Here is a 114755-nt window from a genome sequence, read left to right as displayed (position 1 = left end):
GAGCACGATGCGGCCCATGGTCTTCGTCTGGGACATGCCCAGCGCGTGCGCCGCCTCGGTCTGGCCCTCGTCGACCGACTGGATGCCGGCGCGGACGATCTCCGCCATGTAGGCGCCCTCGTTCAGGCCGAGGCCGAGCAGGGCCACCATGAACGGCGTCATGACGTCCACGGTCTCGTTCTTGTAGATCGGACCGAGGTCGATGTACTGGAAGATCAGCGACAGGTTGAACCAGACGAGCAGCTGGACGTAGACCGGGGTGCCGCGGAAGAACCAGATGTAGAGCCAGGCGACCGCACCGGTCACCGGGTTCTTGGAGAGCCGCATCACGGCGAAGAGGATGCCGAGGACGAGGCCCAGCGCCATCGCGGAGACGCTGATGATGATGGTGTTCCACATGCCGCTGATCACGGACGGGTCGAACACCTTGTCCCACACCGTGTCCCAGAGGACGTTGCCCTGGGAGAAGGCGTAGACGAGCCACCCGAGGAGCGCGACGACCACCACGGCACTGACCCAGCGGCCGTAGTGCCGCACGGGGATGGCCTTGATCGCCTCGTACGGGACGCCCGAGGGGGAGGGACCGGCCGGAGCGGCGGCCGGTTCCTTGCTGATCTTGTCAGTCATGACGACTGCCCTTCAGTGGTACGAGGAGAGGTCACTTGCCGGCGTTGACCGTGGCCGACTTGACCGCGCTGTCCTCGACGTCCCACTTCTTCAGGACCTCCGCGTAGGAGCCGTCCTTGATGATGGCGTCGAGCGCCTCCTTGACGGCGTCGCGCAGCTGGGTGTTCTCCTTCGAGACGCCGATGCCGAAGAGGCCGACGTCGCTCTGGCTGCCGACGACCTCGAAGTCGTTGCCGCCGCCCGAGGTCTTCGCGATGTACGCGGCGACCGGGTAGTCGTTCAGGTCGGCGACCGCGCCGCCGGCCTTCACACGGGTCTGGGCCTCGGCGTCGGTGTCGAAGGCCTGGATGGTCAGCTTCTTGTCACCGCACTTCGTGGCCTGCGCCTTGAAGGTGTCCTCGTAGATGGTGCCGCGCTGGACGGCGACGGTCTTGCCGCAGAGGTCGTCGAGGGAGTTGACCTTCTGCGGGTTGCCCTTCTTGACCAGCAGGGAGACGCCGGAGCTGAAGTAGTCGACGAAGTCGATGCCCTTGCCGATCTTCTTCCCGTTGTCGTCCAGGCCCTCCTGGCGCTTCTTGTTGTCCGTCATCGAGGACATGATGAGCTGCTGGCGGCCGGTGTAGATCGAGGTGATCAGGCCGTCGAAGGTGCCCGACACGAACTCCAGCCGGACGCCGAGCTGCTTGCTCAGGGCCGCGCCGAGGTCCGGGTCCACACCGACGATCTTGCCGCCCTCGGTGAACTCCATCGGGGCGTACGAGGCGTCCGTGCCGACCTTGATGACACCCGCCTTCTGGATGTCGGCGGGGAGCTTCGAGAAGAGCGGGGCCTTGCCGGCGGAGGCGGAGCCGGAGTCGCTCGGGGTGTTCGCGCTCTCGGTCTGGTCGCCGCAGGCGGTCAGCAGCATCGAGCCGGCGACCGCGATGGCGGCGACCGCGGCAAGACGGGAGGTGCGGGTCTTGGCGGTCGTACAGCGCGTGGAGCGTGCGGTCATGGTCGGGTTCCTCCGGCGTGTGAGGGAGCTGCCAGGTGGGTCGCGTACGCATCTTCGAGTGTCGCGACCTCGTGTGATTACGGCATCTTGCCATTCGGACTGCCACAAACCGACGGCCACGGATGTCAAAATCGGGTAACGGGTGACCCCGAAATCCCGACAGGCCGGTACATCAAGGCCGGATCTTCTGCGGAATCCATTCCCCGTAGCCGAAAAATCTGCGGTTCATCTCGGCATTCGGACGAATGGAAGGCCGCCAATCGGGTGGGGAATGCATCTATCGGGACATCGGGTGACGTGTCGCTCTCCGTCCGTGTCCGGATGCGCTCGGTATGAGTCGCGTCACCGAGCGGATATGGACTCGTCTGCGGTGCCGTCCGTCCGGTAAGAAGGATCCTTACACCCCTCATCCGGGGCTCAGGGCGCGTTGTGCGGCGCGCCCGCGCGGCTGCCAGACACGGCGGCCGCGGGACCCGCCCACCGCTCCACACCAGGAGCGGCCAACCCTCAATTGCAGCAGACTTAAGGGGTCAACCCAATGGCAGCGGAGATCGTCAATCCTCGCAATGACAGCGGTACGGAAGGAGCTCCCGAGGAGCCCTTCGATCCTGTCTTCGCCCTTCACCGGGGCGGCAAGATGGCCGTGCAGGCCACCGTCCCCGTCCGTAACAAGGACGACCTGTCCCTCGCGTACACGCCCGGCGTCGCCAAGGTGTGCACCGCGATCGCCGAGAAGCCCGAGCTGGTCAACGACTACACCTGGAAGTCCCAGGTCGTCGCGGTCGTGACCGACGGCACCGCGGTGCTCGGGCTCGGCGACATCGGCCCGGAGGCCTCGCTCCCGGTCATGGAGGGGAAGGCCATCCTCTTCAAGCAGTTCGGCGGCGTGGACGCGGTCCCGATCGCCCTCGCCACCACCGACACCGACGAGATCGTCGAGACCGTCGTCCGGCTCGCCCCGTCCTTCGGCGGCGTGAACCTGGAGGACATCTCGGCGCCGCGGTGCTTCGAGATCGAGCGCAAGCTCCAGGAGCGCCTCGACATCCCGGTCTTCCACGACGACCAGCACGGCACCGCCATCGTCACCCTCGCGGCCCTGCGCAACGCGGCGACGCTGAGCGGCCGGAGCCTCGGTGAGCTGCGCGGTGTCATCTCCGGCGCCGGCGCGGCCGGTGTGGCCATCGCCAAGTTCCTCCTGGAGGCCGGTCTCGGCGACGTCGCCGTCGCCGACCGCAAGGGCATCGTCAGCCGCGACCGCGACGACCTCACGGACGTCAAGCGCGAGCTCGCCGAGCTCACCAACAAGGCGGGCCTCAGCGGCACCCTGGAGAGCGCGCTGGCCGGCGCCGACGTCTTCATCGGCGTCTCCGGCGGTACGGTCCCCGAGGAGGCCGTCGCCTCCATGGCCCCGAACGCCTTCGTGTTCGCCATGGCCAACCCGAACCCCGAGGTCCACCCCGACGTCGCGCACAAGTACGCGGCCGTCGTGGCGACCGGCCGTTCGGACTACCCGAACCAGATCAACAACGTCCTCGCGTTCCCCGGCATCTTCGCCGGCGCGCTCCAGGTCCGGGCCTCCCGGATCACCGAGGGCATGAAGATCGCCGCGGCCAACGCCATCGCGGACGTCGTCGGCGACCAGCTCGCCGCCGACTACGTGATCCCGTCGCCGTTCGACGAGCGGGTCGCCCCGGCCGTCGCGGCCGCGGTCGCCGCCACCGCCCGCGCCGAGGGCGTCGCGCGCCGCTGACGCGCACCAGGCACGCCGAAGGGCCCCGTTCCGGACACCGGGACGGGGCCCTTCGGCGTTCGGGTGGCGTCGTTTCGGGAGCGGGGGCCTTCGGGTGATCGGGTGGCGCTGTTCCGGAGGCCGGGGCTGGGCCCTTCGGCGCTCGGGTGGCGCTGTTCCGGACGCCGGGACGGGGTCCTTCGGCGCTCGGGAGCGGGCGGTGGCGCGGAGTGCTTCCGGGGCCCGCTGTCCAGGCGACACGGGTCACACCGGGGCGTGGTTCCCCCGGCCGCCCGCGGGCCCCTAGGGTCGGGGCCATGTTCGCTGCCTACGCCGCCCGAATCGACCGCGACCAGCCCCTGAACGGCCTCGAACTGGGCGAACGCCCCGAGCCCGAGGCGCGTCCCGGCTGGACCACCGTCACCGTCAAGGCCGCCTCGCTCAACCACCACGACCTGTGGTCGTTGCGGGGGGTCGGTCTGCCCGAGGAGAAGCTGCCGATGATCCTCGGCTGCGACGCCGCGGGCATCGACGAGGACGGCAACGAGGTCGTCCTGCACTCCGTCATCGGCCAGACGGGTCACGGTGTGGGCCCGGACGAGCCCCGCTCCATCCTCACCGAGCGCTACCAGGGCACCTTCGCCGAGCGGGTGACCGTCCCCCGCTGGAACGTGCTGCCCAAGCCGAAGGAGCTGTCCTTCGAGGAGGCCGCCTGCCTCCCCACCGCCTGGCTGACCGCGTACCGCATGCTCTTCACCAACGCCGGTGTGCGGCCCGGCGACTCCGTGCTCGTGCAGGGCGCGGGCGGCGGCGTCGCCACCGCGGCGATCGCCCTCGGCAAGGCGGCCGGCCTCCGGGTCTTCGCCACCAGCCGCGACGAGGCCAAGCGCAAGCGGGCCGTCGAGCTCGGCGCCGTCGAGGCGTACGAGCCGGGTGCGCGGCTCCCCGCGCGGGTGGACGCGGTCATCGAGACCGTCGGCGCCGCCACCTGGTCCCACTCGGTCAAGTCGCTGCGGCCCGGCGGCACGCTCGTCATCTCGGGCGCCACGAGCGGCGACCGCCCCTCGCACGCCGAGCTGACCCGGATCTTCTTCCTGGAGCTGAAGGTCGTCGGCTCGACGATGGGCTCCAAGGACGAGCTGGAGGACCTGCTGTCGTTCTGCGCGGCGACGGGCCTGCGGCCGGTGATCGACGAGGTCCTGCCGCTGGACCGGGCCCGCGAGGGCTTCGAGAAGATGGCCTCCGGCGAGCTCTTCGGGAAGATCGTCCTGACGACCTCGTGACGCCCCCTTGATACAGGTCGCCTGACCTGATGGGATCTCCGGCACGCGAAACGTGAACATCTCTCACTTTGCCGTGCCGGAGGCCTCCATGTTGCGCACCACCCTCGCGACGACCGCCGTCGTCGCCTCGCTGCTCGCCCCGACGGCCGCGACGGCCCCCGCCCCGGCGGTCACCCCGGCCGAGCCCGCCGCCCGCGCGCAGCCCTCGGCCCGGGTCGGGGACATCGGCCGTACGGGGAAGGGCGCCGACGGGATACCGCCCCTCACCGACTCCCGGGGCCGGGTCCTCACCCTCCGGGGCTGGAACCTCGCCGACAAGTCGCACCGCGGAGACGCCGCCCTCTCCGCCATCACCGAGAAACACCTCCGGGACATGCGGGCCAAGGGCTACAACACGGCCCGCCTCCTGGTCTTCTGGGACGACCTGGAACCCCGGCCCGGCCAGTACAGCCAGGCGTACCTGCGCAAGATCGAACGGATCCTGGACTGGGCCGAGAAGTACGACGTCCAGGTCGTCCTCGACGCCCACCAGGACGTCTTCGGGCCCGCCTTCGGCTCCCGGGGTGTGCCCGCCTGGGCCACCAGGACCGACGGCCTGCCCTTCACCCCGCACCCCGACGACTGGTTCTCCGAGTACTTCGAGCCGGCCGTCCAGCGTGCCTTCACCCACCTCTACGAGGACGAGGACCTGCGACGCGCCCAGGCCCGCATGTGGCGGGTGCTCGCCGCCCGCTTCGAGGACCACCCGGCCGTCCTCGGTTACGACCCGATCAACGAGCCGATGGGCGAACTGCGCGAGGGCGAGGACCTGGCGACCGCCGCCCGGCGCATCGAGCGGGACCAGATCACCCCGATGCACAACCGGATCGCGGACCAGATCCGCGCGGTCGACAAGGACGGGTGGATCTTCGTCGAGCCGACCCCGATCGTGGGGGAGGGGGTGCCCACCGGGCTGGGCAGGATCGACGACCCGAAGGTGGTCTACGCGCCGCACTTCTACAACGGCACCATGGAGGCGGGCGGCGACTACGACCCCTCGGCCCGCTGGATCGAGAACTACGAGGCCGCCGTCACCCGGTACCCCAGGCAGTACAAGGTGCCGGTCGTCGTGGGGGAGTGGGGCCCGCTCAACAACTCCCTTCCGAACATGAACCGCTTCTACCGCGAGGCCATGGCCTCCCTCGGCCGCTACAGCTCCGGCTGGACCGGCTGGGAGTGGTGCTACGGGGGCGGCTACTGCGCCGTGGACGGCACCGGAGCCTTCCGGGCGAACAAGGAGCTGACCGCCGAGCCGTACGCCGAGGCCGTCGCCGGCACGGTCCGCTCCGCCTCGTACGACCCGTCGGCCGGGCTCTACCGCCTCTCGTACGACGCGGTCGGCCGGCGGGGCTCCCGCGTCACCGAGCTCTCCCTGCCGCCCGGCGACTGGCGGGTGACCGCCCGGGGCGGTGCGCTGGTCCTCCGCAAGGACCGCGGCCGCGCCTGGATCCTGGCCGTCCCGAACGCCCGCATCACCGTCACCGCCACCCGGGACTGACGCACCGCCACCGCCACCGCCGTGCCGCGGGGCGGGACGGCGCCAGGGGGGGGGCGAGGGAGACCCGTCTCTCTCCCCCGCCAGGGGGGGCGAGGGAGGCCCGTCTCTCCCCCCCCGCTCCGTCAGGGCTGTCGTTCCGGGTTCAGGAGGGATCTGATGCTCAGGGCCGCCGTCGACAGGTGGTGGCGGGTCTCCTTCAGCTGGTCCTCGGTCACCCCGTGGTCGCGGGCCGCGTCGCGGATCTCGTCGCGGAAGCGGTCCAGGAGCCGGTCGAGGTCGCGGGCCGGGTCGCCCGTGCCCGCCGTGTCCCGCGCCCACTCCGGCACCTCGTCCGCCGGCGCCTTCGTGAACGGCGGTCGCGGCGCGGTGGCCCCGGGGTGGGTCGTGCCCGTCACCAGGTCGCCGAGCTGGGCCGTGATGCCCGAGATTCCCTCCCAGACCCCCTTGGGCCAGTCGCCCCGCGAGAACCGGTCCTGGACCTCGTCCTGCACCTGCTGGGCGATCCGCTGGAACTCCTTCGCCTGGCGTCGCGCCGACCGGGCCTCCTCGCGGGCCTCACGGGCCTGCTGCTTCCACTCCTGCTTGAAGCGGCGCATCTCCTCCTTCGCCTCGGCGAACGAGGGGGCTTCCGCCGTGCGGCTCTGTCCCGCCGCCGCGCGCATCTCGCTGCGCACCCGGCCGGCCGCACCGCGCACGTCCTCGCGGATCTCCGCCGCCAGCTCCGAGACCGACTCGCGGATCTCCCGCTCCAGGTCGTCCAGTTCGGCGCCGCGCCCCGCCAGCTCGGCCCGGCCGGCGTCGGTGATCGAGTAGACCTTGCGGCCCCCCTCGCTGGCGTGGGTGACCAGGCCCTCGGCCTCCAGCTTGGCGAGCCGCGGGTAGACCGTGCCCGCCGAGGGGGCGTACAGCCCCTGGAAGCGCTCCTCCAGGAGCCGGATCACCTCGTATCCGTGGCGGGGGGCCTCGTCCAGCAGCTTCAGGAGGTAGAGGCGGAGGCGTCCGTGGGCGAAGACGGGCGGCATGTCAGAGCACCTTTCCGGTCGCGGAGGGAGCGGACGGGGAGGCGGCGGACGGGGAGGCGGTGTCCTCCTCGGGCTCCGGTCGGCGGAGCAGTGCGATCGAACCGGAGACGGTGGTCGCCTTGAGGGTGCCCCGGCCCGAACCGAGCGTGCCGGTGATGGACTTGGCGCCCCACTGGCCGCCCACCCGCAGGTCCTCGAAGGCGTTCGACACGGCGCCGCTCGTCGTGCTCGCCTCGACCCGCGCGTCGGCCGGGTGCGGGAGCCGGATGGCGACCTGGCCGGAGACGCTGGTGAGCCGGATGTCGGACGGCGGTCCGTCGAGCCGGGCGGGGTCGAGGTCGATGACCATGTCACCGCTGACCGTGTCGGCCTTCACGGAGGAGCCGGCGCCCTCGATCACCGTGACGTCGCCGGTCACGGAGTTGATCCGCAGTGCGCCGGTGACCGACTGGGCCTCCAGGCTCCCCGAGACGGTCTCGGCCCGGACCGGCCCGGACAGCCCCAGGAGGGTGGTGTCGCCCGTGACGCCGCGCACCGCCGTACGCCCTCTGATCCCCGTGACGACCGCCTCGGCGCCGACCACTCCCACCTCGACGTCGACGCCCGCCGGGACGGCCACCGACACGACGGCCCGGCGCCGGTACTCCTTGCGCTCGAACCACTTGAGGATGCTCTTCCAGTGCAGGTCCTCGTAGGTCACGGTCAGCGTGGAGCCGTCCTGCGTCACGATCAGCGGCGGACCCTCGATCTCGGAGATCTCCACGCGGGCGGAACTCTCGTCCGTCCCCACCACGTTCACCGTGCCGTTGACGATGCGGACCTGCAACAGCGTCACGGGGTCGGCCGGAGCCAGCTTCGTCGGCTCGGTGACGGACCACTCTGTCATGGTGCTGACCTCCCGTATCGGCAACGCAACATATCGCGTCTCTCGAAAGACACGATATATCGCGGCCTTGCGAAGTCAACCCTGACTCTTCCCTGACAGGGACGGGGTAAGAGCCCTCATATCGGGAGAAATTGCCCTAGCGTAGGGCCCATGAACGCGACACCCGGGCCGCACCCCGCCGGAGCCCTCCTGCTCTGCCGCGCCGAGCCCCCGGCGGTCCGGCCGCCGGCCCAACTCCTCCGGGAGCAACTGCTCCTCGCCCCCGCCGGCACCGAGTGGAGCGTGCTCGTACCCGAAGGGAAGCCCTGGCTGCACGGCGGCGAGCCCGTCGAACAGGTCGTCACCGGCTGGGCCACCGCCCTGGCCGTCTCCGCCTCCTGGCCCGTCGTCGCGCTCTGGTGGGACCGCGACCGGGCCGGACTCACGCTCGCCGCGGGCTTCCGCCGCACGGTCGGCTACACCTGGCTCGCGGACGGCACCCCCGTCGGCGAGGACGAGGCCATGCGCACCTTCGCCGCCCGGCTCGCCCTCGATCCCGTCCTGGACCTTCAGGCCCTCGAACCGCTCACCGTGTCCGACCCGGACACCGACTCCCACGGCCGGCTCGTCGGCGTCGTCGCGGTCCTCGCGCGCGCCGGACTCGCGCTGCCCACCGGGATCGTGCCGGGCGAGAGCGCGGACCGGCTGCGCTCCGTCGCCCGCGCCCAAGGCGCGGAAGAGCTCGAATGGGCGGGCTGGCGGGACGCCGTGCGCGCGGAGCTGGACGTGGTGGAGGACGGCCCCCTCGGGCCCTACCTGCGCGGCCCCCGGGCGCGCGTGCTGAACGGGGCGCAGCTTCTCGCGGGGCTGCCGCTGCTGGTCTGGGGCGCGGGCCGGCGCAGCGGCGGCTGGACGGCGGCCGGGGCGCTGCTCGTCGCGCACGGCGCGCTCGGGCTCGCCTACGACCGGCTGCGGGAGCGGTGACCCCGCAGCCGGACCGGTCTCCTACTCGTCGTCGTCCTCGTCGTCGTCCAGACGGGCCAGCCAGGTCGCGAGGCGCTCGACGGGCACCTCGAAGTCGGGGTTGAGATCGACGAACGTCCGCAGCTGCTCGGCGAGCCACTCGAAGGTGACCTCCTCCTCGCCGCGCCGCTTCTCCAGTTCCTCGATGCCACGGTCGGTGAAGTACATGCGATCAGGATAGGCCGTGCCCCCTCACGTCCCCTGTCGCCCGTCAGCCCCACCGATTAGCCTTCTGGATCCAACATCGCTTCGGGGAGCGGGGGCCGCTGTGGCACACGGGATCGCGCGGATTCGACTGGACGACGGCACGCCCGTCTGGGCCCGGGTCAGCGACGCGGAGGAGCTCGGCCGGGGCGGCGGCTTCCAGGACACCGGAGTCAGGGACCGGGTGGTCTCGATGGCCGGCGGGCTCACGGACGTGGTGCGCGGGGTCGTCGGCTCCCTGCGCGCGGGCCTCGACCCGCAGGGGCCGGTGGAGGTCGCCGTCAGCTTCGGCATCGAACTGTCCGCGCAGTCCGGCAAGGTGATCGGCGTCCTGGCGGACGGCGCCGGCAAGGCCTCCGTGAACGTCTCCCTGACCTGGACCGAACCGGGCCCGACGGCCGTCGCGGGCTCGACGGGTGCCGCGGGTCCGACGGCCGTCGCGGGCCCGGAGGCCGCACCGGACGCGACGGAGGGCTCCGGCCCGGCCGCGGCTGGTGTCACGGACGGTCGGGGGAACGACGCCGCCTCCGTCCCCCCGGCGCCGGGCCCGCCGCCGCCCGTCGCGCCGCCCCTGCCGCCCGCACCCCCGGTACCCAGCGCGCGCCCGGCGGCCGATGAGATCGCATGAGCGCCTTCGACGCTCTCGTACGCCCCGCTCTCGTGCGCATCGGCGCTCCCGACGGCGGGTATGACCTGGACGGGGACCGGTTCTGGGGCACCGGCTTCTTCATCGCCCCCGGCTGGGTCCTGACGTGCGCCCATGTCGTGGCCGAGGGGGGTGGCGAGGTGTGGAGGAAAGAGCCCGCCGTCGGCATCACCTGGCAGGAGGGCCGGACCACCCGCCGGTCCATCGGCACCGTGGTGCTCGCCCTGCCCCGCCCCGAGGACCCCGACGAGCGCCCCGAGCCCTGGGGCTTCCCCGACGTCGCCCTCGTGCGCGTGCCCGGCACGCGCAGGGCCTCCTGCGTCCTCCTCGCCGAACTGCCGCCCGACCGCACGACCAGGATCGGCCTGCACGGCTGGTCCCGGGAGACCGGAGAGCTGGGCATCCGGCAGGTCCACGGCAGGCTGAGCGGTGTGGACGCCCGCGCCCTCGTGACGGACGGGGTGCTGCCCGTCGAGGGCTGCTCCGGCGGCCCCGTCGTCGACGACGCCACGGGCGCCGTCATCGGCTTCAACAAGGGACGCTGGTCCGACCAGGGCGCGCTCGTCCCCCTCACCGTCCTGCGCCGCCTGCACGACGTGCCCGGGGGCGAGTTCTGGGCCGAGGCCCTGCGCGACCACGACCGCCATCACCTCGACCACTACCATCGGTCGCTGGACGACGGATCCGACTGGACGCGCGCGCAGGAGCGGCTCGGCGGCCCGCACCCGCTCAGCCCGAAGCTGCGCACCCGCCTGCGGGGACAGCTCGCCGCGCTGCCCCCGCCGATCAACCCCGGCGAGATCATGGACGTCGTCGACCGGGTCAAGGCCTGGATCCGGAACACCACGACCCCGGACGCGTTCGAGGACGACCCGCGCACCTGGAGCGAGGGAGCGGCCCTGCTGTACGGACTGCGGGCGCCCGACCGCAGCGACCCGGGTGACCCCGGTCTCGACGCCGTCCTCCTGTACGCGGCCCATGTCGTCCGGCGGGTCGACGGACGCCCCGGCGGGCTGGGCGAGGCGGCCGCCTTCCGGGGCTGGCTCATCGACCGGGCCGCCGACGCGGGCCCCTTCCTCCGCCGTGAGATCGACGACCTGATCGGCCCGGGCCGTGCGGCGGCGCCCGTCGCCGTCCGCGACCACCGGGCGCGCGCGGACGTGCTCCTGGAGATCGACACGCCGCGCTGGGGGCGGCGCTACCCCTGGCGCGTGAAGCTGCTCCGCGACGGCCACATGGTCACCCCGCTCTCCGGCGACGACAGCGGCGTCGAGCGGGCCCAGCTCCAGCAGACCCTGCGCGGGCCGCTCGCCGAGGCGCTCCGGCTCGGCGACAACGGGCCGCACCTGGCCGCCGTCGAGGCGGTGCTGCCGCGCGAGCTCTTCGACGAGCCGCTCGACACCTGGCGCCTCGAACTTCCGCAGGGCCCCGACGAGGCCTGGGGAGCCATCACCCTCGGACAGCGCCGCATCGTGGTCATCAGGGACGCCCGGCGCCACGACAAGGAGCCGTCGCCCGAGTGGCGCGAGCGCTGGGAGGCCGGGGAACGGGGTCCCCTGCGCGCGGTCCCGCTGCGCGCCGAGGTGCCCGGCGCGGGCCCGGACGCCCACACCGCGCGCGTGCGGCGGGAGACCTGGGCGGAGACGTACGACCGGCTCCGGGAGGCCGAGGGCGGCACCGTGCCCGTCTTCTGCGGTCCCGTCGGCGGCGGTGACGGGCTCATGGCGATGAACGCGGCCCTGACCGCCGGTCATCCGCTGGCCCTCTGGCGGACCGGCGCGCACGACCACAGCGACTGCGCGGACTTCCACGAGCAGGCCGACCGGCTGCTCACGGACGCGCTCACCGCCCAGGGCCTCGGCAAGCCCGTCCGCTCGCTGCGCACCCTGGCGCCGGAGCGGGCCGACCTCGCCTGGGCCGGGACCATCGCCGTCCTGTACGACCCGCCCGACCGCCCGCCGCACGGCGCCCGGCTGGAGGCCCCGCCGCTGCTCGGCGAGGAGGACCCGTGACGACCGCCGGGGCCGCCGCGAGCGGGCCCCGGAGTCCGCGCCTCCCAGCGGCCGGGCCTCGGAGCCCGGTCCGCCCGGCAGCCGGGACACGGAGTCCGGTCCGCCCGGCGCCCGCGACACGCTTACGGCCGGCGTACGTTCCCGGTCACTGCCCGCGCGGGGCACGGGTGCGGCCGCCGTCGGGTCCGGAGGTCTCGCTCGTACGCGGCCCGGGTCCCGCGCCCCTCCCCGCCGGTCACCCCGCGCTCGCCGCACCGACACCGACACCGCCGCCGGACCGTACGGGCGCGCCGGCCCGTACACCCCCTCCACGCACCCGCGTTCGTCCCGCCCGCCCCGGCGTGGGCGGTCCCTTCGGGGACGACCGATTTGGGGGTCGGCAGGGGCTGTCGTGGGCAGTACGTTGCGGAGGGCCCGGCCGGCACACCACAGCCAGGAGGAGTTCATCGTGAACGATTGGCGGATCTACCGCGGGGCCGGGCATCCGCACGACGAGATACAGCGCCTGCCCGCGCCACCTCCCTGGCGCGACTTCTCGACGGGCGGCGCCGACGACACGCTGGCCGGCTCCGACCGGCGGCTCGGCGTCAAGCGCCGGCTCGTCCAGAACCACCACCCCCGGCCCGCCGAGACCGACGCCGTCAACGCCGCCCTGTACCTGCGGCGCCCGCTCCTGGTCACCGGCAACCCGGGCACGGGCAAGTCGACCCTCGCGCACGCGGTCGCCCACGAGCTGCGCCTCGGCCGCGTGCTGCGCTGGCCGATCGTCAGCCGCTCCACCCTCCAGGACGGCCTCTACCGCTACGACGCCATCGGCCGCCTCCAGGACGTCCAGCTGGAGCGGGCCCAGGCCGGCGCCTCCGGCTCCGCCGCCGCGGCCCCGGGCGGCATCGGCTCGTACATCCGGCTCGGCCCGCTGGGCACCGCGCTGCTGCCCTCCGAGCAGCCCCGCGTCCTGCTCATCGACGAGCTCGACAAGAGCGACCTCGACCTGCCCAACGACCTCCTGAACGCCCTGGAGGAGGGCGAGTTCGCCATCCCCGAGCTGGAGCGGCTCGCCGACCGGGAGCCCGTCGTCGAGGTGCTCAGCGACGACGGCCGCAAGGTGCCCGTGTACGGCGGCCGAATCCGCTGCTCCACCTTCCCCTTCATCGTGCTGACCTCCAACGGGGAGCGGGACTTCCCCGCCGCCCTGTTGCGCCGCTGCATCCGCCTGGAGCTGGAACCGCCCGGCGAGGAGCAGATCGGCGCGATGATCGAGGCCCACCTCGGGACCGAGGCCGTCGAGGGCGACGGCGAGCAGGGCCTCGTCCAGCGCTTCCTGAACCGCGAGCCGGGCGAGGTCATCGCCACCGACCAGCTGCTCAACGCGCTCTACCTCACCCAGCACGCCTCCCGCGCCGAGCGGGTGACCCGGGAACGCATCGCGGACATGCTCATGCAGCCGCTCGATCAGCCGAGGTGATGACCGGATGCACCGGACGCGCCGGATGCCTCTGGAGGAGCTGACCCGCAGACTGCGGGCGGGCGGGGCGGACCCGTCCGCCGAGGCGGTCGCGGACGCGCTCTGGCTGTCCCAGTGGCTGCCGGAACCGGAGACTCCCGATCCGGAGCCGCCGCCCCGCGCGCACGGCGGGGGCGACGACGGCGGGAGACCCGGCACGAGCGGGGGCGCCGCCGACGGCGGCACCGAGACCGCCCCGGCCGCCGGCGAGGGACGAGATCCGGCCAATCGCGAGGAGGCACCCCCGCGCACGGCCGCACGCACCGGAGGCCACGAGTCCGTCGCGCTCCACATGCGCGCCGGGACCACGGTGGCCCGGACGCGCGGCGGAGCGGGCGGAGGCACGGGACGGGGCGCGGCTCTGCCCGTCCGCGCGCCCGGCGCGAACGCCCTGCCCGGACTCCTCGGCCTCCAGAAGGCCCTGCGCCCGCTGCGGGGATACGCGCCCGCCCCGCCGCGCCCCGACGAGGGCACCCTCGACGAGGAGGCCACCGCCGAGCGCAGCGCCGCCGCCGGCATCCTGACGCCCGTCCTGCGCCCCGCCGCGAGCCGCCGCCCCGACATCCAGCTCCTCATGGACACCGGCCCCGCCATGGTCGTCTGGGACCGCATGGTCGAGGAGCTCCGCCAGGCCTGCCAGCAGTCCGGCGCCTTCCGCGACGTCCAGGTGCACCGCCTGTACGACACGGGCGAGGGCCCCCCGCTCGTCACCACCACCTCCGGAGCCGACGGCCGCCCCCGGCTCCGCCCCGTCGACCAGCTCCACGACCCCACCGGGCGCCGCCTCACCCTCGTCGTCAGCGACTGCGTGGGACCCCTCTGGCAGCGCGGATCCGCCCAGCGCTTCCTCCGCCAGTGGCCCCGCCACTCCCCGCTGGCCCTCGTCCAGCCCCTGCCGCCGCGCCTCTGGCCCCGCACCGCGCTCCCCGCCGAGCCCGGCACCTTCCAGCGCTCGTCAAGCCCCGGGAGCCCCGCCGCCTTCCGCTCCGACGACGAACCGTGGGCCGATCCCGACCCCTCCCGCCGGGCCGTCCCCGTGCTCACGCCCACCCCCGAGGCCTTCGCGTCCTGGGCCCGGCTCCACACCGGCCACGGCGGCAACACCGTCCGCGGCTGGGCCGCCTGGCTCCACCCCCACCCCGCCGCGCCCCGCCCGGCCGGGACGCCCCGGGTCCCGCGCGGCGACGACGAACTCCTGCGCGCCTTCCGGGCCGGCGCCTCCCCGGGGGCGCTCCGGCTCGCCGTCCACCTCGCGGCGGCCCCGCTGACACTGCCCGTCATGCAGCTCGTCCAGCGCGCCATGCTCCCCGACACCGGGCCCATGGAGCTGGCTGAGGTCCTGCTCAGCGGACTGCTGCGGCGCCTGCCCGGCCCCACCCCGTATCCCTGCTTCAGCTATCCGCCGGGCATCCAGAACCTCCTCCTCGGCTCGCTCGATCCCGGCGCCGCCGCCCTCGTGCTCAAGCACTGCTCGGCCTACGTGGAGCGCAACTTCGGCCAGGGCACGCGGAACTTCCCGGCGCTCGCCGCCGCCCGCCTCGCCGGACACGGCCCCGCCGACGGTGAGGACGGCCCCGGCCTCCCGCACGTGACCGACGGCCCCGACGGACCCACCGGACCCGAGGACGCCGAGGCGGAGCTGTTCGCCCGCATCCCCGCGCGCGTGCTCCGCTTCTACCACCCCGACCTCGTCACCCCCGACCCGCTCACCGAGGCCCGCCGCCTCCTCGACCAGGGACGCGTCCAGTCCGACCCCGCCCTGCTCGCCTCGGCCCGCGAGCGCGCCGAGGAGGCGCTCCCCACCGCCCCCGTCGAGGCCCGCGTGCTCCTCGGCCGCATCCTCTACGCGGAGGCCGGCACCGGCGCCGTCCGGCGCGCGGGCCGCCGACCCGAGCTCCTCGCGCGGGCCGCCGACACGCTCGTACGCGCCGGTGAACAGGCCCGGACCGGGGACGAGCACTGGGCCGAGGCCCGCCTCGAACGGGCCGTCGTCCACCACGCCCTGTGGCAGGAGACCGAGGACCCCCGGCAGCTCGACGCCGCCCTCGCCGCCCTCGCCGAGGACACCGACCGGTGGCCCCCGGCGTCCCGGCCCACGCTGCACCTGCGCCGGGGACGGCTGCTCCTCGCGCGCGGCGAGGGCGCCGCGGCCGCCGAGGAACTCACCGCCTCGCTCGCGCTCGGCGAGAGCGCCGCCGCCCTGCTCGACCTCGCCGACGCCCTGCACCTCGCCGCGGCGGGACCGGACCGGATCGCCCCCGTCCTCGACCGCGCGGAGCCGCTCCTCGGCGACGGCCCCGCCCTGAGGCTGCGTCACACCGCCGCGCGGGCCCGCCTGTACGAGACCACCGGCGACGGCGCGGCCGCCGACGAGGCGTACGAGCGGGCCACCCTGCTCGCCCCCGCCGAGAGCGGACAGCGCGGGCGCCTGCTGCTCACCTGGGGCGAGTCCCTGCTGCGCCGCGCCGCCGCCGTCACCGGGACCCGGCCGGTCGACCGCGCCGAGTCCGTGCTGCGCGAGGCCCTCACCTGCCTCCCCGCCGGAGCCGCGGCCCGCGACCGGGCCCGGATCCTCATCGGCAGCGTCCTCGCCCTCCGCTTCGACCGCGCGGGCTTCCTGCCGGACCTGTACGAGAGCCGCCACCTCCTCGACGAGGCCGTCCGCACCACCCGCGACGCGGCGACCCGGGCCGAGGTCTGGCTCCAGCTGGGCTGGGTGCAGCTCCAGCTGAGCGAGGCGGCCCGGGACGGGCAGCTCGTCGACGCCCTCACCGCCTTCCGGCGCGCCGCCGACGACAGCCGCTCCGCCCGGGGCGACACCCCCGGCACGGTCACCCTGGCGAGGGCGCTCCACGCCCAGGGGACGGTGCTCTACCTGATGGACCGGCTCGGCCACGCCGCCACCGTGCTGCGGGAGGCCGCCGAGCAGTGGCGGCGCCTGGACGGCATGCTGGTGCCGCTGGACTGGGCGGACGTGGAGCGGACCCGGACCCTGCTCGCCGAGGTCACCGCCGACCCGCGCCCGCGACCGGACGGCCTCTCCCGGGAGGAGCGCCGCCGGATCCTGCCGCCCTGGTGGGCCTGGCGCGAACAGGACGCGGAACGGCTGGATAACGGGGGCGCGCATGGGCGCAGTTGAGTCGAACGGGTTTCCGTCTCCGAGGCGTCGGGAAGAACCGCTCCGCCGCTACGACCGTGGGGGACAAGGGTCGGTGAGGAGGAGCCGAGGGTGTTGGAGCACGCGAAGCGGGTCGCAGGTGCCGACCGGGGCGGCGCACGGCCACGGGGCCTGCCCGACCTCACCGGTGTCGACCTCCGGACCTTGCGCTTCATGGACGATCCCGCCCTGGTGGCCGCCGTCGAGCGGGTCCTCGGGGATCCGCGGGAGCTGGGCGCCTCCTGGTTCGTCGAGGGCGGCGGGGACGGGATCGACGGCTGACCTCCGGTGGACCGGCCGCGCCGACCAGCCGTTTCCGGTCAGATGCGGGCCCTGCGCCCTGAGCCCGTGGAGGCGGGAGTGACCACCCCGCCGCTGCCCGCACCCGTCTTCGCCCGCCTCGCCCGGCTCAGCCCCGCCCCGGACGGGCTCACGACGCTGCGGTCCGCCCTGCACGCCCGGCGCCTGCTGCTCCTCAAGGCGCTCCTGGTGCGCGTCCACCGGAACCGGGCGTCCGTCGAGCCGGGCGCGCTCGACCGGTTCGAACGCTCCTGGGAGCTGCTCGAACGCGTCGAGCGACGCCGTCCCGCCGTGGTCCGTGACGTCCTCGACTACCCGACGACCGGGGCCTGGCTGGCCGGGGCGCTGGCCGAGCCCGCCGGACCGGCCTTCGACGGGCTGCTCGGCCACCTCGACCACCTCGCGGTCACGGCCGCCCTGCGCGCCGGCGGCGCCCTCGACGTGACCGTGGAGACCCCGGACGGACTGCTGTCGCTGCCCGGTGTCGGACGGCTGAGCGTGGCCGCGGAGCGCGTCCGGGTCACCGCCGGCGAGCCGGCCGTCCGCTTCCATCCGGACGGCGCCCGCCACGCCGCCCCCGCCGTCCTCACCCGGTCCGGCCGGCATCGTGGCGTGCTCGTGGGCCGGGGCCCCGGCTGGCGCGCGGTCCGCCCGCTGCACGGCGGCGCCGCGTGCCTGGACGACGTCGACCCGTACCGCGTGCCGTCCGGAGCGGGCGGCACCGTGGTGGTCGCGGCCGACCCCGCCGAGACCGACCACGCCGCGTGGACCGGCACCTGGCGCGCCGCGCACCACCTGCTGGCCCGCACGCACCCCGGACGGGCGGCCGAGGTGTCCCACGGCGTCCGCGCGGTCGTCCCCGTCCTCCGCCGCGGCCCCCGGCACGTCGGGGCCACGCTGAGCGCCGCCCCCGGAGCCGTACTGACCTCGCTGCCCGCCGACGGGCTCGGCATGGCCGAGACGCTCGTGCACGAGCTGCACCACAGCAAGCTGGCCACCCTGCACGAACTGGTGCCCCTGTACGGCCCCGGGCGGGGCGCCCTGTACCGGGTCGGCTGGCGGTCGGACCCGCGACCGCTCGCCGGTGTCCTCCACGGGGCCTACGCGCATCTCGCCCTGGCCGAGCTGTGGCGGCGCACGGGAAGTGCCGACGGGGTGCCGCCGGTCTGGCGGCGCGCTGCCGGGCAACAGTTCGACGACATCCACGATCAGGTGGGCGCGGCCCTGCGGATCCTGCTTGAATCCGATGAACTGACCGTGGAGGGGCGGGAGTTCGTGCGTCAAATGAGGCTGCACCACGCGAGCCTCGGCACGGCCCCCCTGGCTGCTGGGTAACACTGTGCCCACGGCACATGACACCGCGTTGCGCGGGAGCGGGACGGGAGACACGACAGATGGCGGAACAGCGATCGGGCGGTGCGGCGGACCAGGGAGCCAGGAGCGCCCCGGAACACGTCCTCGTGGTCTTCCCCGGCTACCACCGCCCGTGGGCGACCTGGATCAACCAACGGCTCGACGCCCACGGAGTGCGCGCCAGCCTCCAGCGCTGGGACCCGCCGCGCGAGGTGCCCCTGGAGGACTCGCTCGGCGACCTGCTCCTCGCCCGCGGACAGGTGCTGCTCGTCCTGGACGACTGGTTCTTCCAGCTCGGCCCGCGCGCGGCCGGCGAGTGGAACGACGTCCTGCGGGGCTTCGTCGCCGCCCAGGCCCAGCGGTTCGCCGCGGTCAACCTCACCAACCGCACCCTGCTCCCGGCGACCGCCGTCCTCGAACCCGTCAGCCTGTGGGGCGTCGGCGAGGAGGAGGCAGAGGCCCGGCTGCTCAGCCGGCTCTCCATCGAGCCCCGCCGCTCGGCCGGCCGCCGGCTCCCGGCCGGGTCACTCGTCCGCTTCCCCGACACCCCTCCCGAGGTCTGGGGCGAGATCCCGCGCCGCAACCCCCGCTTCACCGGCCGCGACGACCTGCTCACCGAGCTCCAGGAACGCCTCATGGACGCCGAGCGCGGCAGCGCCGCGTGCACCCTGCTCGGCATGTCCGGCATCGGCAAGACCCAGATCGCCGCCGAGTACGCCCACCGCTTCAGCTCCGACTACGACGTCGTCTGGTGGGTCAGCTCCGACGACCGCAACGTCCAGCGCGACCGCTTCGGCGAACTCGCCACCGAACTCGGCCTCCCCACCGGCAACGAGCCCGGTGAACGCATCCGCGCCGTCCGCGAGGCCCTGCGCCGCGGCGACCCGCACTCCCGCTGGCTCATCGTCTTCGACGGCTGGGACGACACGGACGGCGCGAACGTCATGCTGCCGCACGGCCCCGGCCACGTCCTCGTCACCTCGCGCAACCGGGGCTGGGGCGACTACACCGACATCCTCGAGGTCCCCGGCTTCGACCGCGCCGAGTCCACCGCCTATCTGATGCGCCGCGCACCGCACATCACCGCGCCCGAGGCGGAGGAGGTCGCCGCCGAGTTCGGGGACGTACCGCTGCCGCTGGTGCAGGCCGCCGCCTGGCTCGGCGAGTCCCGCATGGAGGTCTCCGAGTACCTCCACATGGTCCGCGAGGGACGCATCTCCGCCGTCGAGCCGTCCGGCGACGGCTTCCCGCAGGCGTCCCTCACCTCCTGGTCGATACTGATCAACCGGCTCCGACGCGCCCAGCCGCAGGCCATCGACGTGCTCAGCCTGTGCGCCTCCTTCGCCCCCGGCCGCATCCCGCTCGGCCTCATCCGCGCCTACCCGCAGGCCGACCTCCCCGAGGACCTGCGCTGGATGACCACCGACCTCGCCGCCTGGTCCCGCGCCCTGGACACCCTGGTCAACTACTCGGTCCTCACCCGGGAGACCCGGGGCCCGGTCAACAACGCCGAGGTCGGCCCGCACCAGGAGTCCGTGCACATGCACCGGCTCGTCCACGACATCGTCGCCCGCCTCACCGAGGGCGACCACCGCGCCGCCCACCGCCAGGCCGTCCGCACCCTGCTCGCCGAGGCCGACCCCGGCAACCCCATGGACAGCCGCCACTGGCCCCGGTACGCCGAACTCCTGCCCCACCTGGAACCCTCCGGCGCGCTCCTCAGCCACAATCCGCGCACCCAGACCGCCGTGCTCAACTGCCTGCGCTACTGCTTCCGCAGCGGCGAGTTCCGGGCCGGCATCCAGCTCGCCGAGAAGATCCGCGACAACTGGTCCACCTTCATGACCCCCCTGGACCAGCCCATGCTCGACCTGACCACCCAGCAGAGCAACATCCTGCGGTCCTTCGGGCGGTTCCGCGAGGCGTACGACCTCGACCTCGCCCAGCGGGAACGCCTCGCCGCCGCCCAGCCCCCCAACGAGCTCGGCACCCTGCTCTCCAGCAGCGCCATCTCCAGCGACCTGCGCTTCCTCGGCCAGTACAGGGAGGCGGAGCGACTCCAGCGCCAGGTCCTCGCCGACGCCGAACGCCTCCTCGGCGGCGCCGAGTTCTCCACCCTCGTCGCCCGGCACAACCTCGGGGTCACCCTGCGGCAGCTCGGCCGCTTCCAGGAGGCGTACGAGTCCGACGCCGAGACCCTCACCCAGAGCGAGCGGGTGCTCGGCAAGCGCCACTCCCAGACCCTCAACTCCAGCAACGCCCTCGCACACGACCTCCGGCTCCTCGGCCAGTACCGCGAGGCACTCGCCCGCCAGGAGGCCAACGTCCTGCGGCACGTGCAGGTCCTCGGGCCGCAGCACCTCCAGAGCCTGTACGCCCGCACCCAGCTGGCTCTGTGCCGGCGCCGCGAGGGCGGCTTCCAGCAGGACCTCGGCGCCACCATGGCCAGCCTCCTCGACCAGCTGGAGCAGGTCCACGGCCGCACCCACTACGTGACGCTCTCCTCCCTCAACAACTACGCCAACTACCTCCGCGAACACGGCGACCTCGGCCAGGCCCGCGAGCTCAGCCGGGAGGCCGAGGCCGGATACCGGGCCCTCCTCGGACCCGCGCACCCCGTCGCCACCGGCGTCCTCGCCAACACCGCGCTCGTCCTCCAGGCCTCCGGCGAACGCGCCGACGCCCTGGCCATCCTGGAGGCCGCTCTCGCCGGACTCACCTCCTCGCTCGGCTCCGACCACCCCTGGGTCCTCGGCTGCGCGCTCAACACCGGCGCCGCGCGCAACTTCAACGGCCGGGTGCACGACGCCGCCGAGCTCAGCCGGGACACCCTGCGCCGCGCCCGGCACACCCTGGGCAACGAGCACCCGCTCACCCTGTCCAGCCAGGTGGCGCTCGCCACCGACCTGCGCGGCCTCCGGGAGAACGAGGAGGCGGCCAAGCTGGAGGAGGCCGCGCTGCTCAGCCTCACCCGGACGCTCGGCGCCCAGCACCCGCACACCCTGTCGGCACGTCAGCGCAACCGGCCCTACTGGGACTTCGAGGCCAACCTGGGCTGAGCGCCGACCGGCGGACACGCCGGAGGCCCGGCACCCCGAGGGGTGCCGGGCCTCCTTCCGTACGCGTACGGAGCGGTCGATCAGGCGTCGAAGACCTCGTTGACCAGCTGCTGCTGCTCCGCCTGGTGGCGCTTGGCCGAGCCGACCGCCGGGGAGGAGGAGTGCGGACGCGAGATCCGGCGCAGGCGCTCGCCCGCCGGGATGTCCGCGCCGACCGCCAGGTCCAGGTGGTCGATCAGGTTGAGCGCGATGAACGGCCAGGCACCCTGGTTCGCCGGCTCCTCCTGGGCCCAGATGTACTTCGCGGCGTTCGGGTACTTGGCGATCTCGGCCTGAAGCTCGGCACCCGGCAGCGGGTACAGGCGCTCCAGACGGATGATCGCCGTCTCCTTGTCACCGCGCTTCTGACGCTCGGCCTCCAGGTCGTAGTAGACCTTGCCGGCGCAGAAGACGACCTTGCGGACGTCGGCCGGGTCGACCGTCGAGTCGCCGATCACCGGGCGGAAGCCGCCGGTGGTGAACTCCTCCACCGTGGACGCCGCCGCCTTCAGACGCAGCATCGACTTCGGGGTGAAGACGATGAGCGGCTTGTGGTGCGGGTTGTGCACCTGCCAGCGCAGGAGGTGGAAGTAGTTCGACGGCAGCGTCGGCATGGCGACCGTCATGTTGTCCTGGGCGCACATCTGGAGGAAGCGCTCCGGGCGGGCGGACGAGTGGTCCGGGCCCTGGCCCTCGTAGCCGTGCGGCAGGAGCAGCGTGACGCCGGAGGTCTGGCCCCACTTCTGCTCGGCCGAGGAGATGAACTCGTCGACGACGGTCTGCGCGCCGTTGACGAAGTCACCGAACTGGGCCTCCCAGATGACCAGGGAGTCCGGGCGGGCCAGCGAGTAGCCGTACTCGAAGCCCATCGCCGCGTACTCGCTGAGCAGCGAGTCGTAGACGTTGTAGTGGGCCTGCTCCTCGGTCAGGTAGAGCAGCGGGGTGTAGTCCTCGCCGGTCTCCTGGTCGACCAGGACCGCGTGGCGCTGGCCGAAGGTGCCGCGGCGGGAGTCCTGGCCCGAGAGGCGGACCGGGGTGCCCTCCATCAGCAGGGAGCCGATGGCGAGGGTCTCGCCGAAGCCCCAGTCGATGGTGCCGTCGTCGATGGAGGCGGCGCGGCGCTGCATCTGCGGGAGCAGACGCGGGTGGACCGTGACCCGCTCCGGGATGCTGACCTGCGACTCGGCGATCCGCTTCACGACCTCCTGGGAGACCGCGGTGGTGACGCCGACCGGGAACTCGGCCTGCGCGTCGGGGACCGTCGTCGACGACGGGGCGGTGGTGGCCTCGCGGACCTCCGCGAACACCTTCTCCAGCTGGCCCTGGAAGTCCTGGAGCGACTGCTCCGCCTCTTCGAGGGTGATGTCGCCGCGACCGATGAGCGACTCGGTGTACAGCTTGCGCACCGAACGCTTCTTGTCGATCAGGTTGTACATCTGCGGGTTGGTGAACGAGGGGTTGTCGCCCTCGTTGTGACCGCGGCGGCGGTAGCAGATGAGGTCGATCACGACGTCCTTGTTGAACGTCTGGCGGAACTCGAAGGCGAGCCGCCCGACGCGGACCACGGCCTCCGGGTCGTCGCCGTTCACGTGGAAGATCGGCGCCTCGATCATGCGGGCCACGTCGGTCGCGTACATCGAGGAACGCGAGGACTCCGGGGCGGCGGTGAAGCCGACCTGGTTGTTGATGACGATGTGGACCGTGCCGCCGGTGCGGTAGCCCCGCAGCTGCGACATGTTCAGCGTCTCGGCGACGACGCCCTGGCCCGCGAAGGCCGCGTCGCCGTGCAGGGCGACGGGCAGGACGGTGAAGTCCGTGCCGCCCTTGTTGATGACGTCCTGCTTGGCGCGGACGATGCCTTCCAGGACCGGGTCGACCGCCTCCAGGTGGGAGGGGTTGGCGGCCAGGGAGACGCGGATCTCCTCGCCGTCGAGGCCCGTGAAGGTGCCCTCGGCGCCCAGGTGGTACTTGACGTCGCCGGAGCCGTGCATCGACTTCGGGTCGAGGTTGCCCTCGAACTCGCGGAAGATCTGCGCGTACGACTTGCCGACGATGTTCGCGAGGACGTTCAGACGGCCGCGGTGGGCCATGCCGATGACGACCTCGTCGAGGCGCGACTCGGCGGCCGAGTCGATGACCGCGTCGAGCAGCGGGATGACGGACTCGCCGCCCTCCAGGGAGAAGCGCTTCTGGCCGACGTACTTCGTCTGGAGGAAGGTCTCGAAGGCCTCGGCCGCGTTCAGCCGGCGCAGGATCCGCAGCTGCTCCTCGCGCTCCACGCGGGAGTGCGGGCGCTCGACGCGGTCCTGGATCCACTTGCGCTGCTTCGGGTCCTGGATGTGCATGAACTCGACGCCGGTGGTGCGGCAGTACGAGTCGCGGAGCACGCCGAGGATGTCGCGGAGCTTCATCATCGACTTGCCGGCGAAGCCGCCGACCGCGAACTCCCGCTCCAGGTCCCACAGGGTGAGGCCGTGCTCGGTGATGTCCAGGTCGGGGTGCTTGCGCTGCTTGTACTCCAGCGGGTCGGTGTCGGCCATGACGTGGCCGCGGACCCGGTAGGAGTGGATGAGCTCGAAGACGCGCGCGGCCTTGGTGACGTCGTCGTCGTGCGAGGCGTCGATGTCCTTGAGCCAGCGGACCGGCTCGTAGGGGATGCGCAGGGCCTTGAAGATCTCGTCGTAGAAGCCCTCCTCGCCGAGGAGGAGGTTCGCCACGATCCGCAGGAACTCGCCGGAGGCGGCGCCCTGGATGACGCGGTGGTCGTACGTCGAGGTCAGGGTCATGACCTTGGAGATGCCCAGCTTGTTCAGGGTGTCCTGGGAGGTGCCCTGGAACTCGGCCGGGTAGTCCATCGAGCCGACGCCCATGATGACCGACTGTCCGGGCATCAGGCGCGGCACGGAGTGGACGGTGCCGAGGCCGCCGGGGTTGGTCAGGGAGACCGTTACGCCGGAGAAGTCGTCCATCGTCAGCTTGCCCACGCGGGCGCGCTTGACGATGTCCTCGTAGGCCTGCCAGAACTCGAAGAAGTTGAGCGTCTCGGCCTTCTTGATCCCCGCGACGACGAGCTGGCGGTCGCCGTTGGGCTTCACCAGGTCGATCGCGAGGCCGAAGTTCACGTGCTCCGGCTTGACCAGGGTCGGCTTGCCGTCCTTCTCCGCGAAGGAGTGGTTCATCGACGGCATGGCCTTGATCGCCTGCACCATCGCGTAGCCGATGAGGTGCGTGAAGGAGATCTTCCCGCCCCGGGCGCGCTTCAGGTGGTTGTTGATCACGATCCGGTTGTCGAAGAGCAGCTTCACCGGGACGGCGCGGACGGACGTGGCCGTCGGCACCTCCAGGGAGGCGTTCATGTTCTTCGCGACCGCGGCGGCGGGGCCGCGCAGCGTGATCAGCTCGGGGCCGGCGGGGGCCTCGGCGGCCGGAGCGGCCTTCGCGGGCGCCGGGGCGGCCTTCGTCGGCGCCGGAGCGGCGGCGGCGGGCTTGGCGGCGGCCGGCGCGGGAGCCGCGGCGGGCTTCGCGGGGGCCGGGGCCGGGGCCGGGGCGGGCGCGGGAGCCGGAACGGCCGCCGGAGCGGCAGGCGCGGCCTGTGCGGGGCCTGCCTGCTGCGCGACCGGCGCGCTCTGAGTGGTGGTGGGGGCCTGGGCGGCCGGGGTCTCCGACGCTCCGGGCTTGTAGTCGGCGAAGAAGTCCCACCAGGCACGATCGACCGAATTCGGGTCCTGGAGGTACTGCTGGTAGATCTCGTCGACGAGCCACTCATTGGCGCCGAAGGCGGCTGCGGGGCTCACGCCCTGCCCGTCTTGGTGGGCCGGGGAGCTCGGGGTACTGGGGGACTGAGACGACACGGCGGCAACCGCCCTCTTCCGCTTCGCATTGTGATGGACAGCGGAAATAAAGGCTACGCCTGTCCGGCCGGGAGGTGCAGGCCGGGCACTGCCAACGTCGTGCAAGTCACACTTGACGGGGTGTTTCGCGCCCGTGAATGGCGGGAAACAACCGTGGTTTCGGACGTGTGAGGGTACGGAAAAGCACGAGCACGGCCCTGTTCGACCGCACCCCTGACCACGTCCTGCTCACGTACACGCAGAACGTGCTCTTCCGGTTCGAGCGTACGTCAATCTCTCAGGGGAAGGCTGCCCGGAAGAGTGACTCTGATGCGGCACCCGCGTGACGATTCGGCCACTCCGATTCCGCCGCCGTGCAGATCCACGGCCCAGCGCGCGATCGCCAGACCGAGGCCCGTGCCGCCGTCGCTCCCGGGGCCGTTCCGGTCCGGCGACGATCCCCGGTTGAAGCGCTGGAAGACCTTGTGCCGCTCCGACTCCGGGATGCCGGGGCCCTCGTCCTCGACCTCCAGCTCCAGCGAGTCCTGGTACGGGCCGCGCCGGGCCCGGACCGTGACCCGGCCGTGCGGCGGCGAGTGCTTCACCGCGTTGTCGATCAGGTTCGCCATCACCTGGTGCAGCCGCTCCGCGTCCGCGACGGCGACCAGCTCCGGCGGCGACACGTCGAGGTGCAGGTGCACGTCGGTGCGGCGGTGCAGGCCGGACGTGGACGACAGGCCGCGCTGGGACGCGGCCAGGTTCGCCTCCCGCAGCACGCCCGACAGATAGGGCCAGACCTCGAAGCGGCCCGCCCGCAGGGCGACGACACCGTTGTCAAGGCGTGACAGGTCCAGCAGGGTCTCCACCAGCCGGCCGAGCCGCTCCGTCTGTTTCAGCGCCGACCGCATGGTCTCCGGATCGGCCTCCGACACCCCGTCCACCACGTTCTCCAGGACGGCCCGGAGCGCGGCGATCGGTGTGCGCAGCTCGTGCGAGACGTTCGCCACCAGCTCCTTGCGGTGCCGGTCGACGGCCTCCAGGTCGTCCGCCATGCGGTTGATCGTCGAGGCGAGGTCGCCGAGCTCGTCCCGCCGGTCCGCGCCCCGCACCCGGCGGCTGAAGTCCCCGCGGGAGATCGAGCCGGCCACCGTGTTCATCTCGTCGAGCGGCGCCGTCAGGGACTGCGCGACGAACTGCGTGATCAGCAGGGTCGCGATCATCGCGAAGATCGTGATGTACCGGAACTCCGTGGACGTGCGGATCGCGACCAGGGCCAGGCAGGAGGTCAGCAGGACCGCCCCGACGACCAGGGTGCCCAGCTTGGTCTTGATCGAGATCACGATGCGTCGGCGCGGGTGCTCTCGCCGTCCCAGGTGCGGCCTCCCGGGCCCCGGCGGATTCACGGCGCCGGGGTCTCCAGCGCGTAGCCGACGCCGTGGACCGTGCGGATGCGCTCGGCTCCGATCTTCCGGCGCAGGGCCTTGATGTGGCTGTCGACGGTCCGGGTGCCCGAGGCGTCCGCCCAGTCCCAGACCTCCGCGAGCAGCTGTTCGCGGGAGAGGACCGCGCGGGGCGTGCTGGCGAGGCAGACCAGCAGGTCGAACTCGGTCGGGGTCAGGTGCACGTCCTCCGCCCGGACCCGCACCCGGCGCTGCGCGTGGTCGATCTCCAGTTCGCCCAGGCGGAGGATCCCGCTGCGCGGGGTGACCGCCGCGAGCGCGGCCCGCTCCACCCGGCGCAGCAGCACGTGCACCCGGGCGGCCAGCTCGCGCATCGAGAAGGGCTTGGTCATGTAGTCGTCCGCGCCGACGCCGAGCCCGACCAGCATGTCGGTCTCGTCGTCCCGGGCGGTCAGCATGAGGACCGGGACGGGGCGCTGGGCCTGGACCCTGCGGCACACCTCCAGGCCGTCGAATCCGGGGAGCATCACGTCCAGGACCATCAGGTCGGGCTGCCAGGCCTCGGCCGCGTCGACGGCCGCGGGGCCGTCGGTCGCGGTCTGCACGAGGAAGCCCTCGGCGCGCAGCCGTGCGGCGATCGCCTCCACGATGGTGGCGTCGTCCTCGACCACGAGGACGCGCCGCTGGGCCCCCGGAGTGGCCGCCGCACCGTGGTGAGTGGTGTGTGTCTGCTCCATTGCCCCGCCTCGCGTCGCCGATGTCGGCTCAGCAGCCTAGAGGTAGCGGCGGCGTCCCGGCTATCCAGGAGTTATCCGGGGCGGACCGCGAGGTGCACCGCGTCGGGGACGCCCCGGGCAACGGGGATCTCTTCCGTCCGTACCCCGCTGAATCCGGCATTCCGCAAGGACCCTTCGAAATCGGCGGACGGCCGGGCGGACCACACGGCGAGGATTCCGCCGGGGTTCAGGCGGGCCGCGCACAGGGCCAATCCCTCGGCCGAGTAAAGGGATTCGTTGTCCTGGGTGACCGTCCAGTCGGGGCCGTTGTCGATGTCGAGACAGAGGGCGTCGTAGGTGTCGGCGGTGGTGCGGAGGTGGGTCACGAGGTCCGTGTGCAGGATCACGGTGCGCGGATCGGCGAGCGCGGCCCCGGAGACGGCCGCGAGGGGGCCTCGGCGGTGCCAGTCGATGATCGCCTCCTCGCGCTCGGCGACCGCGATCCGGCCCCAGCGCGGGTCGGCGGCGGCATGGGCGAGGGAGAAGCCGACGCCGAGGCCGCCGACGAGGACGGAGGCGCCGGTGCGGGACTCCTCGGGGAGGGCGGCCAGCGCGGCGTCGACCAGGAGCCGCTCGGAGCGCCCGTCGGAGGTGTCCATCAGGAAGGTGCCGTTGGCGATGATCTCGTAGTGCTCGCCGCGCCGGCGGAGCACCACCTCCCCGTACGGCCCGTCGCGGCGGTCGAGGGTGACGGGGCTGGTCATGATCACTCCGTGGCTCGGTCTCGGTACGGTTCGTCCCGGCCATCCTGCGCGGCGCCGAGGGCCGGGACAAACCGTTAACGAGCCTTACGGGCGCGGGGCTTCGCGCTCCACGTACCGCTCGACCGCCCGCAGCTCGCGGCGCGCGGCGACCGGGGTGCCGTAGGTGCGGTCCCAGGTGACCGGGGCGATCGTGACGTGGCCCCGGTCGAGCAGCCAGGTGGAGTCGGCGTCCTTCCGGCCCTCGGCGCACTCGCCCTCGCCGGTGCCGTCCAGGGGGCAGAGGCCGAGGGTGATGTCGAAGGAGTCGCCGTTCCCGCGCTGCTGGAAGGCGTGGTAGACGACGGCCCCGTCCCCGACGCGGGTCCAGACCGGGGACCCGGCCCGGCGTCCGGTGCTGACGTCGGGGTAGTCGACCTTGAGGGCGAACGCGGAGGTCAGCAGGGCGCGCCGGCGCAGATCCGCGACGAGGCGGGCGCCGAACTCGGCGTTGGCGCGGTAGTTGACCCGGGGGAAACTCGTGTTGGTCGCGTCGCCGGAGGAGGAGAACGCGATCGCGGGGACGTCCTGGTCGATCGCGGCGACGGCCGCGCCGACGGTTCCGGAGTCGTTCACGCTCGCGGACACGTTGGGGCCGGAGTTGATGCCGGTGAGGACGAGGTCGGGGGCGCCGGTCCACCCGGCCTTGGCTCTGAGTCCGGCGCGGAGGGCGAGTTTGACGGTGTCGGCAGGCGTGGCGGACGGGGAGTCCTTGCCACAGGGGCCGTCGGCGAGGCAGACGCCGTAGACCGCACCCCGGGCGGGCGCCTGGGCGCAGTCGTTCTCGTAGCCGGCGGGCAGGGCGGTGCGGCGCTGGGCGGTCAGGACGCCGCCGTTGCTGACGGCGGTGCCCTTCCCCGACTGGACCTGCCAGGGCGCCATCACGACGACGTCGGCGCCCGCGGCGCACATCGCGCGGCGGAGCTCGTACAGGCCGAGACCGTCGGAGTTGCTCGCCTTCGCCGCCTGCATCGAGTCGTCGTTGGAGATCAGGATCCGCATCCCGGCGAGCGGGAGCGGCTCCCGGTGCCGGTCGGGGGTGGTGGCGTGGGCGGTGGCTCCGGCGGCGGCGAGCACGGCGGCCGCGGTGGACAGCGCGAGGTACGTGCGCATGGGGCATCCCTTCATGAGCATGACAGGCAGATGGGAGGATGGATCCGGGGCCCTGCCCCCCTCGGGAGGGCCCCGGATCGCGCGCGGGGTCGTCAGAAGCCCCGCGGTCTGGGGGAGATCTCAGATCTCCAGGCCGTGGCCGTGCGCGAACACCGGATCCACCGTGTCGTTCGGCACGTCCGGCCGGGACGCCGCCACCGCCGCCATCGAGCGCGGCAGCTCGAACGGCAGCCTCCCCTCCGGCTTCGCCCGGCCGAAGGCGACGTCGAGGAGGGCCTCGTCGCTCGCGCCGTAGTCGGCGATCAGCGCGGCCGCGTGCGCGGCGATCTCGGGCAGGACAGCCGGCCGTTCCAGGTTCACGCAGACCACCGTCGGTACGGTCCGCAGCAGCGTGAGGACGCCGGCGAGCTCCTCCTCGCCGAAGGCGAGGCTGCCGGAGTGGAAGAAGGACTCGAACAGGCCCGGCCGCTCTTCGTACGGGGTCCGCAGCCGCAGCACCGCGAGCTCGGCGTCGGCCGGGTCGGCGACGACCTCGCCGTACGCCGCCGCGACCGCCGGGTCGACGTTCTCCACGTACAGCCTCGGCCGCCCCGGCAGGGGGAGCGGTCCGTCGGTGAGGACCGTGAGCGAGCGGCGCTGGGCGGCGGCGCCGGCGGCCGCGAAGTCCGCGCGGCCGACCGTCTCGGCGGCCTCGTCGGGGTCGACGTAACGGCGCTCGTCGAAGAGCCCCAGGACGAACTTCTCGCGCAGCAGCCGCCGTACGGACGCGTCGATCCGCTCCTCGGAGATCCGGCCCGTCCCGACGAGCTCCACGATCACCTCGGGGCACTCCTCGCCGCCGAACTGGTCCGCGCCCGCGTCCAGCGCCTTCGCGGCCCGCTCGGCCACGCTCAGGTGCTCGACGCCCCACGCGCGGGCCTCGTGCGCCTCGCCGAAGATCGAGTGTTCCTGGAGCAGGCCCCAGTCGGTGCAGACGATGCCGGTGAAGCCCAGCTCCTCGCGGAGCAGGCCGGTGATGACGCCCTTGTTGAAGCCGAAGCCGACCTCCTCCCAGTCGGTGCCGACCGGCTGGCCGTAGTACGGCATCATCTGCGAGCAGCCGGCGGCGATCGCGGCCCGGAAGGGCTCCAGGTGGTGCTCCCGCATCCCGCCCGGGTAGACCTGCTCCTTGCCGTGCGGGAAGTGCGGGTCCTCGCCGTCCTTCTGCGGGCCCCCGCCCGGGAAGTGCTTGACCATCGCGGCCACGGAGTCCGGGCCGAGCTCGGGGCCCTGGAGCCCCCGCACGTACGCCCGGACCAGCTCGCCCGTCAGCTTCGCGTCGGAGCCGAAGGTGCCGGACTGGCGGGACCAGCGGGGCTCGGTCGCGAGGTCGATCTGCGGGTGGAGCGCGGTCCGGAAGCCCACCGCGAGGTACTCGCGGCGGACGGTGTCGGCGAAGTCGAGGACCAGCTCCGGGTCGCCGATCGCGGCCAGTCCGAGCGCCTCGGGCCAGGCGGAGAAGGCGCCGGAGTGGAAGGAGGCGCCGATGTTGTCCGTGAAGGCGTGGCGGGGGTCGGTCGACAGGGAGACGGGGATGCCGAGCCGGGTGCCCGCCGCCATCTCCTGGAGCGCGTTGTGCCAGAGGGCCGTCTCGCGGGCGCCGTGGGTGCCCAGCAGGTTGAAGTGGGTCAGCCGCCGGTCCTCGACGAGCTGCGGGGTGGTGAGGGCCAGGGGCCCGCCGTCGGTCTCGGTCACCGGGGAGCCGTCGGCGTTCATCATCAGCATGGTGTGGAAGAGCTGACCGGCCTTCTCCTCCAGCGTCATGCGGGCGAGGAGGTCCTCGACGCGCTCGTCGACGGGGCGGCTGGGGTCCTGGTACGGGTGCACGGGCTGCTCCGGAGCTGATCGACCGGTGGCCGGGGGGAGGGCGCCACCGGGACGGGCCGGCGGCGGTGCCGACCTTGGGCGCCCCCAGGCTAAGCGTGAAAACCGAGTGACCACTAGGTTTCTGTTTTGTGTCCTGGGTCACAGGAGAAAAGGTGCATTCGAGGCCCGGTTAAGGTGGCCGCATGCCGGAGAACACGGGCCGAACGAACCGCAGGACCGCAGGCAGGGGCAGCTACGCGGTCGGCGACGCACGCCGCCAGAAGATCCTCGACACCGCCGTCGACCACTTCGGCCGCTGGGGCTTCCACGCCTCCTCGCTCGCCCGCATCGCGAACGACTGCGGCATCACCCAGGGCGGCCTGCTGCACCACTTCCGCAGCAAGGAGGACCTGCTCCTCTCGGTCCTCGCGCAGAGCGAGCAGCACGACGAGGAGCGCCTCTTCGGCGTCGCCCCCGACTCCTACGCCGACTACCTGGAGACCCTGGTCGCCCTGGTCGAGGAGAACACCCGCCGCCCCGGCATCGTCCGGATGTTCAACGTCCTGGTGGGCGAGTCCGGAAACGTCGGCCACCCCGCCCACGCGTACTTCAAGGAGCGCTACGCGCGCGTGCTCCGGCACACCGTCGGCCTCCTGGAGGAGGCCGTGCGGCGCGGCGAGCTCCGCCCCGGCCTCGACTGCGCGGCCGTCGCCCAGGAGCACCTCGCCGTCATGGACGGCCTCCAGATCCAGTGGGCCCTCGACCCGGCCTCGATGGACATGCCGGCCCGGGTGGGCGCGTACCTCCGGCGCCGGTACGCGGAGATCGCCGCGGCCCGCGCCTGACGGGGGCCCGGCGACCGGGGGTTCGTGGGCCGGCTCACGTCCGGGAGGGCACGCGACCGGGGGCGGGCTCACGTGCGCACGGGCTCACGTCCAAGAATGGCCGCACGCGGACGGGCTCAAGGGCTCGTCGGCGGGCCGCCCTCCGGGAGGGCGGCGAAGACGCGCTGGAGGGCCGGCGGGCGCTCGCCGTCGCCCGCGACGACCACGCGGTGGCGGTAGGTCACGGAGTACTGGAAGCCGTCCGCGACCGGGCGGCCCGTCGGGCGCTCCGGGACCAGGGCGTAGGCGGGGTCCTCCAGGGCTGCGCGCAGTTCGGCGGCCTCGGCGGGGGTCTGCCGGCCGGTGCGCGGCGCCTTGCCGCCGGACCGGCTGGTCCAGGAGCCGTCGTAGTGCACGACGAGCTGGTTCCGGATCCCGGCGAAGCCGCCGCTGACGGTCACCTCGACGAGGACCTCGCCGGGCTGCGGGTCCGCCGCCGGTGTGCCCGGCTCCGTCGTGCGGCCCGGCACGGCGGGCGCGCTCGTGCCCGACGGGGGCCCGCCGGGCGCGGGCGGCACCCCGGGGCCGCAGCCGGTCACGCCGCCCACCAGGGCTCCCGCCAGCAGCAGGGTCCCGCACCACGTCCCTGTTCCCCGTACGCCTCGCACCATGGGTCGAGCATGCCCCGTCCGGGGTCCCGCGCGCAGCGGGAAGCCCGGGATTCCACCCGTCAGTGGCCCTCGGGGCCGGTGCGTACGATCCCGGTGATCGGGCCCCGGTAGCGCCAGTCCAGGGAGTCGTACAGCGCGAGCCCGTCCGTGGTCGCGGCGAGCACCCCGGTCACGGCGCCGGCCTGGGCGGCGGCGGCCTCCAGGGTGCGCATGACGTTCGCGCCGAGGCCCCGGCGCCGGTGCGCGGGGTCGGTCTCGATCTGGTCGGCGACGGCGGTGGAGCCGGTCGGGGCGATCTGGCCGCGGGCGGCGAGCGTGCCGTCCGGGGCGAGGATGCGCACCCGGACGACGCCGTCCTCGACCTCGGTGGTCCGGGCGTATCCCTCGGGCTGCGCGGGGCGGGCGCCGGGGTCCAGCGGCTTGACCATCATGAAGCCCGGGTCGTCGGGGACGGTCCACCCCTCGGTGATCCAGGCGCCGGCCTCCTCCGGGCCCGCCATCACCTTGAGCCAGCTGTGCGGCGCGGTCAGCCGGGCGCAGAGCGCGCCGACGGACGCCGCGTCGGGGGCGGGCAGGACGTGACGCACGACGTGCCGGGGCAGGCCGACGTCGATCCGGTAGCCCCAGGGCTCGGCGACGGCCGGCGGGGTGCCCCGGGAGACGGTCCAGCCCGCCACCCAGGCATCCGTAATAGCTCCTATATCCATGCAGTCATTACATCGGCTACCGGCGGGCAGGCGGGAGAGTGATCGCTCAGAGCGAACGAACGTCCGGGAACATCTCCGGGCTCAGGTGCATTGAGTCCACATAGCTCAACTTGACTGCCGAAGGGGAGATCATGGCTTCTGAGTCCAAGCCGTCCGTGCCGCTCACTCTGCCCGTGCTGCCGCTCGACGACGAGGTCGTGCTGCCCGGAATGGTGGTGCCGCTGGACCTGTCCGACACCGACGTACGGGCCGCCGTCGAGGCCGCCCAGGCCGCCGCCCGCACCGGGACGGGCAAGCCCCGCGTGCTCCTCGTGCCGAGGGTCGACGGGACCTACGCCGGCACCGGCGTCCTGGGCGTCGTCGAGCAGGTCGGCCGGCTGTCCGACGGCGACCCCGGCGCGCTCATCCGCGGCCTCGGCCGCGTCCGGATCGGCGCCGGGACCACCGGCCCCGGCGCCGCCCTCTGGGTCGAGGGCAACGCCGTCGAGGAGACCCTGCCCGACCCGCTGCCCGGCTCCGTCACCGAACTGGTCACGGAGTACAAGGCGCTGGCCACCACCTGGCTCAAGAAGCGCGGCGCCTGGCAGGTCGTCGACCGCGTCCAGCAGATCGACGGCGTCGGCGCCCTCGCCGACAACTCCGGATACTCGCCCTTCCTCAGCGTCGAGCAGAAGGTCGAACTCCTGGAGACCGCCGACCCGGTCGCCCGCCTGAGGCTCGCCACCGCCCAGCTCCGCGAGCACCTCGCCGAGCAGGACGTCGCCGAGACCATCGCGAAGGACGTCCAGGAGGGCGTCGACAAGCAGCAGCGCGAGTTCCTGCTCCGCCGCCAGCTCGAAGCCGTCCGGAAGGAGCTGCGCGACCTCAACGGCGAGGCCGAGGGCGACGAGTCCGACGACTACCGCGCCCGCGTGGAGGCCGCCGACCTGCCCGAGAAGGTGCGCGAGGCCGCCCTCAAGGAGGTCGAGAAGCTGGAGCGGTCCAGCGACCAGTCCCCCGAGGGCTCCTGGATCCGCACCTGGCTCGACACCGTCCTCGAACTGCCGTGGAACGAGCGGACCGAGGACCGGTACGACATCCGGGGCGCCCGCGCGGTCCTGGACGCCGAGCACGCCGGACTCGACGACGTGAAGGAACGGATCACCGAGTACCTGGCGGTGCGCAAGCGCCGCTCCGACCGGGGCCTCGGCGTGGTCGGCGGCCGCCGGGGCGGAGCCGTCCTCGCCCTCGTCGGCCCGCCCGGCGTCGGCAAGACGTCGATCGCGGAGTCGGTCGCCCACGCCATGGGCCGGAAGTTCGTCCGCGTCGCCCTCGGCGGCGTGCGCGACGAGGCGGAGATCCGCGGCCACCGGCGGACCTACGTCGGCGCCCTGCCCGGCCGGATCGTCCGCGCCGTCAAGGAGGCCGGGTCGATGAACCCGGTGGTCCTGCTCGACGAGATCGACAAGGTCGGCTCCGACTTCCGGGGCGACCCCGCGGCGGCGCTCCTCGAAGTGCTCGACCCGGCGCAGAACCACACCTTCCGCGACCACTACCTGGAGGTCGAACTCGACCTCTCCGACGTCGTCTTCCTGGCCACCGCCAATGTCCTCGAAGCCATCCCCGAGGCGCTCCTCGACCGCATGGAGCTGGTGCGCCTCGACGGCTACACGGAGGACGAGAAGGTCGTCATCGCCCGCGACCACCTGCTCCCGCGCCAGCTGGAGCGGGCCGGTCTGGAGCCGGGCGAGGTCGTCCTGGAGGAGTCCGCGCTGCGGAAGCTGGCCGGGGAGTACACCCGGGAGGCCGGCGTCCGCACCCTGGAGCGGTCGATCGCCCGGCTGCTCCGCAAGATCGCGGCCCAGCACGAACTGGGCGACCGGGAGCTGCCGTTCACCCTCGGGCCCGACGGCCTGCGGGAGCTCATCGGGCGGCCGCACCACGTCCCGGAGTCGGCCCAGGACCCGGCGGAGCGGCGGACGGCCGTGCCGGGCGTCGCCACGGGTCTGGCCGTGACGGGCGCGGGCGGCGACGTCCTCTTCGTCGAGGCGTCCCTCGCCGACCCGGAGACGGGCGCGGCCGGTCTCACCCTCACCGGCCAGCTGGGCGACGTGATGAAGGAGTCGGCTCAGATCGCGCTCTCCTTCCTCCGCTCGCACGGCGCGGAGCTGGAGCTTCCGGTCACCGGCCTGAAGGACCGGGGCGTGCACATCCACTTCCCGGCGGGCGCGGTGCCCAAGGACGGTCCCAGCGCGGGCGTCACCATGACCACCGCCCTGGCGTCCCTGCTGAGCGGCCGGCTGGTCCGCACGGACGTGGCCATGACCGGCGAGGTCTCCCTCACCGGCCGGGTGCTGCCGATCGGCGGCGTGAAGCAGAAGCTGCTGGCCGCGCACCGGGCGGGCATCACGACGGTCGTGATCCCCAAGCGGAACGAGGCCGACCTGGACGACGTCCCGGCCGAGATCCTGGAGAAGCTGGAGGTGCACCCGGTGACGGATGTCCGCCAGGTCCTGGAGATCGCGCTCGCCCCGGCGGTGGTGCCGGTGGACGTGGCCGCGTAACTCCCCTCCCGCGGAAGCGGGGTGCCGTCACGGCACCCCGCTTCCGCGTGCCCGCATCCCGTTACCTGGATGTCAGTCGGGGCTGGCATGCTCGTACGCATGAACGACGACGCCTTCTGGGCTCTCATCGACGAGTTGAGCCGCCGTCCCGGTGACCGGGACGAGCGGCTGGAGTGGCTGCGGGCCGACCTGATCCGGCGTCCGGCCGCCGAGAGCGTGGAGTTCCAGGTGCGTCTGGAGAGGGCGTGCGAGATCGCCGACACGCGCGCGCTGTGGAAGGCCGCGGACCTGATCGAGGGCGGGGACTGCACGGACGACGGCTTCCACTACTTCACGCTCTGGCTGGTGGGCCAGGGGCGCAAGGTGTACGAGTCGGTCCTCGCCGACCCGGACGTGCTGGCCGACGTGCCCGGCGTGCGGGCGCTGGTGGGCCGGCACCGTGACGGCTGGGACGACGACGAGTGGCCCGAGTGGGAGGAGCTCGACTACGTGGCGCAGGACGCGTGGGACGAGCTGACGGGCCAGGAGGGCGACGACGGCGAGGAGTTCCTGGACGCCGTCGAGGAGGCGGAGGACGCCGCGGAGGCCGCGGGGGAGTGGGAAGAGGACGGTCAGTCCCGGGGGTCCCGGCCGGAGGGGTTGGCGATACCCCGGCTCACCGCCCTCTTCCCGCCCTCCGGCTCGTAGGAGCCGGAGGGGTCCGTGGCCCGCGCGGTCAGGACGCGGAGGAGTTCCGGCGGCGGCTCAGGAGCAGGCTGCCGCCCGCGAAGGCCGCGAGGGCGCCCGCGGCGGCGAGGGCCGTCGGGAGCGGCGAGGAGGGGGCCGCGGCCGTCTCGGCGGAGAGCGCCGGGGGCTGCTCGTCGCCGCCGTGGCCCGCGTGGCTCACGGTGGAGAGCGAGGCGCCCGCGGCGATCTTGGCCTCGGTCGGGGCCTGGGCCTGCTTCTGGGCCTGGGCTCCCGCCGCCGCGCCGCCGAAGGTGACGTCCGAGCAGCTGTAGAAGGCCTCGGGGCTGTCGTTGCGCTGCCAGACCTTGTAGATGATGTGGCGGCCGGTGCGGGCCGGCAGGTTGCCGGTGAAGTTGTAGAAGCCGTCGGTCGCGGTGCGGGTCGTGTTGTAGACGGCGACGGGCGTCGCGTCCAGGTCCGACCACTTGAGGGGCTTGGTGGGGTCGAAGCCCGCCTTGGTGATGTAGATCGTCATCGTGCCCGAGTGGGCGGCCGTCACCCGGACCTTGAAGTTGAAGGATCCGGCGGCCACGGCCGTCGAGGGCCAGTCGGTGCGCGCCCAGTCCAGCGCCCGGTACTTCTCGCGGTTGGCCGAGCAGAGCTTGCCGTCCGGGATGAGGGCCTGGTGCTGCCCGGCGGCGTTGGCGATGTTGACCTCGTTCCAGTCGTAGAGCGGCTGGGTGCCGGAGTCGGCGACGAGGTCCTTGCACACCTGCGACTTGGGCGTCTCGGGGCCCTCGGCGTAGCAGGCCGCCACCCGGCTCACCGGGTTGAAGACGGCCCCGTGGGCGCTCGCGGTGGTCGGGGTGAGGCTGACCAGGGCAGCGGCGGCGGACAGCGCGGCGACGCCGGTGGCGGTACGGCGGTAGGGGGGCATGCGAGGGCTCTCTCTCGTGCGTGGGGGAGTACGGGACGAGCAACGCGCACGGGGCGCACGGAAGTTGGACTCCGGACGACCGGCGGTGGAAGCCTCGCATTGGTCCATACCAATGGGCAAGGGGGTGGGTGGAAAAAGCCGGAGCGGCCCCCCGGGAGCCGTGTGCCCGGGAGGCCGTCGTGAAGCGGGGGAGCGGGGGGAGCGGGCGAGGGGTCAGCCGTTGGCGAGCGCCTGCACGCGCGAGTAGTCCCCGTTGAAGTGGTTGTGGTCGCCGACCGTCGGGCCGGAGGAGGTGTACTGCCAGATCGTCTGGTACGCCCAGCCGGCCGGGAGTTCGCCGACCTCGGAGGCGTAGCGCGCGATCCACAGCGGGTTGGTGGAGCCGAAGGCCGCGGAGTTGCCCGTGCACTGCTTCCACCAGCTGGTGGCCGTGTAGATCACCGCGTCGCGGCCCGTCCTGGCCCGGTACCGGTTCGCGAAGTCCCGGATCCAGGTGACCATCCCGGCCGCCGACTTGCCGTAGCAGGCGGCGCCGTACGGGTTCCACTCGATGTCGAGCACGCCCGGCAGCGTCCTGCCGTCCTTGGACCAGCCGCCGCCGTTGTTGACGAAGTAGTCGGCCTGGGCGGCTCCGGTCGTGGTGTCCGGGGTGGCGAAGTGGTACGTGCCGCGGATCATCCCGACGTTGTAGGAGCCGGTGTACTGCTGGTCGAAGGACGTGTTCTTGTAGTACGTGCCTTCCGTCGCCTTGACGTAGGCCCACTTGACCCCGCTGTTCCACAGCGTGGACCAGGCCACGTTGCCGTTGTGGCTGGAGACGTCCACGCCTTCCGTCTGCGCGGCGAGGGACGCGCCGCCGGACACGGGGCCCCGGCCGTCGTGGGCGAGCACGCCCATGCCCATGTACGCGGAGCCCCGGGCGGGGGCCGCCTGCCGGGCGCCGGGGTCCTGGGCCGCGGCGGCGGTGCCGGGCAGGGTGAGGGGGAGGAGGAGGGCCAGGGTCGCGAGGGCGGCGCCGGCCAGGGTCGTTCCGGATCTGTGCACACGCATTGCGTGCCTCCGAAAGGCTCGGTGGGGGAGCGGTGGCGGCAGGACCCGTGACGGGTTCTGGAATGGACATGTCATTCAGGGCTGCCGGACAAGAAGCTACGCACGTAGACCCGCCCGGCGGAAGGGGGCCTGGTTGCCGCCGTTGGTCTACGCCTGCGAAATACTGGGGGAGCTGCGGCGATGGGTGCCGCCGGAAGAAACTTTCAGCGGTCGGAAAGCGCGCGGGAGGTGCTGACGTGCACGGAAGCGGTACGGGAGACGAAGGCAGGGTCACCGCCGGAGGTGGAGTGGACCAGGAGTTCCTCGCCCTCGAACGGGAATTGGCTGTCTTCCTGCGGCGCGCCCGCGCCCAGTCCGGGGAGATGGCCCGCGAGGTCCACCCCGAACTGGAGCCCGCCGCCTACGGCCTCTTCGTGCGCCTCGACGACGCGGGCCCCCAGCGGGCCACCGAACTCGCCGGGTACTTCGGCGTCGGCAAAGCCACCATGAGCCGCCAGCTCCGCGCCCTGGAGGATCTCGGGCTCGTCGCCCGCGACCCCGACCCCGCCGACGGCCGCGCCTCGCTGGTCCGCCTCACCGAGGAGGGCCGCAGCCGCTTCCGCAGCGTCCGCGACGCCCGGCGCGAACGCTACGTCCGCAAACTCGCCGACTGGGACCGCGCCGAGGTCGCCGAACTCGCCCGCCTCCTGAATCACTTCAACCTCCGGTCGGAGGGCTGAGCCCGGGGGCGTGCCTCACTGGTCCGACGACCCCGCGTACAGCACGTCACCGCTCCGACAGCTCCGCGTACACCGCCGTCGCGTCGTCGTGCAGCTTCCAGCGGCGCACCCCGCCCGCCCGCGCGTCGGCCTCCTCCAGGGCCCGGACCCGGCCCAGCAGGCCGGCCGCACCCTCCTCGCGCAGCACGCCGAAGCAGTCCGCCCAGTCCCCTTGGGCGAACAGCTCCACCCAGCGGCTCGCCCCGTCCGTGAGCGCGGCGAGCGCCCGCACCCGCGCGCGGGGGCTCGTCCCGGTCACCGCCCGCTCCGCCACCGCCGGGTCCGCCGCCGCGGTGAAGAAGCCGCCCTCGCGGTTCCGCAGCCGGTCCGTCGCCGCGAGCGAGCGCAGCACCTCGTCCGGCACCCGGTCGAGCCGGTCGTCGAGCACGGCCCGCACCGCTCCGTCCGGGTCCTCCAGGAGGAGCACGGAGTCGGAGAGGACGAGGTGTTCGACCGACACCTCGTCCCAGCGGACGAGGACCAGGGTCGCCTGCGGCGTTCGCACGTGAGAAAGGTCACACGTGTCGCGATGGGCGTCCGCGGTGCGCCGGATGGCGTGCGACAGGATCTCGGACAGGGTCATGTCCCGGCGGGAACCGGACAGTTCGGTCAAAGCCCCGCCCAGTCGTGCGGTGAACCACGGGACCGTGTGCACACAACCGTCATCACCGGCGGGCGGTGTGACGCCGTCGAGCAGCACGACCGTCCCTCCGGCGCCCGAGGCGGGCAGGGCGGTGGCCGCCCAGTCCTCGTTGGGGCGTTCGGGGCTGCCGGGGAGGGAGGCGACTTCGCTGCGCATGGCGCCCAGTGTGCCCGCCCCCGTGGGTTCCCCGGCGCAATCCTTCACGGGACCTGCAAATGACCGGAAAAGGCCTGTACCAACCCTGCGGAACCGGAGCCCGGGGCGGACGGGACACCTCCGGGGAACTGCGGGCGGGCATCCTGCCAAAGCCCGCCCGGAAGATCCAACCGGCGCCCCGCGCGGGCCGTCGGCGACCGCCGTCGGAAGTTGTTCGCCAACTACGGAGTGTTGTTCACTCGTTCGGGTGGCGGAGCGGCCGATGCCCGCCCCCCTGCCGGAAGCGCTGGAAGGGTCGGAAGCCTTACCAGGGGGTGGGGGCGCTCCATGTGACCGGCCGTCACCTCTGCTTCATCGGCGGACGAATCAAGAATGCGAGCACCGGTGCAGAAGAAGCGGCCTCGGAGCAACAACGGCGCGCAGAGCCAGGACCCCGGTGAGCCGCAGGCCCCCGCCGGCCGGCCCAAGCGTGTCCGCAACCGGCTGGTCGCCGGCGTCGCCCTGGTGAGCGTCACCGTCCTCGCCGCCGGAGCCCCCGCGATCCTCGCCGCCTCCACCGAGCTCACCGAGTCCCAGCGCCTCGTCACCCTCGCCGAACTCGACCGGCAGGCCGTCACCCTCGCGCACTCCCTCGCCGACGAGCGCGACGAGGTCGTGGCGTACGTCGCCGCCGGACGCGAGAACCAGAGCGGCGACGCGAAGCAGAAGCGGCGGATCACCGAGGCGCGCTCCACCCGCGTCGACCGCCAGATCGACGAGATCCGCCCCGCCGCCTCCGCCGATCTCCGCCGCGACCTCGCCGGGGTCCCCTCCGTCCGCCGCACCGCGCTGACCGGCAAGGGCACGGCCCTGGAGGCCCACAAGGCGTACTCGGACGTCATCGGCAAGCTCCAGGCCCTCGCCGACGAGCTCGCCGACAAGACCCCGGCCCGCGCCTCCGACGCCGCCCTCACCGAGGCCACCCGCGCCCCCGCCGCCCTCGGCCGCGCCGTCGAACAGGCCTCCGCCACCCGGGGCCTGCTGCTCGGCGCGCTCTCCGTGCCGCAGCCCGAGTCCGACGGGGGCGTCCACTACGACCCCCGGACGGGCACCTACGTCGCCGACGAGCCCGCGGGCGCCGCCGAGGCCGACCGCGCCCGCGACGGCCTCACCGCCGCCGCCCAGCAGGCCCGCGTCCGCGAGCTCGCCGCCCTCGGCGACTTCGACCAGGCCGCCGGAGCCACCGCCCGCGACTCCCTCGCGGCCACCGTCACCGGCCCCGACGTCAAGAGCGCCGAGCTGGCGCTCACCCAGCTCACCGACCAGCCCCGGCTCACCGAGGCCGAGCGCGGCACGGACCCGGCCGCCCTGGAGTCCGCCCTCTCGGCCCGCGTCGAGCAGATGCGCGGCGTCGAGTCCGCCCTCGCCACCGAGCGCGTCGGACGGCTCGCCGCACTCCGCGACGACGACGTCGAGGCCCTCGAACTGCGCATCGCCTTCCTCGGCGGCTGCCTTCTCGTGGCGATCGGCATCTCCACCTACGTCGCCCGCACCCTCACCCGGCCGCTCGCCGTGCTCCGCCTCGGCGCCGCACGCCTCGCCGCCGCCCCCGAGCCGCACACCGAGGAAGCGGTCCGCTTCACCGGCCGCAACGACGAGTTCGCCCAGGTCGTCCGCTCCCTCAACGCCCTGCACGGCAAGCTCTCCGGCCTCGCCGCGCAGACCGAGCGGCTGACCGACGAGCGCGCCGACCTGACCGCCGCCAAGGAGGCCGCGTCCGCCGAGCTCGCCGCCCAGCGCGCCGACCTCCAGGGCCGCGTCGCCCTCCTGACCGCCGACCTGGAGCGGCTCAGGAACTCCGTCCACCACACCTTCGTCAACCTCTCGCTGCGCAGCCTCGGCCTCGTCGAGCGGCAGCTCGGCGTCATCGAGAAGCTGGAGGAGCGCGAGCAGGACCCGGACCGCCTCGCGACCCTCTTCAAGCTCGACCACATGGCGACCGTCATGCGCCGCCACAGCGAGAACCTCCTCGTCCTGGCCGGTCACGAGCACGTCCACGGCCACGCCGGGCCCGTCCCGCTCGTCGACGTGCTGCGCGCCGCCGTCAGCGAGATCGAGCGGTACGAGCGGGTCACCATCCAGTCCCTGCCGCCGCACGCCCAGATCGCCGGCTTCGCCGCGGACGACCTGAGCCACCTGCTCGCGGAACTCCTGGAGAACGCCACCTCCTTCTCGCCGCCCGACGCCGAGGTCCAGCTCTCCGGCTGGCTCCTGGAGAGCGGCGAGGTGATGCTCTCCGTGCAGGACGCGGGCATCGGCATGACCGCCTCCCGCTCCGCCGAGCTCAACGCGCGCCTGGCCGAGGCCGATCCGGACGCCTTCGAGGGCGAGGGGCTCGGCATGCGCGTCATCGCCCTCCTCGCCGCCCGTCACGGGGTGCGCGTCGAGCTGCGCGAGCAGAAGCCGGGCGGCACGGCGGCCGTCGTGGTCCTGCCGCTGCCCCTGCTGCCGACCGCGCCGCCGACGTCGGTGACGGAGCCCGTACGGGGCACCGGGCCCGTGCTGCAACTGCCCGGCTCGGTCGCCGAGGCCAACTCCAACACCCTGCCGTCGCGGAACCGCGACCCGCTCGTGGAGGCTGCGGAGGCCGCGTTCCTGGCGGCGGAGACGGAACAGGCCCGCGAGCAGACCCCCGCACCGGAGGCCGCGTACGCCCCCGAGGCGGTGTACGCCCCGGAGCCCGGGCCCGAGCCGGAAGCGCCGTACGGGACCGCGTACGAGGCCCCCCGCGAGGACTCGTACGAGGCACCCCGCGACGACTCGTACGAGACCCCCCGCGAGACCGCCTACGAGGCCCCCCGCGAGGCCCCGTACGAGTCCGTCTCCGAGACCACGCTCCAGGTCCGGCTGCCCGACCCGCCGCCGGAACCCGACCGCCACGAGCGCGCCGACGACGAGCCGAACCTCGCCGAAGCGCAGACACAGGCACAGGCGCAGACACCGGCGCAGGCACAGGGACCGGCACCCGCACCGGCACCCGCGCCCGCGCCCGACCGGGCGTCGGTCCCGGAGCCGGACCCGGCCGGGGACCCCGCCGCCGACGGAGCCGTGCCCGGACCGCGCCCCGCGCAGTGGGAGCGGGTCACCGACAAGGGGCTGCCCAAGCGCACCCCGCAGGTGGTCCGCCAGCCCTCCGCCCCCACCGCGCCCCGCCAGGGCGGCGTGGACGCGGAGGCGCTGCGCCGCAGGCTCGGCGGATTCCACCAGGGCGCCAAGGCCGGGCGCCGCGACGTGGAGGCGGAGCTGGACACCGCGCGCACCGAGGCCGCGAGCACGACACGCACAGAGGAGATGACGGGGGACACAGTCGAGGAGGCACGGAGTTGACCGCGACGGGAACGTTCGGACTGAGCACGGAAGCCCGCAACCTGCAATGGCTGCTGGGGAATCTGGTGGAGGAGGTCCCGGGTGTCCGCTCGGTGGCCGTCGTCTCCTCCGACGGACTGATGCTGCTCTCGTCGGACCCGGCCACCCAGCAGGCCGGCACGGCCGCCGCCGAGACGGGCCGCCCCGACGGGCCGCGCGGCTCCAGCGCCGATCTGGCCACCATCGTCTCCGGGATCGGCAGCCTCACCATCGGCGCCGCCCGGCTGATGGAGGGCGGCGGCGTCAAACAGACGATGGTCGCGATGGAGGAGGGCAGCGTCTTCGTCATGTCGATCAGCGACGGCTCGCTGCTCGGCGTGCACGCCACGCCCGACTGCGACATGAGCGTCGTGGCGTACCACATGGCGCTCTTCGTGGGCCGCGCCGGTCACGTACTCACCCCCGAAGTCCGCAGCGAGCTGCGCAAATCGATGGAGAGCACCCAGTGACGGCGATGTCCTCGTCCTCGCACGCCTTCAAGCTGCCGATGCGCGGCGAGTCACGGCGCCCCGCGCGGGTGCGGCCGTACTCGCTGACCGGTGGCCGGACCCGCTTCGGCCACATCCTGCTCGTCGAGACCTTCGTGGCCGCGCTCGAAGCGCCCCTCGCCCGCAAGGTCCTGACGGACGGCGGGCCCGCGCCGCGCGGGCTGATGCCGGAGATGCGGGCCATCGTCGAGATCTGCCGCCGGATGCGGACGGTCGCGGAGATCTCGGCGCTTCTGAAGATGCCGTTGGGGGTCGTCCGGGTGCTCCTCAGCGACCTGGCCGACCAGGGAAAGATCCGTGTGTACGGGACCGGTCACGGCACCGGCCAGCCCGACCGCGCGCTCCTCGAAAGGGTGCTGAGTGGACTCCGTCGTCTCTGACGCCACCGCCGTCTCCGAAACCCCGGCGGTCGCCGGCATCCCCGCCCAGCCGGGTCCCGAGGATCCGGTGCCCGACACCGAAGAGGGCGCCCAGGACTGGCAGCTCGACCACACCCGTGCCCCGATCGCCACGAAGATCGTGGTCGCGGGCGGGTTCGGCGTGGGCAAGACCACCTTCGTCCGCGCCGTCTCGGAGATCACCCCGCTCCAGACCGAGGCGCTGATGACCCGCGCGAGCGAGGACACCGACGACCTCAGCGCCACCCCGGACAAGCTCACCACCACCGTGGCGATGGACTTCGGGCGCATCACCCTCGACAACGACCTGGTGCTGTACGTCTTCGGCACGCCGGGTCAGCAGCGCTTCTGGTTCATGTGGGACGACCTGGTGCGCGGGGCGATCGGGGCGATCGTGCTCGCCGACACCCGTCGGCTCACCGACTGTTTCCCCGCGCTCGACTACTTCGAGAGCTGCGGGCTGCCGTACATCGTGGCGGTCAACCACTTCGAGGGCACCGAACTGTTCGAGGCGGACGACGTCCGGGAGGCCCTGACCGTACCCGCGCACGTGCCCGTGGTGATCATGGACGCGCGCAAGCGGTACAGCGTCGTCGAGAGCCTGCTCGCGATGGTCGCGCACGCCCTCGACGCCACTCCCGAATAGTCAGCCCCGCACCGTTCGACACCGTTCGACCTGTCACGCCAGGAGCCCCGCCCATGCGGAAGATACTCATAGTCGGCGCCGGCCAGTCCGGCCTCCAGCTCGCCCTCGGACTCCAGTCGCGGGGGTACGAGGTCACCCTCATGTCGAACCGGACCTCGGACGAGATCCGCAACGGCCGGGTCATGTCCACCCAGTGCATGTTCGACACCGCCCTCCAGCACGAGCGGGACCTCGGCCTCAACTTCTGGGAGTCCCAGGCCCCGCGGATCGAGGGCCTCGGCGTCTCCGTCGCGGGTCCCGACGGCGGCCGCCTGATCGACTGGGTGGGGAAGCTCGGCGGGTACGCCCAGTCCGTCGACCAGCGCGTGAAGATGGCCGGCTGGATGGACACCTTCGCCCAGCGCGGCGGCCAGCTGGTCATCCACGGCGCCGCGGTCGGCGACCTGGACTACTTCGCCCGCGGCTACGACCTGGTGCTGGTCGCAGCCGGCAAGGGCGAGCTGGTCTCCATGTTCGGCCGGGACGCGTCCCGTTCGCCGTACAGCGAGCCGCAGCGCGCCCTGGCCGTCGCGTACGTCCACGGCCTCGGCCCGCGCCCCGAGCACCCCGACTTCGACGCGGTCCGCTGCAACGTCGTCCCCGGCGTCGGCGAGCTCTTCGTCATGCCGACCCTCACCGCCACCGGGCGCGCCGACATCCTCTTCTGGGAGGGCGTCCCCGGCGGCCCGCTCGACGTGTTCCGCGGCATCAAGGACCCCTCCGAGCACCTGGCGCTGACGCTGGAGCTGATGGAGAGGTTCACGCCCTGGGAGTACGCGCGGGCGACCAAGGTCGAGCTGACCGACGCGGGCGGCACCCTCGCCGGCCGGTACGCGCCGACCGTCCGCAACCCCGTGGGCCGGCTCCCCGGAGGGGGCCTGGTCCTCGGCGTAGCCGACGTCGTCGTCGCCAACGACCCGATCACCGGTCAGGGCTCCAACTCGGCGTCGAAGTGCGCCGCCGCGTACCTCGCCGCCATCGTCGAGCAGGGCGACAGGCCCTTCGACGAGACCTGGATGCGGGACACCTTCGCCCGCTACTGGAAGACGGCCCAGCACGTCACCAAGTGGACGAACGCCATGCTGGCGCCCCCGCCGGAGCACGTCCTGAACCTCCTGGGCGCGGCCGGCCAGCTCCAGCCCGTCGCCGACCGCTTCGCGAACGGCTTCGACGACCCGGCCGACTTCGAGCACTTCTTCTTCGAGGAGGAGAAGACGAACGCGTACCTGGCCTCGGTCGCCGGGAGCTGACCGGGGCGAATTTCACTGGCAGCGGCATGCCCCCCGACCCGATCATGGGGGGCATGTCCCAGCAGAACACCCTCTCCCGCGTGGACGCGGACCTCGCCGCCGGCCGTGTGCCCCTGGCGCGTCAGCGGCTGCGCGGGCTCGTCTCCTCGTTCCCGCACGACCTGACGCTGCGCCGCCGGCTCGCCGCGGTGTACCGGCTGTTCGGGGACGCGGCCGAGGCGGGGCGCTGGATGTACCTCGAAGAGGACCGGTTCCCCGAGGAGACCGCGGCCTTCGAGGAGCGGTACGGGTCCCCCGCGCGGCGGATGCGGGCCCTCGCCTGGCGCGGGCCCGAGGCGCTTGCCGCCACCGTGTGCGCCGAGGAGCGGCTGGCGGCGGTGCGCGCCGCCCGTGCCGCGGAGCTGGGGCGGCCGGTCGACTGGGACGAGCCCGCCTCCTACCGGGAGGACGCGGTTGAGGAGGACGGGCCGGACGGCGACGGCTGGACGGTCGGAGGCGTGCTGGCCGGCCTCGGCTGCCTGGCCGGGACCGTCGCCTTCGTGGCGGTCTGGGTGATCGGCGTCTTCGCCCTCTTCTCGTAGCCGGTCTCCGCGCGGCGCACCACGAGTGGGGTCAGCAGGCCGGTCACCGCGAAGAGGGCGCCCACGGCGAACCAGCCGGGGCGCCCCCAGCCGATGCACAGGGCGATGAGCAGGCCGGGGCCGAGCGCCTCGGAGAGCCCGGCGCCCAGGCCGAAGACGCCCAGGTACTGGCCGGTGGCGTGCGGCGGCGCGAGCGCGTACGACACCTCGAAGCCGCCCGCCGCGTGCCACAGCTCGCCGACCGTGTGGACGACCACGGCCGCCAGGAGCAGGACGACGGCGACCGCGACGCGCGTCCCCGCGGAGAGCGGGACGAGCGCGCAGGAGACCAGGAAGGCCGCACCGGCCCGCCGGTAGGCGCGGCCACCGGCCCGGGGCGAGACGACGCCCCGGCTCGCCCGCACCTGGAGGCCGACGACCAGGACGGTGTTGGTGAGCATCGTGCCGGAGACGAGCCAGTGCGGGGCCGTGGTCGATGACACGAGCCAGAGCGGGATCGCCACGGTGAGCACCTTGAACTGGATCGCCATCACGCCGTCGAGCGCGGTGAGCGCCAGATAGGGCCGGTCCCGCAGCGCGATCCACCGGGGGCCTCGGGTGGTGGGGGCGGGCGCGACCGGCGGCACCAGGAACAGGACGGCGGCGGAGGCCGCGAACGCGCACGCGTTCCCGGCCACGAGGACCTGGTAGGCGCCGAGGGTGCCGACCTGGACCGCCCACCCGGCGAGGAGCGCGCCGACGGAGATGCCGACGTTGGTCACCGCCCGCAGGTGGGCGCGGAACTCCTGGGGCCGGTCCCCGCCGTGGTGCCGGATGAGCGGCGCCCGGGCGGCGAGCCCCGCCGCCTTCGCGCCGGTGGCCGCGGAGACGGCCAGCACGAAGGGCCAGAAGCTGTCGGCGAGGACGAAGGCCGCCGTGGCGAGCGCCTGCACGGTCAGGGTGGCCACGGAGACCCCGCGCGCCCCGAGCCGGTCCGCGAGGTGCCCCACGGCGATGCCCACGGCCAGGGACAGGAGCCCGGCGATGCCGAGCCCGAGCCCCACGGTGGCCGCCGGGAGCCGCACGGCCTGGGTGAAGTACAGGACACCGGCGGTCAGGAAGAGCCCGCTGCCGACGGCGTTGACGAAGTTCGAGGCGGCGAGGGCGCGCCGGGGCCGGGTGTCCGGAAGCGATCTGGGCATGGCGGAGCTCCGTGTCCGGGTTGGCGATCGGCCATCGGCGATCGGCCTTCGGTAAGGACTCCGGAAGCATCTTGGATATTACGTGTGAAGGCAAGGGCGCGGTGGGGAAGGGGAGTTCAGCTCCGGTCGTAGCCCTCGTCGCCGCCGTCCCTGGCACCCTCGGGGAGTGCCGGCGGGCGGTACGCCTCCAGGGCCGTCCCCGCCGGATCCGGCCGCACGGCCCCGAGCACCGGGTTCGCCGCGAGCGGCGACACCTTCACCTTCGCGCCGGGGCGCGGCGCCTGCACCACCAGACCCCCGCCGAGGTAGAGGGCCACATGGGTCGCGCCCGGGAAGTACACGACCAGGTCCCCCGGGCGGAGCTCGGTGAGCGGCACCCGGGGCAGGCTCGCCCACTGCTCCTGGCTGGTCCTCGGCAGCTCCCGGCCGGCCGCCGCCCAGGCCCGCTGCGTCAGCCCCGAGCAGTCGTACGCCTCCGGGCCCTCCGCCCCCCACTCGTACGGCTTGCCGATCTGCCCCACCGCGAAGCGCAGCGCCTCCGCGCCCGCCCGTGAGGGGGTGCGCGGGCCGTCCAGGACCCCGGAGTCGAGCAGTTCGCGCTGAGCGCCGGCGGTCTGGACGCGTTCGAGCTCGGTCACCCGCGCCAGCTGGTCCGGCGACAGTCCGGCGAGCAGCTTCTCCACGTCGAGCAGCCGGGCCCGCACCTCGTCGCGCCGGACGCGCTGCGCCGAGGCGAGCCCCTGCTGGCGGTCGAGCGCCTTGCGGGAGGCGCTCGCGAGGCTGCCCGCCCGCCGCTCGGCGCTCGTGAGCCGGGTGACGGCGGTGGCCCGCTCGCGGGAGGCGCGGGCCATCAGGTGCCCCTCGTCCAGGGCGGACTGGGGGTCCTCGGCGAAGAGCAGCCGGAGGTACGAGGAGATCTCGGACCGGCCCTGGTACTGGTCCCGGGCGATCCGCCCGGCCGCGGCGCGGCCCTCGGCGAGCGCGGTCCGCGCGGCGGTGAGCCGAGCGGTGACCTTCTTGGTGTCGGCCGCCTGGAGCTTCAGCGCCTCCTCGGCGGCGTTGTACCGCTCGGTCGCCTCCTCGGCCTGCCGGTAGAGCGTCCGGAGCCGGGTGAGCAGCGCGCCCACGGAGTCCCCGCCGGAGGGCGGGAGCGCGGCGGCGTCGTCGCCCTCGGCGAGGGGCGTGGTGGAGCCGTCGGAGGGGGGTGCGGGCGGGGTGGCGGTGTCGCCCCCCGGGGGAGCGGTGGCGTCTCCCGCTCCGGGCGGTGCGGTCACGGGAGGGGCGGACGGGGAGGGAGAGGCGGCGGGGTTCTCCGACAGGCCGGGGGTCTCCGAGGCCCCGGGAGGCGCCGGGGCGGCGAGAGGGGCCGAGGCGGCCGGGGTATCCGAAGCGGTGGAGGTCGGCGGGCGGGCGGGGTCCACCGGTCCCACCGGTTCCGCCGCCGGGTCCGCCCAGGCGATCGGGGCCTCCGCCGGGGGGTCCGCGGGCGGGTCCGGGGTCGCGGCGGCGGGCGGGGGGCCCGTCAGCAGTCCGGCCAGCAGCCCCGTGAGCGCCGTCGCCGTGGCGAGCGCCCCCGTGCGGACCGTGCGGACCGTGCGCACCGCGTGCGGCAGCCTTCGCGTCACGTCACCACCTCCACGGGGATGATGACGTCTCACTTCATCCGATTACCGTACGAATCGGGGCGCGCCTCGCCGTGTCACTCGTTCGGCCGCCGGGCCGGCTTCGACCACGGCCACCTCACCTCCCGCCGCTCCCGCCCCTCGGGGGCGTACACGTAGACCCAGCCGCGCTGGAGTCCGAGCCGCTTCGTGTAGCCCGAGGGCTCGCGCCGATAGGTGTGCAGGGTCGGCGGGTGCCCGTCGTGCGCCGGGACCGGGATCTCGTACCACTTCGGGGGATGCCCGATCGGGCCGAGCAGGATCGGCAGGGTCCGGCCGTCGAGGGGGCCGCCGCGGAAGGAGGTGTTCTCGCTCTTCACCCCCACAGTCTCTCCCGGCCCGCCGTGTCACAGCAGGCGCGCCGCCTCGCCCACCACCGGGATCACCCGGCGGGCCAGCCGCGCGACCGGCCCCTCGGGGGTCTCCCGCGCGAGCAGCCGCCGCACGACCTCCGCCGTCTCCGCGTCGCCCGCCGCGGTCGCCGCGAGCAGCGCGAGGAGATGGTCGACGAGCCACTCCCGCAGCTCCCGCGCGGGCGACCGCTCCTGCTCGTCGAGCCAGATCACCGAGGCCGCCTCCACGGCGGCGATCCAGGTCCGGACGAGCATCCCCAGCCGGGGCCCGGGACGCTCCGCCCCGAGGTGGACGAGGATCTGTTCGGCGGCGGCCCGCCGCACCTCGTCCACGATCGCGGAGGTCCGGGAGGTCTCGGCGACGCTGCCGCCGCGCAGCAGGGCGCTGAACCCGGCGTCGTGCTGGTCGACGAAGGCCAGGTACCGGTCGAGGACCCGGCCGAGCCGCTCGGTGGGCGGTCCGGTCCGGGGCTCGGCGAAGCAGCGGTTCAGGGCGTCGGCGGAGGAGCGCAGGGCCGCCTCGTACAGCTGCTGCTTGCCGCCGGGGAAGTAGCGGTAGACCAGGGGCCGCGAGACGCCGGCCGCCTCGGCGACGTCGTCCAGCGAGACGTCCTCCGGCGCCCGGTGGGCGAAGAGCCCCTGGGCGGTCTCCAGGAGCTGCCCGCGCCGCTCCTCGACGCTGAGCCTGCGGTACGCGGGGGTGGCGGCGCTCGTCATGGACCGCAGCGTAACCGCGGGGCGGCTCCCCCCGTGGGGCGGCGGATCCCGGCAGGGCCGGCGGGTCCGGAAATCGTCCCCGTACGCCTTGTTGACGATCCGTCTACCACCGTGTGAGCCTGCTGGAAACGGACGGAAGGAGTCGTCAGTGTCGACGCACGACCTCTACGTGAACGCCCCCGCCGGACCCGTCTGGGAGGTGCCCGCCGCCGGAGCGGCCCGGTTCTCCTGGGACTACGACGACGGCCGCGACCGTCTCCTCGCCCTCTACCAGAAGGGCAAGGACAAGCAGTGGGACGGCGCCACCCGGATCGACTGGGGCATCGAGGTCGACCCGTACGACCCGCTCGGCACCCCCGACGAGGTGCTCACCCTCCACGGCACCCGCCACTGGGCGAAGATGACCGAGAAGGACAAGGGCGACCTGCGCCGGCACTACTCCTCCTGGCAGTTCAGCCAGTTCCTCCACGGCGAGCAGGGCGCCATGGTCTGCGCCGCCCGGATCGTCGAATCCGTCCCCGACCTGGACGCGAAGTTCTACTCGGCCACCCAGACCATGGACGAGGCACGGCACGCCGAGATCTACGGCCGCTTCCTCCACGAGAAGATCGGCATGCTCTACCCGGTCAACGACAACCTCCAGGGCCTCCTCGGCGACACCCTGCGCGACTCCCGCTGGGACATGCCCTACCTCGGCATGCAGGTCCTGATCGAGGGGCTCGCCCTCGCCGCCTTCGGCATGATCCGCGACACCACCGACAAGCCGCTGCCGAAGCAGATCCTCGCGTACGTGATGCAGGACGAGGCCCGGCACGTGGCCTTCGGCCGGATGGCGCTGCGCGACTACTACCGGCAGCTGACCGACGCCGAGCTCCGGGAGCGCGAGGAGTTCGTTATCGAGGGCTGCTACCTGATGCGCGACCGGCTGCGCGGGGTGGAGGTCCTGGAGAACTTCGGCATCCCCAGGAAGGAGGCCGAGGAGCTCAGCGAGCAGAGCGAGTTCCTGCACCTCTTCCGCAAGCTCCTCTTCAGCCGGATCGTCCCCTGCGTCAAGGACATCGGCCTCTGGGGCGCGCGCCTCCAGAAGGCCTACCTCGACATGGGCGTCTTCGACCTGGGCGACTCCAACCTGGACCTGCTGATGCGTCAGGACGAGGAGATCGCGGAGGCCCTGGACCGGGAGCGCTTCGCGGCGGAGGAGGCCGAGCGGGTCGCGGAGGTGGAGGCCGCGATCGAGGAGGGGGCGGCGGAGGTGTCACAGGCGTGACGTAGCGTGCCCGTCATGAGCATGCCCCCGCCTCCGCAGAACCCGCCGCCCCCGCAGCCGCACGGCGGGCCCCTACCGCCCCCGCCGCAGCCCGGCGGGTTCGGGGCTCCGCAGGGGTACCCGCCCCAGGGCGTCCCGCCGCAGTACCCCGGGCCGGGCGCGGGAGCCTGGGGGCAGCCGCCCCTGGGGCCGCCGCCGAAGAAGAAGATGTCGACCGGGGTGATCGTCGGCATCGTCCTCGGCGCGCTGGTCGTGGTCGGCGGCATCGGCTACGGGGTCAAGGCCGCGTTCGACGGCGTCACCGGCCCCTTCCCCGAGGCGACCCAGAAGCTGGTCGTCGCGCGGACCGTCCTCGGCGGCGAGTTCACCCTGGTCTCCGACCTCTCCGACAGCCAGGGCAAGGAGATCGAGGACACCCCCGACCTCACCGTGAAGAACGCGAAGGCGGCGGTCGGGCAGTACAGCGGGAAGGACGGGTCCGTCCTCGTGCTCTCCGGGATGTACGGGCAGATCAAGGTCCCCGGCCTGACCCGGGCGGCCATCCTCAGGGGGGCCGCCACCGAGAAGGGCTCCACGCTCGTCGTCCGGCCCCGGGACTTCACCCCCGCAGGGTCCGGCGTGACCGTCAGCTGTCAGGTCACCACCTCGAAGGACGGGCTCAGCGCGACGACGCTGCCCATGTGCGCCTGGGCCGACGAGAACACCGCCGCCGCCATCGCGCTCGTCGCCGCCGGGGAGGCCACGGCCGACCCGAAGGACATCGACCTGGCCGCGCTCGCGGAGAAGACGGTCAAGATCCGCGCGGAGATCCGCAAGCCGATCGGCTGACACCGGGGGCGAGGGCCCGGCGGGGGCGATCCGGCGGCGGATCGCCCGACTCGGCCGGGGGCCGCTTCTTCCGGCGGCCGGGGGCCGGCGGACCGATCAGGAACTCCCCGACCGGGCCCGCGCAGGATCCGGCTACGGATTCCGGGCCTCCGCCTCCAGCCGCAGGGCCTCCTCCATCACGGCCTTCGCGATCGGCGCCGCGCTGCCGCCCCCGCTGATGTCCGTACGGGAGGCCTCCGCGTCCTCGACGACGACCGCCACCGCGACCGCCGGCTGGGCCGAGTCCTCCGCCTGCGCCCAGGCGATGAACCAGGCGTACGGGGTGCCCGTGTTGCCGAAGCCGTGCTGGGCGGTGCCCGTCTTGCCGCCCACCCGGGCTCCGGGGATCGCCGCGTTCGTCCCCGTGCCGTCCTCCACGGCCCGCAGCATCAGCCGCTGGAGCTGCATCGCCGTCGCCGGGTTCATCGCCTGCCGGTAGCTGCGGCGGCCCGTCCGGTCCACGGTCGAGCCGCCCGAGGTCGTCGTGCGGTCGACGAGGTAGGGCTGGGCGATCTCCCCGTGGTTGGCGACCGCCGCCGCCACCATCGCCATCTGCAACGGCGTCGCCGTCGTGTCGAACTGCCCGATCGACGACAGCGCCAGCTGGTCCGGGCTCATCTCCCGGTCGAAGTTCGACCTGGCCACCCAGGACGGCACCCGCAGCCCCGTGTCGTTGAAGCCGAAGCGCTGCACCGCGTCGACCATCCCCGTGAGGCCGACCTCCACCCCGAGCCCGGCCATCACCGTGTTGCAGGACCACTGGATCGCGTACGCGAGGGAGGCGTTGCCGCAGCCCGTCGCCTCGTTCGGCAGCACCTGCCGGGTGCCGGGCAGCACGAACGGGTCCGGGGTGTCCGTCGGCGCCTCCACGTCCCGCACCACCCCCGCGTCCAGGGCCGCCGCCGCCGTCACGATCTTGAAGGTGGAGCCCGGCGGGTACGTCTGCCGCAGCGCCCGGTTCAGCATCGGCTGGTTCGGCGAGGAGTTGAGCCGCCGCCAGGAGTCCTTCACCCCCTGCCCGGTCCCGGAGAGCACCCCGGGGTCGTACGAGGGGGAGCTGACCAGTGCCAGGATCCGGCCGCTCGACGGCTCGACCGCCACGACCGCGCCCCGCTTGCCGTCAAGGCCCCGGAACGCCGCCTCCTGCATCGGGGCGCGGATCGTGGTCACCACGTCGCCGCCGGGCTGCCGGCCCCGGGTGAGGTCGTTCCAGAGGGGCAGCGGGGCCAGCATCGGGTCGGTGCCCGCGAGGATGTCGTCCTCGGCGTTCTCGACGAGCGTCGTGCCGTACGTCTGGGAGGCGTAGCCGGTCAGCGGCGCGTACAACGGCCCCTGGGAGTAGGTCCGTTCCCAGCGGAGCTGCTGCCCGCTGTCCCGGGAGCCGGTCACCGGTCTGCCGTCCACGACGATCGCGCCGCGCGGCTTGGCGTACCGGTCGATCGCGATGCGGCGGTTGGCCGGGTTGTCGTCGAGGGAGTCGGCCTCGAAGACCATCACCCGGGCGGCGTTGACGAGCAGCGCGACGAGGAGGATCAGACAGAGGGCGGCGGCCCGCCGGATGTACCGGATCACCACGGGCCTCCTGACGTACGGACGGGGCCGGGGCCGGCGAGGGTGCGGGCTCCCGGCGTACGGACCGGCCCCGTCACCGCGCGCCCTCCCCGACGCGGGTGAGCTCCCCGGTGTCGGCGTCGTCCGGCTGGGGGGCGCGGGCCGAGTCGCTGACGCGGATGAGGAGGGCGACGATCACCCAGTTGGTCACCACGGACGAGCCTCCCTGGGCCAGGAACGGCATCGCCATGCCGGTCAGCGGGATCAGGCCCATCACCCCGCCCGCGATCACGAAGACCTGGAGCGCCACGATCGAGGCGAGGCCGATCGCGAGCAGCCGCCCGAAGGGGTCGCGCAGCGAGAGGCCGGCGCGGTAGCCGCGGGCGACGAGCAGCGCGTACAGCAGGAAGAGCGCGGTGAGGCCGACGAGCCCCAGCTCCTCGCCGGCCGTCGCCAGGATGAAGTCGGACTTGGCGGCGAAGCCGATGAGGACGGAGTGGCCGAGACCGAGGCCGGTGCCGAGCATCCCGCCGGCGGCGAAGGCGAAGAGCGACTGGGCGAGCTGTCCCGGACCGTCACCCGCGCGGATGGAGGCGAAGGGGTCGAGCCAGTCCTGCACCCGGCTGTGGACGTGCGGTTCGAGCGAGCCGACGAGGAAGGCCCCGGCCGAGGCCAGGACGAGTCCGACCGCGATCCAGCCGGTCCGGCCGGTCGCCACGTACAGCATGATCACGAAGAGGCCGAAGAAGAGCAGCGAGGTGCCCAGGTCGCGTTCCAGGACGAGGACGCCGACGCTCAGCAGCCAGATCGCCACGATCGGCCCGAGGATCCGGCCCGTCGGGAACTGGAACTTCCAGATCCGGCGGCCGGTGTAGGCGAGCGCGTTGCGGTTGGCGGCCAGGTACGCCGCGAAGAAGACCGCGAGCAGGATCTTGGCGAACTCGCCCGGCTGGAAGGAGAGCCCGTCGATCCTGATCCAGATCTTGGCCCCGTTCACCGCGGGGAAGAAGATCGGCAGGATCATCAGGCCCAGCGCGGCGGCCACCGACACGTACGCATAGCCCTGGAGCGTGCGGTGGTCGCGCAGCAGCACGACGACCACGATGAACAGCGCCACCCCGAGCGTCGACCAGACCAGCTGCGTCGCCGCCGCCTGGTCCTTCGGCGTCTCCAGGTCGAGGCGGTAGATCAGCACCAGACCGAGGCCGTTGAGCAGGACCGCGATGGGCAGCAGCAGGGGATCGGCGTACGGGGCGCGGAACCGGACCGCGAGGTGCGCGACGAGCGCAAGGAGCCCGAGCCCCGCCCCGTAGCGCGCGGCGTCGGGCGGCACGGCGCCGCTGCGGGCGAGCCCGACCTCCGCGTAGCCGAGGACGGAGATCAGGACCGCGCCGATCAGGAGCGACAGTTCCACGCCGCGCCGCTTCGGGACACGGATGCCGGGCGGGGGTGCGTCCGGGTGCCGTGGTGCGGTCATGGCCGCAACGTAGCAAGCGGTATGCCCTATGTCCCTTTTGTGTGACGGTGTGCCGTCGCTCCGCCGTGTCCGAGGCTGACGGTGGGCGGTGGCTCCGCCGTGTCGGAGGCTGACGGTGGGCGGTGGTGGCTCCGCCGTGTCGGAGGGTGACGGTGGGCGGTGGCTCCGTCGTGTCGGTGGCTGATGATGGGGCGGCTGCTCGTCCGTTTCGGAGGCCGACGGTCCGGCGGCTACTCGTCCGCTTCGGTCGTCGCGAGCCGTACGTACTCCGGGAGCCGCAGCCGGGCCTCGGCGCCTCCGCCCGGGGCGGCGGCGAAGACCAGCTCGGCGCCGATCACCTCCGCCTGTCCCACCGCGATGGTCAGCCCGAGACCGTGCCCCTTGCCCCCGCTCTCGGTGCGGAACCGCTGCGGCCCCGACTCCAGGAGGTACGCGGGATACCCCGGCCCGTGGTCCCGCACGGACACCACCGGGCCGTCCACCGTGACGACCACCGGCGGCGCCCCGTGCCGGTGCGCGTTGGCCACCAGATTGCCGAGGACCCGCTCCACCCGCCGCCGGTCCGTCTCCACCGTCGCGTCCCGCACGACCCGCACCTCGGTGTCCGTGCCGGAGGCGCGCACCACCCGCTCGGCGAGCGGACCGAGCTCGTGCACCGCCAGGTCCACGGCCTCCGTGCGGGCGTCGAGCCGCGAGATCTCCAGCAGGTCCTCGGTGAGCCCGCGCATCGCCCGCACCCTGTCCCGCACCAGCTCCGAGGGCCGCCCCTCCGGCAGCAGCTCGGCCGCGGCCGAGAGGCCCGTCAGGGGAGTCCGCAGCTCGTGCGCCACGTCGGCGGTGAACCGCTGCTCGGTCTGCAACTTGCGCTGGAGCGAGGAGGCCATCGTGTCGAGCGCCCCGGAGACCGTCGCCACCTCGTCCTGCGGGCGCGAGGGGTCCTTCGTCCGGGGGTCGTCCACGCGCGCGTCGAGGTCGCCGGCGCTGATCCGGCTGGCCACCTGAGCGGTGAGGTGCAGCCGGCGGGTGACCCGGGTGACGGCGAAGGCGCCGACGAGCAGGGTGGCCCCGATCGCCAGCACCGAGGAGCCGACGATCGAGCGGTCGAGCGCGTCGATCGTCTCGGCGCTCTGGGTGTAGTCGAGGCGCACGGCGAGGGCGCGCCCGTCCGCCGGGCCCGCCGCCCACATCGTCGGCCGCCCCTGGTACTCCGTGACCACCGTGCCGTGCTCACCCCGCACGGCGAGCGCCCGCAGGGCGGCCGGGAGGCCGGGCGGATCCACCCCGGCGAACCGGGGGAGCGGCTCGCCCGCCTCGTACAGGTCGCTGACCTCGGTGAGCCGCGTCAGGGCCTTGTCCCGGGAGTCGCTCACCGTCTGGCCGGTCACCGACACGTGGACGAGGACGCCGAGCAGCGCGGCGAGGGAGCAGCACATCACCGCGATGAACAGCGCGGCCTTCCACGTGAGGGTCGCGGTCCAGGCCGGGCGGCGCGGCGCCCTCACGGCGTCGCCACCGGCGGCGCGGACGAGGGGGCGGGCGCGGGGGTGGGCGGCGGCGTGGGCGTCGGGCTCACCAGGCGCGGCGCGGGGACCGTCGACGGGCCCGTGCCGGGCGGCTTCACCCGGATGATCTCGTCCCGGGTCGGCAGCATGCTGCCCTGTTCCTCGTCCCAGGTCCAGGCGGTCCGGTACTCGTATCCGGGGATGCCCGCGGAGCCGACGCGCAGGATCAGCGCCCGGCCGGCCAGCTCCACGCTGATGACCTGGTCGACGGTGGACATGATCCGGGTCAGGCCGCCGTTCTCGGCGAGGTAGACCCGCACCCCGACCTGCTGGTCCGGCATCCGGATCCCGACGATCAGCTCGTCCCGGCCGTTGCCGGTGAGGTCCCGGTAGTACGGCCGCATGACCGGGCAGGCGGCGGGAGCCGTTCCGCAGGCCTCGATCGCCCGGGCGGTCTCCTCGTACAGGCCGTCCGCCCCGGACCGCGCGTCCGGATGGGCGCGGACCTCGGCGCGGACGACCGCCACCGGGTCGACGGAGCGGACGTCGTTGTCGGGGACCTCGACGCCGGGGACGCGCTGGGTGTCGGACTCGCCGTAGTCGATGGGCGGGTTCGTGGCGGGCGGCAGATCGGGCCAGAGCCGGACGGGGCCGACGGCGGTGGGCGCGGGACCGGCGCTCCTGAGCCCGCCCTCGCCGCCGTCGCAGCCGCTGAGCAGGACGGCGAGACCGAGGGCGCACAGGGCCGCGCCCGCGGCGCTCCGGACTCCGCGCGGTCTCACGCTGCTCCTGCTCCTCGGTCGGTCGGCGGACGGGTGGGGTCGGCTCGCGCCGACTCCCAGTAGACCTTATGCGGAGTGAAGTCCTTTTTGTCTCATCGCCGGATGATCACCGGATTCGCCGCCGTGCGCGTCCCCGCCGCTGTGGGCTTCGGCCCCGTGGTCCCGGACCGGTGTGCGACAACGTCTCCGGGAAGGCACCCAGGAACGCCGAGGGACGCGTTCAGGAACGCCTCCAGGGCTGCCCAGGAACGCCCGGACCGTCGTGCGGCAACGTCTCCAGGAACGTTTCCAGGCGCGGCCTCCAAGAACGTCTCCAGGAACGTTTCCCCAGCCGTCTCCCGGGCCGTCCGCCTAGAACGTCCCCCGCTCCATCCGGGCCAGCGCGGCCCGGCAGAGGGTCAGGAGCTTCTCGTCGACGTGGATGTCGTGGCTGCCGGACGCGCCCTCGCGGGCGTTGTGCCGGCGCCTGCGGGTCAGCTCGGTGAGGACCACCAGCTGCGCGTCGGAGGCCGCCGGGCCCATCTCCGCCAGGCACTCCGCGATGTCCACGCGCGCGTGCCGGTTCTCCTCCCAGGCCGCGAGCAGCACCGGGAGCGCGGCCGAGGCGTCGCCGGACACCCGCCACAGCGCCGCCGCGCCGCGCACCCGCACCCACAGGTCCCGCGAGGCCAGGCCCGGCAGCAGGGCGGGGGCCGCCGAGGCCGCCGCCGGGCCGATCTCGCCGAGCGCCTGCGCCGCCGCGCACCAGTCCGTGCCCGACGCACCCGGCCGCAGCCACCGCTCCAGCGCCGGCAGTACGTCCCCCCGATCCCCCTCGGCCGCCCACAGGGCCCGCGCCGCCGCCGTGGCGACCGCAGCCGACTCGGCGGCCAGGAGTCTTCGCAGGTCCGGTACGGCCTCCCGGGCGGCGGGACCGAAGGCGGTCAGGGTCCGCAGGGCCGCCTCCCGCACCCAGTCCCGCCGGTGCGCCGGCGCCCCGCGCAGCACCCGCAGCACCTCCGGCAGCGCCTGCGCGCCCCGCACGGCCGCCAGGGCGTACAGCAGCGGCGCCGCCCGGTCGTACAGCCGCTCGTCCAGCTCCACCTCGGCCAGCCGCCGTCGCAGCGGCTGCGCGAGCATCGCCGCCGAGGGGCCGAGGCCGTCCATGGCGTACAGCAGCTCGCGCCGCACCTCGGGCTCCTCCAGGGCGCGGGCCAGCAGCGGGACCGCGCGCGTGTCCCCGGCACGGGCCAGCGCGAGCAGCGCCCCGTCCCGCCCGGACCGCCCGGCGAAGGCCTGGTGCGGGCCCGGGGGAGTGGCGGACGGCATCGCCGCGAGCCGCCCCGCCAGCGCGTCGGCGGCGGGCGCGCCCAGCTCGAAGAGCCGCTCCAGGAAGGACGTGGCGGCCTCGCGGAGCCGGGGCTCGGGGTCCTGGAGCTGCGCGCCGACGAGCCGCACGACCTCCTCGTACCGCCCGCGCCAGGCCCGGATCAGCCCGCCGCACAACCAGATCGCGTCCGAGCGCTGCCCCCAGTCCGGACTGCGCAGCTGCGCGACGATCAGGGCGATCCGGTCGTCGACCCGGTCGTCGAGCGCGGAGTGCAGGGTCCGCAGCAGCTCCTCGGTCCACGGCGCGGGCCGTCCCGCGGCGTGCTCCTCCAGGAGCTCGCGGACCTGCCCGATGAGGGTCGGCGTCGCGGCCCGCTCGCCGCCGGGGGCGCCCGCCCCGCCCGCCGAGGTCCTGATCTCCTCCAGGAGACCCGTCACCCACGGCACGACATCGTCCGGAATGTCACTCGGCGCGCAGCGCGCCCGCTGGGCGAGCGCCGCGAGGCGGAGCCCGGGGTCGTGGGCGGCGCGGGCGAGCCAGTCGAGCCAGTCGACGGTCTCGTTCCGCAGCTCGGCGTGCCGCAGGGCGATCCGCCCGACCGCGGCCACCAGCGCGAGCCGCACCTCGGTGTCCCGCTCGACCGTCAGCCGCTCGCGCAGCAGGGTCAGCACCCGGGCGGGCTCGGGGTGCAGCGAGGCGAGCGCGCACGGCGCGGCGAGCCGCACCTCGGGATCGGCGTCCGCGACGAGCCCGAGGAAGACGTCGGCCCCCGCGGCGATGGCGGCGGCGGCCATCGCGTAGTTGGCGGCGGGGATGAACTCGTCCTCCTCCGCGCCGAGTTCGTCCAGCTCCTCGTCGTCGTCCAGCTCGATGCCGCCGATGCTGGTGAGGAGCTCCACGATGCAGCCCCGGTCCTGGACGCCGGGGTCGGCGACCAGTTCGAGGAGGAAGGGGATGCAGGCCAGCGTCGAGTCGTAGACGTCGCCCTGGTGGTGCACCGCCCCGTACATGCCGTCGAGTGCGGTCTCACGCTCCGCGGGGTCGGCGGAGGCGAGCCCGCGGAGCAGCTCCGGCACGTCGTCCGCGGGGCCGTACGCATGCCCCAGTGAGGCCCAGTCGACCTCCTCGATCCCCGTCAGCATGTGCCAGGCCGCCTTCCCCGTGAGCGCTGTGCCAGGGAGCAAGTGTGCACCACCGGAACGACAACAAAGCCGAACCGGCGACACCAGCCGCGCGGGGGGCTCCCGTTGCGGTCTCTTTGCGCCATGTACGCTGCGGAGCAGGGCAGTTGCGCTCGGTATATGAACCCTTGGGGGCCCACCCCACCGGCCCCGCCGGTCCCACTCCTCCCGCCGGACCGCGACCGGGGCGCCCGCTCCTCCGCGGAGCCTCAGCCCTCCGACCGGACCCGCACGAAGGCTGCCGTCCCGTGCCGCCCCGCCACCCGGCGCAGCTCGACCGGAAGCGGCGGGTCGACCCACCGCACCGGGCCGTGCTCCGGGTCCTCCACGAGGGGCCCCGCGCGCTCGCCCGCCAGATCCCCGACCTGCCGCGCCTGCGACGGGGTCAGCCGGGGCGAGGTGGCCGGCTCGCTGCCGTCGGGGAGCCGGACGACGAGGGCCCGGGGCCGCTCCGGGGGGCCGAGGAGACCGATCAGGAGGGCGTCGCTCGTGTCGGAGTGGCGGATCTTGCGCCAGGCCCAGGTGGAGCCCGCACGGTAGGGCGAGTCGAGCCGCTTCGCGACAACCCCCTCGACGCCCGCCTCCCGCAGGTCCCGGAACCACCCCCGCGCGGTTTCTTCGTCCGAGGTGGCCAGCACCCGCTGGAGCGGCGGCGCGGCCTCCCGCAGCGCCGCCCCGAGCAGCTCCCACCGGTCGCGGAGCGGCAGCGCCCGTACGTCGCGCCCGGGGACGGCGAGCAGGTCGAAGGCGACGTACGAGACGGGCACCCCGGCCCGCACCCGGTCGGCGTGCGAGCGGAGCAGGTCGGTGAAGCTCAGCCGCCCGTCCCGGTAGGCGCACAGCTCGCCGTCGAGGACGATCCCGGGCGGCAGCTGGTCGCGGAGCTGGGCGGCGATGCCGGGGAACTCCGGCGCGAGGTCGCGGCGGGAACGGGACTGGAGCACGACCCGCCCGCCGTCGAGGACGAAGGCCAGCGCGCGGAAGCCGTCGAGCTTGAGCGAGTACTGGAGGTCCCGGGGCGGCTCCGCCTGCGCCGGGATCTCGTCGGCGGCCCGGGGGCGCATGACGTCCACGGGCGGCAGCAGGGGCGGCCGTGCGGGTGGGCCGGCGCCGGGTCGTGAGCCGGGGCCTTCGCCGGGTCGTGGGCCGGGTCGTGCGCCGGGTCCGGCACCGGCTCGTGCACCGGGTCCGACGCCGGACCCCGCCCCAGGCCCCGCACCGGACCCCGCACCGGATCCCGCACCCGCACCCGATCCCGCACCGGGCTCCGCACCCGCCCCGGAACCGGCTCCGGCGCCCTCCGCTCGGGCCTCCGGCGACTCCCCGCCCGGGCCGGCCCCCGGGGCCCCGCTCACGGGACGGCTCCCGCGCGCTCGGGCGCGAAGAGGGGCGCCAGGAGATCCCCGTACTGCTCCAGACGTGGCGCGATGTCGCCCATGGAGAGGACGAGCGCCGGGCCGGCTCCGTCCGCGCCGGGGCCACCGGGGCCCCCGCCCCGCCCGCCCCGCCCACCCCGTCCTCTCTCGTCGGCGAGGGCGGCGCACGCCTCCACCTCCTCCCAGGTGACCGGCGCCGAGACGGTGGGCCGGGCCCGCGCGCGCAGGGTGTACGGGGTGGCGGTCGTCTTCGCGGCGGCGTTCTGGCTGTGGTCGACGAAGACCTTCCCGGACCGCAGCGCCCGCGCCATCCGGTGCGTGACGAGTTCCGGCAGTGCCGCCTCCGCCTCGACGGCGAGCTGTCTGGCGTACGCGGAGACGCGCGGGGACGGCGTCGGCACCACCGGGACGAGCAGGTGCAGGCCCTTGGAGCCGGAGGTCTTGGCGAAGGGCTCCAGGCCGTCCGCGAGCAGCCGCTCGCGCAGGTGCAGGGCGACCCGGCAGCACGCGACGACGTCGGCGGGCGCCCCCGGGTCGAGGTCGAACACGAGCCGGTCGGCGACGGCGGGGGAGGAGGCGCGCCACTGGGGCGTGTGGAACTCCACGACGAGGTTCGCGGCCCACATCAGCGAGGCCAGGTCCTCGATCACCACCTGGCGGGCCCGGGGGTCCTCGGAGCGCGGCACGGGGGTGGTCCTCACCCAGGAGGGTGTGCCGGGCGGCGGATTCTTGGTGAAGAAGAGCTGCCCTTCGGGACCGTCGGGGTAGCGGAGGAAGGACACCGGGCGATCGCGCAGATGGGGCAGGATCACGGCTCCGACGGTCGCGTAGTAGTGGAGCACCTCGCCCTTGGTGGTGCCCGTGACCGGGTGGAGCACCTTGTCCAGGTTGCTGAGCGCCAGGCGCCGCCCCTCCACCTCTGTGATCGGCGTCATACGATGAGAATCCCACGTTTACGGGTGATTCGACTCGAAAGGAACAAGACGTGCGATCCATCTGGAACGGCGCCATATCCTTCGGGCTGGTCAGCATCCCGATCAAGCTGGTGAACGCCACGGAGAGCCGCTCCGTCTCCTTCCGCCAGATCCACACCGAGGACGGCGGCCGGGTCCGCTACAAGAAGGTGTGCGAGCTGGACGGGGAGGAGGTCACGCAGGCGGAGATCGGCAAGGCGTACGAGGACGCCGACGGGACCATGATCCCGATCACCGACGAGGACCTGGCCGCGCTGCCGCTGCCGACCGCGAAGACGATCGAGATCGTCGCGTTCGTGGCGGCCGGCGAGATCGATCCGCTCCAGATGGACGCCGCGTACTACCTCTCGGCGAACGGCGTGCCGGCGGCCAAGCCGTACACCCTGCTCCGCGAGGCGCTGAAGCGCAGCGACCGGGTGGCGCTCGCGAAGTACGCGCTGCGCGGCCGGGAGCGGCTGGGGATGCTGCGGGTGGTGGACGACGTGATCGCGATGCACGGCCTGCTCTGGCCGGACGAGATCCGGGCCCCCGAGGGGGTCGCCCCCGAGACGCCGGTGACGGTGCGCGAGGCCGAACTGGACCTGGCGGACGCGCTGATGGCGACGCTGGGCGAGGTCGACATCACCACCCTCCACGACGACTACCGGACGGCGGTCGAGGAGATGATCGCGGCGAAGGCGGCGGGCGGGGAAGGTGTCGCGCCCCCGTCTCCGGGCGAGGAGGAGGGCGGCCGGGTCATCGACCTGATGGCGGCCCTGGAGGGCAGCGTCCGGGCGGCGAGGGAGGCGCGCGGGGAGGACGCGGTGGTGACGGAACTGAAGCCGCGCGGGACGGCGAAGAAGGCGACCGCGAAGAAGGCCGCGGCGAAGAAGACGACCGCGAAGTCGACGGGCGCGGAGCCCGCCTCGACGAAGAAGACGGCGGCCAAGAAGACGACGGCGAAGAGGACGACCGCGAAGAAGGCGACGGCGAAGTCGACATCGGCGCGGAAGGCGACGGCGAAGTCGGCCTCGGGGCAGAAGGCGAGCGGACAGAAACGCCGCCCGGCCTGATTTCCGATTTCCGACACCACGTCAATTCCGCCATAAAGACCGAAAGACCACAACCCCCCGGGTGATTTCGCCGGGGGGTTCACTGCTGCCCGAATCTGGGCAGGGGGAGTCGACAGACGGCCCGAACTCCCCGCATAACGAACAGAGTTAGCTGTCCTTCGGACAACAGCTGGTCAAATCCTTGTTGCAGACCTGTCAAACGGGCTTCTTCGCTGGCACGCTCACAGCCGCACCACCAACCCCCACACCCCCACGCTTTTCAGCGAAGGAGCCCGCGTGACCCGCCAGCAGTCCTCGCACCGCCGTACCTCCGTCCGCGCCGCCGCCCTGATCGCCTCGGCCGCCATGGTCGTCATCGGAGTCCAGACCGGATCCGCCAGCGCCGATGCCCAGCGCGAGGCCGGTGCCACCGCGATCAAGCTGTCCGGCCCCCAGCGCGCCGCCGCCATCCACGAGGCCCAGGGCGAGGCCGCCGCCACCGCCGCGGCCATCGGTCTGCCCGCCCAGGAGAAGCTGGTCGCCCGCGACGTCGTCAAGGACGCGGACGGCACCGTGCACACGCGCTACGAGCGCACCTACCAGGGCCTCCCGGTCCTCGGTGGCGACCTGGTCGTCCACGAGAAGACGTCGGGCGCCCGCACGACCACGAAGGCGACCGAGGCCCGCATATCCGTGGCGAGCACCACGGCGGCGGTCACCCCCGCGAAGGCGCAGAAGGCGGCCCTCGCCTCCGCCGCGAACACCGACGAGTCCGCCTCCGGCGCCCGCAAGGTGATCTGGGCGGCCACCGGCAAGCCGGTCCTGGCCTGGGAGACGACCGTCACGGGCGTCCAGCACGACGGCACCCCGAGCCGCCGCACCGTCGTCACCGACGCCACCACGGGCAAGGAGCTCTTCTCCGACGAGGCCATCGAGACGGGCGTCGGCAACACGATGTACAGCGGGCAGGTGACGCTCGGCACGGCCCCCTCGTACACGCTGACGGACACCGCGCGCGGCGGCCACAAGACGTACGACCTCAAGGGCGGCACGTCGGGCAAGGGCACGCTGTTCAGCAGCACGACGGACACGTGGGGCAACGGCCTCGCGAGCAACCGCGCGACGGCGGCCGCCGACGCCCACTACGGCGCGGCCGTGACCTGGGACTTCTACAAGAACGAGCTGGGCCGCAACGGCATCCGCGGAGACGGCGTCGCCGCCTACTCGCGCGTCCACTACGGCAACGCGTACGTGAACGCGTTCTGGGACGACTCCTGCTTCTGCATGACGTACGGCGACGGCATCGGCAACGCCCACCCGCTGACGTCCCTGGACGTGGCCGGCCACGAGATGTCGCACGGCCTGACGTCCTCCACCGCGAACCTCCGCTACAGCGGTGAGTCCGGCGGCCTGAACGAGGCGACCTCGGACATCTTCGGCACGTCGGTCGAGTTCTACGCGAACAACGCGTCGGACAAGGGCGACTACCTCATCGGCGAGAAGATCGACATCAACGGCGACGGCTCGCCGCTCCGTTACATGGACAAGCCGAGCAAGGACGGCGGCTCCGCCGACTACTGGTCGTCGTCGGTCGGCGGCCTCGACGTCCACTACTCCTCGGGCCCGGCGAACCACTTCTTCTACCTGCTGGCCGAGGGCAGCGGCACGAAGACGATCAACGGCGTCACCTACAACTCGCCGACGTCGAACGGCTCCACGGTCACGGGCATCGGCCGTCAGGCCGCGTACAAGATCTGGTACAAGGCCCTGACGACGTACATGACGTCGACGACGAAGTACGCCGGCGCCCGCACGGCGACCCTGAACGCGGCGAAGGACCTGTACGGCGCGAACAGCACCCAGTACAACGCGGTCGCCTCCGCCTGGACGGCGATCAACGTCAAGTAACCGCCCCACCCCGCTGACCGAGGACGCCCGCCCCACCGGCCGGGCGTCCTCCGGCGTTTCCCGCACCGCACGGGAGGGCCGGGGGGGGCAGGACCTACTTCCGGCCGGGTGTCCACTTCATGCCGAGTCGGTACGCACGGGAGATCACGTCCTGGACTCCGGGGCCGTCCGCCGGGGTGAACCAGCGCACCTCGCGTCCGATGACGAGCTCGCCCTTCTGCCGCTTGATGAGGGCGATGGCGCAGGCGCGCGCCTGGGGCGGGCATGCGTCGAGGACCACCCGGAAGCGGTCGCCGCGGTCGGAGGTCAGGGTCACCACGGCGTCGAGGCCGCGAAAGTCTCCGGCACCTTGGTAGATGTAGACGAAGAGCAGGAGCTTCTGGAACTCGGCCTGGTGGTCCAGGTTGATGACGAGGTTCTCGCCCGTCTCCGTGGCGCCGGTCCGGTCGTCCGCGTCGAGCGCGACATAGGGGAAGCGGTCCACCGCGCCGAAGGCGTTGCCCAGGGCCTGGACCACGGTCTTGGAGCCGTCGGTGCAGCGGATCATGCAGCCGAGGTCGAGGTCGACCGTGGTGGCCGTGGCCGACCGCAGCGAGGCCCGGATCCGACCGAACAGCCCGCGCGCCTCCCCGACCGCCCGCTGGGCGGCGGCCTGCGGCGAGGTCCAGTTGAGGTTGACCTTGATCAGCCCGGAGGTCACGCCGTGCTTGTCCAACGAGACCGTGGGCGAAGCCTTCGTCAGGTCCACGGCGGCGGGCTTGGTCATACGACACCTTTCCGAAGGGGGAGGGCGGGTGACGACAGTACAGGCGGGGGGAGTGGGGCCGCAGGGGAGTTGGACTCATGGCGAAAACGATTGGCGGGGGATAACGAGGTCTATTTCCGGGTCAGGTTCGAGACACTGGCTCGATCGCTATCGGTGCCGCTGATTCGAGGTCGATGGTGTCGCCGTCGTCCTCGGAAAGAGCCTCGTCGGGGTACTCGGCAGGCACGACGACCAGCATTGTGTGGGGACAGTTCGCATGGGGAGGGGACAGGGGTGGGCGGCAACACGTGGACACAGACGGGCCCGTATCAGGCTGATCTGGCAGCTGCCTTCCGGCAGGCCCAGGAGGCGAGCCTGACGGAGGACGATCACGGTTTCGGAGGGCGATCCATCGAGGAGCTGTGGCGCGATCCGGAGTGGCACGAGTACGTCTTCACTGGCGGTACCTGCACGGTGCTGGACTTTCCCCGCATGGTCGACGCCACGGATCAGAGTGACGGTCCGTTCATGCGGCCGCTGACCGACAGCGAGGTGCGCGCCTGGTCCCCGGGCGGCCGACCCACCTACGAGGACTGGGACGAGGCTCTCGACACGGAACGGTTGGAGTTCCCCGACCGTGCCCAGGGGAACTGCACGGTGCTCTATCGCGACGGCCGGCCGGACCTGATCGGCTACTGGGGCGTGACCGCCGACTAGCCGGACCGCTTCGACGTGAGGCCCTGGGGCCTGTCTCGGCGCCTGCGTCGCTTCCGCGGTCCCACTTGAGACGATGCCTCACGGCCCAGGCCGCGCGGAGGCCGCGGCCTCCGACATGCGGCCGCCCACCCGCACATACAACAAGACCCCGCTCTCAGCGTTTCCGCTGATCACGGGGTCTGTGTGGCACTTCCTGCGAAGTGCCCCCGGCAGGATTCGAACCTGCGCACACGGCTCCGGAGGCCGTTGCTCTATCCCCTGAGCTACGGGGGCGTCCGCCGCGTTCGGCGGCGACGGGTTGAACCCTACCAGCTCTCCGGGCGTGCCTGTGAACAGGTATTTCCGGGGCGTCACCGGGGGGTGCGTCCCCCGCACGGGTCGGAAGTGGGGAAAACCCGGACGCGGCCGTGGGGGGCGGCCTACTCTCGTTCGTGTGTCAGGCGCGTCCGGTCGGGTGCTCGTTGTCGATGACAACAAGGTGATCCGGCAGTTGATCAGGGTCAATCTCGAACTCGAGGGGTTCGAGGTCGTGACCGCGGCCGATGGTGCCGAGTGTCTGGATGTCGTGCATCAGGTCTGTCCTGATGTCGTCACCCTGGACGTCGTCATGCCCCGCTTGGACGGGATCAAGACCGCCGAGCGGCTGCGCGCCGATCCCCGGACCAGTCATCTGCCCGTGGCGATCATCAGTGCCTGCGGCGAGCACGAGGTCGGAGGGGTCTCCTCCGGTGTCGACGCCTTTCTCGCCAAGCCCTTCGAGCCCTCAGAGCTCGTCCGCGTCGTGCGGCAGTTGATGCACCGCGAGCGGCGCGAGCGGTCCGAGTCCGCCGGGCCCGACGGGGGAGAGGAACCCGCCGCAGTCGAGCCCCTGACGGAGCAGGACCCCCGGCGGGCCCGGAGTGCGCGCGGGTCCCTCGGATGAGCTGACGTCCTCCCGGTGCCCGCATGGCGAAACCGGTTCGCGTTCCGACCCCCCTCCTCCCCTAGGCTTGTCCCGTGACCCCCGCGGACCTCTCCCTCACCGTGCAGCACGCCGTGCGCCGTGCGGTCGACGACGGTGCGCTGCGGGTCGACGTCCCCCCGCGCGTCAAGGTCGAGCGGGCCCGTCCCGGCGGCACCGGGGAGTACGCCAGCAGCGTCGCGCTCACCCTCGCCCGGCCCGCCGGGCGCACCGCCCTCGACGTCGCCGAGGTCCTGAAGGAGCGGCTCCAGGGAGCCCCCGGGATCCTCGCCGTCGACATCACCGGGCCCGGCTTCCTGAACTTCACCCTCCGCCGCGACGCCGGCGGCGATCTCGTACGGGCCGTCCGCGCCGCCGGAGCCTCGTACGGACACGGCTCCGCCCTCGCCGGGACCGTCGTCCGGTTCGCCGAGGTGACGGAGTCCCGGGCCCGGGTCGTCACCGACGTCGTGGTGCGGCTCCTGCGGAGCCAGGGCGCCGACGCCGGGTACGGCGGGACCGAGCGGATCCACGTGCTCGGCGGCGGCGACCCGCTCGACGCCCTCGGTGTCGACGCCGCCCGGTGGAGCCTGCTGCGGGCCGCGCCCCAGGACCGTCCCCTCGACGGGCCGCCCCTCCTCGTCCAGCACGAGCGCAACTCCCTCTTCCGCGTCCGGTACGCCCACGCCCGGGTGCGGCGGCTGCTCGTCAACGGCGCGCAGCTCGGCGTGCGCCCCGCGTACGAGACCGCGTACGAGACGGATCCCCACGCCTCCGAGCTTCTCGGCGTCCTCGGCGACCACCCCGTCGCCCTCCTGAGCGCCGCCCGCCACCGCGCCCCCGACCGGGTCGCCCGGCACCTCGAAGCCACCGCCGACGCGCTGCTCGCGTTCCAGCACGGCGTCCTGCCGCTCGGCGACGAGAAACCCTCGGCCGCCCACCGCTCCCGGCTCGCGCTCGCCGAAGCCGCCGGGACGGTGCTCGCCGGTGGCCTCTCCCTGCTCGGCATCAGCGCACCCGACCAGATCTGAAAGACGCACACCATGAGCCGTTCCGCCCACCCCGCCGGGCCCCGCCACGCCGACGTCCTCCCCGAGGGCCACTACGCGGCCCCGCCCGCCGACCTCAACCGCCTCGACCCCAAGGTCTGGTCCCGGACCGTCGCGCGCGACGAGCGCGGTGTCGCCACCGTCGGCGGGATCGCGGTGGACGCGCTCGCCGAGGAGTTCGGCACGCCCGCCTACTTCCTCGACGAGACCGACTTCCGCGCCCGCTGCCGCGCCTGGGCCGAGGCCTTCGGCAAGGACGCCGACGTCTTCTACGCCGGCAAGGCCTTCCTCTCCCGCGCCGTCGTGCGCTGGCTCAAGGAGGAGGGGCTCAACCTCGACGTGTGCTCCGGCGGCGAGCTCACCACCGCGCTGTCGGCCGGCATGCCCGCCGAGCGGATCGCCTTCCACGGGAACAACAAGTCCGACGAGGAGATCCGGAACGCCGTCGAGGCCGGGGTCGGGCGGATCGTGCTCGACTCCTTCCAGGAGATCGTCCGGGTCGCCCACGTCGCCCAGTCCCTCGGCCGCCGCCAGCCGGTGCAGATCCGGGTGACCGTCGGCGTCGAGGCCCACACCCACGAGTTCATCGCCACCGCCCACGAGGACCAGAAGTTCGGCATCGCCCTCGCCGGCGGGCAGGCCGCCGAGGCCGTGCGGCGGGCGCTCAAGCTCGACGGGCTCGAGCTCATCGGCATCCACTCGCACATCGGGTCGCAGATCTTCGACATGGCCGGCTTCGAGGTGTCCGCGCGGCGCGTCGTGCAGCTGCTCGCCGAGGTGCGCGACGAGCACGGCGTCGAGCTGCCGGAGATCGACCTCGGCGGCGGCCTGGGGATCGCGTACACCTCCGACGACGACCCGCGCGAGCCGCACGAGATCGCCAAGGCGCTGAACGAGATCGTCACCCGGGAGTGCGAGTCCGCGGGGCTGCGGACGCCGCGGATCTCCGTGGAGCCGGGGCGGGCCATCGTCGGACCGACCGCCTTCACCCTCTACCGGGTCGGCACCGTCAAGCCCCTGGAGGGGCTGCGGACGTACGTGAGCGTCGACGGCGGCATGTCGGACAACATCCGCACCGCCCTGTACGACGCCGAGTACAGCGTGAGCCTCGTCTCGCGGACCAGCGACGCCGAGCCGATGCTCTCCCGCGTCGTCGGCAAGCACTGCGAGAGCGGTGACATCGTCGTGCGCGACGCCTTCCTCCCCTCGGACCTGGCGCCCGGCGACCTGATCGCCGTCCCGGCCACCGGCGCCTACTGCCGCTCCATGGCCAGCAACTACAACCACGCCCTCCGGCCGCCGGTCGTCGCCGTCCGCGACGGCGAGGCGCGGGTCGTCGTCCGGCGCGAGACGGAGGAAGATCTCCTGCGTCTCGACGTGGGCTGATGAAATAGTCGCGTGGTGAAATAGTCGGGTGATGAAATCGATGTCTCAGGATCCGGACTTGGGACGGAATCCCTCGTCCGGTGAGTGAGACTGGTTCCACCGTAGAAATACGACGACGAAGCTGTACGAGAAACGAGGTCGGATGATGCGTACGCGTCCGCTGAAGGTGGCGCTGCTGGGCTGTGGAGTGGTCGGCTCAGAGGTGGCGCGCATCATGACGACGCACGCCGACGACCTCGCCGCGCGCATCGGCGCGCCCGTCGAGCTCGCCGGTGTCGCCGTCCGCCGGCCCGACAAGGTCCGCGGGGGCGTCCCCGCGGACCTGATCACCACCGACGCGACCGCCCTGGTCAAACGCGGGGACATCGACGTCGTCGTCGAGGTCATCGGCGGCATCGAGCCCGCCCGCACCCTGATCACCACCGCGTTCGAGCACGGCGCCTCCGTCGTCTCCGCGAACAAGGCGCTGCTCGCCCAGGACGGCGCCGGCCTGTACGCCGCCGCGCAGCGGCACGGCCAGGACCTCTACTACGAGGCCGCCGTCGCCGGCGCCATCCCGCTGATCCGCCCGCTGCGCGAGTCCCTCGCCGGCGACAAGATCAACCGGGTGATGGGCATCGTCAACGGCACGACGAACTTCATCCTCGACAAGATGGACAGCTCCGGCGCCGGATACTCCGAGGCGCTCGACGAGGCCACCGCCCTCGGGTACGCCGAGGCCGACCCCACCGCCGACGTCGAGGGCTTCGACGCCGCCGCCAAGGCCGCCATCCTGGCCGGGATCGCCTTCCACACGCGCGTCCGTCTCGACGACGTCTACCGCGAGGGCATGACCGAGGTCACCGCCGCCGACTTCGCCTCCGCCAAGCAGATGGGCTGCACCATCAAGCTGCTCGCCATCTGCGAGCGGGCCGCCGACGGCGAGTCCGTCACCGCCCGCGTGCACCCGGCGATGATCCCGCTCAGCCACCCGCTGGCGTCCGTCCGCGAGGCCTACAACGCGGTCTTCGTGGAGGCGGACGCCGCCGGGCAGCTCATGTTCTACGGTCCGGGGGCGGGCGGCTCGCCGACCGCCTCGGCCGTACTCGGCGACATCGTCGCCGTCTGCCGCAACCGTCTCAACGAGGCGACGGGCCCCGGCGAGTCCGCGTACACCCAGCTGCCCGTGAGCTCCATGGGCGAGGTCGTGACGCGGTACCACATCAGTCTCGACGTGGCCGACAAGCCGGGCGTGCTCGCCCAGGTGGCGACGGTCTTCGCCGAGCACGGCGTATCCATCGATACGGTGCGCCAGAAGGGCAAGGACGGCGAGGCCTCCCTCGTCGTCGTCACCCACCGCGCGCCCGACGCCGCCCTCTCCGGGACCGTCGAGGCGCTGCGCAAGCTCGACACCGTGCGCGGTGTCGCCAGCATCATGCGTGTTGAAGGGGAGTAAGGACCCATGACCCACAAGGGCACCCACCAGTGGCGCGGCATCATCGAGGAGTACCGGGACCGCCTTCCGGTCACGGACACGACGCCGGTCGTCACGCTCCGTGAGGGCGGCACGCCGCTCGTCCCCGCTCAGGTCCTCTCCGAGCGCACGGGCTGCGAGGTGCACCTCAAGGTCGAGGGCGCCAACCCCACCGGCTCCTTCAAGGACCGGGGCATGACCATGGCCATCACCCGGGCCAAGGAGGAGGGCGCGCAGGCCGTCATCTGCGCCTCCACCGGCAACACCTCCGCCTCGGCCGCGGCCTACGCGGTCCGCGCCGGCATGGTCTCGGCCGTGCTCGTGCCGCAGGGCAAGATCGCGCTCGGCAAGATGGGCCAGGCACTCGTGCACGGCGCCAAGATCCTCCAGGTCGACGGCAACTTCGACGACTGCCTGACGCTGGCCCGCAGCCTCTCCGAGAACTACCCGGTGGCGCTGGTCAATTCGGTCAACCCGGTCCGCATCGAGGGCCAGAAGACCGCCGCGTTCGAGATCGTGGACATGCTGGGCGACGCCCCCGACATCCACGTCCTGCCCGTGGGCAACGCCGGCAACATCACGGCGTACTGGAAGGGGTACCGCGAGTACGCCGCCGACGGTCTCGCCACGCACCGTCCGCGCATGTGGGGCTTCCAGGCCTCCGGCTCCGCCCCGCTCGTGCGCGGCGAGGTCGTCAAGGACCCGTCGACGATCGCCACCGCGATCCGCATCGGCAACCCGGCCTCGTGGGACTTCGCGATCGCCGCGCGCGACGATTCGGGCGGCTTCATCGACGAGGTGACGGACCGTGAGATCCTTCAGGCGTACCGCCTGTTGGCCGCTCAGGAGGGCGTCTTCGTCGAGCCCGCGTCGGCCGCCTCGGTCGCCGGTCTGCTGAAGGCCGCCGCGCAGGGCAAGGTCGACCCCGGCCAGCGCATCGTCTGCACCGTCACCGGCAACGGCCTGAAGGACCCCGACTGGGCCGTCGCCGGCGCCCCGCAGCCGGTGACCGTCCCGGTCGACGCCGCGGCCGCCGCCGAGCGCCTCGGTCTGGCCTGATCCGAACCCCGTCACCGGGGCAGCCGTACTGATCGAAACCCGATCAGGAACGTACATAGGCGCACAGGTTGGCGCGCGACACGCATCGTGCGCCTCCTGTGCGCCCTATGTCGCCACAGAACCTTCCTTCGATAGGCTGTACCGAACCCGCCCCGACGCGTATGCGCGGTGTCGTTGCCGTTGTCGCCCCCGTGGCCGAAACGGCCCCCGGGTCCCCGAGTACTTCTCTTGAAATACCCGTTGTCGCAATCAAGGAGAGTCATCGAGCGATGGCCGGTCCCGCCTTCCGCGCCGCCGCCGTACGGGTGCGCGTCCCCGCCACCAGCGCCAACCTCGGCCCGGGCTTCGACGCCTTCGGCCTGTCGCTGGGGCTCTACGACGACGTCGTCGTCCGGGTCGCCGACTCCGGGCTGCACGTCGACATCGCCGGCGAGGGCGCCGAGACGCTCCCGCGCGACGAGAGCCACCTGCTCGTACGCTCCCTGCGCACGGCCTTCGACCTGCTCGGCGGACAGCCGCGCGGCCTGGAGGTCGTCTGCGCCAACCGCATCCCGCACGGCCGCGGCCTCGGCTCCTCCTCCGCCGCCATCTGCGCCGGCATCGTCGCCGCCCGCGCCGTGACCATAGGCGGGGACGCCCGGCTCGACGAGGCCGCCCTCCTGGAGCTGGCCACCGAGATCGAGGGCCACCCCGACAACGTCGCCGCCTGCCTCCTCGGCGGTTTCACGCTCGCCTGGACCGAGTCCGGTGCCGCGCGGGCGATCAGGATGGATCCTTCGGATTCCATCGTTCCGGTGGTTTTCGTCCCCGGCAAGCCGGTCCTGACCGAGACCGCCCGCGGACTCCTGCCGCGTCACGTCCCGCACGTCGACGCCGCCGCCAACGCCGGACGCGCCGCCCTCCTCGTCGAGGCCCTGACCCGCCGCCCCGAGCTGCTGCTCCCGGCGACCGAGGACCGGCTGCACCAGGAGTACCGCGCCCCCGCGATGCCGGAGAGCATCGCCCTCGTGAACCGGCTGCGCGCGGACGGCGTCCCCGCGGTCATCTCCGGCGCGGGCCCCACGGTCCTCGCGCTGGCCGAACACGGGACGGCCGACAAGGTCGCCCGCCTCGCGGGCGAGGGCTGGGCCGCGAACCGGCTCGATCTCGACGCGTCCGGAGCGAGCGTCCTGCCGCTGGCGCCCTAGGCGTGTGGCGGCCGGGGCGCCGGGCAGCGCCTCGGACTGGAGATTGCCGGTGAGGGAGAGGGGGAATGTTTGTCGGAGCCGGTAGTGTTAACCTCAAGTCTGCACCAGACCTCTTTGTGGAGCGGTGCGGAGTGTCCCCATCAGGGACCACCCATTCTTCCGGGAGCCTCCCCAACTGCCTGAGCAGCCTGCCTGAGCAGTTTCGAGCACGCTCCGGAACCGGCACGACACCCCTCGCTCTTCTTTCGAGCCGAGGGCCGAGCAGGGGGCGCTCGGGCCGGACCCACAGCACGTTCTCTCTCCGCCGTACCCGGCGGGACCACCGCTCCGGACTCGGTCCACGAACCAGGACCCTGCCGGACAGCACAACCGGTCGCCGAGCCAGATGGCCGACGTCCGCTCCAGGGAAGGACCCTTCGTGAGCGACACCACCGATCTGATGGGCGTGACTGCCGACAGCAGTGTCGACAACGCCGCGCCCGCCGCAGGTGCCACCGGCACCGCACGGCGCCGCCGCTCCGGCACCGGCCTCGACGGCATGGTCCTGGCCGAGCTGCAGCAGGTCGCGTCCGGCCTCGGCATCAGGGGCACCGCGCGGATGCGCAAGAGCCAGCTGATCGAGGTCATCAAGGAGGCGCAGGCCGGTGGCGGTTCCGCCGCCCCCGCCAAGGCCACCGACGCCGCCGACGCCAAGCCGAAGCGCCGCGCCACCTCCAAGGCCCGTACGGGCGAGACGGCCGAGGCCGCCGCGCCCAAGGCGGACAAGGCCGAGAAGGCCGTCGCCCAGCAGCAGATCGACATCCCGGGCCAGCCCTCCAAGCTTCCGGCCGCGTCGGAGCAGGGCGGCGCCCCCGCCGAGGACGCCCCGGCCGGCGAGCGCCGCCGCCGTCGCGCCACCGCCCCCGCCGGTTCGCCGGAGGGCGAGGCCAAGGCGGAGGCCGCCCAGGCCGTCAAGACCGAGACCCGTGAGGTCAAGGCCGAGCCGCAGGCCGACGCCAAGGCCGAGGCCGACGGCGCCGAGGGCCGTGGCCGCCGTGACCGCGGCGAGCGCGGGGAGCGCGGCGACCGCCGTGACCGCCGTGACCGTCAGCGCGACCGCAAGGGCGACGACCAGCAGGGCGGCGGCCAGGGCCAGGCCCAGGGCGGCCAGCGCCAGCGCCAGGGTGGCCAGGGCCAGGGCGGCCAGGGTCAGCAGGGTGGCCAGCAGGGTGGCCAGCAGGCCGGTCCGCAGGACGACTACGACGACGAGGCGGGCGGCCGTCGCGGCCGTCGCGGACGCTACCGCGACCGTCGCGGCCGTCGTGGCCGTGACGACTTCCAGGCCGGCGAGCCGCAGGTCGCGGACGACGACGTCCTGATCCCCGTCGCGGGCATCCTCGACATCCTCGACAACTACGCGTTCATCCGGACCTCCGGCTACCTGCCCGGCCCGAACGACGTGTACGTCTCCCTCGCCCAGGTCCGCAAGAACGGCCTGCGCAAGGGTGACCACGTCACCGGCGCCGTACGTCAGCCGAAGGAGGGCGAGCGCCGCGAGAAGTTCAACGCGCTGGTCCGCCTGGACTCCGCGAACGGCATGGCGGCCGACTCCGGCCGAGGCCGCCCGGAGTTCAACAAGCTGACCCCGCTCTACCCGCAGGACCGGCTCCGTCTGGAGACCGACCCGGGCGTGCTGACCACGCGGATCATCGACCTCGTGTCGCCGATCGGCAAGGGCCAGCGCGGTCTGATCGTGGCCCCGCCGAAGACCGGCAAGACCATGATCATGCAGGCGATCGCCAACGCGATCACGCACAACAACCCCGAGTGCCACCTGATGGTCGTCCTGGTCGACGAGCGTCCGGAAGAGGTCACCGACATGCAGCGGTCGGTCAAGGGCGAGGTCATCTCCTCGACCTTCGACCGTCCGGCCGAGGACCACACCACCGTCGCCGAGCTGGCCATCGAGCGCGCCAAGCGCCTCGTGGAGCTGGGTCACGACGTGGTCGTCCTGCTCGACTCGATCACCCGCCTGGGCCGCGCGTACAACCTCGCGGCGCCGGCCTCCGGCCGCATCCTGTCCGGTGGTGTCGACTCGACCGCGCTCTACCCGCCGAAGCGCTTCTTCGGTGCCGCGCGCAACATCGAGGATGGCGGCTCGCTGACCATCCTCGCGACGGCGCTCGTCGACACCGGCTCCCGCATGGACGAGGTGATCTTCGAGGAGTTCAAGGGCACCGGCAACATGGAGCTCAAGCTCGACCGGAAGCTCGCCGACAAGCGCATCTTCCCGGCCGTCGACGTCGACGCCTCGGGCACGCGCAAGGAGGAGATCCTCCTCGGCAGCGACGAGCTCGCCGTCACCTGGAAGCTGCGTCGCGTGCTCCACGCGCTCGACCAGCAGCAGGCGATCGAGCTGCTGCTCGACAAGATGAAGCAGACGAAGTCGAACGGCGAGTTCCTGCTCCAGATCCAGAAGACCACGCCGGGGTCCAACAACAACGACTGACGCGAGAGCTGCGTCACACGACGAGAGCGGGGCCCCGGTCCCGTAACCCCGCCGTGACCTGCGTGAACCACTGCGCCCACCGTGCCCCGCACGGTGGGCGCAGTGGCGTTACCGGACGAAGCTCGCTCAAACCTCACAGGCCCGCATGCAACCCTTTCGGATGCTTCACCGTCACAGAAGGTGAATCCTAGGGCTGAGGGAAGACGATGACCGAGCAGAGCAAGAGCGGCCGCGCACGCGGCGCGGGCAGCGGCACGCGCCGCAAGCAGCGCGCCAAGCGGCGCAAGGCGCCGATCCTCATATCGGGTGCCGCCGCCGTCCTCGTCCTCGGCGGCGCCGGGCTCGGCTACGTCTACCTCAAGCTCGACGGCAACCTCCAGGGCGTCGACATCAATGCCCAGCTCGGCACCGAGCGCCCGGTCGACGTCGACAACGGCTCCCTCGACATCCTCGTCCTCGGCTCCGACTCCCGCTCCGGCGACAACGGCGCCTACGGCAGGGACGAGGGCGGCGCCCGCTCCGACACCGCGATGGTCGTCCACGTCTACGAGGGCCACAAGAAGGCCAGCGTCGTCTCGATCCCCCGCGACACCCTCGTCGACCGTCCCTCCTGCACCGACGGGAAGGGCACCGCCGTCCCCGGCGAGCGCCGGGCCATGTTCAACACCGCCTACGAGGTCGGCGGCCCCGCCTGCGCCGTCAAGACGGTCGAGTCGATGTCCGGCATCCGCATGGACCACTACATCGAGGTCGACTTCACCGGCTTCAAGAAGCTCATCGACAAGCTCGGCGGCGTCGAGATCACCACGACGCAGCCCATCAAGGACGCCAAGAGCCACCTCGACCTCGCCCCGGGCACGCACACCCTGAACGGCGAGCAGTCTCTCGGTCTCGTCCGCACCCGCAAGAGCGTCGGCGACGGCAGCGACCTCGGCCGCATCCAGCTCCAGCAGGCCTTCATGAAGGCCTTCATCGAGCAGGTCAAGGACGTCGGCGTCCTCACCAACCCGGCCAAGCTGCTCGGCCTCGCCGACGCCGCCACCAAGGCCATCAGGCCCGACTCCGAGCTCGACTCGGTGCAGGAGCTGATGGGCTTCGCCAAGGGTCTCTCCGGCATCGGCGCCCAGAACGTCCACATGGTCACCCTGCCCGTCGAGTACGACCCCCGGGACCCCAACCGCGTCGTCCCCCTCGAAGCCCAGTCCCGGCAGGTCTGGAAGGCCCTCAAGGGCGACCTCCCGATCCCCGCGTCGGCGACCAAGGACACCGCCACCGGCAAGGCGGAGGGCGTCGTCAGGTAGTCGGGGAATAGTTCCGGCCCGACCCCGGTTTGGGGAGATGCGGCCGGTCCTGGCAGACTGGTACGTCGGCCCCGGTTCACGCTGTCCGCAACACCGCGGCGGCGACCCGGAGCCCTCCCGAAACTAGGAGACACCTTGAAGCGCGAGATTCACCCCGAGTACGTCGAGACCCAGGTCAGCTGCACCTGCGGCGCGTCGTTCACCACCCGTAGCACCCTCACCGAGGGCACCATCCGTGCCGAGGTCTGCTCCGAGTGCCACCCGTTCTACACGGGCAAGCAGAAGATCCTCGACACCGGCGGCCGCGTGGCCCGCTTCGAGGCCCGCTTCGGCAAGGCCGGCTCCGCCAAGTAGCGAGCCCCTGCGCCGGTCCTCGGCCGCCCCGCGCGGGTGGCCGGGACCGGCGCTTTGCCGTCCCCGTAGCAACTGACGAAATCCCAGGAGCCCCCGATGTTCGAGGCGGTCGAGGACCTGGTCGGCGAACACGCCGGCCTCGAGACGAAGCTCGCGGACCCTTCGGTCCACGCCGATCAGGCGAACGCGCGCAAGCTCAACAAGCGCTACGCCGAGCTGACCCCGATCGTCGCCACCTACCGCTCCTGGAAGCAGACCGGTGACGACATCGAGACGGCCCGCGAGCTGATGCACGACGACCCCGACTTCGCCGCCGAGGTCAAGGAGCTGGAGAAGCAGCGCGAGGAGCTCACCGAGAAGCTCCGCCTGCTGCTCGTCCCGCGCGACCCGAGCGACGACAAGGACGTCATCCTGGAGATCAAGGCGGGTGCGGGCGGCGACGAGTCCGCGCTCTTCGCCGGCGACCTCCTCCGGATGTACCTGCGGTACGCCGAGCGCATCGGCTGGAAGACCGAGATCATCGACGCCACCGAGTCCGAGCTGGGCGGTTACAAGGACGTCCAGGTCGCCGTGAAGACCAAGGGCGGCAACGGCGCCACCGAGCCCGGCCAGGGCGTCTGGGCCCGGCTCAAGTACGAGGGCGGGGTGCACCGCGTCCAGCGCGTGCCCGCCACCGAGTCCGCCGGCCGCATCCACACCTCCGCCGCCGGCGTGCTCGTCACGCCCGAGGCCGAGGAGGTCGACGTCGAGATCCACGCCAACGACCTGCGCATCGATGTCTACCGCTCGTCCGGCCCCGGCGGCCAGTCGGTCAACACCACCGACTCCGCGGTCCGCATCACGCACCTGCCGACCGGCATCGTCGCCTCCTGCCAGAACGAGAAGAGCCAGCTCCAGAACAAGGAGCAGGCGATGCGCATCCTGCGCTCCCGGCTCCTCGCCGCCGCCCAGGAGAAGGCCGAGGCCGAGGCCGCGGACGCCCGCCGCAGCCAGGTCCGCACCGTCGACCGCTCCGAGAAGATCCGCACGTACAACTTCCCGGAGAACCGGATCTCGGACCACCGCGTCGGCTTCAAGGCGTACAACCTGGACCAGGTCCTCGACGGCGACCTGGACCCGATGATCCAGGCCTGCGTCGACGCCGACTCGGCGGCGAAGCTCGCCGCCGCGTAAGGCCCCCGCCAGCCCCACCCCGCACCACGGAGGACCAGCGTGAACCTGCTGCTTGCCGAGGTGGCCCAGGCCACCCAGCGGCTGGCCGACGCCGGCGTTCCCTCACCGCGTTTCGACGCCGAGGAGCTCGCCGCGTTCGTGCACGGCGTCAAGCGGGGGGAGCTGCACAACGTCAAGGACGCGGACTTCGACGCCCGCTACTGGGAGACCGTCGCCCGCCGCGAGGCCCGCGAGCCGCTCCAGCACATCACCGGCCGGGCGTTCTTCCGCTACCTGGAGCTCCAGGTGGGGCCCGGCGTCTTCGTGCCCCGCCCGGAGACCGAGTCGGTCGTCGGCTGGGCCATAGACGCCGTGCGCGCCATGGACGTCGTCGAACCGCTCATCGTCGACCTGTGCACCGGCTCCGGGGCCATCGCCCTCGCCATGGCGCAGGAGGTGCCGCGCTCGCGCGTGCACGCCGTCGAACTCTCCGACGACGCCCTCGTGTGGACCCGCAAGAACGCCGAGGGCTCCCGCGTCACCGTCCACCAGGGCGACGCGCTCCGCGCGCTGCCCGAGCTGGACGGCCAGGTCGACCTGGTCATCTCCAACCCGCCGTACATCCCGCTCACCGAGTGGGAGTACGTGGCGCCCGAGGCCCGTGACCACGACCCGGAGATGGCCCTCTTCTCCGGCGAGGACGGCCTCGACACCATCCGCGGCATCGAGCGCACCGCCCACCGGCTGCTGCGTCCCGGCGGCCTCGTCGTCATCGAGCACGCGGACACCCAGGGCGGGCAGGTGCCGTGGATCTTCAACGAGGAGGCCGGCTGGGCGGACGCCGCCGACCACCCCGACCTGAACAACCGGCCGCGTTTCGCGACCGCCCGCAAGGCGATGCCATGACCGCCATGACGAACCACGCGTACGAGGAGGCCGGGATCTGATGGCACGGCGATACGACTGCAACGAGGCGACCGATCGCGTGACCGGTCTGCGCGAGGCCGCGTCCGCCGTCCGCCGGGGCGAGCTGGTCGTGCTGCCCACCGACACCGTGTACGGGATCGGGGCGGACGCCTTCAGCAGCGAGGCCGTCGGGGACCTGCTGGCCGCCAAGGGCAGCGGCCGCAACATGCCCACGCCCGTGCTCATCGGCTCCCCGAACACCCTCCACGGCCTCGTCACGGACTTCTCCGAGCACGCCTGGGAGCTCGTCGACGCCTTCTGGCCCGGCCCGCTGACCCTCGTCGCCCGGCACCAGCCGTCGCTCCAGTGGGACCTCGGCGACAGCCGGGGCACCGTGGCCATCCGGATGCCGCTGCACCCGGTCGCCATCGAGCTGCTCACCGAGGTCGGCCCGATGGCCGTCACCTCGGCCAACCTCACCGGCCACGCGGCGCCGGAGGACTGCGACGCGGCACAGGGCATGCTCGGCGACTCCGTCTCCGTCTACCTCGACGGCGGCCCGATCCCCGGCCTCGTCCCCTCGTCCATCGTCGACGTCACGGGCAAGGTGCCGGTGCTGCTGCGCGAGGGCGCGCTGTCCCCGGAGGAGCTCCGGAAGGTCGTACCCGACCTCGAGGTGGCCAGTTGACCGCCCCTGAGGGGCGTGGCATAGCGGGGTTCGACGACGACAGCAGCACCTTCCGCATCCTCCACGTCAGCACCGGCAACGTCTGCCGCTCGCCGATCACCGAGCGGCTGACCCGCCATGCCCTGAGCGACCGCCTGGGCGATCCCCTCGGCGGCGGCCTCATCGTGGAGAGCGCGGGCACGTGGGGCCACGAGGGCGCCCCCATGGAGGCCAACGCGGAACTGGTCCTCGCGGACTTCGGCGCGGACTACAGCGGCTTCGTCGGCCGGGAGCTCCTCGACGAGCACGTCATCCGCGCGGACCTGGTCCTCACGGCGACCCGCGACCACCGCGCGCAGGTCATCTCGATGGGCCACTCGGCGGGCCTGCGCACCTTCACGCTGAAGGAGTTCACCCGCCTGGTCCGCGCGATCGACCCGGCCACGCTCCCGGACCCGCGCGACGAGGGCATGGTGGAACGCGCCAGGTCCCTGGTCCGCGCGGCGGCGGCCCTCCGCGGGTGGCTCCTGGCCCCGTCGCTGGACGCCGACGAGGTGAACGACCCGTACGGCGCCCCGATCACCTTCTTCCGCTCGATCGGCGACGAGATCAACCAGGCCCTGGACCCGGTGGTGACGGCCCTGACGGGGGTCTCGGCGCGGCGCTGAGGGGGCCGGCGCCAAGCGTGCGGCGCGGGCGGAGGAGCCGGCGAGCGGGGGAGCGGGGGCGCGCCTACATTGGGTTCATGCCGGTCACCGCGCCCCCCGATGAGGAACTCGACGTCCTGCGCCGGCAGGACCCCGAGGTCGCCGACGTGCTGGTCGGCGAGGCACGGCGGCAGGCCGACAGCCTGCAACTGATCGCGGCCGAGAACTTCACCTCGCCCGCGGTGCTCGCCGCGCTCGGCTCCCCGCTCGCCAACAAGTACGCCGAGGGCTATCCCGGCGCCCGCCACCACGGCGGCTGCGAGTACGCCGACGCCGTCGAGCGGATCGCCGTGGAGCGGGCCACCGCGCTCTTCGGAGCCGACCACGCGAACGTGCAGTCCCACTCCGGCTCCTCGGCCGTCCTGGCGGCGTACGCGGCCCTTCTCAGGCCCGGTGACACGGTTCTGGCCATGGGGCTCGGACACGGCGGGCACCTCACGCACGGTTCGCCCGCGAACTTCTCCGGCCGCTGGTTCGACTTCGTCCCGTACGGCGTGGACGCCGAGACGGGGCTCGTCGACCACGAGCAGGTCGCCGCCCTGGCCCGCCACCACCGTCCCAAGGCGATCGTCTGCGGCTCGATCTCCTATCCCCGCCACATCGACTACGCGGTCTTCCGCGAGATCGCCGACGAGGTCGGGGCCTACCTCATCGCCGACGCCGCCCACCCGATCGGCCTGGTCGCCGGGGGAGCGGCCCCCAACCCCGTCCCGTACGCCGACGTGGTCTGCGCGACCACGCACAAGGTGCTGCGCGGGCCGCGCGGCGGAATGATCCTCTGCGGCGAGGAGCTCGCGGACCGGATCGACCGGGCGGTGTTCCCGTTCACCCAGGGCGGCGCCCAGATGCACACGATCGCGGCCAAGGCGGTGGCCCTCGGCGAGGCGTCCACGCCCGCCTTCACCGCGTACGCCCATCAGGTGGTGGAGCACGCCCGGGTCCTCGCCGCCGCGCTCGCCGCCGAGGGCTTCGCGCTGACCACCGGCGGTACGGACACGCATCTCATCACCGCCGACCCCGCGCCGCTCGGCGTCGACGGGCGGACCGCCCGCACCCGTCTCGCCGCCGCCGGCATGGTCCTCGACACCTGCGCCCTGCCGCACGGGGAGAGCCGCGGGATCCGGCTCGGCACCGCCGCCGTCACCACGCAGGGCATGGGCTCCCCGGAGATGGCGAGAATTGCCGCACTGTTCACCGTCGCGTTGCGCGACGAACCCGGGGAGACGGCCCGGGTAAGGGCGGAAGTACGGGAGCTGACCGGCCGATTTCCCCCGTATGGACCCTGACGGGAGCCCGAGCGCAACCGTTCCGGGGGTACAGGTGTCTCACAGCACATGGACGGCACGGCTAGGGTGTGGGGCTGAGATGGCCAGCTATTCCTGTGGGGCAGCCCGTGCGTGATTACCTGCTGACGCTCTGTGTCACGGCCGCGGTGACCTATCTGCTCACCGGTCCGGTGCGGAAGTTCGCCATCGCGACCGGGGCGATGCCGGAGATCCGCGCCCGCGACGTACACCGAGAACCGACTCCGCGGCTCGGTGGCATCGCCATGTTCTTCGGGCTGTGCGCGGGACTGCTCGTCGCCGACCACCTTCAGAACCTGAACAGCGTCTTCGCGCAGTCCAACGAGCCCCGCGCGCTGCTCTCCGGTGCCGCGCTGATCTGGCTGATCGGCGTCCTCGACGACAAGTTCGAGCTGGACGCCCTCATCAAGCTGGGCGCGCAGATGATCTCGGCGGGCGTGATGGTCGCGCAGGGTCTGACGATCCTGTGGCTGCCGATCCCCGGCGTCGGCACGGTCGCGCTCACGCCCTGGCAGGGCACGCTCCTGACCGTCGCCCTCGTGGTCCTCACCATCAACGCCGTGAACTTCGTCGACGGCCTCGACGGCCTCGCCGCCGGCATGGTCTGCATCGCCGCCGCCGCCTTCTTCCTGTACGCGTACCGCCTCTGGTACGGCTACACGATCGAGGCGGCCGCCCCCGCGACGCTCTTCGCGGCCATCCTCATGGGCATGTGCCTGGGCTTCCTCCCGCACAACATGCACCCGGCGCGGATCTTCATGGGCGACTCGGGATCGATGCTGATCGGCCTGATCCTCGCGGCCTCCGCGATCTCGATCACCGGCCAGGTCGACCCGGACGCGCTGAAGATCTTCGAGGGCTCGACCCGGCAGGCCACCCACGCCGCCCTGCCCGTCTTCATCCCGCTGGTGCTGCCGCTGACGATCATCGCGATCCCGATGGCCGACCTGGTCCTGGCGATCGTGCGCCGCACGTGGAAGGGCCAGTCGCCCTTCGCCGCCGACCGCGGCCACCTGCACCACCGGCTCCTGGAGATCGGGCACTCGCACAGCCGCGCGGTGCTGATCATGTACTTCTGGTCGGCGCTCATCGCCTTCGGCACGCTGGCCTACTCGGTCCACTCGACGTCGATGTGGATCGTCCTCGGGGTCGTCGCGCTGAGCGCGATCGGCCTGGTGCTGCTCCTGCTGCCGCGGTTCACGCCGCGCGCGCCGCGCTGGGCCCAGTCCGTCGTGCCGCCGCGCTACCGGCGCCGCAGGCCGGCCGTCGCTCCGGCGGAGGCGGACGGGTCCGCGGAGGCCACCGGGTCCGCCGAGGAAGGCGACGCGGCGGAGGAGGAGCGGGAGCCCGTGCCCGCGGGAGTCAACGGAGCGACCGCCATCGGTCACCGCTCGCGCTTCACCGACAGAAGTAAGGCCGGGGCGCGCGGTTGACGAAAGCCCCATCCGGGGTCAATAGCAGACAACGCGCCTCGCTGTCGCGCACACACGCGCATGGTCACTCTCATGTGTGACGGTTGGCACACCGTATGGGTAAAGACCTATTCAAATAGTTTGTGATACGGTTCACGAGACCCGGCGACAGTGCCGAAAGACCGTAGTGCGACGGTCTGTTGGCCCCGAGACCCACCTCGGACCGGGCTTACGCTCGTCCATGACGACACCATCGCCCCCTCCAAGAGCAAGCGGAGACACCGCCATGCCGTCGAACGACGCACGCATCCTTCTGTACACCGCCGTACCCACCGCAGCCGTCGGCGCCGTCGCCACGGTCATCAGCGGGGTGGTCGCCGGTGGCAAGGGTGCGCTCGGCGCCGTCGTCGGCACCCTGGTGGTCCTTCTCTTCATGGGGATCGGGCAGCTGGTTCTCCAGCGCACGGCGAAGTCGCTTCCGCACCTCTTCCAGGCCATGGGGCTGATGCTCTACACGGCCCAGCTGCTGGTGCTCTTCATCTTCCTGGCCTTGCTGAAGAACACGACCCTGTTCGACTTCAAGGCCTTCGCCTTCACGCTTCTCGCCACGACCGTGGTGTGGGTCGCCGCACAGGCCCGGGCCTACATGAAGGCCAAGATCACGTACATCGACCCCGGAAACACGGGGTCCAAGTCGTGAAGGGTAGGGCCGGGATAAAGCCGCGTTCGGCTTCCTGCTATCGTCCGGTGCCAACTGCGGCACTGCGGACGCGGGCATCCGAAACGGCGCCTGTCCCAGCGAGAGGCTCGATGCCGAACCGCCGCCCCCTTATCCGTAAGACCAGTCCAGTGCCGACCCGCGGCTGCGCGCCGCGCCGACACAACGAGGTTGCCGTACCTATGCGCCACGCTGAAGGAGCCCGCGGTGAGTGCTGACCAGACGCTTGCCTTCGACCCGGATTGCCACATCTTCAGTGGATGTGGCTTCCCGGCGCCGGGCCTGCACACGTTCATGTACGAGCCCATCGCCACGGTGGGGGGCATCGACATCACCAAGCCGATGCTGCTCGCCGTTCTCGGCTCCATCGTGGTCGTCGGGTTCTTCTGGGCCGCCTTCAACAAGCCCAAGCTGATCCCCGGCAAGATGCAGATGGTCGGCGAGGCCGGTTACGACTTCGTGCGCCGCGGCATCGTCTACGAGATCATCGGCAAGAAGGACGGCGAGAAGTACGTCCCCTTCATGGTGTCGCTGTTCTTCTTCGTCTGGATCATGAACCTCTGGTCGATCGTTCCGCTCGCCCAGTTCCCGGTCACCTCGCTGATCGCCTTCCCGGCCGGTCTCGCGCTGATCGTGTACGTCATGTGGATCTCGCTCACCTTCAAGAAGCACGGCTTCGTGGGCGGCTGGAAGAACATCGTCGGTTACGACAAGTCCCTCGGTGCCATCCTCCCGATGGTCGTCGTCCTCGAGTTCTTCTCGAACCTCCTGATCCGGCCCTTCACGCACGCGGTGCGACTGTTCGCGAACATGTTCGCCGGTCACCTGCTGATCGTGATGTTCTCGCTGGCCACCTGGTACCTCATGAACGGCCTGGGCTTCGTCTACGCCGGCGCCTCGTTCGTGATGGTCCTCGTGATGACCGCGTTCGAGCTCTTCATCCAGGCCGTCCAGGCGTACGTCTTCGTCCTCCTGGCCTGCAGCTACGTCCAGGGCGCGCTCTCCGAGCACCACTGAGCCGTCACGGCCCCGTAGCTCCACCCCCGAATCCATCAGTCGTCCGGTGGCCAACCCCCATCGGGTCATTGAAAGAGAAGGAAGTAACGGCATGTCCGCTGCTCTCGACATGATCAACCTCGCCGCCGAAGGTGGCAGCGCCAAGACCAACGTCGTCGGCAACGTCGCCTCGATCGGTTACGGCCTCGCCGCGATCGGCCCCGGCGTCGGCGTCGGCATCATCTTCGGTAACGGTACGCAGGCGCTCGCCCGCCAGCCCGAGGCCGCCGGTCTCATCCGTACCAACCAGATCATGGGCTTCGCCTTCTGTGAGGCGCTCGCCCTCATCGGCATCGTCATGGGCTTCGTCTACCAGTAAGCCGGACCGACTGCCCGATTCTTTTTACGGAAGGCACTGATGTGAACGCTCTGCTTCTTGCGGCAGCGGAGGAGCCTCAGCCTCCTCTGATCCCGCATCTCGACGAGCTCGTCATCGGCCTGATCGCCTTCGTCATCGTCTTCGGCTTCCTCGCCAAGAAGCTCCTCCCGAACATCAACAAGGTTCTGGACGAGCGTCGCGAGGCCATCGAGGGTGGCATCGAGAAGGCCGAGTCGGCCCAGATCGAGGCTCAGAGTGTGCTGGAGCAGTACAAGGCCCAGCTCGCCGAGGCCCGCCACGAGGCCGCGCGTCTTCGCCAGGAGGCGACGGAGCAGGGCACCGCGATCATCCAGGAGATGAAGGCGGAAGGCCAGCGCCAGCGCGAGGAGATCGTCGCCGCCGGCCACGCGCAGATCGAGGCCGACCGCAAGGCCGCGTCCGCGTCGCTGCGCCAGGACGTCGGCAAGCTCGCCACCGACCTGGCCGGCAAGCTGGTCGGCGAGTCCCTCGAGGACACCGCCCGCCAGAGCCGCACGATCGACCGCTTCCTCGACGAGCTCGAGGAGAAGGCCGAGGCTGTCCGATGAACGGAGCGAGCCGCGAGGCACTGTCCGCCGCCCGTGAGTCCCTCGACGCGCTGACCGACAACACCCCGGTCGACGCGACGAAGCTCGCGGACGAGCTGGCCGCCGTCACCGTGCTGCTCGACCGCGAGGTGTCGCTGCGCCGGGTCCTGACCGACCCCGCCCAGTCGGGTGAGGCCAAGGCCGAGCTCGCGCAGCGACTCCTGCGCGGACAGGTGGGCGGCGAGACCGTCGACCTGGTCTCCGGCATGGTCCGCTCCCGCTGGTCGCGCTCGCGCGACCTGGTCGACGCGGCCGAGGAACTGGCGAACACCGCCGACCTCACCGCGGCGCAGAAGGCGGGCGCCCTGGACGACGTCGAGGACGAGCTGTTCCGGTTCGGCCGGATCGTGTCCTCCAGCCCCGAGCTCCGCTCGGCGCTGACGGACAAGGCCGCCACGGCCACCGCGAAGGGCGCGCTGCTCCGCAGCCTGCTCGGCGGCAAGGCCCACGCGACCACCGAGCGCCTGGTCGTCCGTCTGGTGACCCAGCCCCGGGGACGTAGCCTGGAAGCGGGACTCGAGTCCCTGTCCAAGCTCGCCGCGGCGCGCCGGGACCGGATGGTCGCGGTCGTCACCTCGGCGGTGCCGCTGTCGGACCGGCAGAAGCAGCGCCTCGGTGCCGTACTCGCGAAGCTGTACGGCCGCGCGATGCACCTGAACCTGGACGTGGACCCCGCGGTCCTCGGCGGGATCACCGTGCGCGTCGGCGACGAGGTCATCGACGGATCCATCGCGGAGCGCCTCGACGAGGCGACCCGTCGACTGGCCGGCTGACGGCAGCGACCACAGCAGCACACAGGCAGTACAGCAACACAGCATCACCAGCGGCCCGGTTGGGCCGTGCAGAGATTGCAGAAGATTCCTGGGGGTCGGCCCCCAGACCCCTTAAGAAACTTCGGGCCCAACAAGGAGAGCAGGGAACCCAGATGGCGGAGCTCACGATCCGGCCGGAGGAGATCCGGGACGCACTGGAGAACTTCGTCCAGTCGTACCAGCCGGACGCGGCCTCGCGCGAGGAGGTCGGCACGGTCAGCCTGGCCGGTGACGGTATCGCGAAGGTCGAGGGTCTTCCCTCGGCCATGGCGAACGAGCTGCTGAAGTTCGAGGACGGGACCCTCGGTCTCGCGCTGAACCTCGAAGAGCGCGAGATCGGTGCGATCGTCCTCGGCGAGTTCAGCGGTATCGAGGAGGGACAGTCGGTGCAGCGCACCGGCGAGGTCCTCTCCGTCGGTGTCGGTGAGGGATACCTGGGTCGCGTCGTCGACCCGCTCGGCAACCCGATCGACGGTCTCGGCGAGATCGCGACCGAGGGCCGCCGCGCCCTCGAGCTGCAGGCCCCGGGCGTGATGGCCCGTAAGTCGGTGCACGAGCCGATGGAGACCGGCTACAAGGCCGTCGACGCCATGACGCCGGTCGGCCGTGGTCAGCGTCAGCTGATCATCGGTGACCGTCAGACCGGCAAGACCGCGCTGTGTGTCGACACGATCATCAACCAGCGCGACAACTGGCGCTCGGGCGACGTGAACAAGCAGGTCCGCTGCATCTACGTCGCCGTCGGCCAGAAGGGCTCGACCATCGCGTCCGTTCGCGGCGCCCTGGAAGAGGCCGGTGCGCTCGAGTACACGACGATCGTCGCCGCCCCGGCGTCCGACCCGGCCGGCTTCAAGTACCTGGCGCCGTACACCGGTTCCGCCATCGGTCAGCACTGGATGTACCAGGGCAAGCACGTCCTGATCGTCTTCGACGACCTGTCGAAGCAGGCCGACGCCTACCGCGCCGTGTCGCTTCTGCTGCGCCGCCCGCCGGGCCGTGAGGCCTACCCGGGTGACGTCTTCTACCTGCACTCCCGTCTCCTCGAGCGCTGCGCGAAGCTCTCGGACGAGCTCGGCGCGGGTTCGATGACCGGTCTGCCGATCGTCGAGACGAAGGCCAACGACGTCTCCGCGTTCATCCCGACCAACGTCATCTCCATCACCGACGGCCAGTGCTTCCTGGAGTCCGACCTGTTCAACGCCGGCCAGCGCCCGGCCCTGAACGTCGGTATCTCGGTCTCCCGCGTCGGTGGCTCCGCCCAGCACCCGGCCATGAAGCAGATCGCCGGTCGCCTCCGCGTGGACCTCGCCCAGTTCCGTGAGCTGGAGGCCTTCGCGGCCTTCGGTTCCGACCTGGACGCGGCCTCGAAGGCGCAGCTGGAGCGCGGTCAGCGGATGGTCGAGCTGCTCAAGCAGGCTCAGTACCAGCCGATGCCCACGGAGAACCAGGTCGTCTCGGTCTGGGCCGGCACCACGGGCAAGATGGACGACGTCCCGGTCGCCGACATCCGTCGCTTCGAGGCCGAGCTCCTGGCGTACCTGCGCCAGAGCCACTCCGGCCTCATGACCTCCATCCGCGAGGGCAAGAAGATGTCGAACGACACCCTGACGGCCGTCGCCGACGCCATCGCCGAGTTCAAGCAGCAGTTCGAGACCTCTGACGGCAAGCTGCTCGGCGCGGACGCTCCCGCCGTCAACGTCTCGAAGTGACGACGGAAGGGACCTGACTCATGGGAGCGCAGCTCCGGGTCTACAAGCGTCGCATCAAATCCGTCACCGCGACGAAGAAGATCACCAAGGCGATGGAGATGATCGCCGCCTCGCGTGTCGTCAAGGCGCAGCGCAAGGTGCAGGCGTCCACTCCGTACGCGACCGAGCTCACGCGCGCGGTCACGGCGGTGGCCACGGGTGCGAACGACAAGCACCCGCTGACCACCGAGGCGGAGAACCCGAGCCGTGCCGCGGTTCTGCTCCTCTCGAGCGACCGCGGTCTGGCCGGTGCCTTCAACTCCAACGCCATCAAGGCGGCGGAGAAGCTCATCGCGAAGCTGGAGGGCGAGGGCCGCGCGGTCGACATCTATGTCGTCGGCCGCCGTGGTGTCGCGCACTTCAACTTCCGTGAGCGGAAGCTGAGCGACACGTGGACCGGCTTCACGGACGAGCCCACGTACGCGGACGCCAAGAAGATCGCGGCACCGCTGATCGAGGCGATCGAGAAGGACACGGCCGAGGGTGGCGTGGACGAGCTCCACATCATCTACACCGAGTTCGTCTCGATGATGACGCAGACGGCGGTCGAGGCCCGGCTGCTGCCCCTCAGCCTCGACGAGGTGGCGAAGGAGGCCGGCGAGCCGGACACCCTCCGTCCGCTGTACGACTTCGAGCCGTCGGCGGAGGACGTCCTCGACGCCCTTCTGCCGCGCTACGTCGAGAGCCGCATCTACAACGCGCTGCTTCAGTCGGCTGCCTCCAAGCACGCCGCCACGCGACGCGCGATGAAGTCGGCCACCGACAACGCGGGAGACTTGATCAACAACCTCTCCCGACTTGCCAACGCGGCCCGCCAGGCCGAAATCACCCAGGAAATCAGCGAGATCGTCGGTGGCACCGCAGCCCTGGCCGACGCGACCGCGGGGAGTGACAAGTAATGACGACCACTGTTGAGACGGCCGCCGCCACGGGCCGCGTCGCCCGGGTCATCGGCCCGGTCGTCGACGTGGAGTTCCCCGTCGACGCGATGCCGGAGATCTACAACGCCCTGCACGTCGAGGTCGCCGACCCGGCCGAGGAGGGCAAGCTCAAGACGCTGACCCTCGAGGTCGCGCAGCACCTCGGTGACGGCATCGTCCGCACCATCTCGATGCAGCCCACCGACGGTCTGGTCCGCCAGGCCCCCGTGGTCGACACCGGCGACGGCATCACCGTGCCCGTCGGCGACGTCACCAAGGGTCGCGTGTTCAACACGCTGGGCCAGATCCTGAACGACCCCGAGGCCGAGTCGGAGGTCAGCGAGCGCTGGTCCATCCACCGCAAGGCCCCGGCGTTCGCGGACCTCGAGTCGAAGACCGAGATGTTCGAGACCGGCCTGAAGGTCGTCGACCTTCTCACCCCGTACGTCAAGGGTGGAAAGATCGGTCTGTTCGGTGGTGCCGGTGTCGGCAAGACCGTTCTGATCCAGGAAATGATCATGCGTGTGGCGAAGCTGCACGAGGGCGTTTCCGTGTTCGCCGGTGTCGGTGAGCGCACGCGTGAGGGCAACGACCTCATCGCGGAGATGGAGGAGTCCGGCGTTCTGGACAAGACCGCCCTGGTCTTCGGCCAGATGGACGAGCCCCCGGGCACCCGTCTCCGTGTCGCCCTCGCCGGTCTGACCATGGCGGAGTACTTCCGCGATGTGCAGAAGCAGGACGTGCTGTTCTTCATCGACAACATCTTCCGCTTCACCCAGGCCGGTTCCGAGGTGTCGACCCTGCTCGGCCGCATGCCCTCCGCGGTGGGCTACCAGCCGAACCTGGCCGACGAGATGGGTCTCCTCCAGGAGCGCATCACCTCGACCCGTGGTCACTCGATCACCTCGATGCAGGCGATCTACGTCCCCGCCGACGACCTCACGGACCCGGCGCCGGCGACCACCTTCGCCCACCTCGACGCGACGACGGTTCTCTCCCGTCCGATCTCCGAGAAGGGCATCTACCCGGCCGTGGACCCGCTGGACTCCACGTCCCGGATCCTGGACCCGCGCTACATCGCGCAGGACCACTACGATGCCGCCACGCGCGTCAAGGGAATCCTGCAGAAGTACAAGGACCTCCAGGACATCATCGCGATCCTCGGTATCGACGAGCTGAGCGAGGAGGACAAGCTCGTTGTCCACCGCGCCCGCCGTGTCGAGCGCTTCCTGTCCCAGAACACCCACGCGGCGAAGCAGTTCACCGGCGTGGACGGTTCGGACGTTCCGCTCGACGAGTCGATCGCCGCGTTCAACGCGATCTGCGACGGTGAGTTCGACCACTTCCCGGAGCAGGCGTTCTTCATGTGCGGTGGCCTTGAGGACCTCAAGAACAACGCCAAGGAGCTCGGCGTCTCCTGAGCCCCGTGCTCGTCCGAGGGGGACGGGATCCGTCCCGTCCCCCTCTCCACGCCCCCTAGAATTGACCCCAACACCCGGCACGACCGCCGGGTGGTGACCCGAGGAGCCACCCTTGGCTGCTGAGCTGCACGTCGAGCTGGTCGCCGCGGACCGGAGTGTCTGGTCCGGCGAGGCCACCCTGGTCATCGCGCGTACCACCTCCGGCGACATCGGCGTCATGCCCGGCCACCAGCCGCTGCTCGGTGTGCTGGAGTCGGGCCCGGTGACCATCCGTACGAGCGAGGGCGGGACCGTCGTCGCCGCCGTCCACGGAGGATTCATCTCGTTCGCCGACGACAAGCTGTCTCTGCTCGCGGAGATCTGCGAGCTGGCGGACGAGATCGACGCCCGGCGCGCCGAGCGCGCGCTGGAGCGTGCGAAGACGGACTCCGACGCCGCCGCCGAGCGGCGCGCCGAGGTCCGGCTGCGCGCGGTATCGGTCCGCTAGCGGACCGCGCCGAGCAGGAAAGCCCTCAGCCGCGGCACGATCCGGAATTTCCCGGACCGTGTCGCGGCTGAGGCGATGCAGATGCAGGTCGTATTCGGTTCTGCCGGCCGTGCCGGCTACGGGACGCAGCGAGGAGGTCGGTGAAGATGTTCCTCGCTCTGCTCGTGTGCGGCCTGGTCGTCGCACTGGTGGTGATCGGACTCTTCGTCTTCGGCTTGCGCCGGAGACTGATCCAGCGCGCCGGCGGCACCTTCGACTGTTCGCTGCGCTGGGACATCCCCGACGAGCCGGATCCGACCGGCAAGGGCTGGGTGTACGGCGTCGCCCGCTACAGCGGTGACGAGATCGCCTGGTTCCGCGTCTTCTCGTACGCGCCCCGCCCGCGCCGGGTCCTGGAGCGGTCCTCGATCGTGGCCCTGGAGCGCCGGATGCCGGCGGGCGAGGAGGAGCTCGCGCTGCTCTCCGACGCCGTGATCCAGCCCTGCATGTACGAGGGCGTCCGTCTGGAGCTCGCGATGAGCGAGGACGCCCGGACGGGCTTCATGGCCTGGCTGGAGGCGGCTCCGCCCGGTCAGCGCGTGAACGTCGCGTAGGACACGAGGAAGCGGGGGACGGCGTGCTGCGCCGTCCCCCGCTTCGTCGTACCGGCTAGTTCAGGCCCGTGTTGATGGCGCCGACCAGCTCTCCGTTGGTGGTGTCACCGCTGAACTCCCAGAAGAACGCTCCGCCGAGGCCCTGGTTCTTGGCCCAGCCCATCTTGGAGTTGACGGTGGAGGGGGTGTCGTAGCTCCACCAGTTGGTGCCGCAGTGGGCGTAGGCGGTGCCGGCGATGGTGCCGTTGGACGGGCAGGAGTTCTTGAGGACCTTGTAGTCCTCGATGCCCTGCTCGTACGTGCCCTGCGCGGGCCCGGTCGCCGTGCCGCCCGGGGCGGACTGGGTGACGCCGGTCCAGCCGCGTCCGTAGAAGCCGATGCCGAGCAGCAGCTTCTTGGCGGGGACGCCCTGGGCCTTGAACTTGGCGATCGCCTCGGCGGTGTTGAAGCCCGCCTGCGGGATGCCGGAGTAGGCGGTGAGCGGGGAGTGCGGGGCCGTCGGGCCCTTCGCCGCCCAGGCGCCGAAGAAGTCGTACGTCATGACGTTGAGCCAGTCGTAGTACGGCGCGGCGCCGGCGTAGTCGGCGGCGTCGATCTTGCCGCCGGCCGAGGCGTCGGCGGTGACGGCCGCGGTGACCAGGTTGTTGGCGCCGAACTTGGCGCGCATGGCCTGCATCATGTTCTTGAAGGAGGCCGCGCCGCTGGTGTCGCAGGACAGCCCGCAGGCGTTGGGGTACTCCCAGTCCAGGTCGATGCCGTCGAAGACGTCGGCCCAGCGCGGGTCCTCGACCAGGTCGTAGCAGGACTGGGCGAAGGCGGCCGGGTTCTGCACGGCCTGGCCGAAGCCGCCGGACCAGGTCCAGCCGCCGAAGGACCAGAGGATCTTGATGTTCGGGTAGGCCTTCTTCAGCTTGCGGAGCTGGTTGAAGTTGCCGCGCAGCGGCTGGTCCCAGGTGTCGGCGACGCCGTCGACGGACTGGTCGGCGGTGTAGGCCTTGTCGTAGTCGGCGTAGGAGTCGCCGATGGTGCACTTGCCGCCCTGGACGTTGCCGAAGGCGTAGTTGATGTGGGTGATCTTGGACGCGGAGCCCGAGGTCACGATGTTCTTCACGTGGTAGTTGCGCCCGTAGACGCCCCAGTTGGTGAAGTAGCCCATCTTCACGGCGTTCGGGAGGGGCTGGCCGCCGCCTCCGCCGGTGGTGCGGACGGCGACCGGTCCGGCGGCGGGGCCGGTCTGGTCGGCCGTGTCGCGGGCGACGACGGTGTACGAGTAGTCGGTGCCGGCGGTGAGGCCGCTGTCCGTGAAGGTGAGGGCGGTGGTGGTGGTCACCTTCGTGCCGTCGCGCAGGACGTCGTAGTTCTTGACGCCCTTGTCGTCGGTGGCCGCGGTCCAGGTGAGCTTGGCCGAGGTGTCCGTGATGCCGGAGGCGACCGGGGCGCCGGGGGCCGAGGGCGGGTTGTCGCCCGGCACGGTGGTCCCGTCGCAGGGGGCGCCGTTGATCTTACAGCCGGTGGGCGCGCCGGAGCCGGATCCGTTGTAGCCGAAGGAGACGGAGGCGCCGGGGGCGAGGGTGCCGTTCCAGCCGACGTTCTTGGCGGTCCAGTGGGTGCCGGAGCTGGTGACGGTGGCGTCCCAGGCGGAGGTGACGGCGGTGCCGGAGGGGTAGTCCCACTCGACGGTCCAGGAGCTGATGCTGGTGGTACCGGTGTTCTTGATGGTCCAGTTGGCGCCGAATCCGGTGCCCCAGTCCTGGGTCTTGGTGTAGGTCGCGGTGGCCGAGGTGGCGGCTTCGGCGGGGGAGGCGAGGCCGACCATGGCGGCCAGCGGCAGGATCAGGGCGGTCAGTCCGGCGGCGGTCCGGTGTCTGAACCCTGCTCTGCGCGTCGGTGCTTGAGTGCTCAACGGTGCTCCTCAAGTAGCGGACGGACAAGGTGGGGGTGGTCCGTGGAGATGCGCGCGCCCCGCGAGCGTAGGAAGGTCTGGACCAATCGTCAAGAGGTCCAGACCATCGTCGGCAAAGTTCTTCTAAACCCCCAACTCCTGTGCCAGTACGGCCGCTTGGACCCTGCTCCGCAGCTCCAGCTTCCCCAGCACCTTGCTGACGTGGGTCTTCACCGTCGCCTCCGCCATGTCCAGCCGCACCGCGATCTCCGCGTTCGACAGGCCCAGACCGAGCGCCGACAGCACCTCCCGCTCCCGGGGCGTCAGCACGTCCAGTACGGAGGCGTCCGCCACCGGACGGCGCGGCGCGGCGAACTCCGCGATCAGCCGCCGGGTCACCGCCGGGGCGATCAGACCCTCCCCGCGCCCCACCGTCCGCACCGCCGTGAGCAGGTCCTTCGCCTCCGTGTCCTTCAGCAGGAATCCCGAGGCCCCGGCGCGCAGCGCCCCGAAGACGTACTCGTCCAGATCGAACGTCGTCAGGACGAGCACGTCCGCGAGGCCCTCCGCCACGACCAGGCGGGTCGCCGTCACCCCGTCCATCCGGGGCATCTGCACATCCATCAGGACCAGGTCCGGGCGCAGCGCGCGCGCCAGTTCCACCGCCCGCTCGCCGTCCCCGGCCTCGCCGACCACCTCGATGTCCGGCGCGCTGCCCAGGATCAGCACGAGCCCCGCCCGTACCGCCGACTGGTCCTCGGCCACCAGCACCCGGATCGTCATGCGTCGTTCCCCGCCTTCTCGTCCGCGGGCAGCACCGCCCGCACCTGCCAGACCGCCGCCTCCGCCGCCGCCCGGAACTCCCCGCCGAGCAGCTCCGCCCGCTCGCGCATCCCCACCAGACCCGCACCGGAGCCGGGCGCCGACGGCCCCGGCCGCTTCCCGCACGGCGAGTCGACGGCCACGGTCAGGACCCCGTCGCCGCGCCCGACCCGCACGGTGACCGTGCCGGGGGAGGCGTGCTTGACCGCGTTGGTCAGCGACTCCTGCACGATCCGGTACGCGGCCAGTTCCACCGGCGCCGGCAGGGCGTCCGCGTCGGCGGGCCGGGTGTCCTCCAGGACGAAGTCCAGTCCGCCGGGCGCGCCGTTCGCGCGGGCCCGGGCGATCAGCCCGTCCAGCGCGTCCAGGCTCGGCACCGCTCCCGGTTCCGCGTCGCCGCCGCTGTCCCGGAGCAGCCCGATGAGCCGGCGCATCTCGGTGAGTCCCGCCACGCTGTTCTCCCGGATCACCGTCAGGGCCTGCCGGGTGGTGGCCGGTTCGTCGAGGGAGAGCGCGGCCGTGGAGTGGATCGCGATCGCCGACAGGTGGTTCGCCACCATGTCGTGCAGCTCCCGGGCCATCCGGGCGCGCTCGGCCACCACGGCCTGCGCCCGGTCCATCTCCGCGAGCAGGGCGGTCTGTCCGGCCCGCAGCCGGGCCGCGTCCGCCGCCTCGCGGTGGTTGCGGACGACCGCGCCGGTCAGGGCCGGCAGGAAGGAGACCATGCCGGTGATCACGCCGACGAGCAGCGCGATGGCGTTCTGCCACCAGACGAGGAACCCGACCGTGACGGCGACGGTGACGAGCCCGGTGCTGTAGGGGACGCGCCGGGCCGAGGCGGGCGGCCCGTACACCACGGCCGCGTAGACGACGTCCGTGAACATGAGGACGGTCACGAGGTTCCCGTTGGTGAACTGGTCCGCCACGATCGCGAGCGTGCCCACGGCCAGGGCCGTCCTCGGCATGGTGCGGCGCACGGCCTCCATGGCGGCCATCACGGCCAGCGGGACGAGCGCGGCCCACCGCTGGTCGAAGACGCGGTCCCCGGTCGTGTAGAGCCCGAAGGACCACAGGAGCAGACCGATGGCGAATCCGGCGACGGCCAGGAGCAGGTCGTGGGGGTGCGGGCGGGGGAGCGTCACGCACTCATCCAACACGCCCCCGGGCGCCCGGACCTCCTCGTCCGGGCCGATCCGCCGGCCCGCCGGACTCCGTCGAAGGATGTAGACGCGTTTCGTCACCGGCGACGACGAACCGGGCCCGCTCCCACGGGACGCTGAGGGGGAAGGAAGGGAGAACCGCCGTGATCGTCACGCTGATCGTGCTCTGCGAGGTCGGCTTCTGGGTCCTGCTCGCCGCCGGTCTCGCCACCCGCTACCTCCTGAAGATGCCCCGGACGGGTATGGCGCTGCTGCTCTGCGAACCGCTCCTGGAGGTCGTGCTCCTCGTCATGACCGCGATCGACCTCAGGAACGGCGCCGCTCCCAGCTGGGAGCACGGCCTCGCCGCGCTGTACATCGGCTACACCGTCGGACACGGCCACCGCACGGTGAAGTGGCTCGACGGCCATGCCGCCCACCGCCTCGGCGGCGCCCCGCCGCCCCCGAAGCCCCCGAAGTACGGCATGGCGCGCGCCCGCCACGAGGGCGCGCTCTGGCTGGGCACGCTGACCGGCGCCGCCGTGGCGAGCGCCCTGTTGCTCCTGGCCCAGTGGTACGTCGGCGACGCCGGGAACACCGACAGCCTGAGGAGCTGGATGTACGCCGCGTGGCGGGCCGCCGGCATCCACGGTCTGATCGCGCTCAGCTACCTGGTCTGGCGGAAGAAGGATCCGGCCGCCGGTTCAGCGGTCCCCGCCCGGGACCCAGAGCACGTCCCCGACCTCCTTGTTCGCCGTCCGCGCGAGGATGAAGAGCAGGTCCGATAGGCGGTTGAGGTACGTGGCGGTCAGGGCGTTCATCGTCTCGCCGTGCACTTCCAGGGCCGCCCAGGTGGAGCGCTCCGCCCGCCGGACCACCGTGCACGCCTGGTGCAGCAGGGCCGCCCCGGGCGTGCCGCCCGGCAGGATGAAGGAGCGCAGCTTGTCGAGCCGCTCCAGGAAGCGGTCGCAGTCGGCCTCCAGCTTGTCGACGTAGGACTGCTCGACGCGCAGCGGCGGGTACTCGGGGTTCTCCACCACCGGCGTGCACAGGTCCGCGCCCACGTCGAAGAGGTCGTTCTGGATGCGGGTGAGGACCTGCACGAGCTCCGCGTCGAGCTGCCCGAGGGCGATCGCCGTGCCGAGGGCGGCGTTGGCCTCGTTGGCGTCGGCGTAGGCCGAGATCCGCAGATCCGTCTTGGCGGTCCGGCTCATGTCACCGAGCGCCGTGGTGCCCTTGTCGCCGGTACGGGTGTAGATGCGCGTCAGATTGACCATGGGTCCAGCCTAGTTACGTACCGGCGCTCCGGAACGCGCGTGTGCCGACCGTCACGGAGAGCGCCGCGAGGCCGAGGGCGACGAGCACCCCGTACAGCATGGTCGGTGTCGTGTAGTGGCCGATGTACGCCTCCCGGACCGCGTCCACGAGGTAGCGGAACGGCATCAGGTGCGAGACCACGTCGAGCCACCCGGGGGCGAGCGCCATCGGCAGCATCAGACCCGAGAGCAGCATCGACGGCATCGCCAGCGTGTTGATCGCGGGGCCGAACTCCTGCGGGGTGCGCAGCTTCAATGCCAGCGCGTACGAGAGCGAGGCGAGCGCGACGGAGAGCAGGGCGACGAAGCCGAAGCCGGCGAGGACTCCGGCGACCGGGGCCCGCAGGCCCAGCGGGATCGCCGCGAGGACCAGCAGCACCGCCTGGAAGACGAAGAGCGCGGCGTCCCGCAGGACCCGGCCGAGCAGCAGCGCCAGCCGGCTCACCGGGGTGACGCGCATCCGGTCGTACACGCCCCAGCCCTTCTCCATGATGATCGAGAATCCGGCGAACGAGGCGCCGAAGAGGCCCAGCTGGAGCAGCAGCCCGGGGACGAGGATCTGCCAGGAGTCGCCCTCGCGGCCCAGCGGCAGGTCGGTGAGCAGCGGTCCGAAGAAGAGCAGGTAGAGCAGCGGCATGAGGGCGCCGAAGAAGATCTGGAACGGGGAGCGCAGGGTCTGGCGGGCGTAGCGCCCGAAGACGAGCGCGGTGTCGCGGAGCAGCATCACGGGTCTCCTAGACGGCGACGGGGGTGGGGTCGGCGGGGGCGGGGTCGCGGCCGGTGACGGCGAGGAAGGCCTCCTGGAGGGTGGTCGCGCCGTGCGCGGCCTTGAGGCCGGCGGGGGTGTCCTCGGCGACGACCGTGCCGTCGTCCACGATCACGAGCCGTTCGGCGAGCGCGTCGGCCTCGTCGAGGTAGTGGGTGGTGAGCACGACGGTGGTGCCGTGCTCGTCGCGCAGGCGCCGCACCAGGGCCCACAGGTCGGCGCGGCTGCCGGGGTCGAGGCCGGTCGTCGGCTCGTCGAGGAAGAGAACCTCCGGCCGGTGGGTGAGCCCCATCGCGAGGTCGAGCCGGCGGCGCTGGCCGCCGGAGAGCGCCGTGGTCCTCCGGTCGAGCAGCTCGGTGAGGCCGAGGTCGGCCGCGAGCTCCCCGGCGCGGGCCCGCGCCGTCGCGCGGTCCAGGCCGTAGAGCCTGCCCTGGGTGACGAGCTCGGAGCGGACGGTCTCCTGGGGGTCGAGGCCGCCGGACTGGGCGACGTACCCGATGCGGCGGCGGACGGCTGCGGGATCCCGCAGCAGGTCGTGGCCGGCGACGGTGGCGGCGCCGCCGGTGGGCGGGAGGAGCGTCGTGAGCATCCGGAGGGTGGTGGTCTTGCCGGCGCCGTTGGGTCCGAGGAGCCCGAGGATCTCGCCGGGCCCGACGGTGAGGTCGATTCCCCGTACGGCCTCCACGGGGCCGTTCCTGGTCGAGAAGGTCCGGGCGAGCCCGGCCGTGCTGATGAGGGACATGGCGACCACAAAAACAGAGTCACCCCAATTTTGCAATGCCACTAAATTTTCAGTGGCGCCGAAGTTTCAGCGAACCTACGATTGCCTACGATGGCGCCATGGCCGAGGGACTCAGGGAACGCAAGAAGCGCGAGACGAAGCAGCGGATCTCGGACATCGCGACCGGGCTCTTCCTGGAGCGCGGGTTCGTGAGCGTCACCGTCGCGGACGTCGCCGAGGCGGCGGACGTCTCCGTCAACACCGTGTACAACTACTTCCCCGCCAAGGAGGACCTCTTCCTCGACCGGCTCGACGGCGTCACCCAGCGGCTCGCCCGGATGATCCGGGGCCGCGACCGCGGCGAGTCCGCCGCCCACGCCGTCCTGCGGGAGCTGCGCCAGGACATCGGGGCCGTCTCCCCGGCGTACGGACTCATGGACGGCTTCGACGCCTTCATGAACGTCATCGAGCACGCGCCCACCCTGAAGGCACGCCTCTTCCACCTCCGCGAGCAGGTCCAGGAGGCCGTCGTGGCCACCCTGCGCGAGGAGACCGGAGCGGCCGACGACGACCCGCTGCCGCTCCTCGTCGGAGGTCAGCTCGCCTGGATCGAGGCGGCCGTCGTCGGCTACATCACGGGTGAGATGACCGCCGGGCGCAAGGCGACCACCGTCTCCCGCGAGGCCCTCGTCCTGCTCGACGAGATCGAAGAGCTGCTCGGCGAGAGGGTCCTGACGTACGCGGTCCGCGAGAGCTGACGGGTGTCGTGAGTGTGACGTCCGTCAAAGAGGGCGTGACGCGCATTACTTCGCGGTCACATGGCGCCCCGTGACCGCTAATCTCCGCCGGAGAGCCAGAAGTGAACAGGTGTTGAGGGGTGGAAGATCGTGGCCAGGAAGCTCGCCGTCATCGGGGCCGGACTCATGGGATCCGGCATCGCGCAGGTCTCGGCACAGGCGGGCTGGGACGTCGTCCTGCGTGACGTCACCGACGCCGCGCTGACCCGGGGCACCGACGGCATCAAGGCGTCGTACGAGCGGTTCGTCGCCAAGGGCAAGCTCGCCGCCGAGGACGCCGAGGCCGCCCTCGGGCGGATCACCGCCACCACCGAGCTGGACGCCGTCGCCGACGCGGACGTCGTCGTCGAGGCCGTCTTCGAGAACCTCGACGTCAAGCACGAGATCTTCCGCTCGCTCGACAAGATCGCCAAGGACGGCGCCGTCCTCGCCTCCAACACCAGCGCCATCCCGATCACCAAGATCGCCGCGGTGACCGCGCGCCCCGAGGCCGTCGTCGGCGTCCACTTCTTCTCGCCGGTCCCGATGATGCAGCTCGTCGAACTCGTCCGGGGCTACAAGACGAGCGACGAGACCCTCGCCACCGCCCGCGCGTTCGCCGAGTCCGTCGGCAAGACCTGCATCGTCGTCAACCGCGACGTCGCCGGCTTCGTCACCACCCGCCTCATCTCGGCCCTCGTCGTCGAGGCCGCCAAGCTCCACGAGTCGGGCGTCGCCACCGCCGAGGACATCGACATCGCCTGCAAGCTGGGCTTCGGCCACGCCATGGGCCCGCTCGCCACCGCCGACCTCACCGGCATCGACATCCTGGTGAACGCGGCCAACAACATCTACGCCGAGTCCCAGGACGAGAAGTTCGCGCCGCCGGAGCTGATGCGCCGGATGGTGGACGCGGGTGACATCGGCCGCAAGAGCGGGCAGGGCTTCTACAAGTACTGAGCCGCACCCGCCACCCCGCCCTCACTCCGTGGGGTGAATTTCGGTATCGGTTCGCTGACAAGGCGCAACGTATCTGCCGGTGCGGCAGTCAGTTGTTGCGAAGACGGAGCACTCTCGGGGAGCGCATATGCACATCAGGGGCGACCATGTCGAGCTGGTCGTCGGGGGCCGCCTCGACGTCCGCAGCGCGGCGGACGCCCGTACGGTCCTGCACTCGGCCGTCGACGACGGAGTCGGCGACCTGGTGCTCGACCTGACCGGACTCGACTCCTGGGACGCCACCGGACTCGGCGTCATCATGGGCGCCCACCGCAGGGCCGGCCGCTGCGGCCGGCGCCTCGTCCTGCGCGGGGTGCCGCCCCAGATGCAGCGCCTCCTCGTCGCCACCCGGCTGCACCGCATCCTCGCCATCGAGGGCGGCCTCGCCCTGGAGTCCCTGCCCCGCGTGTGACCGGCCGGGGGCGTGTGACCCGCCGGGGCGCCCCGGCCCCCCCACGTATGGAGCGGCTGTGCAGCCCCGGCACCTCCGCCGCGTGTGAAGCAGCTGTGCGGCCCCGGCACCCCCGCCACGTGTGAAGCAGCTGTGCGGACCCGGCGTCACGCCCAATCCTCACAAGACCGTGACGTCTTGGTCTCGGGAGCACCCCGCCTGTTCCCGAGCGTCTGACCACGGTCTAGGGTTCGGTCGCCCGCACCTTGACGGACCGCCCGCCCGGGGACGGAACCACCGGCGGGCACCGGACACCGCTTCTTGGGGGCTTGCACCATGGACCCGATCAACCCTGGGTCGGAGGAGTACGGTCACGACACCGAGGGCGAGGAGGCCCGCCAGGGCCGCGGCGTGCCCGCGCAGACACCCGCGCGCGCCCGCGTCGTCAAGCTCGTCTCCGGCGAACTGCTCCTCACCGTCAACCCCGTCGACGGCAGCGAGATCGAACCCTGCCCGCCCGGCCAGGAACCGCCCGCCCCCCGCCCGCGCACCCCCGAGGAGCGCGCCGAGGCCGCCCGCGCCACCGCTCCGCCCGTCCCGTCGGGCCCCGCCGCGCCCGCCCTGCCCCTCCTCGAACGCCAGGAGGAGCGCGAGAGACTCGGCGGCATCCTCACCAGAGGCCGCTGCGCCCGGCTCATCGGCTCCCCCGGCTCCGGCCGCACCGCCCTCCTCGACGCCGTCGCCGCCGACTGCGCCGACCTCGCGCCCGACGGCGTCGTCCGCCTCTCCGGGCACCACCGCACCCCCACCGAACTGCTCCACGAGCTGTTCACCGCCGTCCGGTACGCCCCCGACCAGCGCCCCGACCGCACCGGCCTCCTCGACCGGCTCCGCGACATCGGCGCCGTCGTCGTCGTCGACGACCTCGAATTCGGCGGCGCCTCCCTCGACGAACTCCTCGCCGCCGCCCCCGAGTGCGCCTTCCTCCTCGCCGCCGGCCCCGAGACGCCCGCCCCCTCCGCCGACGCCCCCGTCGAGGAGGTCCTCCTCGCCGGCCTCGGCCGCGGTGCCGCGCTGGAACTCCTGGCGCTCGCCGTCGGCCGCCCCCTCACCGAGGACGAGACCAACTGGGCCGGCGACCTGTGGTTCGAGTCCGAAGGGCTCCCGCTCCGCTTCGTCCAGGCCGGCGCCCTTCTGCGCCAGCGCGACCGGCTGCGCGTCACCCCCGCCGAGTTCGACGCCTTCGGCGCCCTCGAAGAGGCCTTCGGCCCGACCGACCCCGCCGTCGCGGCGGCCGCGGCGGCCGCCGCCTTCGACGGCGTCGAGGACCCCGACGTCGAGCTCCGCGAGATACCGCTCCCCAGCCTCGGCGAGGGCGCCGCCCCCGCCGCCCTCCTCGCCTCCCGCCTCAGCCGCTCCGCCCAGACCGCGCTGCGCTTCGCCGTCGCCCTCGGCGGCGAGGTCCCGCACCAGGCCCACCTGCCGGCCCTCGTCGGCGACACCCACGCCGACGCGGCCCTCGGCGAGCTCATGGCCTGCGGACTGCTCTCCCCGGTCGGCCCCCGCTACCGGCTCGCCGCCGGAGTCCTCACCCAGCTCCTCGCCCACGGGTACGACCACGAGGCCGCCGACCGCGCCCACACCGTCGCCCAGCACTACGCCTGGTGGACCGCCCACCCCTCCGTCACCCCCGACCGGGCCGCGGCCGAGGCCGACGCCCTCCTCGCCGCCCTCACCGCGCTGATCCCCGGCACCGGCGACACCGCCGCCGAGCACCGGGCCACCGCCGTCCTCCTCGCCCGCGCCGCCGCGCCCGCCCTCGCCGCCGGACTCCACTGGGGCGCCTGGGAGCGCGCCCTGCGCGCCGGACAGGAGGCCGCCCGGCTGACCGGCGAGGTCGCCGAGGAGGCCTACTTCCACCACGAGCTCGGCGTCCTCGCGATCTGCGCCGGGAACCTGGAGCGCGCCCGCGCCGAGCTGGAGGCCTCCATCGGGATGCGCGGGGTGCTCGCCGACAAGCGCGGCACCGTCGCCGGACGCCGGGCGCTCGCCCTCGTCGCCGACCTCTCCGGAGCCCACGCCGCCGCGGCCCGCGCCGAGGGGCCCGCCTCCCCGCCGCTCGGCACTCCCGCCCTGCGCGGCCCGGCCGCCCGTCCGGCGCTCCCGAGACCCGAGCCCGTCACCGCCCCGCTGCCGGGCGGACCGGTCCGGCCCGCGGCGAGCGCCCCGGTGCCCGCGTTCCCCGGCTTCGCCGACGCGGGACCCACCCTCGTCGCCCGCCCCGGCACCGCCGAGAAGGACCCCCGCCGCACCGGCCTCAAGGGCGGGATCCTGGGCGGCGCCCGCCGCAACCTCGTCGCCGTCGGCGCGGGAGCCCTCCTCGTCGCCGTCCTCGGCACGGTCGTGACCCTCGGCGCCACCTCCGGCAACGGCGAGACCCCCGCCACCGACCGCGTCACCTCCGACAGCACCGCGGACGAGAGCGGCACCGGCGACGGCCTCGACGGCGAGGAGCCGCCCGCCGAGGGCGAGGCCGACCCGGGCGAGACGGGGAAGGCGACCCGCTCGGACTCCCCGAGCCCCTCCGGCTCCGGCTCCGGCAGCGCCTCGCCGTCGACCTCGACGGACCCGTCGACCTCGGGCTCGCCGTCGCCCTCGGACACCCCGTCGGAGACGACCGGGCCGCCGACGGAGACCACGCCACCGCCCACACGGCCCACGACGACCCGGCCGCCGACGACCGCACCCTCGTCGCCGAAGCCGAGCTCGACGACGCCGAAGCCCCCGACGACGAGCAGCAGCCCGCCGCCGACCACCCCCGCGACGCCCACCACGGAACCGCCGACCACGACGCCCCCTTCGGACGGCGGCGCGACCACCACCCTCGGCGCCTCCTCCGGCACCCCCGCCGGCTCGGAGCCGCCCGCCTGACCCCGTACGGACACGGCGAAGGCCCCGGGCGCGTCCACCGCACCCGGGGCCGTCCCCGTACCCGTACCGAAGCCCGCGGCTAGAACAGCCGCAGCTTGTCGTCCTCGATGCCCCGCATCGCGTTGTAGTCCAGGACCACACAGCCGATGCCCCGGTCGGTGGCGAGCACCCGGGCCTGCGGCTTGATCTCCTGGGCCGCGAAGACGCCCCGCACCGGAGCCAGGTGCGGGTCGCGGTTGAGCAGCTCCAGGTAGCGGGTCAGCTGCTCGACGCCGTCGATCTCGCCGCGCCGCTTGATCTCCACGGCGACCGTCGCGCCGTCGGAGTCCCGGCACAGGATGTCCACCGGGCCGATGGCCGTCGGGTACTCGCGACGGATCAGCGTGTAGCCCTCGCCGAGGGTCTCGATCCGGTCGGCGAGGAGCTCCTGGAGGTGCGCCTCGACGCCGTCCTTGATGAGGCCCGGGTCCACGCCCAGTTCGTGCGAGGAGTCGTGGAGGATCTCCTCCATCGTGATGATCAGTTTCTCGCCCGCTTTGTTGATCACGGTCCAGACGCCGGCCTCGTCCTCGGCACCCTCCTTCAGGGTGCACGGCGGGGACATCCAGTTGAGCGGTTTGTACGCCCGGTCGTCCGCGTGGATGGAGACGCTGCCGTCTGCCTTGACGAGGATCAGACGGGGCGCGGAGGGCAGGTGGGCCGTGAGCCGGCCCGCGTAGTCCACGGAGCAACGGGCGATGACGAGACGCATGGTCGGCAACGCTACAAGACGGGCGCTCTTCCGCGCGATTCGGGCATCGGCCGCGCGCCGGGTGGGGTCCCTCGTGAGCCGAACACCCGTCGGTTATCAGCCGGTTGTGTGCCCATTCTTCTGGTGCCGCCCGGACTGCGCGCTTACCGTGGAAGCTGGAGGTCGTCGTCCGTGCACGCAGCGTGGCGTACGGACGGCCCTCGTCCCTGCCCGCAAGACCCCGTCCGCGGGGTCGCGAGAGGAGAACCCATGTCGCTCGACGTCTCACCGGCGCTGTTGGAACAGGCCGAGCGAGGCGAGGTCGACGAAGCCGACTTCGTCGACTGCGTCCGGACCTCCCTGCCCTACGCATGGGAGATGATCAGTTCTCTGGTGGCCCAGCTGAAGGTCGACGGCGGAGAGTTCGCCGACAACCAGACGCCGCCGCCGAATGAGCAGGCACGTGGTCAGCTGCTGCGCGCGCTCGCCAGCGACGCCATTCGCGGCGCGCTGCAGCGGCACTTCGGGGTGCGTCTCGCCTTCCAGAACTGCCACCGTGTGGCGGTCTTCCCGCTGGACCCGTCGGTGGACGAGCGGCTCGCCCGCTTCACGTCCGTACGGGGCCAGCTGCTGAACCAGTCGCCGGAACTGCGCGACTGCTGAGCCACGGTGCTGCCGCTCCGCACCGCGGGAGAAGGCGCTCGATGCGAGCCGACCCGCATCGCCGCCGACAGGTGCCGGAGCGGCAGCGCGGTCCGGGACCGGACCGCGCTCACACCAGCAGCGGCAGGACGTCCGCGCCCAGCCGCCGGACGTTCTCCTCGGTCGCCGCGAGGTCGCCCGAGCCCTCCGCGAGCAGGGCGAAGCGCGTGATGCCGGTCCGCTCGGCGGTCTCCGCGAGCCGGTCCGCCGCGCTCCGGGGCGTGCCCACCGGGTGCAGCCCGCACAGCAGCTCCGTGTACGCGACGGGGTCCCGCATCGCCCGCTGCCGGCCGTCCACCGTCACATGGGCGTCGAGCCCCTGCCTCAGCCAGCCCGGCATCGCCTTCACCAGTGCCTCCGCCGCGTCGGCCGCCCGGTCGGCGAGCTGGGCCACACCGGCCGAGACATGGCCCGCGCCGATCCGCGCGATCTCGTCCGGGTCCCGCCCGGCCTCCCGCGCGGCCCGCGACCAGGCCGCGACCATCTCCGCCTTCTCCTCGTCGCCGCAGTGCATCCCGAGCAGCATCGGGAGCCCCCGCTCGGCCGCAAGCCGCACGCTCTTCGGCGAGGTGCAGGCCACCACCACCTCGGGGGCGGACTCCCCGCCGATGAGCTCGTCGGGCCGGGGCACCACGGGCACCTCGCGGAACGCGAACCGTTCGCCGTCGGCGCCCACGCGCGGCTCGGTCAGCCAGCGCAGCAGCAGGTCGAGGGAGTCGGGGAACCCGTTCTCGTACGCCTCAAGGCCCGCGCCGAACACCTCCAGGTCGACCCACGGCCCGCCCCGGCCCACCCCGAGGGTGAACCTGCCGCCCGAGGTGAGGTGCAGCAGCGCCGCCTGCTCCCCGAGGGCGACCGGGTGGACGGTCGGCAGCACGCTCACCGCCGTGCCGACCCGGAGCCGCCGGGTGCGGCCGAGCAGCAGCGCGGCCAGCGTCACGGCCGAGGGGCAGACCCCGTACGGCACGAAGTGGTGCTCGGCGAGCCAGACCGAGTCGAGTCCCGCCTCCTCGGCCACCTCGGCGGTCCGCACCGCCCGGTGCAGTGCCTCGCCCTGCCCCTGGCCCGGGAACTGGGCTGCCAGAACGAACGTACCCACGCGCATCGCTTCTGCCTCCTCGCGGCCGACGCGTATCTCCCCTCGCACTGGCACCAACGTCTGACACGTGCCAAAGGCAACGGCCGTTCATGAAGTTCTTGCGATTTTCGGCTAAGCCGTCCCGGACGGGGCCCGGGGCACCGGGTGGCGGCCCGTAGGCTGGAGGGAACGGTCCGTGTCCCCAGACCCCCCGTGAGGTGTGCCCGTGTCTCCGCGTCACAACCGCTCCAAAGGCGGCGACAAGCCCGCGCAGCAGGGCGACCACGGCGACCGGTACGGCGGTGCGCAGCGCACCGAGAGCTGGCAGGGCGAGGAGTGGTACGTCCGGCTCGTCGCCGGGGCCAGCGCGCCGGGCAAGCGCTACCGCTGCCCGGGCTGCGACCAGGAGATCCCGTCCGGCGCCCCGCACGTGGTCGCCTGGCCGGAGTGGGGCGGGGTCGACGACCGCCGCCACTGGCACAAGGCCTGCTGGAACGCGAAGGACCGCCGCACCAGCAGGGTGCAGCGGTCCCGCAACGCGCCGAGGTACTGAGCCCCGGAGCCTCAGACGTCCCGGCTGTTCAGCAGGGCGAAGGCGCCGCCCAGCGCCGCGGCCGCGACCGCGGCCATGATCAGCAGCGGCTCCCAGCCCGCCGGGCCCGAGTCGCCGAACGGCGGCCGCTCGCTGTACAGCGCGATCATCTGCGAGGGGATGGCGTAGGTGAACAGGAACTCCTGCACCGACTTCAGCGCCTCGGAGAACATGAACAGCGCGGCCACCAGCGGGAGCAGCAGCAGACCGATCATCACCGTGATCGCGCCGGCCGAGTGCCGGATCAGCGTCCCCACGCCGAGCGACATGAGCCCGAGCACGGCCAGGTAGGCGCCCGCGCCGACCGTCGCCCGCAGCCACTCGGAGCCCGTCGGCTCCGCCGCGGTGTCCACCAGGGCGACCTGCGCCAGCGCCACGAGCGTCGCGACCACGGTGGTGACCGTGAAGACCAGCAGGAAGAAGACGATCGCCTTCGCCAGGAGCACCCGGGCCCGGCTGGGGCAGGCCGTCAGGGTCGTACGGATCATGCCCGTGCCGTACTCGGAGGCGATCGTCAGGACGCCGAGCGTGATCACGCAGATCGACGCCGGCAGCATGCCGAAGAAGCCGAAGGCGAGCGCGGACTCGTCGCCCATCGGGGCCTCGGACGACGACGCGATGGCGGCGACGCCCAGACCGATGGCGAGCATCAGCAGGATCATGACCCCGAGCGTCCACACCGTCGAACGCACCGAGCGGATCTTCGTCCACTCGGAGGCGAGCGCGTCACCGAGGTGCGCGGCGCGGACCGGGATGGGGGAGACGTAGGAGTGCGGCGCCGGGGCGTGCGGCGGGTGGGCGGGGGCGGTCATCGGGCGTCCTTCGGGGTGTCGCTCGGCTGCGGGAGGCCCGGCTGCGAAGCGGCCGGAGGGGCGTACGGACCCGGCGCGGGCGCGTGGGGGGCCTGCGGCGGCGCACCGTGCGGGGCGGCCTGCGGCGGCGCGCCGTACGGGTTCTGTCCGGGCGGCGGCGGGGCGTACCAGCCCTGCTGCGGCACCTCCTGGACCGGCGGCTGCGGCGGCATCCCGTACCCCGGCTGCCCCGGGTGGGCGGGCGGCTGGAGGTGGGCCAGGCGGTCGTCGGTGGAGCGGTAGTCCACGGCGCCCTGCGTCAGCCGCATGTACGCCTCCTCCAGCGAGGCCTGGTGCGGGGACAGCTCCCAGAGCCGCACGTCCGCGCCGTGCGCCAGGTCGCTGATCCGCGGCAGCGGCAGGCCCGTGACGCGCAGTGCGCCGTCCGGCTCGGACAGCACCTGCCCGCCGGCCTCCGCGAGCACCGACGTCAGCTTCTCCCGCTGGGCCGGCTCGGTCCCCGGGGTCCGCACCCGGGCGAAGTCGGCCGAGTTCGCCGAGATGAAGTCCTTGACGCTCATGTCCGCGAGGAGCTGCCCGCGGCCGATCACGATCAGGTGGTCGGCCGTCAGCGCCATCTCGCTCATGAGGTGACTGGAGACGAAGACCGTGCGGCCCTCGGCGGCCAGCTTCTTCATCAGGTTGCGGACCCAGAGGATGCCCTCGGGGTCCAGACCGTTGACCGGCTCGTCGAAGAGCAGCACCTGCGGGTCGCCCAGCAGGGCCGCCGCGATGCCGAGGCGCTGCCCCATGCCGAGCGAGAAGCCCTTCGAGCGCCGCTTGGCGACGTCCTGGAGTCCGACGACCCCGAGCACCTCGTCGACGCGCTGCGCCGGGATGCCGGCCAGCTGCGCCAGCGACAGCAGGTGGCTGCGGGCGCTGCGGCCGCCGTGCACGGCCTTGGCGTCGAGCAGCGCGCCGACCTGCCGGGGCGCGTTCGGCAGCTGCCGGAAGGGGTGGCCGCCGATCGTGACGTGGCCCGCGGAGGGCCGGTCGAGCCCGAGGATCATGCGCATCGTCGTCGACTTGCCGGACCCGTTGGGCCCCAGGAAGCCGGTGACGACACCGGGCCTCACCTGGAAGGAAAGGTTGTACACGGCCGTCTTGGCGCCGTAGCGCTTCGTCAGGCCGACTGCCTCGATCATTACTCCAGCCCCATCGACAGGTCGGTCGCATCCATGTCGGGGCGTTGGCGGCCGTAGGCCGGAGCCCCCCGTATGAGCTAGGAGCTTATCCAGCCGTTGACGGTTCCGCCCAAGCGGAACCGTGATGCTCCTGTGAACGCGGGGAGGCCGGGCGGCCCCTGGGCGGTGGGGCCGAGCGTCCTGCGGCGGGGGGCCGGACGTCCTGTGGACGAGGGGCCGGACGTCCTGCGGACAGCGGACTAGGCGTCCCGGCGCTTCAGCACCAGATAGCCGCCGAGCAGCGCCGCCGCGACCCAGAGCAGCATGATCCCGAGCCCGCCCCAGGGGCCGTACGGAGCCGGGTCCGAGCCCATCGCGTCCGGGACCACCTGCATGATCTTGGAGCCCGCCTGGTCGGGGAAGTACAGGGCGACCTCCTTGGCCTTCGGGACCGCCGACAGGATCTGCGAGATGAGGAAGAAGAACGGCACCAGGATGCCCAGCGACAGCATCGAGGAGCGGAGCATCGTCGCCACGCCCATGGAGAAGATCGCGATCAGGCCCATGTAGAGGCCGCCGCCGACCACCGCCCGCAGCACGTTGTCCGCGCCGAGGGTGGTGCGGTGCTCGCCGAGCAGCGCCTGCCCCAGGAAGAACGACAGGAAGCTGGTCACCAGACCGACGACCAGGGCGAGCCCGCCCGCCACGGTGATCTTCGAGAAGAGGAAGGACGCCCGCTGCGGGACCGCGGCGAGCGAGGTGCGGATCATGCCCGAGGAGTACTCGGTGCCGACCACCAGCACACCGAAGACCACCATCGCCAGCTGGCCGAGCACCATCCCGGAGAAGCTCGCGAACGTGGGGTCGAAGGTGGCCCGCTCCGTCTCGCTGAGATCGTCGAAGGTCCCCTTGAACAGGGCGCACAGCGCCGCGCTCATCGCCACGGTGACGAGAAGGGCGCTCGCCAGCGTCCAGACGGTCGAGGACACCGTCCGGATCTTGGTCCACTCGGACTGCAGGACCGCGGTTGCCGCTGCCATCGTTCAGGCTCCCTCGGAGGACGAGTCGTGGGTGGAGTCGTGGGCGGGGTGCGGGGCGGAGCCGTGGTCCGGATCCGGGTCCGCTCCCGCGACCGCGCCCCAGCGGGGGCCGGGGTCCGGGACGCCGCCGCGGACGTCGGTCCCGTGCGCGTGGTACTCCACCGCACCGGCCGTCATCTGCATGAACGCTTCTTCGAGGGAGGCGCGCTGCGCGCTCAGCTCGTGCAGCACGAGCCCGTTCTCCGCCGCCAGCTCGCCCAGCTTCTCGGTCGTCGCGCCGTCCACCTCCAGGGTGCCGTTGCCCGCCTCGACCGCGATGAATCCGTTGGCGTGCAGCACGTCCCGCAGCCTTTCCTGCTGCGGGGAGCGCATCCGCACATAACTCCGGGAATTCTGCTGGATGAAATCCGCCATCGACGTGTCGGCCAGCAGCCTGCCCTGCCCGATCACGATCAGGTGATCGGCTGTCAGGGCCATTTCACTCATCAGATGACTGGAAACGAAGATCGTCCGGCCCTCGGCCGCCAACGCCTTCATCAGATTGCGGATCCAGTGAATTCCCTCGGGGTCCAGACCATTGACGGGCTCGTCGAACATCAGGATCTCGGGATCCCCGAGGAGCGCCGACGCGATCCCGAGCCGCTGGCCCATGCCGAGGGAGAATCCCTTCGACTTCTTCGTCGCCACCGCCGTCAGGCCCACCAGGTCGAGCACCTCGCCGACCCGGCTCGCCGGGATCCGGTTGGACTGGGCCAGACACAGCAGGTTGTTGTAGGCGGAGCGGCCGCCGTGCATCGCCTTGGCGTCGAGCAGTGCCCCGATGTACTTCAGGGGCTCCGCCAGCTCCCGGTAGTGCTTGCCGTCGATCCGGACCGTCCCGCTCGTCGGGTTGTCCAGGTCGAGCATCATCCGCATCGTCGTCGACTTGCCCGCCCCGTTCGGCCCGAGGAAGCCGGTGACCACGCCAGGACGCACCTGGAAGGAGAGGTGGTCGACCGCGGTCTTCGCCCCGTAGCGCTTGGTCAGGCCCTCAAGCTCGATCATGCGAACCAACCTACGGGCGCGCAAAACCCTCCGCCACCGGAATGACGGAGGGTTCTGGCAGATGCCGCCGGTTCGTTACGCGACGGCCACGCGGGTCATCGCGACTGCTGCGCCGGGACGCCGGCCGTGCGCTCGTCGTCGATCGGGGAGCCGGCCGCGGCCACCGCGGCACCGGTCAGCGTCGCCAGCATCTCGCGGACGTTGGTCAGCTGCGCGTTGATCGAGTCGCGGCGGTTCGTCAGCGCCGCGAGCTCGCGCTCCGATTCCGAACGGATCCGGTCGGCCTTGGCGTTCGCGTCGGCCACGATGTCCTCGGCCTGGCGCTGCGCGGTCTCGACCGTCTGACGGGCCCGGCGCTCGGCGTCCGTGCGCAGCTTCTCGGCCTCCAGGCGGAGCTGCTCGGCGCGGTGCTCGATCTCCGCGAGGCGCTTCTCGGCCTTGGCCTGACGCGAGGCCAGGTCGCGCTCCGACTGCTCCCGGCGCTTGGCCAGGTTCGTCTCGAAGTCCGCGGCGGCCTGGGCGGCCTTGGCGCGGGTCTCCTCGAAGAGGGCGTCCGCCTCCTCGCGCTTCGACTGCGCGTCCTTCTGCGCCTCGGCGCGCAGCGAGTTGGCCTCGCCCTGCGCCTTCTCGACGATGCGGACACCCTCGTCCTCGGCCTTCGCCTTCCGCTCGGCCGCGAACGACTCCGCGTCGTTGCGCACCTGCTGGGCGGCCGACTCGGCCAGCTCGCGGTGCTGCTCGGCGGCGCGACGGGCCTCCTCACGCAGGTCCTTGGCCTCCTCCTCGGCGAGCCGGAGGATCTTCTCGACCCGGGCGCCGAGCCCCGCGTACGACGGCTCGGCGTCGGAGACCTGCGCCTGGGCGTTCTGCGTCTCGAGGTGGAGCTCCTCGATCCGCTTCTCCAGGGAGGTGATGCGGGACAAGGCGCTGTCACGGTCGGCCACGAGCTTGGTAATGCGGTCGTCCACCTGACCGCGGTCGTAACCGCGCCGCACGAGCTCGAAGCCGAAGGGGGAGGAAGTGTCGCTCATGGGGTTCCTGTCGAATGAGACCGGTGAGGTGTTAGAGGGAATCCTAGGGGCCATAGCGGCGTGTCATCGAGCGTATGCCCGTTTGCTCTGGAGAATGTCCAGCCTTTTGAGTGGCTAGCCATCCTGGGACTTGCCACTCGTCCGGGTGGATCCCGCCGACGCACCCGCCTTGACCCCGTCCTTTCCGGCGGACGGCGTCTCGAAAGACTCCAACGCCTCCAGGACGTCCTGGACACGGGAGATCTCCGCATTGATGTCCTTGCGACGCCGCGTCAGCGTCTCCAGCTCGCGCTGTCCTTCGGCGACCGTCTCCTCGGCCTCGGCGGCGGCCTCCGAGCGGATCCGCTCGGCCTCGGCCTTGATGGCCTCGGCCTCCGCGATCAGCGAGGCCTTCTTCTGCCCGGCCTCCTTCAGGAGTCCGTCCGCCTTGCGGACGGCGGCGATCCGGACCTTGCTCGCCTCCGAACTCGCGTCGGATACCAGCTCCTTCGCCTTTTCCTCCGCCTCGGCGCGCTGCTCGGTCGCGGCCTTCACCAGCTTGTCCACGCGCTCGCCGGCCGTCTTCATCTGCTCGGCCGTCTCGCGCCGCGCCCGCTCGTGCAGCTCCTCGATCTCGCCCTCGATCCGGCCCCGCAGCTCCTCGGCCCGCTCCCTTATGGCCGTCGCGTCGCTGCGCGCCCCCACCAGGAGCTCGTTCGCGTCCGTACGCGCCTTCTCCACCAGCGAGTTGCCCTCGACGGTCGCCTCCGCGACGATCCGCTCGGCCTCCTTGCGGGCCGCGCCGACCATGGTGTCCGCCTGCGACTCGGCCTCCGTGGTGGCGCGCAGCGCCTCCTCCTGGGCCTTCGCCACGAGCTGGTCGGCCTGCTCGGCCGCGTCGGAACGCTTCCGCGCCCCGGCCTCCCGGGCCTCGTCCAGCGTCCGGTCGGCCTCCTCGCGGGCCTCCGCGCGCATCTGCTCGCCCGCGGCCGCGGCGTCGGCCTTGACCCGCTCCGACTCGTTACGGATCCGCTCGGCGTCCCGCAGGGCGTCGGCGACCGCCTCGGCGCCCTCGGCACGCAGCCGCTCGGCCTCCTCCGAGGCCGCGCCGACGGTCCGCCCCGCCTCGGCACGGGCGTCCGCGCCGACCGAATCGGCCAGCTCGGCCGCCTCGTTCACGATCCGCTCCGCCTCGGCGGTGGCCTCGCCGACGAGGGCGTCGGCCTGCTCGGCGGCGTCGGTACGGCGCTTGTCGGCCGCCTTGCGGGCCTCGTCCAGGATCTGGTCGGCATCGGCCAGGGCGGCATTGCGCAGGGCCTGCGCGTGCGCCTCGCCGTCCGCCTTGACCTGCTCGGCC

98 protein-coding genes, 1 tRNA gene and 2 pseudogenes (1 of these 101 running past the window's edge) are annotated in these 114755 nt (G+C 72.6%); 58 read left to right on the top strand and 43 right to left on the bottom strand.

Annotated features, from left to right (window positions below):
- A protein-coding gene (locus tag ACFYXU_RS01995) for an amino acid ABC transporter permease (RefSeq protein ID WP_361402100.1) crosses the window boundary here: on the bottom strand, positions 1-627 show its 5' portion. The gene continues 324 nt to the left of window position 1, outside the view; 627 of the gene's 951 nt are visible here — the first part of the coding sequence; the start codon lies at positions 625-627; its stop codon lies beyond the left edge, outside the window.
- A 31-nt stretch (positions 628-658) separates the two neighbouring features.
- Complete coding sequence (locus tag ACFYXU_RS01990) at positions 659-1621, bottom strand: ABC transporter substrate-binding protein (RefSeq protein ID WP_329851650.1); 963 nt, start codon at positions 1619-1621, stop codon at positions 659-661.
- Positions 1622-2159: 538 nt separating this feature from the next.
- Here ACFYXU_RS01990 and ACFYXU_RS01985 point away from each other — a divergent pair.
- The 3 genes from ACFYXU_RS01985 to ACFYXU_RS01975 all read left to right on the top strand — a co-directional run bounded on the left by ACFYXU_RS01985 (position 2160) and on the right by ACFYXU_RS01975 (position 6170).
- Positions 2160-3371, top strand: coding sequence for an NADP-dependent malic enzyme (locus ACFYXU_RS01985; protein WP_329851648.1), 1212 nt, complete (start codon positions 2160-2162; stop codon positions 3369-3371).
- 296 nt (positions 3372-3667) lie between these two features.
- Complete coding sequence (locus tag ACFYXU_RS01980; RefSeq protein ID WP_361402104.1) at positions 3668-4633, top strand: zinc-binding dehydrogenase; 966 nt, start codon at positions 3668-3670, stop codon at positions 4631-4633.
- 88 nt (positions 4634-4721) lie between these two features.
- Positions 4722-6170 carry a cellulase family glycosylhydrolase gene (locus tag ACFYXU_RS01975; protein WP_389456227.1) on the top strand — a complete coding sequence of 483 codons (1449 nt, stop codon included), beginning with the start codon at positions 4722-4724 and terminating at the stop codon, positions 6168-6170.
- A 122-nt stretch (positions 6171-6292) separates the two neighbouring features.
- Here the strand turns inward: ACFYXU_RS01975 and ACFYXU_RS01970 are convergent, their stop codons facing one another.
- Together ACFYXU_RS01970 and ACFYXU_RS01965 are read right to left on the bottom strand one after the other, a co-directional pair.
- Positions 6293-7192, bottom strand: a complete 900-nt coding sequence (locus ACFYXU_RS01970) for a helix-turn-helix transcriptional regulator (RefSeq protein WP_389456225.1) — start codon at positions 7190-7192, stop codon at positions 6293-6295.
- A gap of 1 nt (position 7193) precedes the next feature.
- Positions 7194-8078 (bottom strand): DUF4097 domain-containing protein, encoded by an 885-nt coding sequence (locus ACFYXU_RS01965; protein WP_376510637.1) that lies wholly within the window; start codon positions 8076-8078, stop codon positions 7194-7196.
- Between the two features lie 150 nt (positions 8079-8228).
- Here ACFYXU_RS01965 and ACFYXU_RS01960 point away from each other — a divergent pair, with 150 nt between their 5' ends.
- The gene (locus ACFYXU_RS01960; protein WP_389408035.1) at positions 8229-9041 is read left to right on the top strand and encodes a hypothetical protein; all 813 of its coding nucleotides are present in this window, start codon (positions 8229-8231) and stop codon (positions 9039-9041) included.
- Between the two features lie 21 nt (positions 9042-9062).
- Here the strand turns inward: ACFYXU_RS01960 and ACFYXU_RS01955 are convergent, their stop codons facing one another.
- Entirely contained in the window at positions 9063-9248 is a 186-nt protein-coding gene (locus ACFYXU_RS01955; RefSeq protein ID WP_024761804.1) for a DUF6104 family protein, read from the bottom strand.
- 100 nt (positions 9249-9348) lie between these two features.
- On the opposite strand from ACFYXU_RS01955, the gene ACFYXU_RS01950 reads away from it, so the two are divergent.
- From ACFYXU_RS01950 to fxsT, 7 genes are all read left to right on the top strand, one after another.
- Complete coding sequence (locus ACFYXU_RS01950) at positions 9349-9912, top strand: CU044_2847 family protein (RefSeq protein WP_389456223.1); 564 nt, start codon at positions 9349-9351, stop codon at positions 9910-9912.
- The gene (locus tag ACFYXU_RS01945; RefSeq protein ID WP_376510643.1) at positions 9909-11942 is read left to right on the top strand and encodes a trypsin-like peptidase domain-containing protein; all 2034 of its coding nucleotides are present in this window, start codon (positions 9909-9911) and stop codon (positions 11940-11942) included. The genes ACFYXU_RS01950 and ACFYXU_RS01945 overlap by 4 nt, the downstream gene beginning before the upstream one ends.
- Positions 11943-12390: 448 nt before the next feature.
- Positions 12391-13407: a MoxR family ATPase gene (locus tag ACFYXU_RS01940; RefSeq protein WP_329851630.1), complete on the top strand. Its 1017-nt coding sequence runs from the start codon at positions 12391-12393 to the stop codon at positions 13405-13407.
- Positions 13408-13414: 7 nt separating this feature from the next.
- Complete coding sequence (locus ACFYXU_RS01935; RefSeq protein ID WP_389456221.1) at positions 13415-16585, top strand: SAV_2336 N-terminal domain-related protein; 3171 nt, start codon at positions 13415-13417, stop codon at positions 16583-16585.
- 90 nt (positions 16586-16675) lie between these two features.
- Positions 16676-16885, top strand: coding sequence for a hypothetical protein (locus tag ACFYXU_RS01930; protein ID WP_361402130.1), 210 nt, complete (start codon positions 16676-16678; stop codon positions 16883-16885).
- A gap of 78 nt (positions 16886-16963) precedes the next feature.
- The gene (locus ACFYXU_RS01925) at positions 16964-18238 is read left to right on the top strand and encodes an HEXXH motif domain-containing protein (RefSeq protein WP_389408037.1); all 1275 of its coding nucleotides are present in this window, start codon (positions 16964-16966) and stop codon (positions 18236-18238) included.
- Between the two features lie 59 nt (positions 18239-18297).
- Positions 18298-21315, top strand: coding sequence for an FxSxx-COOH system tetratricopeptide repeat protein (fxsT, locus tag ACFYXU_RS01920; protein WP_389456218.1), 3018 nt, complete (start codon positions 18298-18300; stop codon positions 21313-21315).
- A gap of 80 nt (positions 21316-21395) precedes the next feature.
- Here fxsT and ACFYXU_RS01915 read toward each other — a convergent pair whose 3' ends face one another.
- From ACFYXU_RS01915 to ACFYXU_RS01890, 6 genes are all read right to left on the bottom strand, one after another.
- Positions 21396-25205 carry a multifunctional oxoglutarate decarboxylase/oxoglutarate dehydrogenase thiamine pyrophosphate-binding subunit/dihydrolipoyllysine-residue succinyltransferase subunit gene (locus ACFYXU_RS01915; protein ID WP_389456216.1) on the bottom strand — a complete coding sequence of 1270 codons (3810 nt, stop codon included), beginning with the start codon at positions 25203-25205 and terminating at the stop codon, positions 21396-21398.
- Positions 25206-25474: 269 nt separating this feature from the next.
- Positions 25475-26527, bottom strand: a complete 1053-nt coding sequence (locus ACFYXU_RS01910; RefSeq protein ID WP_376510720.1) for an ATP-binding protein — start codon at positions 26525-26527, stop codon at positions 25475-25477.
- Between the two features lie 56 nt (positions 26528-26583).
- Complete coding sequence (locus ACFYXU_RS01905; protein WP_329851621.1) at positions 26584-27321, bottom strand: response regulator transcription factor; 738 nt, start codon at positions 27319-27321, stop codon at positions 26584-26586.
- A 71-nt stretch (positions 27322-27392) separates the two neighbouring features.
- The gene (locus tag ACFYXU_RS01900; RefSeq protein ID WP_389456214.1) at positions 27393-28064 is read right to left on the bottom strand and encodes a spermidine synthase; all 672 of its coding nucleotides are present in this window, start codon (positions 28062-28064) and stop codon (positions 27393-27395) included.
- Positions 28065-28148: 84 nt separating this feature from the next.
- Positions 28149-29213, bottom strand: a complete 1065-nt coding sequence (gene surE, locus ACFYXU_RS01895; protein WP_389456212.1) for a 5'/3'-nucleotidase SurE — start codon at positions 29211-29213, stop codon at positions 28149-28151.
- A 120-nt stretch (positions 29214-29333) separates the two neighbouring features.
- Complete coding sequence (locus tag ACFYXU_RS01890) at positions 29334-31079, bottom strand: glycoside hydrolase family 3 N-terminal domain-containing protein (RefSeq protein WP_389456210.1); 1746 nt, start codon at positions 31077-31079, stop codon at positions 29334-29336.
- Positions 31080-31261: 182 nt separating this feature from the next.
- Here ACFYXU_RS01890 and ACFYXU_RS01885 point away from each other — a divergent pair, with 182 nt between their 5' ends.
- Positions 31262-31903: a TetR/AcrR family transcriptional regulator gene (locus ACFYXU_RS01885; protein ID WP_389456208.1), complete on the top strand. Its 642-nt coding sequence runs from the start codon at positions 31262-31264 to the stop codon at positions 31901-31903.
- A 116-nt stretch (positions 31904-32019) separates the two neighbouring features.
- On the opposite strand, the gene ACFYXU_RS01880 is transcribed toward ACFYXU_RS01885, so the two are convergent.
- Positions 32020-32553: a hypothetical protein gene (locus ACFYXU_RS01880; protein ID WP_376510658.1), complete on the bottom strand. Its 534-nt coding sequence runs from the start codon at positions 32551-32553 to the stop codon at positions 32020-32022.
- A gap of 59 nt (positions 32554-32612) precedes the next feature.
- Positions 32613-33260 (bottom strand): GNAT family N-acetyltransferase, encoded by a 648-nt coding sequence (locus ACFYXU_RS01875; protein ID WP_389408041.1) that lies wholly within the window; start codon positions 33258-33260, stop codon positions 32613-32615.
- Between the two features lie 131 nt (positions 33261-33391).
- Between ACFYXU_RS01875 and lon the strand changes: the two genes are divergently transcribed.
- Positions 33392-35803: an endopeptidase La gene (gene lon, locus ACFYXU_RS01870; RefSeq protein ID WP_376510662.1), complete on the top strand. Its 2412-nt coding sequence runs from the start codon at positions 33392-33394 to the stop codon at positions 35801-35803.
- A 99-nt stretch (positions 35804-35902) separates the two neighbouring features.
- Positions 35903-36490, top strand: coding sequence for a DUF4240 domain-containing protein (locus ACFYXU_RS01865; RefSeq protein WP_376510663.1), 588 nt, complete (start codon positions 35903-35905; stop codon positions 36488-36490).
- 28 nt (positions 36491-36518) lie between these two features.
- On the opposite strand, the gene ACFYXU_RS01860 is transcribed toward ACFYXU_RS01865, so the two are convergent.
- Together ACFYXU_RS01860 and ACFYXU_RS01855 are read right to left on the bottom strand one after the other, a co-directional pair.
- Positions 36519-37406, bottom strand: a complete 888-nt coding sequence (locus ACFYXU_RS01860; RefSeq protein ID WP_361402483.1) for a lytic polysaccharide monooxygenase — start codon at positions 37404-37406, stop codon at positions 36519-36521.
- Positions 37407-37619: 213 nt separating this feature from the next.
- Positions 37620-38456: a lysozyme gene (locus ACFYXU_RS01855; protein WP_376510665.1), complete on the bottom strand. Its 837-nt coding sequence runs from the start codon at positions 38454-38456 to the stop codon at positions 37620-37622.
- 236 nt (positions 38457-38692) lie between these two features.
- Here ACFYXU_RS01855 and ACFYXU_RS01850 point away from each other — a divergent pair, with 236 nt between their 5' ends.
- Positions 38693-39175, top strand: a complete 483-nt coding sequence (locus ACFYXU_RS01850) for a MarR family transcriptional regulator (RefSeq protein WP_329851606.1) — start codon at positions 38693-38695, stop codon at positions 39173-39175.
- Between the two features lie 46 nt (positions 39176-39221).
- Here ACFYXU_RS01850 and ACFYXU_RS01845 read toward each other — a convergent pair whose 3' ends face one another.
- Complete coding sequence (locus ACFYXU_RS01845) at positions 39222-40013, bottom strand: hypothetical protein (RefSeq protein WP_376510667.1); 792 nt, start codon at positions 40011-40013, stop codon at positions 39222-39224.
- A 372-nt stretch (positions 40014-40385) separates the two neighbouring features.
- Here ACFYXU_RS01845 and ACFYXU_RS01840 point away from each other — a divergent pair, with 372 nt between their 5' ends.
- The 6 genes from ACFYXU_RS01840 to ACFYXU_RS01815 are packed head-to-tail and all read left to right on the top strand — an operon-like array spanning position 40386 to position 46820.
- Positions 40386-43379, top strand: a complete 2994-nt coding sequence (locus tag ACFYXU_RS01840) for a nitrate- and nitrite sensing domain-containing protein (RefSeq protein ID WP_389408042.1) — start codon at positions 40386-40388, stop codon at positions 43377-43379.
- Positions 43376-43867 (top strand): roadblock/LC7 domain-containing protein, encoded by a 492-nt coding sequence (locus tag ACFYXU_RS01835; protein ID WP_329851602.1) that lies wholly within the window; start codon positions 43376-43378, stop codon positions 43865-43867. Before ACFYXU_RS01840 ends, ACFYXU_RS01835 begins: the two co-directional genes overlap by 4 nt.
- A 5-nt stretch (positions 43868-43872) precedes the next feature.
- Positions 43873-44286, top strand: a complete 414-nt coding sequence (locus ACFYXU_RS01830; protein ID WP_376510722.1) for a DUF742 domain-containing protein — start codon at positions 43873-43875, stop codon at positions 44284-44286.
- Positions 44267-44950 carry an ATP/GTP-binding protein gene (locus tag ACFYXU_RS01825; protein WP_361402469.1) on the top strand — a complete coding sequence of 228 codons (684 nt, stop codon included), beginning with the start codon at positions 44267-44269 and terminating at the stop codon, positions 44948-44950. The genes ACFYXU_RS01830 and ACFYXU_RS01825 overlap by 20 nt, the downstream gene beginning before the upstream one ends.
- Before the next feature lie 53 nt (positions 44951-45003).
- Positions 45004-46239 (top strand): styrene monooxygenase/indole monooxygenase family protein, encoded by a 1236-nt coding sequence (locus ACFYXU_RS01820; protein ID WP_389408043.1) that lies wholly within the window; start codon positions 45004-45006, stop codon positions 46237-46239.
- Positions 46240-46292: 53 nt separating this feature from the next.
- Positions 46293-46820, top strand: a complete 528-nt coding sequence (locus tag ACFYXU_RS01815; RefSeq protein ID WP_389408044.1) for a DUF6584 family protein — start codon at positions 46293-46295, stop codon at positions 46818-46820.
- 314 nt (positions 46821-47134) lie between these two features.
- On the opposite strand, the pseudogene ACFYXU_RS01810 reads toward ACFYXU_RS01815, so the two are convergent.
- From ACFYXU_RS01810 to ACFYXU_RS01795, 4 genes and pseudogenes are all read right to left on the bottom strand, one after another.
- Positions 47135-48001: pseudogene (locus ACFYXU_RS01810) on the bottom strand (MFS transporter); the annotation flags it as partial.
- Positions 48002-48117: 116 nt separating this feature from the next.
- Entirely contained in the window at positions 48118-49626 is a 1509-nt protein-coding gene (locus ACFYXU_RS01805) for an NlpC/P60 family protein (protein WP_389456206.1), read from the bottom strand.
- A 74-nt stretch (positions 49627-49700) separates the two neighbouring features.
- Positions 49701-49982, bottom strand: coding sequence for a hypothetical protein (locus ACFYXU_RS01800; RefSeq protein WP_329851596.1), 282 nt, complete (start codon positions 49980-49982; stop codon positions 49701-49703).
- A gap of 27 nt (positions 49983-50009) precedes the next feature.
- Entirely contained in the window at positions 50010-50732 is a 723-nt protein-coding gene (locus tag ACFYXU_RS01795; protein WP_361402457.1) for a TetR/AcrR family transcriptional regulator, read from the bottom strand.
- Positions 50733-50880: 148 nt separating this feature from the next.
- On the opposite strand from ACFYXU_RS01795, the gene ACFYXU_RS01790 reads away from it, so the two are divergent.
- Together ACFYXU_RS01790 and ACFYXU_RS01785 are read left to right on the top strand one after the other, a co-directional pair.
- The gene (locus ACFYXU_RS01790) at positions 50881-51999 is read left to right on the top strand and encodes a ferritin-like domain-containing protein (RefSeq protein WP_329851593.1); all 1119 of its coding nucleotides are present in this window, start codon (positions 50881-50883) and stop codon (positions 51997-51999) included.
- Between the two features lie 15 nt (positions 52000-52014).
- Complete coding sequence (locus ACFYXU_RS01785) at positions 52015-52827, top strand: hypothetical protein (protein WP_376510678.1); 813 nt, start codon at positions 52015-52017, stop codon at positions 52825-52827.
- A 132-nt stretch (positions 52828-52959) separates the two neighbouring features.
- Here the strand turns inward: ACFYXU_RS01785 and ACFYXU_RS01780 are convergent, their stop codons facing one another.
- From ACFYXU_RS01780 to ligD, 7 genes are all read right to left on the bottom strand, one after another.
- Positions 52960-54438 (bottom strand): penicillin-binding transpeptidase domain-containing protein, encoded by a 1479-nt coding sequence (locus tag ACFYXU_RS01780; protein WP_376510680.1) that lies wholly within the window; start codon positions 54436-54438, stop codon positions 52960-52962.
- A gap of 73 nt (positions 54439-54511) precedes the next feature.
- Complete coding sequence (locus tag ACFYXU_RS01775; RefSeq protein WP_384571562.1) at positions 54512-55894, bottom strand: FtsW/RodA/SpoVE family cell cycle protein; 1383 nt, start codon at positions 55892-55894, stop codon at positions 54512-54514.
- 230 nt (positions 55895-56124) lie between these two features.
- Complete coding sequence (locus tag ACFYXU_RS01770) at positions 56125-57396, bottom strand: ATP-binding protein (protein ID WP_376510684.1); 1272 nt, start codon at positions 57394-57396, stop codon at positions 56125-56127.
- Positions 57393-58178 (bottom strand): hypothetical protein, encoded by a 786-nt coding sequence (locus tag ACFYXU_RS01765; RefSeq protein WP_389408048.1) that lies wholly within the window; start codon positions 58176-58178, stop codon positions 57393-57395. Before ACFYXU_RS01765 ends, ACFYXU_RS01770 begins: the two co-directional genes overlap by 4 nt.
- Positions 58179-58529: 351 nt before the next feature.
- Entirely contained in the window at positions 58530-60629 is a 2100-nt protein-coding gene (locus ACFYXU_RS01760) for a PBS lyase (RefSeq protein ID WP_376510688.1), read from the bottom strand.
- Between the two features lie 248 nt (positions 60630-60877).
- On the bottom strand, positions 60878-61732 hold the full coding sequence (locus tag ACFYXU_RS01755; protein WP_361402497.1) for a DNA ligase: 855 nt from the start codon (positions 61730-61732) through the stop codon (positions 60878-60880).
- 287 nt (positions 61733-62019) lie between these two features.
- Positions 62020-62979 carry a non-homologous end-joining DNA ligase gene (gene ligD, locus ACFYXU_RS01750; protein ID WP_389456203.1) on the bottom strand — a complete coding sequence of 320 codons (960 nt, stop codon included), beginning with the start codon at positions 62977-62979 and terminating at the stop codon, positions 62020-62022.
- A 50-nt stretch (positions 62980-63029) separates the two neighbouring features.
- On the opposite strand from ligD, the gene ACFYXU_RS01745 reads away from it, so the two are divergent.
- Positions 63030-64070: a Ku protein gene (locus ACFYXU_RS01745; RefSeq protein WP_376510692.1), complete on the top strand. Its 1041-nt coding sequence runs from the start codon at positions 63030-63032 to the stop codon at positions 64068-64070.
- A gap of 276 nt (positions 64071-64346) precedes the next feature.
- Positions 64347-65957, top strand: coding sequence for a M4 family metallopeptidase (locus ACFYXU_RS01740; protein WP_389456201.1), 1611 nt, complete (start codon positions 64347-64349; stop codon positions 65955-65957).
- A gap of 94 nt (positions 65958-66051) precedes the next feature.
- Here the strand turns inward: ACFYXU_RS01740 and ACFYXU_RS01735 are convergent, their stop codons facing one another.
- Positions 66052-66723 (bottom strand): hypothetical protein, encoded by a 672-nt coding sequence (locus ACFYXU_RS01735; protein ID WP_389456199.1) that lies wholly within the window; start codon positions 66721-66723, stop codon positions 66052-66054.
- A 273-nt stretch (positions 66724-66996) separates the two neighbouring features.
- Here ACFYXU_RS01735 and ACFYXU_RS01730 point away from each other — a divergent pair, with 273 nt between their 5' ends.
- Positions 66997-67419: a hypothetical protein gene (locus tag ACFYXU_RS01730; RefSeq protein WP_389408050.1), complete on the top strand. Its 423-nt coding sequence runs from the start codon at positions 66997-66999 to the stop codon at positions 67417-67419.
- A gap of 201 nt (positions 67420-67620) precedes the next feature.
- Here ACFYXU_RS01730 and ACFYXU_RS01725 read toward each other — a convergent pair.
- Positions 67621-67692, bottom strand: a tRNA-Arg gene (locus ACFYXU_RS01725).
- Between the two features lie 160 nt (positions 67693-67852).
- Here ACFYXU_RS01725 and ACFYXU_RS01720 point away from each other — a divergent pair.
- The 25 genes from ACFYXU_RS01720 (at position 67853) to ACFYXU_RS01600 (ending at position 93484) form a co-directional block, all read left to right on the top strand.
- Positions 67853-68341, top strand: coding sequence for a response regulator (locus tag ACFYXU_RS01720; RefSeq protein ID WP_389456197.1), 489 nt, complete (start codon positions 67853-67855; stop codon positions 68339-68341).
- Positions 68342-68415: 74 nt separating this feature from the next.
- Positions 68416-69390, top strand: a complete 975-nt coding sequence (gene nrtL, locus ACFYXU_RS01715; protein WP_389408052.1) for an ArgS-related anticodon-binding protein NrtL — start codon at positions 68416-68418, stop codon at positions 69388-69390.
- Between the two features lie 12 nt (positions 69391-69402).
- Positions 69403-70794: a diaminopimelate decarboxylase gene (gene lysA / locus ACFYXU_RS01710; protein WP_329851550.1), complete on the top strand. Its 1392-nt coding sequence runs from the start codon at positions 69403-69405 to the stop codon at positions 70792-70794.
- A 142-nt stretch (positions 70795-70936) separates the two neighbouring features.
- Positions 70937-72229, top strand: a complete 1293-nt coding sequence (locus ACFYXU_RS01705; protein ID WP_329851549.1) for a homoserine dehydrogenase — start codon at positions 70937-70939, stop codon at positions 72227-72229.
- A gap of 6 nt (positions 72230-72235) precedes the next feature.
- A complete protein-coding gene (gene thrC / locus ACFYXU_RS01700; RefSeq protein ID WP_361402418.1) occupies positions 72236-73306 on the top strand; it encodes a threonine synthase in 1071 nt (356 codons plus the stop codon).
- Positions 73307-73575: 269 nt separating this feature from the next.
- Positions 73576-74493, top strand: a complete 918-nt coding sequence (thrB, locus tag ACFYXU_RS01695; protein WP_361402415.1) for a homoserine kinase — start codon at positions 73576-73578, stop codon at positions 74491-74493.
- Positions 74494-74911: 418 nt separating this feature from the next.
- Positions 74912-76981 carry a transcription termination factor Rho gene (gene rho, locus ACFYXU_RS01690; protein WP_376510701.1) on the top strand — a complete coding sequence of 690 codons (2070 nt, stop codon included), beginning with the start codon at positions 74912-74914 and terminating at the stop codon, positions 76979-76981.
- 206 nt (positions 76982-77187) lie between these two features.
- Complete coding sequence (locus ACFYXU_RS01685; protein WP_376510703.1) at positions 77188-78282, top strand: LCP family protein; 1095 nt, start codon at positions 77188-77190, stop codon at positions 78280-78282.
- Between the two features lie 135 nt (positions 78283-78417).
- Positions 78418-78636, top strand: a complete 219-nt coding sequence (gene rpmE / locus ACFYXU_RS01680) for a 50S ribosomal protein L31 (protein ID WP_030321069.1) — start codon at positions 78418-78420, stop codon at positions 78634-78636.
- A gap of 96 nt (positions 78637-78732) precedes the next feature.
- Complete coding sequence (gene prfA / locus ACFYXU_RS01675; protein ID WP_376510705.1) at positions 78733-79809, top strand: peptide chain release factor 1; 1077 nt, start codon at positions 78733-78735, stop codon at positions 79807-79809.
- 39 nt (positions 79810-79848) lie between these two features.
- A complete protein-coding gene (prmC, locus tag ACFYXU_RS01670; RefSeq protein ID WP_073912424.1) occupies positions 79849-80694 on the top strand; it encodes a peptide chain release factor N(5)-glutamine methyltransferase in 846 nt (281 codons plus the stop codon).
- A gap of 40 nt (positions 80695-80734) precedes the next feature.
- Positions 80735-81382: an L-threonylcarbamoyladenylate synthase gene (locus ACFYXU_RS01665; protein WP_329851538.1), complete on the top strand. Its 648-nt coding sequence runs from the start codon at positions 80735-80737 to the stop codon at positions 81380-81382.
- On the top strand, positions 81379-82029 hold the full coding sequence (locus ACFYXU_RS01660) for a protein-tyrosine-phosphatase (protein WP_376510709.1): 651 nt from the start codon (positions 81379-81381) through the stop codon (positions 82027-82029). Before ACFYXU_RS01665 ends, ACFYXU_RS01660 begins: the two co-directional genes overlap by 4 nt.
- A 77-nt stretch (positions 82030-82106) precedes the next feature.
- Positions 82107-83354 carry a serine hydroxymethyltransferase gene (gene glyA, locus ACFYXU_RS01655; RefSeq protein WP_389456194.1) on the top strand — a complete coding sequence of 416 codons (1248 nt, stop codon included), beginning with the start codon at positions 82107-82109 and terminating at the stop codon, positions 83352-83354.
- Between the two features lie 107 nt (positions 83355-83461).
- Positions 83462-84805 (top strand): MraY family glycosyltransferase, encoded by a 1344-nt coding sequence (locus ACFYXU_RS01650; RefSeq protein WP_376510713.1) that lies wholly within the window; start codon positions 83462-83464, stop codon positions 84803-84805.
- Between the two features lie 265 nt (positions 84806-85070).
- On the top strand, positions 85071-85484 hold the full coding sequence (locus ACFYXU_RS01645) for a hypothetical protein (protein ID WP_389456192.1): 414 nt from the start codon (positions 85071-85073) through the stop codon (positions 85482-85484).
- 225 nt (positions 85485-85709) lie between these two features.
- On the top strand, positions 85710-86519 hold the full coding sequence (atpB, locus tag ACFYXU_RS01640; RefSeq protein ID WP_329851531.1) for a F0F1 ATP synthase subunit A: 810 nt from the start codon (positions 85710-85712) through the stop codon (positions 86517-86519).
- Between the two features lie 91 nt (positions 86520-86610).
- Positions 86611-86877, top strand: coding sequence for an ATP synthase F0 subunit C (gene atpE / locus ACFYXU_RS01635; RefSeq protein ID WP_024761915.1), 267 nt, complete (start codon positions 86611-86613; stop codon positions 86875-86877).
- 41 nt (positions 86878-86918) lie between these two features.
- Positions 86919-87464, top strand: coding sequence for a F0F1 ATP synthase subunit B (locus tag ACFYXU_RS01630; RefSeq protein WP_329851530.1), 546 nt, complete (start codon positions 86919-86921; stop codon positions 87462-87464).
- On the top strand, positions 87461-88276 hold the full coding sequence (locus tag ACFYXU_RS01625) for a F0F1 ATP synthase subunit delta (protein WP_329851529.1): 816 nt from the start codon (positions 87461-87463) through the stop codon (positions 88274-88276). Before ACFYXU_RS01630 ends, ACFYXU_RS01625 begins: the two co-directional genes overlap by 4 nt.
- Positions 88277-88428: 152 nt before the next feature.
- Positions 88429-90024, top strand: a complete 1596-nt coding sequence (atpA, locus tag ACFYXU_RS01620) for a F0F1 ATP synthase subunit alpha (RefSeq protein WP_329851527.1) — start codon at positions 88429-88431, stop codon at positions 90022-90024.
- A 20-nt stretch (positions 90025-90044) separates the two neighbouring features.
- Complete coding sequence (locus ACFYXU_RS01615) at positions 90045-90962, top strand: F0F1 ATP synthase subunit gamma (protein WP_376510717.1); 918 nt, start codon at positions 90045-90047, stop codon at positions 90960-90962.
- Positions 90962-92404: a F0F1 ATP synthase subunit beta gene (gene atpD / locus ACFYXU_RS01610; protein WP_329851523.1), complete on the top strand. Its 1443-nt coding sequence runs from the start codon at positions 90962-90964 to the stop codon at positions 92402-92404. The genes ACFYXU_RS01615 and atpD overlap by 1 nt, the downstream gene beginning before the upstream one ends.
- Before the next feature lie 112 nt (positions 92405-92516).
- Positions 92517-92891, top strand: a complete 375-nt coding sequence (locus ACFYXU_RS01605; RefSeq protein WP_329851522.1) for a F0F1 ATP synthase subunit epsilon — start codon at positions 92517-92519, stop codon at positions 92889-92891.
- Positions 92892-93037: 146 nt separating this feature from the next.
- On the top strand, positions 93038-93484 hold the full coding sequence (locus ACFYXU_RS01600; RefSeq protein WP_329851520.1) for a DUF2550 domain-containing protein: 447 nt from the start codon (positions 93038-93040) through the stop codon (positions 93482-93484).
- 55 nt (positions 93485-93539) lie between these two features.
- Here the strand turns inward: ACFYXU_RS01600 and ACFYXU_RS01595 are convergent, their stop codons facing one another.
- From ACFYXU_RS01595 to ACFYXU_RS01585, 3 genes are all read right to left on the bottom strand, one after another.
- Positions 93540-95300, bottom strand: coding sequence for a glycosyl hydrolase family 18 protein (locus ACFYXU_RS01595; RefSeq protein ID WP_376513894.1), 1761 nt, complete (start codon positions 95298-95300; stop codon positions 93540-93542).
- 210 nt (positions 95301-95510) lie between these two features.
- Positions 95511-96149, bottom strand: a complete 639-nt coding sequence (locus tag ACFYXU_RS01590) for a response regulator (protein ID WP_389408055.1) — start codon at positions 96147-96149, stop codon at positions 95511-95513.
- Positions 96146-97330, bottom strand: coding sequence for a sensor histidine kinase (locus ACFYXU_RS01585; RefSeq protein WP_376513847.1), 1185 nt, complete (start codon positions 97328-97330; stop codon positions 96146-96148). Before ACFYXU_RS01585 ends, ACFYXU_RS01590 begins: the two co-directional genes overlap by 4 nt.
- Before the next feature lie 161 nt (positions 97331-97491).
- Here ACFYXU_RS01585 and ACFYXU_RS01580 point away from each other — a divergent pair, with 161 nt between their 5' ends.
- Positions 97492-98115 (top strand): hypothetical protein, encoded by a 624-nt coding sequence (locus ACFYXU_RS01580; protein ID WP_389456189.1) that lies wholly within the window; start codon positions 97492-97494, stop codon positions 98113-98115.
- Here the strand turns inward: ACFYXU_RS01580 and ACFYXU_RS01575 are convergent.
- The 3 genes from ACFYXU_RS01575 to ACFYXU_RS01565 are packed head-to-tail and all read right to left on the bottom strand — an operon-like array spanning position 98032 to position 100151.
- On the bottom strand, positions 98032-98604 hold the full coding sequence (locus ACFYXU_RS01575; RefSeq protein WP_376513851.1) for a cob(I)yrinic acid a,c-diamide adenosyltransferase: 573 nt from the start codon (positions 98602-98604) through the stop codon (positions 98032-98034). The two genes, ACFYXU_RS01580 and ACFYXU_RS01575, sit on opposite strands and share 84 nt — an antisense overlap.
- A gap of 13 nt (positions 98605-98617) precedes the next feature.
- Positions 98618-99367: an ABC transporter permease gene (locus ACFYXU_RS01570; RefSeq protein WP_389456187.1), complete on the bottom strand. Its 750-nt coding sequence runs from the start codon at positions 99365-99367 to the stop codon at positions 98618-98620.
- A 10-nt stretch (positions 99368-99377) separates the two neighbouring features.
- Positions 99378-100151, bottom strand: a complete 774-nt coding sequence (locus ACFYXU_RS01565; protein WP_389456185.1) for an ABC transporter ATP-binding protein — start codon at positions 100149-100151, stop codon at positions 99378-99380.
- A gap of 98 nt (positions 100152-100249) precedes the next feature.
- On the opposite strand from ACFYXU_RS01565, the gene ACFYXU_RS01560 reads away from it, so the two are divergent.
- The 4 genes from ACFYXU_RS01560 (at position 100250) to ACFYXU_RS01545 (ending at position 105227) form a co-directional block, all read left to right on the top strand.
- The gene (locus ACFYXU_RS01560) at positions 100250-100888 is read left to right on the top strand and encodes a TetR/AcrR family transcriptional regulator (protein WP_329851512.1); all 639 of its coding nucleotides are present in this window, start codon (positions 100250-100252) and stop codon (positions 100886-100888) included.
- Between the two features lie 129 nt (positions 100889-101017).
- Positions 101018-101866, top strand: coding sequence for a 3-hydroxyacyl-CoA dehydrogenase family protein (locus ACFYXU_RS01555; RefSeq protein ID WP_329851510.1), 849 nt, complete (start codon positions 101018-101020; stop codon positions 101864-101866).
- A 127-nt stretch (positions 101867-101993) separates the two neighbouring features.
- Positions 101994-102317 carry an STAS domain-containing protein gene (locus ACFYXU_RS01550; RefSeq protein WP_030210572.1) on the top strand — a complete coding sequence of 108 codons (324 nt, stop codon included), beginning with the start codon at positions 101994-101996 and terminating at the stop codon, positions 102315-102317.
- Positions 102318-102632: 315 nt separating this feature from the next.
- The gene (locus ACFYXU_RS01545) at positions 102633-105227 is read left to right on the top strand and encodes an ATP-binding protein (RefSeq protein WP_376513855.1); all 2595 of its coding nucleotides are present in this window, start codon (positions 102633-102635) and stop codon (positions 105225-105227) included.
- Positions 105228-105306: 79 nt separating this feature from the next.
- Here ACFYXU_RS01545 and nucS read toward each other — a convergent pair whose 3' ends face one another.
- On the bottom strand, positions 105307-105978 hold the full coding sequence (gene nucS, locus ACFYXU_RS01540; RefSeq protein WP_329851505.1) for an endonuclease NucS: 672 nt from the start codon (positions 105976-105978) through the stop codon (positions 105307-105309).
- Positions 105979-106227: 249 nt separating this feature from the next.
- On the opposite strand from nucS, the gene ACFYXU_RS01535 reads away from it, so the two are divergent.
- Complete coding sequence (locus ACFYXU_RS01535) at positions 106228-106620, top strand: SCO5389 family protein (RefSeq protein WP_015036224.1); 393 nt, start codon at positions 106228-106230, stop codon at positions 106618-106620.
- A 109-nt stretch (positions 106621-106729) separates the two neighbouring features.
- Here ACFYXU_RS01535 and ACFYXU_RS01530 read toward each other — a convergent pair whose 3' ends face one another.
- Entirely contained in the window at positions 106730-107764 is a 1035-nt protein-coding gene (locus ACFYXU_RS01530; RefSeq protein ID WP_389408060.1) for an LLM class flavin-dependent oxidoreductase, read from the bottom strand.
- Between the two features lie 199 nt (positions 107765-107963).
- On the opposite strand from ACFYXU_RS01530, the gene ACFYXU_RS01525 reads away from it, so the two are divergent.
- The gene (locus ACFYXU_RS01525; RefSeq protein ID WP_329851501.1) at positions 107964-108290 is read left to right on the top strand and encodes an ATP/GTP-binding protein; all 327 of its coding nucleotides are present in this window, start codon (positions 107964-107966) and stop codon (positions 108288-108290) included.
- Positions 108291-108301: 11 nt separating this feature from the next.
- Here the strand turns inward: ACFYXU_RS01525 and ACFYXU_RS01520 are convergent, their stop codons facing one another.
- From ACFYXU_RS01520 to ACFYXU_RS01495, 6 genes and pseudogenes are all read right to left on the bottom strand, one after another.
- Positions 108302-109141 (bottom strand): ABC transporter permease, encoded by an 840-nt coding sequence (locus ACFYXU_RS01520; RefSeq protein ID WP_376513859.1) that lies wholly within the window; start codon positions 109139-109141, stop codon positions 108302-108304.
- Positions 109138-110325 carry an ABC transporter ATP-binding protein gene (locus ACFYXU_RS01515; RefSeq protein ID WP_361402364.1) on the bottom strand — a complete coding sequence of 396 codons (1188 nt, stop codon included), beginning with the start codon at positions 110323-110325 and terminating at the stop codon, positions 109138-109140. The genes ACFYXU_RS01520 and ACFYXU_RS01515 overlap by 4 nt, the downstream gene beginning before the upstream one ends.
- 239 nt (positions 110326-110564) lie before the next feature.
- The gene (locus ACFYXU_RS01510; protein ID WP_376513863.1) at positions 110565-111344 is read right to left on the bottom strand and encodes an ABC transporter permease; all 780 of its coding nucleotides are present in this window, start codon (positions 111342-111344) and stop codon (positions 110565-110567) included.
- Between the two features lie 3 nt (positions 111345-111347).
- Entirely contained in the window at positions 111348-112388 is a 1041-nt protein-coding gene (locus tag ACFYXU_RS01505; protein ID WP_376513865.1) for an ABC transporter ATP-binding protein, read from the bottom strand.
- Positions 112389-112483: 95 nt separating this feature from the next.
- Positions 112484-113419 (bottom strand): cellulose-binding protein, encoded by a 936-nt coding sequence (locus ACFYXU_RS01500; protein WP_361402355.1) that lies wholly within the window; start codon positions 113417-113419, stop codon positions 112484-112486.
- A 114-nt stretch (positions 113420-113533) separates the two neighbouring features.
- A pseudogene (locus ACFYXU_RS01495) lies at positions 113534-114755 on the bottom strand (hypothetical protein); the annotation flags it as partial.

The organism is Streptomyces sp. NPDC002232, from assembly GCF_042890295.1.
GTDB lineage: Bacteria > Actinomycetota > Actinomycetes > Streptomycetales > Streptomycetaceae > Streptomyces.
The sequence above is the reverse complement of the archived record's forward strand: the minus strand, read 5'-3'. Positions and strand labels throughout refer to the sequence as shown.

Bases quoted from the DNA above. Each gene is read 5' to 3' on its own strand.
- ACFYXU_RS01665 (WP_329851538.1), top strand. From the start codon at position 80,735: ATGGCACGGCGATACGACTGCAACGAGGCGACCGATCGCGTGACCGGT.
- nucS (WP_329851505.1), bottom strand. From the start codon at position 105,978: ATGCGTCTCGTCATCGCCCGTTGCTCCGTGGACTACGCGGGCCGGCTC.
- ACFYXU_RS01885 (WP_389456208.1), top strand. From the start codon at position 31,262: ATGCCGGAGAACACGGGCCGAACGAACCGCAGGACCGCAGGCAGGGGC.
- ACFYXU_RS01595 (WP_376513894.1), bottom strand. From the start codon at position 95,300: ATGGTCGGCCTCGCCTCCCCCGCCGAAGCCGCCACCTCGGCCACCGCG.
- ACFYXU_RS01625 (WP_329851529.1), top strand. From the start codon at position 87,461: ATGAACGGAGCGAGCCGCGAGGCACTGTCCGCCGCCCGTGAGTCCCTC.
- ACFYXU_RS01980 (WP_361402104.1), top strand. From the start codon at position 3,668: ATGTTCGCTGCCTACGCCGCCCGAATCGACCGCGACCAGCCCCTGAAC.
- ACFYXU_RS01520 (WP_376513859.1), bottom strand. From the start codon at position 109,141: ATGACCGCCCCCGCCCACCCGCCGCACGCCCCGGCGCCGCACTCCTAC.
- ACFYXU_RS01505 (WP_376513865.1), bottom strand. From the start codon at position 112,388: ATGATCGAGCTTGAGGGCCTGACCAAGCGCTACGGGGCGAAGACCGCG.
- ACFYXU_RS01855 (WP_376510665.1), bottom strand. From the start codon at position 38,456: ATGCGTGTGCACAGATCCGGAACGACCCTGGCCGGCGCCGCCCTCGCG.
- ACFYXU_RS01955 (WP_024761804.1), bottom strand. From the start codon at position 9,248: ATGTACTTCACCGACCGTGGCATCGAGGAACTGGAGAAGCGGCGCGGC.
- prfA (WP_376510705.1), top strand. From the start codon at position 78,733: ATGTTCGAGGCGGTCGAGGACCTGGTCGGCGAACACGCCGGCCTCGAG.
- ACFYXU_RS01840 (WP_389408042.1), top strand. From the start codon at position 40,386: ATGCGAGCACCGGTGCAGAAGAAGCGGCCTCGGAGCAACAACGGCGCG.
- ACFYXU_RS01500 (WP_361402355.1), bottom strand. From the start codon at position 113,419: ATGAGCGACACTTCCTCCCCCTTCGGCTTCGAGCTCGTGCGGCGCGGT.
- ACFYXU_RS01880 (WP_376510658.1), bottom strand. From the start codon at position 32,553: ATGGTGCGAGGCGTACGGGGAACAGGGACGTGGTGCGGGACCCTGCTG.
- ACFYXU_RS01510 (WP_376513863.1), bottom strand. From the start codon at position 111,344: ATGGCAGCGGCAACCGCGGTCCTGCAGTCCGAGTGGACCAAGATCCGG.
- ACFYXU_RS01735 (WP_389456199.1), bottom strand. From the start codon at position 66,723: ATGACCAAGCCCGCCGCCGTGGACCTGACGAAGGCTTCGCCCACGGTC.
- ACFYXU_RS01600 (WP_329851520.1), top strand. From the start codon at position 93,038: ATGTTCCTCGCTCTGCTCGTGTGCGGCCTGGTCGTCGCACTGGTGGTG.
- ACFYXU_RS01685 (WP_376510703.1), top strand. From the start codon at position 77,188: ATGACCGAGCAGAGCAAGAGCGGCCGCGCACGCGGCGCGGGCAGCGGC.
- ACFYXU_RS01935 (WP_389456221.1), top strand. From the start codon at position 13,415: ATGCACCGGACGCGCCGGATGCCTCTGGAGGAGCTGACCCGCAGACTG.
- ACFYXU_RS01535 (WP_015036224.1), top strand. From the start codon at position 106,228: ATGTCGCTCGACGTCTCACCGGCGCTGTTGGAACAGGCCGAGCGAGGC.
- ACFYXU_RS01830 (WP_376510722.1), top strand. From the start codon at position 43,873: ATGTCCTCGTCCTCGCACGCCTTCAAGCTGCCGATGCGCGGCGAGTCA.
- ACFYXU_RS01875 (WP_389408041.1), bottom strand. From the start codon at position 33,260: ATGGATATAGGAGCTATTACGGATGCCTGGGTGGCGGGCTGGACCGTC.
- ACFYXU_RS01565 (WP_389456185.1), bottom strand. From the start codon at position 100,151: ATGTCCCTCATCAGCACGGCCGGGCTCGCCCGGACCTTCTCGACCAGG.
- ACFYXU_RS01820 (WP_389408043.1), top strand. From the start codon at position 45,004: ATGCGGAAGATACTCATAGTCGGCGCCGGCCAGTCCGGCCTCCAGCTC.
- thrC (WP_361402418.1), top strand. From the start codon at position 72,236: ATGACCCACAAGGGCACCCACCAGTGGCGCGGCATCATCGAGGAGTAC.
- atpD (WP_329851523.1), top strand. From the start codon at position 90,962: ATGACGACCACTGTTGAGACGGCCGCCGCCACGGGCCGCGTCGCCCGG.
- ACFYXU_RS01945 (WP_376510643.1), top strand. From the start codon at position 9,909: ATGAGCGCCTTCGACGCTCTCGTACGCCCCGCTCTCGTGCGCATCGGC.
- fxsT (WP_389456218.1), top strand. From the start codon at position 18,298: ATGGCGGAACAGCGATCGGGCGGTGCGGCGGACCAGGGAGCCAGGAGC.
- ACFYXU_RS01845 (WP_376510667.1), bottom strand. From the start codon at position 40,013: ATGCGCAGCGAAGTCGCCTCCCTCCCCGGCAGCCCCGAACGCCCCAAC.
- ACFYXU_RS01760 (WP_376510688.1), bottom strand. From the start codon at position 60,629: ATGCTGACGGGGATCGAGGAGGTCGACTGGGCCTCACTGGGGCATGCG.
- ACFYXU_RS01795 (WP_361402457.1), bottom strand. From the start codon at position 50,732: ATGACGAGCGCCGCCACCCCCGCGTACCGCAGGCTCAGCGTCGAGGAG.
- ACFYXU_RS01705 (WP_329851549.1), top strand. From the start codon at position 70,937: ATGATGCGTACGCGTCCGCTGAAGGTGGCGCTGCTGGGCTGTGGAGTG.
- ACFYXU_RS01785 (WP_376510678.1), top strand. From the start codon at position 52,015: ATGAGCATGCCCCCGCCTCCGCAGAACCCGCCGCCCCCGCAGCCGCAC.
- ACFYXU_RS01560 (WP_329851512.1), top strand. From the start codon at position 100,250: ATGGCCGAGGGACTCAGGGAACGCAAGAAGCGCGAGACGAAGCAGCGG.
- lysA (WP_329851550.1), top strand. From the start codon at position 69,403: ATGAGCCGTTCCGCCCACCCCGCCGGGCCCCGCCACGCCGACGTCCTC.
- ACFYXU_RS01905 (WP_329851621.1), bottom strand. From the start codon at position 27,321: ATGGAGCAGACACACACCACTCACCACGGTGCGGCGGCCACTCCGGGG.
- ACFYXU_RS01970 (WP_389456225.1), bottom strand. From the start codon at position 7,192: ATGCCGCCCGTCTTCGCCCACGGACGCCTCCGCCTCTACCTCCTGAAG.
- ACFYXU_RS01570 (WP_389456187.1), bottom strand. From the start codon at position 99,367: ATGCTGCTCCGCGACACCGCGCTCGTCTTCGGGCGCTACGCCCGCCAG.
- ligD (WP_389456203.1), bottom strand. From the start codon at position 62,979: ATGACGCCGATCACAGAGGTGGAGGGGCGGCGCCTGGCGCTCAGCAAC.
- ACFYXU_RS01515 (WP_361402364.1), bottom strand. From the start codon at position 110,325: ATGATCGAGGCAGTCGGCCTGACGAAGCGCTACGGCGCCAAGACGGCC.
- ACFYXU_RS01530 (WP_389408060.1), bottom strand. From the start codon at position 107,764: ATGCGCGTGGGTACGTTCGTTCTGGCAGCCCAGTTCCCGGGCCAGGGG.
- surE (WP_389456212.1), bottom strand. From the start codon at position 29,213: ATGCGCACGTACCTCGCGCTGTCCACCGCGGCCGCCGTGCTCGCCGCC.
- atpA (WP_329851527.1), top strand. From the start codon at position 88,429: ATGGCGGAGCTCACGATCCGGCCGGAGGAGATCCGGGACGCACTGGAG.
- ACFYXU_RS01645 (WP_389456192.1), top strand. From the start codon at position 85,071: ATGCCGTCGAACGACGCACGCATCCTTCTGTACACCGCCGTACCCACC.
- atpE (WP_024761915.1), top strand. From the start codon at position 86,611: ATGTCCGCTGCTCTCGACATGATCAACCTCGCCGCCGAAGGTGGCAGC.
- ACFYXU_RS01900 (WP_389456214.1), bottom strand. From the start codon at position 28,064: ATGACCAGCCCCGTCACCCTCGACCGCCGCGACGGGCCGTACGGGGAG.
- ACFYXU_RS01860 (WP_361402483.1), bottom strand. From the start codon at position 37,406: ATGCCCCCCTACCGCCGTACCGCCACCGGCGTCGCCGCGCTGTCCGCC.
- ACFYXU_RS01545 (WP_376513855.1), top strand. From the start codon at position 102,633: ATGGACCCGATCAACCCTGGGTCGGAGGAGTACGGTCACGACACCGAG.
- ACFYXU_RS01965 (WP_376510637.1), bottom strand. From the start codon at position 8,078: ATGACAGAGTGGTCCGTCACCGAGCCGACGAAGCTGGCTCCGGCCGAC.
- ACFYXU_RS01590 (WP_389408055.1), bottom strand. From the start codon at position 96,149: ATGACGATCCGGGTGCTGGTGGCCGAGGACCAGTCGGCGGTACGGGCG.
- glyA (WP_389456194.1), top strand. From the start codon at position 82,107: ATGCCGGTCACCGCGCCCCCCGATGAGGAACTCGACGTCCTGCGCCGG.
- ACFYXU_RS01960 (WP_389408035.1), top strand. From the start codon at position 8,229: ATGAACGCGACACCCGGGCCGCACCCCGCCGGAGCCCTCCTGCTCTGC.
- ACFYXU_RS01575 (WP_376513851.1), bottom strand. From the start codon at position 98,604: ATGGTCAATCTGACGCGCATCTACACCCGTACCGGCGACAAGGGCACC.
- ACFYXU_RS01815 (WP_389408044.1), top strand. From the start codon at position 46,293: ATGTCCCAGCAGAACACCCTCTCCCGCGTGGACGCGGACCTCGCCGCC.
- ACFYXU_RS01615 (WP_376510717.1), top strand. From the start codon at position 90,045: ATGGGAGCGCAGCTCCGGGTCTACAAGCGTCGCATCAAATCCGTCACC.
- ACFYXU_RS01755 (WP_361402497.1), bottom strand. From the start codon at position 61,732: ATGCGCCCCCGGGCCGCCGACGAGATCCCGGCGCAGGCGGAGCCGCCC.
- thrB (WP_361402415.1), top strand. From the start codon at position 73,576: ATGGCCGGTCCCGCCTTCCGCGCCGCCGCCGTACGGGTGCGCGTCCCC.
- ACFYXU_RS01975 (WP_389456227.1), top strand. From the start codon at position 4,722: ATGTTGCGCACCACCCTCGCGACGACCGCCGTCGTCGCCTCGCTGCTC.
- ACFYXU_RS01865 (WP_376510663.1), top strand. From the start codon at position 35,903: ATGAACGACGACGCCTTCTGGGCTCTCATCGACGAGTTGAGCCGCCGT.
- ACFYXU_RS01990 (WP_329851650.1), bottom strand. From the start codon at position 1,621: ATGACCGCACGCTCCACGCGCTGTACGACCGCCAAGACCCGCACCTCC.
- lon (WP_376510662.1), top strand. From the start codon at position 33,392: ATGGCTTCTGAGTCCAAGCCGTCCGTGCCGCTCACTCTGCCCGTGCTG.
- ACFYXU_RS01550 (WP_030210572.1), top strand. From the start codon at position 101,994: ATGCACATCAGGGGCGACCATGTCGAGCTGGTCGTCGGGGGCCGCCTC.
- ACFYXU_RS01985 (WP_329851648.1), top strand. From the start codon at position 2,160: ATGGCAGCGGAGATCGTCAATCCTCGCAATGACAGCGGTACGGAAGGA.
- ACFYXU_RS01775 (WP_384571562.1), bottom strand. From the start codon at position 55,894: ATGACCGCACCACGGCACCCGGACGCACCCCCGCCCGGCATCCGTGTC.